Source organism: Microbacterium sp. 4R-513 (assembly GCF_011046485.1).
Classification (GTDB): domain Bacteria; phylum Actinomycetota; class Actinomycetes; order Actinomycetales; family Microbacteriaceae; genus Microbacterium.
Genome location: NZ_CP049256.1, coordinates 3098907 through 3214249, shown reverse-complemented (window position 1 = coordinate 3214249; position 115343 = coordinate 3098907). Strand labels below are relative to the sequence as shown.

The following is a 115343-nucleotide window of genomic DNA, read 5'->3' as shown; positions in this document are numbered from 1 at the left end:
ACCCCGTGGCCGGCGTCTACAAGAAGCTCGTGCTCTCGGACGACGCGAAGACGCTCCTCGGCGGCATCCTCGTGGGCGACGCGTCGGCGTACGGATCCCTGCGGCCGCTCGTCGGCGGCGCGCTGGGGGGCGACCCGGCCGCGTACCTCATGCCCGAGGGCGGCGTCGCTTCGCCGACCGCCGAGCTCCCCGACGAGGCGCTCGTGTGCTCGTGCAACAGCGTGACCGCCGGCACGATCCGCCACTCCGTCCACGAGGAGGGCTGCACGGATGTCGCGGGCATCAAGTCGTGCACGAAGGCCGGAGCGGCGTGCGGGTCGTGCGTCATGATGATCAAGAAGATCGTCGGGACCGAGCTCGCGAAGTCCGGGGCGGCGCCCAGCAACGCGCTGTGCGAGCACTTCGACATGTCGCGGCGGCAGCTCTTCGACGCGGTCCGCGTCTCGGGCCTTCGCACCTTCAGCGCCGTCATCGACCGGTTCGGCGTCGGCCGGGGCTGCGACATCTGCAAGCCCGCGCTCGCGAGCATCCTCGCGACGCTCACCGGCACGCATGTGCTCGACGGCGAGAACGCGGCCCTGCAGGACACCAACGACCATGTCATGGCCAACCTGCAGAAGGACGGCAGCTACTCCGTCGTGCCGCGCATCCCCGGCGGGGAGATCACTCCCGAGGGGCTCCTCGTCATCGGCCAGGTCGCGAAGGACTTCAACCTCTACACGAAGATCACGGGCGGCCAGCGGATCGACCTGTTCGGGGCGCGCCTCGAGCAGCTGCCCGACATCTGGAAGCGCCTCGTCGACGCGGGGTTCGAGTCGGGCCATGCCTATGGCAAGTCGCTCCGGACCGTGAAATCGTGCGTCGGCTCGACGTGGTGCCGCTACGGCGTGCAGGACTCCGTCGGCATGGCCGTCCAGCTCGAACTGCGCTACCGCGGGCTGCGGTCGCCGCACAAGCTCAAGCTCGGCGTCTCGGGCTGCGCGCGCGAGTGCGCCGAGGCGCGCGGCAAGGACGTCGGCGTCATCGCGACCGAGGCCGGGTGGAACATGTACGTCGGCGGCAACGGCGGGTTCACGCCGCGCCATGCCGTGCTGCTCGCCGAAGGGCTGAGCGACGCCGAGCTGCTCACCGCGATCGACCGGTTCCTGATGTACTACATCTTCACGGCCGATCGCCTGCAGCGCACGGCGCCATGGTTCGAAGACCTCGAGGGCGGGATCGAGGGTCTGCGCGCCGTCATCTTCGAGGACAGCCTGGGCCTGTGCGCCGACCTCGATGCGGCGATGGCCTCCCACATCGGCTCGTACGAGGACGAGTGGAAGGCGACGCTCGAAGACCCCGAGAAGCTCCGCCGCTTCGCCTCTTTCGTGAACGCGCCGAAGACCCCCGACCCTTCGCTCGCCTACACGGTCGAGCGCGGCCAGCCTCGACCCGCGACCGCTGAGGAGCGCGAGGACGCGCGCGTGCTCATCGCGGGAACGACGCTGGAGGTCCGGCGATGACCATGGCCGACATCGCCGAGAAGAAGACGGATGCCGCCGCCTGGGTGCGGATCTGCGACCTCGCCGATCTCGAGATCGAGCGCGGTCGCGCCGCTCTCCTCGGTGACACGCAGATCGCGCTGTTCCTCACCCACGGCGGGCGGGTCTTCGCCGTGTCGAACCTCGACCCCTACAGCGGAGCGCACGTCATCTCGCGGGGCATCGTGGGCACGCGACAGGATGCCCCGACCGTCGCGTCGCCCATGTACAAGCAGGTCTTCGACCTCCGGACGGGCGCGTGCCTGGACACCCAGGGCAAGGGTCCTCATGCCCTCGCCGTGTGGCCCGTCGCGGTGCGCGACGGCGCCGTGTTCGTGAAGGAAGGACGCGCATGACGACGATGCTCGGGATCTCGCTCGCCGGCCGCGACGTGCTGATGGTCGGCGGCGGACCGGTCACCGCACGGCGACTCCAGCGCTTCCTGGACGACGGCGCTGCGGTGCGGATCGTCGCACCGGCGCTGTGCGACGAGGTGCGAACGCTCGTCGACGAGCACGGCCTGCTGTGGGCGCCCCGCGCTGCGGAGCCCGAGGACGTCGCGGATGCCTGGCTCGTGCACACCGCCACCGGTGATGCGCAGACGGATGCCGAGATCGCCGCCGTATGCGAGCGTACGCGCACGCTCTGCGTGAACGCATCGGACGGCGCGCACGGCTCCGCCCGGCTCACCGCCGAGACGCGGTCGGGCGATGTGCTGGTCGGCGTGATGTCGGACGCGGGCGTGGACCCTCGCCGAGCCGGACGGCTGCGCGATGCGATCGCCGCGTTGCTGCGCGAGGGCCGCCTGCCGCTGCGTCGCCACCGCGCCACGGCGGCCGGCCGGGTCGACCTCGTCGGAGGCGGACCCGGACCCGTCGACCTCATCACCGTCCGGGGTCGGCGCCTGCTGGCCGAAGCCGATGTCGTCGTGGCCGACCGCCTCGGCCCGACTGATGTGATCGGCGAGCTCGACCCCGCCGTCGAGGTGATCGACGTGGGCAAGCGTCCCGGCCACCACCCCGTGCCGCAGGACGAGATCAACCGTCTGATCGTCGAGCACGCCCGTGCCGGCAAGCGCGTCGTGCGACTCAAGGGCGGCGACCCGTTCGTGTACGGCCGTGGCGGCGAAGAGGTCGCCGCATGCCTCGCGGCCGGGGTGCCGGTCGACGTCGTGCCGGGCCTCACGAGCGTCGTCTCGGTGCCCCAGGCCGCCGGCATCCCGGTCACCCATCGCGGGAGCGCGGCATCCGTCCATGTCGTCAACGGCCAGGCGCCCACGACCCCGGCGACCGTCGCGGCGATCGCAGACCCCGCGGTCACGACCGTCGTGCTGATGGGCGTCGCGGCACTCCCCCGGCTCGTCCAGACGGCGCTCGACGCCGGCGCCCCGGCCGGTCGTCCGGTCGCGATCGTCGAGAACGGTCACACACCCCGGCAGCGGACGACCCGCACGACGCTCGCGGATGCCGTCGCCGACGCCACCGCGGCCGGGGTCTCGACCCCCGCCGTCATCGTCATCGGCGAGGTCACCCGCGCCGACCTGCTCCTGCCCCATCCCGAACTGATCGGCGAAACTGCCCGGTGACCGAAGCTCCACGCCCCACCCTGTCGGCGGCCCTCGTCGGCTGCTCGATCGTCATCGCCGTCGACCGCCGCTCCGGCGAGCTCGCCGCAGCCCTCGAGCGCCACGGCGCGACGGTGCGCCACGCTCCCGCGCTGACGATCGTGCCGCACATCGATGACGAGGCGCTCATCGCCCGCACCCGCGAGCTCATCGCCCATCCCCCCGAGGTCGTGGTCGCGACGACGGGCGTGGGCTTCCGAGGGTGGATGGAAGCGGCCGACGAGGCGGGGCTCCTGGACGACCTCCACGCCGCCTTCGCGGGCGCGCAGATCGTCGCGCGGGGACCCAAGGCCCGGGGAGCCATCCAGCAGGCGGGCCTCACCGCCGACTGGGTCGCAGAGTCCGAGACCTCCGTCGAGCTCGGCGAGTTCCTGCTCGCCGAGGGTGTCGCGGGACGCCGCATCGCGGTGCAGCACCACGGCTCGGGGGCGGACGGCCTCGACGAGCTGTTCGAGGCCGACGGCGCCGACGTCGTCAGCCTCACGGTGTACCGATGGGGTCCTCCGCCCGACCCCGAGGTGGTCCGCAAGTCGGTCGTGGCCACGGGTGCAGGTGAGGTGGATGCCGTGCTCTTCACGTCGGCACCCGGCGCCTTCGAGTGGCTCGAGGCTGCGCGGCGCGAGGGCGTGCTGGACGACATCCGCCGGCTCGCCGAGCGGGACCGAGTTCTGCTGGCCGCGGTGGGCCCGATCACAGCCGGCCCGCTGGAGGACGAGGGACTCCCGCCGCTCATCGCCGACCGTGGACGTCTCGGCTCGCTCGTGCGCGCGGTGGTGACCTACTTCGGCGGCGAGCATGCACCGTCGCGCGAGACGACGGCCGGCCGCCTCGAGCTCCGAAGCAGCGGGGCGGTGCTCGACGGACGGTTCATCCCGCTCTCGCGCACGGGCGTGGATCTGCTCGGCGTGCTCTTCGACGCCGACGGCTCGGTCGTCGCGCGCACGGCCCTGCAGTGCGCGCTCCCCCGCTCCGGCGACAACACGCACGCCGTCGAGATGGCCGTCGCCCGGGTGCGCGAGGCGCTCGGCGTGCCCGACCTCATCAAGACCGTCGTCAAGCGGGGCTACCGCCTCAACGTGCTCGAGCCGGCGGGGACCCTGTGAGCCGCCCGGTCCTCGTCGCCTGCTCGCACGGCACATCGTCCGAGGACGGCCGCCGCGCGATCAGAGCGCTCGTCGAACAGGTGCGCGCGATCCTGCCCGACGTGCGAGTCGAAGAGTCGTTCGTGGACGTGCAGCAGCCGGAGGTGGCAGATGTCGTTGCCGAGGCCGCGGCATCCGTCGCCGTCGTCGTGGTGCCGCTGCTGCTCTCGACCGGGTATCACACGCGCGTCGACATCGCCCGGGCGGTCGAGCCGTTCCCCCACGCCGTCGCAGCTCCCGCGCTCGGGCCGCACGATCTGCTCGCCCTCACGCTCGAGGAGCGCCTCCGCGAGGCTGACGTGCGGCGCGGCGACGCGATCGTGCTCGCCGCGGCGGGCTCGAGTGATCCGGCCGCGGAGGTCGACGTCATCGCGATGGCCGCGCGCCTCGGCGAGCTCCTCGGCCGTCCGGTCTCGGTGGGGTTCGCCGCAGGCGCCGAGCCGCGCATCGGGAAAGCGGTCGAGACGGCTCGAGAGGCCGGCGCCGAGCGCGTCGTCGCCGCGAGCTACGTCCTCGCGCCGGGGTTCTTCGCGGAGGTGATCGCGCGTTCCGGCGCCGATGTCGTCACGTCACCGCTCGCCCCCGACCTCCGCATGGCGGCGCTCATCGCCGAGCGGTACGAGGCCGCCTGCGCAGCTCTCACGTCCCCCGCGCGCTGACGACTGCCGACGTCGAGCGGCGCGGGTCTACGTGCGGCGCACCCGTCGAGCCGCGAGAGCGAGCCCGAGGAGGATGACGGCGAGCGCGCCCAGAGCCACGAGCGGTGAGACGGCGCCGCCCGTGACGGGCAGCGTCCCCTCATGGGCGGTGTTCACGAGGGAGAACACGAGGGTTTTTCCGGCCTCGATGCGCGTCGACACCCAGCCCTCGGCATCCGCCGCGAGAACCGTCCCTCCGACGCTCCAGACAGGCGCGACCCACGTCACCCCGTCGATCGCCGGCGGACCCGTCTCACGGATGCGCAGGGTCGCTCCGCCCGGGACGTCGCCGACCGTGACGGGCTCTCCGGCCGTGAGCGATGCGGTCTGCACGGGGCCGCCGTCGACCGAGTATTCGATCGTGTAGCGCGTGTCGTCCGGCACCGTGCCGGCACCGTCGCCCACGACGGACTTGGCGATGGAGAAGGCTCCGACGGGCGCGAGCGCCGCCGTGTTCGTCACGCCGAACGCCACCGTCGCTCCGGAGGTCATCGCCTCGGACGGCATGACGACGCGCCCGGTGTCGTCCGGGATGAGTGTCTCGTCGTTGCCGGTCCAGCTCACGGGGCCCCATTCGACGCCCGGGATCTCGGGGAAGGGTCCTTCCCGGCCCTCGACGATCGACCCGACGGGGACGTAGTCCGTCTCGCTCACGACGCCCGGCTGCAGGAAGACCCGATCCTGCGGTTCGCCGTTGAGCCACCAGTCGACCGAGAACACCGTGTCGGCCGGAACGCGGTCCGCCGCGTCGCCTGCGAGCTCCTTCACGATGTTGATGTGGGTCAGCTCGACTGCCGAGTTCCTGACTTCGAGTACGGGGGTGACGTCCGCCTGAACGATGAGCGTGTTCGTCGGGCTCCAGGACGAGATGCTCCAGTCGAAGGCCGGTGGGAGGTCGGCCTCGTCCAACGGAGCCTCTTCCAGGGTGACGACGGTCCCGACCGGGAAGGTCGCGGGCTGCCCTTCCGCATCGACCGGTCCGACGGCGGTGCCGTCCGCCGGCACCTCGATCGACCCCGTGAGCACGTCGCCGAACACGGTGCGCGCCGTATAGCCGACGGTGAAGGACTCGACGAGGAGCTCGGAGGGATCGATGCCCGCCAGGACCTTCCGCACGAGGAACGAGCCGTCCGCGAGCTGCGCGGAGTTCGTGACGGTCCCATCCACGACCGACTCGCCGTCGGCACCGATCGTCAGCTCCGCCGGGGTGTAGACCGGGTCATGCCAGTCGACGCCCGGGATGCTGGGCACGCCGGTCTCCTCGTACGTGACGACGGTGCCGTAGGGGAATAGCAGCGGCAGGCCCGCGGCATCCAGCGGCGACACCGGCGTCCCGTCGGAGGGCAGCACGATCGTGCCCTCCGATGTCGCACCGGTGGGGGTCGTGGCCGTCCAAGAGACGGAGAAGTTCAATGGGATCGGCAGCGCGGCGCCGTCCGCGCGGGCGAAGTCCTTGGCGAGCTGGAAGGATCCCTCACGCAGCGCGTTGCCGACGGTGATGACGACCTCGCCCGATGCGGGCAAGGGGATGTCGACGATCGCCGTCTCGAGCGGACCGGCGCCCTCGAAGTTCTGTGGCCGGTACTCCTCGGTGACGCCGTCGATCGTGACGCGAAAGACGGGCAGCTCCCAGTCGGCGACGTCGACCGGCGTGCCGTCGAGCAGCGGCACGAGTTCGGCGAGCGAGAGCGTGTCGGCCCCGCTTTCCAGGTTCTCGAGGGTCACCGGCGTGCCGACGAGGATCTGCTGCGTCGCGCGCTCCCCCGCCGGATCGGTGTTGTAGGTGACCGCGTACTCGTACAGCGGATCGGCCGCGGGGCCGGCCGTCTCTTTGACGACCGACACCGTCCGGGCCGCCCCATCCGGCGCGAGGGTGTTCGTGAGCACGACCTGCGTCGTCGTGTTCGCTCGGTCGATGAGGAACGTGCTCCCCGGGTTCCACCCGGTGCTCACCCAGTGGTAACCCGCCGGAGGGTCGACGGCGTCGAGGTCCTCGCTGAGCTCGATCCGCGTGCCGAGGGGGAAGTTCTGGCCGACCTCGACGACGGTGCCGTCGAGCGGGACGTCGAGGGTGCCGCTCGCGATCGTCTGACCCCCGGCGCGCGCGACCCAGTCGACCGGAACCATCCCGGGCGCCTGCGGGATGGGCGCTTGGTTGGGATCGGTCGGGATCACGCGCTTGCGGACGCTGAAGGTCCCCGCCCGCAGGACGGCGGTGTTCTCGACGACCATCTCGGCGGTGTCGACTCCGATCGTGATGGGATTCGGCGTGATGACGGGATCGGCCCAGGAATACCCCGGGACGCTCGCAGGGTCGATCTCCTCGAACTCGATCGTCGTGCCGATCGGGAACTGCACGCCGGCGGCGACCGTCTCGCCGGACGCGGGAAGCTGGAGCGAGCCGGTGACGACCGTTGTGTCGGGCCGCGTCGCCGTGTAGTTGACGGTGAACGCCGTGCCCGGCGGGAGGTCGCCCGCCTCGATGCCGGAGAGCGCCTTGCGCATCGTGAAGGTGCCGCTGTCGGCCGCGCACCCGATCTGCCCCGCGAACAGGAAGGAGTGCACCTCGCCGCCCTGCAGCACGACGTCGCGTCCGAGCACCTGCCCGTCCAGCGGCGCCGCGTTCACGGTCACCGCGGCATCCGGCGCGTAGATCGACCCGTCGATGCGGCCCTGCGCGGCGTTCACCGTGACGTTCCCGGTGATCTCGGAGAGGTCCCAGAAGATGAAGGGTGAGTAGGCGCCCTGCGGGTCGACGCGCGGCGCCGTCACCGTCGTCGTGCCGGCCGAGACGCGGATGATGAGCGGGTTCGGCACGCCCGGTGTCGGTCCGGGCGAGAACTGGAGAAGGCTCGCGCCGGCGATGTCGGCGTACTGCACCACGTTGGGCTGCTCGCCGCTCATCGGCTCGAGCACGATGCGGTCGTCGGCGTCCTCGGCGATGCCGACGGGATATCCCGCTCCACCGGTCGGGTCGGCGACGCCGTCGAGGCAGTCCTTCGCGAGCTCGTAGGATGCGTCGGCGTTCGTCTCGACGTAGTCGGCGACCGCGGAGGGCCCTGTGTTCGCGGTATAGATGCTGTGGCTGCCGACGGCGGTCGCCGGCGGCGTCGCGTGGGCCGGATAGTCCTGGTGCGTCGCGTCGATGAGCGGCGTCTGGTCCGCGTTCGAGGCATCGAGGTTGAGCCGGAGCCAGTCGGCGCGCCCGAACGCCTGCCAGGGCCCGTCTCGCTGGACCATCTTGAGGTCGCCCTTGAGGGTGGGCTCCGACGTCCCGGCGCTCGTGATCGCGAGGATGCCGCTGCTCGACGGGCTGTAGCTGCCGACCAGCAGCCGCGTGGGGTCGTCGTCGACCGTGGGCAGGGTGTAGTCGGCCGTGCCTGCCGACACGTGGAGGATCGTGTACTGGTCGCTCGGCGACTGCACGGTCTTCGCGACGCCGCCCGCCGCGAGACTGCCTTCGGTCTCGTCGTTCTGCATCGTGAGGTCTTCGCGCGCATAGACGGTGAAGCCGCCGTTCATCGAGAACGGATTGAACGTGTCGGGGTAGGCGGCTTCAGCCGCTTGCGGTGCCTCGGCCACGGCGACACCCGCCGTGGCTGCGAGCGCGGCGACCACGCCTCCCGCCAGGAGACGGATCAGACGGCGGCGGATCGGCACTTCTTCGGGATGGCTGGTCGACCGGTGCATTTGCTCCGACACTATCCGCGGCGCCCCGCGCCAGGGAAGCGGAAGCGGGTTACGGGAGGAGGTCCGGCCGACGCTCCCGTGTGCGCTCGAGGCTCTGCTCGCGCCGCCAGGCGGCGATCGCGCCGTGGTTGCCGCTCAGCAGGATCGGCGGCACCTCGTGGTCGCGCCAGACGGGCGGCTTGGTGTAGCTCGGATATTCGAGCAGACCGTCCTCGTGCGACTCCTCGACAAGGCTCTCCGGATTGCCCACTACCCCCGGCACGAGGCGCGACACGGCCTCGATCATCGCCATCGCGGCCACCTCGCCGCCGTTGAGGACGTAGTCGCCGAGGCTCACGCTGCGCACCCGTCCGCGCTCGGAGTAGTGGTCGATGACGCGCTGGTCGATGCCCTCGTACCGCCCGCACGCGAAGACGAGGTGCTCCTCCTGGGCGAGCTCTCGTGCCAGCTTCTGCGTGAACTGCTCCCCCCGCGGGCGAGGGCACGAGCAGGAGCGCCCCGTCGTCGAGCACAGCATCAAGGGCCTCGCCCCAGGGCTCGGGCTTCATGACCATGCCGGCGCCGCCGCCATAGGGCGTGTCGTCGACGGTGCGGTGCCGATCGTGGGTCCAGTCCCGCAGGTCGTGGACGCGCAGATCCAGGATGCCGCGCCCCCGCGCCTTGCCGATGAGCGAGACGTCCAGCACATCGAAGAACCCCGGGAAGATCGTCACGATGTCGATGCGCACGCAGGAGAGTCTAGGCATCCGTCCATGTTTCCGACGTGTGACGAAGCGCTAACCCACCCCCGCCGCCGCAGGTGACGGACATGTGATGAAGAGGTAACCGCCCGGGCCGACGGGTGGAAACACGCCGTCCGTAGCTTCGCCTCATACCCTTCCCGAGGAGAGTGCGATGACCACGACCGTGACATCCCCCCAGGCCGGCGCAGAGGCCGCCGCCGGCACCACCCCCGTCACCCTCACCCGCCGGCCCGGCCGCTGGATCGACGGGTGGAATCCCGAGAACTTCGCCTTCTGGCAGGTCGAGGGCCGAGCGATCGCCCGCCGGAACCTCGGCTGGTCGATCTTCGCCGAGTTCCTCGGCTTCATCGTGTGGCAGCTGTGGAGCATCGTCGTCGTGATGCTGCCCGCGGCGGGCTTCTCGTTCACGAGCTCCGAGGCGTTCTGGCTGATCTCGCTCCCGAGCCTTGTCGGCGCCACGATGCGCTTCCCCTACACGTTCATGGTGGCGAAGTTCGGCGGCCGCAACTGGACCATCATCTCGGCCGGACTTCTCCTCATCCCTTCGATCCTCCTCGGGGTCGTCGTCGGCAATCCCGACACGCCGTTCGGCGTCATGCTCGTCGTCGCGGCGCTCGCAGGCTTCGGCGGGGGCAACTTCGCGAGCTCGATGGCGAACATCACCTACTTCTTCCCGCAGAAGGAGAAGGGCTGGGCGCTCGGTCTGAACGCCGCCGGCGGCAACATCGGGACGGCGGTCGCACAGTTCGCGGTGCCGATCGTCGTCACGGTCGGCGCCGCCACGACGCTCAACATCTCGCTCGCGGGGTGGATGTGGGTGCCGCTGATCCTCGTCGCGATCTTGGGCGCGTGGCGCTACATGGACAACCTGTCGAACGCGAAGTCGGATGCCGCGGCCTCCGCCGCCGCACTTCGCGAACCGCACCTGTGGCTGCTCGCGCTCCTCTACATCGGCACCTTCGGCTCCTTCATCGGCTTCGCGAGCGTCTTCCCGAAGCTCATCGCCGACCAGTTCCCCGCCTTCTCGACGATCCAGGTCGGCCAGGCCGCCGTCTCCCTCGCCTTCCTCGGAGCACTCGTCGGCTCGCTCGCCCGGCCCTACGGCGGTCGGCTCGCCGACCGCGTGGGCGGCGCGCGGGTCACGGTCGGCGCCTTCACCGTCATGGCACTCGGTGCGCTGGCCCTCATCTGGACGCTGCCCCTGGAGAACTTCTGGGTCTTCCTCGCGTGCTTCCTCGTGCTCTTCGGTGCGACGGGGATCGGCAACGGCTCGACGTACCGGATGATCCCGAACGTCTTCGCGGCGCGCGCCCTGGCGACGGCCTCGGACCGCCTCGATGCGGGCGTCGCGATGCAGCGCAAGGCCGCGGCAGCGCTCGGCCTCATCTCGGCGATCGGCGCGTACGGCGGGTTCGTCATCCCGCAGATGCTGAACCTCTCGCAGACCACGACGGGCGCGTACACGGCGGCGTTCTACGGCTTCGTGATCGCGTACGCGGCGCTCCTCACGCTCACGGTGGCGGTGTACATCGTGCCGCGCCGCTCCCTCGCCGGCCAGCGCATCTGACCTGAGACCTGCGGGCAGGCCGCCGAGCCAACCCATCGGTGCCCGAGACCACACGCTGAGACACCCTCGGCGTGTGGTCTCGGGCACGCGTGGGTGGGTTCGGCAGTCGGATGTCCGAGGAACGCGCAGGCCAGGAACGTCAGTAGACGTCGCGGACGTAGCGCTTCTGGGCGATGAGCTCCTTCTTGAACTCCGCCGCGTCCTCCTCCGACAGTCCGCCGTGCCGGCGGGCGATGGTCGTGAGGGTGTCGTCCACGTCCTTCGCCATGCGGCTCGCATCGCCGCAGACGTAGAGGTGCGCGCCGTCCTGGAGCCAGCGCCACAGTTCGACGCCGTGCTCCAGCATCCGGTCCTGCACATAGATCTTCTGGCGCTGGTCGCGTGAGAAGGCGACATCCAGGCGGGTGAGAAAGCCGTCGTCGCACATCCCCAGCAGCTCCTCGCGGTAGTAGAAGTCGCTCGCTTCGTGCTGTTCGCCGAAGAACAGCCAGTTGCGGCCCGAGTGCCCGTCCGCGCGCCGATCGTGCAGGAATCCGCGGAAGGGCGCGATGCCCGTGCCGGGGCCCACCATGATCATCGGCGCGTCGCCCGCTGTCGGCGGGCGGAAGTGCGAGGACTTCTGCAGGTAGACGGATGCCGCGTCCCGGCCGCCCAGTCCATCGGCGAGGTAGGTCGAGGCCACGCCGCCTCGTGAGCGTCCGGCCTCGGTCTGGAAGCGCACGACCGACACGGTCAGCTGCACTTCGTCGGGGCTCGTCTTGGGGCTGGACGAGATCGAGTACTGACGCGGCTGGAGCCGCTTGAGCACCGTCATCCACTCGTCCGCGGTCGCCTGCACGGGGAACTCGTGCAGCAGGTCGACCGCCTGCATGCTCCACAGGTACTGCTCGAGCCGCGCCTTGTTCTCGCGCCGCAGCAGTGTCGCCAGGGTCGAGTCGTGGGTTCGCTCGGCGACGAATGCGAGCAGGTCGGGGGTGATGCGGGTGATGTCGAGCTGCATCGTGAGCGCCTCGTCGAGGAAGCGCTCGTGGCCGTCGAACTCGACGATCGTCCGCGGCGCCAGGCCCGTGAGGTCGAGCCATTCCGACACGGCGGCGGGCGCGTTCGGGGCGACGACGCCGAGCGAGTCGCCGGCTTCGTACGCCACGCCGGCGGGCGCGAGGTCGAATCCGAGCTGGCGCACCTCCTTCTGCGAGCCCGCGCCGCTGAGCAGCGTGTTCGTGACGAGTGCGGCGCGCACGGGGTTGGCTCGTGTGAACAGCCGCTTCATGGCGGGAGCGGATGCCTCGACCGCGGGGCGCGCGTCGGAAGCCCCTGGCAGGGCCGCGAGCACCTGTTGCAGCCACGCCGCCGCGGGCTCGGCGTAGTCCGGCTCGCAGTCGACGCGCGGCACGATCGCCGTCGCCCCGAGCGCCGCGAGCCGCTCGTCGATGCCGCGGCCGTGACCGCAGAAGTCGTCGTAGCTGGAGTCGCCGATCGCGAAGACGGCGTACGCGACGCCCGTCAGGTCGGGAACGTCGTCGCGGTGCAGCGCGGACCACAGATCCGCGGCGTTGTCGGGCGGGCCCCCGTCGCCGAACGTCGAGGTCACGACGAGCAGGTTCTTCGTCTTGCAGAGCTCCCCGAGCGTCATGTCCAGCATGCTCACGATGCGGGTCGGGATGCCTCGACCCTCGAGCGTCGCGGCGCACGTCGCCGCGACCTCCTCGGCGTTGCCGGTCTGCGAGCCCCACAGCACCGTCACCGCCGGTCCCGAGCCTGCGGAGTCAGGCGCGTCCACAGCGACCCGCGAGTACAGCCCGGCGAGCACCCCCTCGACCCACGCGCGCGCGAGCCCGCCGAGCGGAGCCGATGCCGGGAGCACGGGGGCCGTGCCCGCCTCGAGCGGCATCGCTTCGAGGGCGGACAGGAAGCCCGAGACGTAGGCGCCTTCCCGCTCGTCCAGCGCGGGAGCGGCGAGCGAACGCGCGGCGGCGGGAAGCGGCATCCGGTCCCGGCCGCCGGCCGTCGTGGACGGCGCTGGTCCCACCCGCCGGAGCGAGACCGCGGCGTACTTGAACTCGGGCTGCAGCGACGCGGGGTCGACGGCGTCGCTCGTCACGGCGTTGACGGTGAGGTACTCGCCCTGCTCGTCGTTCCAGTGGAAGGGTGCGAAGCATCCACCCGGCTGCACGCGGTCGGTCACGACGGCCGGCAGCACAACGCGCCCCCGGCGGGATGAGACCTCGATCTGGTCGCCCTCCGAGATCCCGAGCCGCTCGGCATCTGCGGTGTTGATCTCGACGAACGGATCCGGGTTGAGCTTCACGAGCTTGGCGACCTTGCCGGTCTTCGTCATCGTGTGCCACTGGTGCTGGAGGCGGCCGGTATTGAGGATCCACGGGTAGTCCTCGTCGGGCACCTCCTTGGGCCCGAGGTGGGGCCGCGCGAGGAACTGCGCACGACGTGAGGGGGTGGCGAAGGCCAGCCGAGGGGTCGTGCCGTCCTCGGCGACATGCAGCGTCTGGCTCACCCCGTCGTTGAGGTAGCGAGTCGGATGCCGCTCCTCGGCATCCCCGGGAGGAGCCGGCCACTGCACGGGCCCTCCGCGGAGCCGCTCGTGCGTCACGCCGCGCACGTCCCATCCCGTCCGGGGGTTCCAGAAGCGCCGGATCTCGTCGAACACCTCGGCGCTGGACTGGAACGCGAATCCCTCGGCGAAGCCCATCGCCTGGGCGACGCGGCAGATGAGCAGCCAGTCCGGCAGCGCATCGCCGGGGGGCTGCGCGCCCTGCTGGACGAGCGTCATCGTGCGGTCGCTGTTGACCATGACGCCCTCCGCCTCGATCCAGAGGGTCGCGGGCAGAAGCACATCGGCGTACGCGTTGGTGGCGGTGTCGGTGAAGACGTCTTGGGCGATGACGAGCTCGGCGGCTTCGAGACCGGCGATGACGGTCTTCCGGTTGGCGACGGATGCCACGGGGTTCGTGCAGATGATCCACGCGGCCTTGATTTCGCCCTCGGCCATCGAGCGGAACATGTCGATCGTGCCCGTGCCGGCCTCCGCGCGGATCGTGCCCGCCGGAAGACCCCAGACGTCCTCGGCGAAGGCACGGTCGTCGGCGTCGAAGACGGCTCGCTGTCCGGGGAGGCCCGGTCCCATATAGCCCATCTCGCGGCCGCCCATGGCGTTGGGCTGACCCGTCAGCGAGAAGGGCCCGCTGCCGGGACGGCAGATCGCTCCCGTCGCGAGGTGCAGGTTGCAGATGGCGTTCGTGTGCCAGGTGCCCTGCGTCGACTGGTTGAGCCCCATCGTCCACAGCGTCATCCACTCGCCCGCTTCGGCGATCCAGCGCGCGGCGGTGCGGATGTCGTCCTCGCGGAGTCCCGTGATCTCGGCGACCCGCTCCGGTGCGTAGTCCTCGAGGAACGCCGGCATCGCCTCCCATCCGTCGGTGTGCTGCGGGATGAACTCGGAGTCGATCTCACCGGAGGCGACGAGGAGGTGCAGGAGCCCGTTGAGTAACGCGAGGTCGGTGCCCGGCGCGATCGACAGGTAGAGGTCCGCGCGGTCGGCGGTCGCCGTTCGTCGCGGGTCGACCACGATGAGCTTCGCACCCTGCTTCAGCCGGTCCGCCATGCGGAGGAAGAGGATCGGGTGGCAGTCGGCCATGTTCGACCCGATCACGAAGAACAGGTCGGCCCGGTCGAGATCCTCGTACGAGCCGGGCGGGCCGTCGGCACCGAGGGACTGCTTATACCCCGTGCCCGCAGACGCCATGCAGAGTCGCGAGTTCGATTCGATGTGGATGCCTCGGAGGTATCCCTTCACGAGCTTGTTGGAGAGGTACTGCGCCTCGATCGACATCTGGCCCGAGACGTAGACCGCGACGGCGTCCGGTCCGTGCTCGTCGACGATGGCTCGGAGGCGCGTCCCGGCCTCGGCGATCGCGGTGTCGAGTGGAGTCGGCACGGCTGCTTCGCCGCGCTGCGGCCGGATGTACGCCGTCGCCATGCGTCCTGGCGCATGCATGAGATCGAGGTGCGTCGCCCCCTTGGTGCAGAGCCTCCCCGCGTTAGCGGGGTGGTGCTTGTCGCCCACCGTCTTCGAGACGCTCGAGCCATCCGTCGACACCGTGATGCCGCATCCCACACCGCAGTACGAGCAGGCAGCGCGCACCTCGGTCGTCGGTGCCGCTTCAGAGCGCACCGCCGCCGCGTCCACGAGAGGGCTCATAGCCCGATGTTCCCGGACGCATGTTCCACGACGTCGTGCGCCGTGTTACCGCTGGGTCACACCGATCTCACGCCGAAGGCGCGGGGCGTGTGAGGTGGGCTCAGCTCTCGTCGCCGGCGTCAGCCGCCTGGCGCGCGTCGTCGGCTGACGACCCGGCGTCGGCCTCCGGCTCCGCCTCGTCGTCCTGCCCGGGGAGCTCCTCGAACAGACCCGCCGGAGGGGTGACGACGACGCGGCCCGCGGCGATGTCCACCTCGGGCACGATGGCCTTGACGAAGGGCACCAGGACCTCGCTGTCGTCGCTCGCGCGGACGATCAGCAGATCCTGTGCGGGCAGGTGATCGACGCGGATGACGCGGCCGACCACCTCGCCGTCACGGACGACGTCCAGACCGACGAGCTGGTGGTCGTACCACGCGTCGTCTTCGGAGGGCGATGCTGCGGCATCCTCATCGATCCAGAGGATGGCTCGGATGAGCTCTTCGGCGGCGCTGCGGTCGTCGACCCCGTCGAAGAAGGCGACGGGGTGGCTGTTCATCCACTTGAACTCGCGGACGGTCAGCGTCTTGCCGTGCCAGGGCGATGCCTCGGGGACCTGCAGAGTGAAGGTCGCGCCCGGGACGAAGCGCCCGTCGGGATCGTCGGTGTAGAGCTCGAGCTTGATGGCGCCCTTGAGGCCGTGGGCCTTGACGAGTCGACCCACGCGGAGCTGGTTCTTGGCCGATTTCGGCGGCCGGGCAGCGCTCCTGCCCTCTGCCGCGGTCGTCGAATCGGGTTCTTCGGTCGCCGCCATCAGTCGTCCGCGACGTCGACGCGCACGCGTCGGCCGTCCGCGAGCGCAGAGATGAGCGTGCGCAGGGCCTTTGCCGTGCGTCCGCCGCGCCCGATCACGCGACCACGGTCATCGGGGTGCACGTGCACCTCGAGGACGTCACCACGGGGGGACGTCGAAGAGTGGATGCGGACGTCGTCCGGGTGATCGACGATCCCCTTGACGACGTGCTCGAGCGCGGCGGAGAGCACGGATTACTCGGCGTCTTCGGCCGGAGCGGCCTCGTCGGCCGGGGCCTCGGCGGCGGGCTCGTCGGCCTTCTTCTCGGCCTTGGGCTTGATGACCGACTTCTTCGAGGAGTCGACCTCGAACTCGCCCTTGGCCTCGGCGGTGCGGACGGTCGAGACGGCGTTCTTGTCGCCCTTGTACTGACCCCAGTCGCCGGTCAGCTTGAGGATGGCGAGCACCTGCTCGGTCGGCTGGGCGCCGACGCTCAGCCAGTACTGCGCGCGCTCGGAGTCGACCTCGATGAACGAGGGCTCCTCGGTCGGGTGGTACTTGCCGATCTCCTCGATGACACGACCATCGCGCTTGGTGCGCGAGTCGGCGACGACGATGCGGTAGTAGGGCGCACGGATCTTGCCGAGGCGCTTGAGACGGATCTTGACAGCCACGATTCTCCTGAATGTGTGGAAAGTGATTGAACCGATCGCCTGGAGCGTGGGGTGCACACCCGGCGGAAGCTCTGAAGGGAGGACCTGTCGCTGGATAGAGGGTCGAGCGGAGGGTCCGACCCTCTATTCTGCCAGATCGCGGAGTGTGTCGCGAACCACCTCGGTAACGCCGTGTCGCGGCATCCGCATGCAAAACTGTGCCCATGACGGTGCCTTTCGCGACATCCGCCCGGTCCTCGGTGGGACTCGAATGGGAGCTCATGCTCGCGGACGGCGAGTCGGGAGACCTCGTGCCGAGGGCGCCCGAGATCCTGCCGGCGCTCGAGGAGTCGACGGCGCTCGAGCGCTACACCGTGACCGGCGAGCTCCTCACCAACACCGTCGAGGTGACGAGCGGGATCGGGGCGACCGTCGCTGCGGCGGTGGACGACATCGCCGACGCGATCGCCGCGATCCGTGCCGAGACGACTCCTCGTGGGATCGAGCTCCTCTGCGCCGGCAGCCACCCGTTCGCCCAGTGGTACGACCAGGGCATCACCGACAAGACGCGGTACCACAAGCTCATCGAGCGCACCCAGTGGTGGGGACGCAACATGATGATCTGGGGCATTCACGTGCATGTCGGCGTCGAGGACGTGAACAAGGTCTTCCCCCTCATCAACGCCCTGTCGATCTACCTTCCCCACCTGCAGGCGCTCTCCGCCTCCTCGCCCTTCTGGGCCGGCGAACGCACGGGTTACGCGTCGAACCGGGCGCTGGTGTTCCAGCAGCTGCCGACGGCGGGGCTCCCCTGGCCGCTGCAGGACTGGAGCGAATTCGAGTCGTACCTCGACGACATGGTCCGCACCGGTGTGATGGCCGACGCGACCGAGGTGCGGTGGGACATCCGCCCGGCCCCTCGCTGGGGCACGATCGAGGTGCGCGCGTGCGACGGCATGTCGACGCTCCCGGAGCTCGCCGCCGTTGCCGCGCTCGTGCAGGTGCTGGTCGAGCACTTCTCCCGGCAGTACGACGAGGGCCGCGAGCTTCCGTCGATTCCGCCGTGGTTCGTCCGCGAGAACAAGTGGCGCGCGGCCCGCTACGGACTCGACGCCCGGATCATCGTCGACGCCGAGGGCACCCAGGCACCGGTGCGGGAGCATCTGGCCGAGACCATGGATGAGCTCGCCGAGATCGCGGTGGAGCTCAAGTGCGCCCGCGAGTTCGCCGGCCTCGACACGACCCTGTCCCAGGGCGCCTCGTATGCGCGTCAGCTGCTGGTGGCCGACGCCGCCGAGGGCGACCTCCGCGAGGTCGTCCAGCACCTCATCCGCGAGTTCCGCGCCGGCCCCACGCTGCGCGAGCACCTCTCCCAGCTCGCCCACTGACCCTGCACCCCGGGGCGCTTTAGGAGCGTAGGAGATCGACCGAGCGTAGGAATCCGCGGCACAATCGGTCCTACGTCGGCACCCTTTCCTACGCTCGCGAGGCAGCCGCACGGTGGAGGTCCTGTGCGACGGCCGTCAGAACCGTCCGTTCGACCATCGGCCAGTCGAACATCACCTGCTGGTAATCGAAGCGAAGCACCGTGTAGCCGCGGAGCGCGAGCCCCGCGTCCGCCGAGATATCTCGTCGGCGGTCTCGCGCCGAACTGTGGTGCTCGAAGCCGTCGATCTGTGCCACGAGTAAGTCACCGATGAGGAAGTCCACGGGATGATCGTCGATCCACACCTGCTGACGGATGGGAAGGCCGAAAGGCTCCAGTCGGACGCGGAAGATCGTCTCGATGCCCGAGTCACTCAAAACTGAGCACGCGTCTGCAACCGCCCGAGCCTGCGAACTCGCCCAGTGGACACGCCGAAGCACGTCCATGCTGATTGCACCCCTGCGCAGCGCCGACTCCCACACGGTGAGTGCGGCCTCGCGCGGTGCGCACTCCGCGACATGAAGGAGGACGTTCAGGAGCGGGTCGATGACGGCGTAGGCGCTTACGGGTGCTGGGCCGAGCGACCAGTGCGCCACGAAACCCGCCCGGGGAACTCGGGATGCCGTGGGCTTGACGGCGATGTGCAGGTCGTCATGCGGCGGCACCCAGAGCCCATGATGCGCCGCCGCAGTCACACAGCTCACCCGGCCGCCGGCCGAGACCGCGCGAACGACATCCGCGTCGACTCCCGGCACGGTCAGCCAAGAGCGCCGGACGCGCGACACTGCACCACTCCGGACCGCCGAGATCATGCTCTGGGTCGAGAACCCCGCCGCTCTTGCCTCGGCGCTGTGCGCGATGCCACCTCGGAGCGACAGCCAAGAGGAGAATTCCGCGGGTCGAGGCATCCATCCACCATGTCTGACCGCGCCTGCGAGGACGCACTCCGCCCTCGCACCTGTGCACGATGGACCACCGGCCCTACATGTGGAGGTGACGGTGCGGTTCGCGAGCGGAGGACTTCGAGCGACGGTAGGAGTAACGCGTCGCTTTCAGCCCTTACGTACGCTCCACGTCCTACCTTCACGAAGGCGAGACGGATGCCGGCTGCCCCGTCCAACCCGCGCTGCGGGAGAGGCGGGTCAGCCGCGGCCGAGCATCTTCTGCAGCTCGGCCAGGTCGGCCTCGGTCGGGCCGCCCTTCGCGCCGCCGCCGAGACCGAAGCCCGATCCCGTGGGGGCCTCGGCGGCCTGAGCCGCGGTGCCGGCGTTCTCGGCTGCGCGCTTCGCGGGGTTGCCCGACCGGGAGCCCGAGCGGGACTTCTGCTGCTTGCCGCGCTTGGACGAAGCGCCGGGGCGACCGGCGCCCGGCACCGGGCCCATTCCGGGGATGTTCGGCACACCGCCGCGGGCGACGGTCTTCATCATCTTCGCGGCCTGCTCGAACCGCTGCACGAGCTGATTGACGTCGGTCACCGTCATCCCGGAGCCGCGCGCGATGCGCAGGCGACGCGAGCCGTTCAGCACCTTCGGATTGCGGCGCTCCCCCGGCGTCATGGAGCGGATGATGGCCTCGGTCCGGTCGATCTCGCGCTCGTCGAAGTCGTCGAGCTGCTGCTTCATCTGACCCATGCCCGGGAGCATCCCGAGCATCTTCTTCATCGAGCCCATCTTCTTCATCTGCTGGAGCTGCTCGAGGAAGTCCTCGAGCGTGAACTGCTCCTTCGCGAGCTTCTCGGCGACCTTCATCGCCTCTTCCTCGTCGAACGCGGCCTGGGCCTGCTCGATGAGGGTGAGGATGTCGCCGAGGTCGAGGATGCGCGACGCCATGCGGTCGGGGTAGAAGGGCTCGAGGTCGTCGAGGTTCTCGCCGGTCGAGGCGTAGATGATGGGCCGCCCGGTTACGGATGCCACGGACAGCGCCGCACCGCCGCGCGCGTCGCCGTCGAGCTTGGACAGCACGACACCCGTGAAGTCCACGCCCTCCTGGAACGCCTTCGCGGTGTTGACGGCGTCCTGGCCGATCATCGCGTCGATGACGAAGAGCACCTCGTCGGGGTTCGTGGCCCGGCGGATGTCGGACGCCTGCTTCATGAGCTCGGCGTCCACGCCGAGGCGGCCGGCCGTGTCGATGATGACGATGTCGTGCTGCTGACGGCGCGCGATCTCGACGCCGTCGCGGGCGACCTGGACCGGATCTCCGACGCCGTTGCCCGGCTGCGGCGCATACACGGCGGCGCCGGCCTGTCCCGCGACGACCTGGAGCTGGTTGACGGCGTTCGGTCGCTGCAGGTCTGCGGCCACGAGAAGGGGCGTGTGGCCCTCCTTCTCGAGCTGCTTCGCGAGCTTCCCGGCGAAGGTCGTCTTGCCCGAGCCCTGGAGGCCCGCGAGCATGATGACGGTGGGCGGGTTCTTCGCGAACTGCAGGCGGCGCTGCTCGCCACCGAGGATGCCGACGAGCTCCTCGTTGACGATCTGGACGACTTGCTGGGCCGGGTTCAGCGCCTTGCTGACCTCGTCGCTCAGCGCGCGCTCGCGCACCTTCCCGGTGAACTCCTTCACGACGGGAAGCGCGACGTCGGCGTCGAGCAGGGCGCGGCGGATCTCGCGCACCGTGCCGTCGACGTCCGCGGGCGTGAGCTTGCCCTTGGTGCGGAGGTTGCGGAAGGTCTCGGTGAGACGATCGGAGAGCGTGCCGAAAGTAGCCATGATCCCCCGATTCTACGGGCCCGTCGCCGAGCTCAGGATTCGTCGGCGCCGGCCGGCGCTTCGGGGCCGAGCTCCTGGAACAGCGTGATCTGCAGCCCGGCGGGCGCGCGCAGCCGCGAGTTGAGTGAGCGCCAGGGCGTCAGACGAGCGGATGCCTCGAGCTCCGCGCCCGCCGCGACGAGCCGGTCGGTCGCACCGGCGGTGTCGTCCACCTCGAACGCGATGCGGATCGGCTCGCTCGGGGCATCGCCGTCCGTCTCCACGCGGTCGATGAGAGCCACCTGGCCCGCGTTCGACAGCTCGAGGGTCGCCTCTCCGGCGGCGAGGATCGTGACTCGCGCGTCACCCTCCCCCTGATACGACTCGCGCTCGACCAGTCCGAGCTCATCCCGGTAGAACGCCAGCGCGGGCTCGAAGTCCTCGGCGCGCGCGACCACGCGAAGCTGCCGTACGGGCATGGGCAGGGTGCGCGCTGCGGCGGCCAGCCCGCGCGCGAGCGACCCGGCGAGCGGTGCCCGGCCGGCCCCCTCCCGGGCCCAGGCGTCGATCGCCGCGAGAACGGCTCCGCCATGCGCGGCGCCCGCGACGTCGGCGTCGAGCGCGTCGACCCCGGCTCGCCGCAGGCGCGCAGCCACGGCGGCGGCGATCCGCGACCGGCGGACGGATGCCTCGCGCTCGAGCTCCGCCTCGAGCCCCATCGCGCTCGTGTTGACCAGGGCGAGGGCGAGGCTGTCGGGCGTGAAGCCGTTGCCGAGGGCGGTGAGGGCGGCGACGACGGCGGCCGAGGCATCCGTCACCGAATCGGTCGGCCCGTCGACACGCTGCAGAGTCTCTTCGAGCGCCGCGATCCGCTCGTCCAGTCCCGCCCACAGGACGTCGGACTTCGACCCGAAGTAGTTGAAGAAGCTCGACCGGCTGACGCCGGCGCGGGAGGTGATGTCGGCGATCGACGTCTGCTCGAACCCCTGCTCGAGGAAGAGCTCGCACGCGGCCTCGGCGAGCGTCTCACGGGACGAGGCGCGCGGACGTCCGGTTCGGGGCTCGGTGCTCATGAGTCCACGGTATCCGTCGAAGGCGACGACGGCCCGGCCGCCCGAAGGCGTATTGTTGGACGCGATCCAACAACTGGCCGGATCCGACCGAGTCGCCACAAGCGAAGGAGCACCGTGCTCGACATCCTCACTCCCGGGTTCTCCCCCGATTACGTGCCGTACCTCGACGGCTGGGCGCTCCAGCGACGCGTTCACGCAGAGATCGTCGCCGGGGAGCGTGCCGACACGCTCATCCTGCTCGAGCACGAGCCGGTCTACACGGCGGGGGCTCGCACTGCCCGCCACGAGCGCCCCACCGACGGCACTCCGGTCGTCGACGTCGACCGTGGCGGGAAGATCACGTGGCACGGCCCGGGTCAGCTCGTGGGCTATCCGATCGTGCGCCTGCCGGAGCCGGTCGACGTCGTCGCGCATGTGCGGCGGATCGAGGGTCTCCTCATCGACGTGCTCCGCGAGTACGACATCGACGGATACCGCGTCGAGGGCCGCAGCGGAGTATGGGTGCGCCGCCCGCTGGGCGAGGACAAAGTCGCGGCGATCGGCGTCCGCGTGCAGCGCGGCGTCACGATGCACGGCTTCGCGCTCAACTGCGACAACACTCTCGCGGGCTTCCGCGGGATCATCCCGTGCGGAATCACGGATGCCGGGGTCACGACCATGAGCGAGATCGCCGGTGCCGACATCTCCCCCGTCGACGTCGTCGACTCGATCGTCCGCGCGTTCGAGGGCGAGTACGCGGGGGCCGTCGCGTGAGCGCCGCCGTCCCCGAAGGCCGCAAGCTCCTGCGGCTAGAGGTGCGCAACGCGCAGACCCCCATCGAGCGCAAGCCCGAGTGGATCAAGACGAAGGCGAAGATGGGGCCCGAGTATCAGGCGCTCCACTCGCTCGTGAAGACCGAGGAGCTGCACACGGTCTGCCAGGAGGCCGGCTGCCCGAACATCTACGAGTGCTGGGAGGATCGCGAGGCGACCTTCCTCATCGGCGGCTCGCAGTGCACGCGCCGCTGCGACTTCTGCCAGATCGACACGGGCAAGCCCGCGGACTACGACACGGACGAGCCGCGGCGCGTCGCCGAGAGCGTCCAGCGCATGCGGCTGCGGTACTCCACCGTCACCTGCGTAGCCCGTGACGACCTCGCCGACGGCGGGGCGTGGCTCAACGCCGAGACGGTCCGGCAGATCCACGCGCTCAACCCCGGCACCGGGGTCGAGCTGCTCGCGACCGACTTCAACGGCGATCCGTCGCTCCTGGGCCAGGTGTTCGATGCGCGCCCCGAGGTCTTCGCCCACAACGTCGAGACAGTGCCTCGGATCTTCAAGCGCATCCGGCCCGCATTCCGCTACGAGCGGTCCCTCGACGTGCTGACTCAGGCGCGCGACGCGGGCCTCATCACGAAGTCCAACCTCATCCTCGGCATGGGCGAGGAGCCCGAAGAGGTCGTCCAGGCGCTGCAGGATCTGCACGATGCCGGCACGGACATCATCACGATCACGCAGTACCTCCGCCCGACTCCGCGCCACCTGCCCGTGGCGCGCTGGGTCAAGCCCGACGAGTTCGTGGCGTTCAAGGAGGAGGCCGAGCGCATCGGCTTCCTCGGCGTGCTGGCCGGTCCGCTCGTCCGCTCGTCCTATCGCGCGGGCCGGCTCTGGGCTCAGTCGATGATCTCGAAGGGCCGCGACATCCCTCCCCACCTCGCGCACATCGCGCAGGACGTGCACGCAGAGCGAGGCTTCGCTCAGGCGGTGTGAGAAGCCGGCGCGCCGATGACGTCGCGCGGCCCGAACTCAGAAGGCCGGAGCGGGCCAGATGTAAGGAAGGTCGTCCGGAATGCCGCCGAAGAGGGGGCGATAGAACTCCGGGTCCTTTCGGACGAGGTTCGACCGGTGCGAGAGGTGGAACGCCTCGTCGCCGATCCACGCGGGCATGTCGAGCTCGTCCTGAGGGACGCCGTCCACTCCGGGCGCGAACTCGAGGAGCTGCGGGCGCACCGTGTCGGGCCGGCCCTGGGCGGTCCAGGCATCCGTCATCGCCAGACCGTACGCGACCAGCGCGGGAAGGTAGCCACGCCACATCTTGGCGGCCGGGTGGTGCCGCCACCCGTAGTTGGGAACGGTGTTGGCACGCAGCAGCTGCAGCGTCTCGACGCGCTGTTTGCCCAGGCGCGAGCGATCGAGAGCGGCGGCCGACTCGGCGAACGAAGGGTAGGGCAGGAAGGTCTGCACGGGTTCCTGAGTCTGTCGAACGGCTAGTCGGCGCTCGTGACCGAGAGCACGTCCCCGTCGGAGCCGAGATTGACCAGCAGGACGTCGTCGGTCGCATCGGGGTCGAGCGCGTACTCGAGCACCGCGAACGGGTCCGATCCGCCGTGCTCATCGGCCAGGATCGTCATGCTCATGAGCTGCAGCGAGCGGATGACGTCGATGTGCAGGTCGCCCGAGATGTCGACGAGCATGTCTTCGATGTCTTCGCCGAGCGTCTCCTGCTGCTGCAGGATGTACTCCGTCACTTCGCTCGTGCGGTCATCGAGCTCCGAGACCATGGCGTTCCGGGCGCTGCGATCGATCGCTTCGAGCGACGACACGAGTCCCGCGGCGACGTCGAGCGCAGCCTCCGAGACGTCGTCCTGGTCCGGCGCCGTCAGATCGACGGTCACGCTCTGATCGCCGAGTTCGACGTTCTCAGACCAGAAGATCGACCCGTCCGGCCCGGACTCGAGGAGTCCGAAGAAGTCGTGCTCGATCGCCATGAACCCATGAAACCAGCCTCGTGGGTCGGGCGGTAGTGGCGACGCTCCGGATGACGACGAAACGGGTGATCAGTCCACGAGGGATGCCGCGAACACGTGCGGAGTGAAGCCCGTCAGGTCGCCGATCCCCTCGCCCTGACCGAGCAGCTTGACCGGAATGCCGGTGCGCTCCTGCACCGCGAGGACGAATCCGCCCTTGGCCGAGCCGTCGAGCTTCGTGATCACGAGACCGGTGACACCGGCGTGCTCGAGGAACGCCTGCGCCTGCATGACGCCGTTCTGGCCCGTCGTGGCATCGAGCACGAGCAGCACCTCGCTGATCGGCGCCTGCTTCTCGATGACGCGCCGGATCTTCGTCAGCTCGTCCATGAGGCCGCCCTTCGTGTGCAGGCGGCCGGCGGTGTCGACGAGCACGATCTCTGTGCCTGTGCGCTTGGCGTAGTCGATCGTCTGGAAGGCGACGGATGCCGGGTCCTGACCCTGCTGCTGCGGCCGCACGATCGTCGCGCCGCCGCGCTCGGCCCACGTCGCGAGCTGATCCACGGCGGCGGCCCGGAACGTGTCGGCTGCCCCGACGACGACCGATCGCCCGTAGCGCTGCAGGAACTTCGCGAACTTGCCGATCGTCGTCGTCTTGCCGACGCCGTTGACGCCGACGACGAGCACCACCGCCGGGCGCTCCGTGAGCCGGAGAGTCGTGTCGAACTTCGCGAAGTGCTCCTCGAGCGTCTCCTTGAGCATGCGCTGCAGGTCCCGCGGATCGGTCGTGCGGTAGCGCTCGACCTTCTCCCGCAGCTCGTCCACGATCCGCTCCGTGATGTCCGGGCCGAAGTCGGCCGTCAGGAGCGCCGTCTCGAGGTCGTCCCACGTCGTCTCGTCGATCGTCGGCTTCACGAACATGCCGCGCAGCGCGCGACCGAGCGACCAGGAGCTCTCTGCCATGCCTCCAGCCTATGGGCGCGTCGACGCGGCCTGCGCCGCGCTCAGCCCGCGGGCTTCTGCGAGAAGACGAGCTGGAACGCGTTCGGGTCGGAGCTGAGCAGCGACCACATCGCCTGCACATTCGTCGTCGCCGGGCACCGGAGAGTGGCGACGAAGCCTTCGCCGAGCGCCGAGAAGGCGCGGGCGGCAACGAGATACGTCGTCGCGGTCTCTTCGTCGGCTCCCGCGACGGCGCGGGTCTGGACGAGCTCCGACGGCGTGCGGAAGGGCGCCGCATCGTTCTGCACGAAGCCGGCCACCTCGTCCGCGGTCGTGCCGAACTGGGCCGCCAGGAGCTCGTCCGACAGCGCCGAGTCGTCACCCCCGGCCGAGGTGTCGCCGAGCGGTCCGTGCCAGTAGCCGACGATGCAGCCGGTGCGATCGCTCTTGTACGACCACGAGCCGTCGCCCTCGTCCGCCGTGAGCACCGAGTAGCCGTCCGCGCCCGCGAGCGGATCGGCCCACACCGCGGTCTGAGACGGATCGAGCAGATCGCCGTCTTGGAGGGTGATTTCGACGGTCGGCGACGCGGAGCCGGACGCCGTAGGCGTGGCGGACGGGATCGGCGTGGCGGAGGAATCCGGAGGGAGCGCCATCGTGCAGCCCGTCAGCGTGCCGAGCAGTGCGAGCACGACGGCGGCCGTGACGGGAATGCTCCGCACTCGCCGACGGCTCACGACGCGACGCGCTCCCCGACGCGCTGGCCGACGACGGCCGAGACACCGTCCTGACGCATCGAGACGCCGTACAGGGCGTCGGCGATCTCCATCGTGCGTTTCTGATGGGTGATGACGATGAGCTGGCTCGATTCGCGCAGCTGCTCGAAGACACCGAGGAGGCGCCCCAGGTTGGCGTCGTCGAGCGCCGCCTCCACCTCGTCGAGGATGTAGAAGGGGCTGGGGCGCGCCTTGAAGATCGCGGTCAGAAGAGCCACGGCTGCGAGCGACCGCTCACCGCCCGACAGCAGCGAGAGCCGCTCGATCTTCTTGCCCACGGGTCGCACCGCCACCTCGATCCCGGTGGTGAGGGGATTGTCCGGGTCGGTGAGCGAGATGCTTCCCGTCCCTCCGGGGAACAGGATCGGGAACACGTCGCCGAAGGCGGTCCTGGTGTCCTCGAAAGCCGCGAGGAAGATCGTCTGCATCCGCTCGTCGAGCTCTTCGATGATCGTGAGCAGGTCTTTGCGTGTCTGCGTCAGGTCGGCGAGCTGCTCGGTCAGGAACTTGTGGCGCTGCTCGAGGGCCGCGAACTCCTCCAGGGCGAGCGGATTGACACGTCCGAGCTGGGAGAGCTTGCGCTCCGCCTCCTGAAGCCGCCGGCGCTGCCGGCCGCGGTCGAAAGGCTCGGTCGCCTCCTCATCGTTGTCCGATTCGACCGGAATCGGCTGGTCCGGCCCATATTCCGAAACGAGAATGCTCTCATCGAGGCCGAGCTCGGAGCCGACGCGCTCGAGCAGGCTGGTGACGTGCAGGCGCTTCTCGTGGATCTGCAGCTCGAGCCCATGGACGCTCTCGGTGAGGCCGGCCAGTCGTTCACGGGCCCCGGATTCCTGGACCCGCAGTTCGGCCAGTTCCTGAGTGAGCGCGGTGCGAGCGCTCTCGGCGGTTGCGAGGTCTAGGCGGGCCTGGGTGACGGACCGGTCCACCGAGTCGAGGAGCGGTGGCAGTTGGGCGGTGACGTCGGCGGCGATCTCCCGCTGTCGGCGACGGATGACCGCGCGCCGTGCCGCTTCGGCCGCCGCCTCTCGCTCCCGTTCGCGCTGGCGCTCGAGCTGTACGACGCGGGCCTCTCCGGCGCGCACGCGCTCGCGCAGCGTCTCGACGTCGAGCCGTGTGCGCATCTCGCCCTCGCGCGAGGCTTCGAGGGCCGCGAGCAGGCCGTCACGCGCCGAGGCGTCGAGAATGGGCCGAGGCGCCTCGAGTGCGAGCGTGAGCTGCTCCTCGGCGACGCGCGCCGAACCCGCCGCATCCTCGACCGCCGCCTGCGCCTGGGCGAGGCCGGCCGCGAGGCGATCGCATTCGGCGATCGCCGCCTCGTGGCGCACCGTCGCCCGGTTGACCTGCTCGGCGTGTGCGGCGAGAGCCGCATCGTGCGCCCGCAGCGTCTCGAGCGCCGCCTTCGTCCGCTGCCGCGCGCCTTCGAGCTCGCGCACCTGGTCGGCAAGGGCCTCGCGCAGGGAGTCCGCGATCACGGTGATCTCGGTGAGGCGCTGGGTCGCGGCGTCCCGTTCGGCCGCAAGCTCGAGGCGGGAGCGACCCTGACCCGATCCGGCTCGTACGGTGTGCGCCGTGACGACCTCGCCGGCACGGGTCACGACCGTGACGGTTCCTCCGCCCGACGAAGCCGCAGCCTGCTCGGTGATCCGGCGGGCGGCGTCGAGATCGTCGGCGATGAGAGCCTGCGCCAGGATCCCGACGACGCCGTCGGGCGCGGTGATGACGTCCGCGGCAGCGACCGCACCGTGTATCGCCGCAACCGGCGTCGGGGCGCGCGACGCACGCGCGATCGCGATGTCGACGACGCCCAGGTCGCCGTCGCGGGCGATTGCCGCCACCCCGAAGGCGTCGTCGGCCGTCTCGACGAGCACACCCTCCGCGAGGGGGCCGAGCACGGCGGCGATCGCCGCTTCGTAGCCCGCCTTGACCTTGATCGCGTCGCCGATGAGTCCGCGCACGCCCGCTCCGCCGCGCGCGACGATGTCAGCGGCCGCGTTGCGCACATCGAGTGCCCGGCTGAGCGTCTTCGTCTGCGCCGTCAGCGAGTCCAGTTCGCGCTCGGCGGCGTGCAGCCGCTCCCGCAGGGCGCCGACCTCGGTTTCGGCATCCGTCGCCTCGCGTTGCGCGCGCTCGTACGCCGCGGCATGCTCTGCCGACGTCCCCTCGGCGACGAGGTCCGGGTCGATGCCCGCAAGCGTCTCCTCCGCCTCGGCCCTGCGGGCGAGTGCCGCATCGAGCGCCTTCTGCTGGCGCTCGACCGCCGTGCGGACGGCGGCGAGAGCGGATGCCGCGGCCTCCGCGGTTCCGCGGAGCGCGGTGATCCGCATGTCGTGCTCCGATACGAGAGCGCTCTGCGCCGCGATGTCGGCATCGAGGGCGTCGAGCTCGGCGCGCGCACGCATAACCTCGCGTGCCGCCTCAGCCGCAGCATCCTGAGCGTCGCCCAGACCGCCCGCGATGTCGTCGATCTCGGCGCGCGCCTCGTCGATCGTGGCTTGAGACACGGTCGTGTGAGCCCCGGGGTCGTCGCCGTCGCCCTCGCTGAGAAGCGCGAGGCGCTGCCCGGCCAGCGTGTACAGGCCACGGATGCGCTCCTGCACGCGCTCGAGCTCGAACGCCACCTTGCGGGCCCTGTCGACGGCTTCGGACCGCTGGTCGGCCTCGAGCACCTCGATCCGGGCGCGCACGTTGTCGAGCTGATCCTGCAGCACGAGCCGCTCGGCGTGGCGCTCCTGCTCGCTGCGCGTGTGGTCGGCCAGCTCGGTGCGCAATCCGACGAGCTCATCGGCGAACAGGCGCGCCTTCGCGTCGCGCACCACGGCGGCGATCGTCGCGGCCTCACGGGCGATCTCGGCCTGGCGTCCGAGGGGCTTCAGCTGGCGGCGGAGCTCGCCGGCGAGGTCGCTGAGGCGCATCAGGTTCGCCTCCATCGCCTCGAGCTTGCGGATGGTCTTCTCCTTGCGCCGCCGGTGCTTGAGGATGCCGGCGGCTTCCTCGATGAAGCCGCGACGCTCTTCGGGCGACGCCTGCAGAACGCTGTCGAGCCGGCCCTGACCCACGATGACGTGCATCTCACGGCCGAGGCCGGTGTCGCTGAGCAGCTCCTGCACATCGAGGAGGCGGCACGTCTCGCCGTTGATCGCATACTCGCTCGCGCCGTTGCGGAAGAGCGTGCGGCTGATGGTGACTTCGGAGTACTCGATGGGGAGCACCCCGTCGGCGTTGTCGATCGTCAGCTGCACCTCGGCGCGTCCGAGCGGACCGCGGGTGGCCGTTCCGGCGAAGATGACGTCTTCCATCTTCCCGCCGCGGAGGGTCTTCGCGCCCTGCTCGCCCATCACCCACGCGAGGGCGTCGACGACGTTGGACTTGCCCGATCCGTTGGGACCGACGATGCAGGTCACACCCGGTTCGAAGGCGAAGGTCGTGGGCTGCGCGAACGACTTGAACCCTTTGAGCGTCACGCTCTTCAGGTGCATGGACGAGCCTCCGCGACGGCCGATGGATATCCCGACAACCGTACCTGAAGGGTCCTCTCCGACCGTGGAGGCGGGCCGAACGGAAGCATGCCGGAGCTCGATGCGGCCGGCTGGTCCGGGAGGCGCGACACGCCCGGCGACACGCCGTTTCTGAGAATTCGCTTGACGCCCCATCCGAATCTGCGCTAGCGTCGCTGATCGCGTCAGAAGTCGAAAGGAGGTCGCCATGATCATGCACATGACTGCTACCGGCAATGCGCCGGCACCCGCCAACCCGCGCGGTGGAATCTTCTGTGCTTCGGCGACCGGCTCCTTCTACGCCTTCGTCCCCACGGCCGGCTGACCCGCCGCTCTCGGGAGAACTCTGCCCTCGGGCAGGCTGATCCGGCGATCCTGCCTGCGGCGCATCTCTGCGCCCGCTTCGCCCACGCCCCTCTCGAGCGCCATCCGCGCTCCCCCGGCGTTCCGACCCTTCACTCCTTCGAACGAAAGACACCACCATGTCAAAGCTCCTCGTGGATGTCCGCACTCTGGACCTCCATCCGCCCACCAATGTCCCGGCTCTGCCGGCATCCGCTCCCGTCGGCCTCGTCGATCGCACTTCGCTGCGGCTCGGCCTCTGGCTGCTCCTGCGGAGTGCGGACCGCGCGAACCTTCGCGCCGACCGCGCCCTGCGCTCCCGTGTCCTCGAGACCCACCGTGGTCTCGAGGCCCGCGAGCACGCTGCACTGCGGCGGCTGCACCTCGTGCAGCCGCACGCCTGACGGTGTGCGGCCCGCACCGGGCCGCACACCGCCCCACCCGACTTCACCACGACCACTTCTGACGAGGAACCCATCATGAGCACCACCACGATCACCGGCGTCGAGTTCCGGCCGCTGACCATCCCCGATTCCATCGACTCGCCGGACGCGGGCGACTTCATCGAGATGGTGAACGTGCGCAATCGCATCTACACCGAGATCTCCGGTCACGCCGATCACGCCATCGCCGCCGACGAGCTTCTCCCCCACTACCGTCCCGACAAGTACGAGGTGCGGCACATGTGGGTGGTCCTCCGGGACGGGGTCATGATCGGCCGCGTCGGCGCCGACATCCCGCAGCACGAGGGATCGAAGAACCTCTTCTGGCTCATCGAGCTCGTGCGCGAGGCGCAGGGCCAGGGCATCGGATCGGCCGCGTACCAACTCGTCGAGCAGACCGCTCGCGAGAGCGGCCGCACCGTCCTGCAGTCCTGGGCCGAGCACCCCGCCGGACCAGGACCGCGCATCGAGCCGCCGACCGGCTTCGGCTCCATCCCCGAGGACCATGTCGCGCGCTTCTACCTGCACCACGGCTACACGCTCGAGCAGGTGGAGCGGAACAGCGCCCTCGATCTGCGCGGGTCGTTCGGCCAGATCGAGCGGCTCCTCGCCGAGGCGCGCGAGGCGTCGAAGGACTACCGCGTCGTCCAGTGGTCGCCGCCGACTCCTCCCGAGTTCGCGGAGAGCTACGCCTGGATGAAGTCGCGGATGGCGACCGACGCTCCGGCGGCGGGGCTCGAGTTCGACGAGGAGGCGTGGGATGCGGCCCGCATCGCACGCCACGACTCGCTTTACACCGACGCCGGACGGCTGCTTCTCGTCACCGCTGCGCAGCACATCGAGACCGGTGAGTTGTGCGCATTCAACGAGCTCGTCATCGGCAAGGACCGCACCGAGGCATCCCATCAGGAGGACACCCTCGTGCTGAAGGAGCACCGCGGTCACCGGCTGGGGATGCTGGTCAAGTGCGCGGCACTGCTCTCCTGGCGTGAGATCGCGCCGGAATCTCCCCGCATGATCACCTACAACGCAGAAGAGAACCGCCCGATGCTGGACATCAACGAGGCGATCGGCTTCGTCCCGATCGCCTACGAGGGCGCATGGAAGAAGGTGCTCGATGACTGACGTCGCCACATCGCAGCTGACCGTCGGCCGGATCGTCATCCCCGCGACGGTGGATGCCCCGGACGCCGGCCCGTTCCTCGACATGGTCCGGCTCGCCAACGCGGTGTGCCTGCACGACACGGGCCACGACGACCTGCACCAGGAGCCCGACGAGGTGCTCGGGTTCTGGCAAGACCAGGCCGACTGGGCGCAGACCGGATTCTGGGCGGAGCGCGATGGCGAGATCATCGGAGCCGTGACCCTGCGCTACTCGCAGGAGGAGGGCACCAAGACGCTCGACTTCGACCTCATGGTCGACCCGGACCGCTGGGGCGAAGGCGTGGAGGAGGCGCTCCTCGCCGCGGCCGAGGAGGAGGCGCGCACGCTGGGGCGAACCATCATCCAGACCTGGACGCTCCACCGTCCGGGGGGCGAAGGTCCGACCATGCAGCCGTCGACGGGATGGGGTTCCGTGCCCGCCGACGACCGCCAGACCGTCTTCCAGCTGGCGAGCGGGTTCACCCTCGAACAGGTCGAGCGCAACAGCGCGTTCGATCTGCGCGGCCCGTTCGACCTCGTCGAGACGATGCTGGACGAGGCCGTGGCGTTCGCAGGCGACGACTACCGGGTCGTGACGTGGACGGCGCCGCCCACTCCCGATGAATACCAGGACGGCTACGCCTACGCGATCTCCCGGATGTCGACCGACGTGCCCCAGGGCGGGATGGTGATCGAGGAGGAGAAGTGGGATGCCGAGCGCGTCCGCCGCCGCGACGCGCGTCTGGCCGCACAGGGCCTCCTGGTGTCGGTCGCCTGCGTACAGCACGTGCCGACCGGGGTCATCGCGGCGTACAACGAGCTCGTGATCTCAGCGGACGACCATACCGCCGTTACGCACCAGTACGGGACGCTCGTGCTCAAGGAACACCGCGGGCACCGTCTCGGCACGATCGTGAAGTGCGCCAACCTCCTCCGGTGGCGTGAGATCGTGCCGGAGTCGCCCCGCGTCTCGACGTTCAACGCCGAGGAGAACCGGCACATGCTGAACATCAACGAGGCGATCGGCTTCGTGCCCGTCTCGTACGCCGGCGCGTGGAAGAAGGTGCTCGCCTAGCCATCGTGGATGGATGCCGCGCCCCACCCTCGCCGGGGCGCGGCATCCGCCTCCGGCCGGGGCTTACAGCGGACGCGGCATCCGCTGACAATGCGGGCAGTAGTGGCTGGACCGGTTCATGAACGAGACGCGCACGATCGGGCGCCCGCAGCGAGGACACGGCTCACCCGTGCGGCCGTAGGCGTTGAGAGAGTGGGCGAAGTAGCCCGCCTGACCGTTGACGTTCACGTACTGCGCGTCGAAGCTCGTCCCGCCTTCCGCGAGTGCCTTCTCGAGCACGGCGCGGACCTCGAGCAGCAGCCGATTCCCCGCACGTGTGCTGAGCGTGTTCGCCGGCGTCTCCGGGTGGATGCGGGCCGCCCACAGCGCTTCGTCGGCGTAGATGTTGCCCACGCCGCTCACGACGGTCTGGTCGAGGAGCACGCGCTTGATGGCGGAGTTCTTACGCCCGAGCGCCGACCGGAACCCGCGGTCGGAGAAAACGGGATCGAGGGGATCGCGCGCGATGTGCGCCACCTGCGTCGGCACGGCGGCGGCGTGCGTGCCTCGACCGCCGGGTGCGGCATCCGGTGTCGGAATCAGCTCGTCCACGGCCAGCGAGCCGAATGTGCGCTGGTCGGCGAAGACGACGGCGAGCTCGCCGTGAGAGGGGTGCTGGATGTCGAGGCGCACCCGCTCGTGGCGTTCCGCCGGCGCACCGGGCGACCGGAGCAGCAGCTGCCCGCTCATGCCGAGGTGGCCGACGATGGCGTCGACCGGCGTCGCCCCCTCGACCGGCAGCAGCGGGAGCCACAGGAACTTCCCCCTCCGTGCGGCGCCCTCGATGCGACGGCCGGTGAGTGCCGCTTCGAAGTGCGCGCCGCCGCCCGCGTGCCGCGTGAGCGCACGTTCGTCGAGGACCGTGACGCCCGCGATCGACGCTCCCGCCACCGCCGGTTCGAGGCCCGCGCGAACGACCTCGACCTCGGGAAGCTCAGGCACGCCCGCTCAGGATGCGCCACGCGTCGAGCGCCGCGGCCGCCTCGGCGTGCTTCTTGCTCGTGCCCGCACCCTCGGCCGAGACGTCGCCGACGGTCACGGTCGCGGTGAATCGCCGATCGTGGTCGGGCCCGGTCGACACGACGGCGTAGACCGGAGCACCCTGACCGCTGTGAGCCGCGAGCTCCTGAAGGCTGGTCTTGGGATCCATCGCGGCGCCGTAGCGCTCGGGGTCGTCGAGCAGCGGCTCGATGAGTCGCAGGACGAGTGCGGTCGCGGCATCCGGTCCCCTGGACACATACGTCGCGCCGATGATGGCCTCGAGGGTGTCGGCGAGAATCGAGTCCTTGTCACTGCCTCCGGTGAGCTGCTCACCGCGCCCGAGCAGGATGTGCTCTCCGAGGCCGATGCGACGGCCGACGTCGGCGAGGGCGACGGTCGACACGACGGATGCCCGTCGCTTCGCGAGCGATCCCTCGTCGAGGTCGGGATGCTGCGTGAACAGGCGGACCGTGACGGCCTGGCCGAGCACCGAGTCGCCGAGGAACTCGAGGCGCTCGTTGTGCGGGATCTGCCCGTGCTCGTACGCGTAGGAACGATGCGTGAGGGCGAGCGACAGAAGCTCGGCGTCGATGTCGACGCCGAGCTTGTCGGTGAGGACGGCGCGCGGAGCAGTACCCGAGGGGGACTCTCCCGCGCGCCGCGGAGTGACGTCGGTCACGTCGTCGGGACGACGATCAGACGTCGGCGACCTTGCGGCCCTTGTACTCGAGGAACAGCTCGGTGCCCTGCGAGTCGGTGACGACCTTCGCCTGGTGGGGACGGCTGTAGACGACCTTGCCGTTCTCGACCGTCTTGACGAGGGTGGGGGCTTCCGCCTTCCACTGCGCGCGACGCGAGCGGGTGTTGGAACGGGAGACCTTCCGCTTCGGGGGGGTTACCTGCCATGGCTGACTCTTCTCTGTGTTCTCGACGAATCAGCTGCCCGGCACAGGGCGCGGGGCATCGTCGTCGTGGTCTTGGGTGTAGTCCTGGAGCGCTGCCCAGCGTGGATCGATGGGAGCGGCGGGCTCTGATCCGGTGCTTTCGGTGAACCGCTCACCCGTGGCCGGGTCGAGGCCGGGGCAATCCGGCTCACACACCGGCTGAAACGGAAGCGACAGGACAATCGCATCCCTGACCGGAGTTTCAAGATCCACGTGGTCGTCTTGAACCTCGAAGTCAGTTGCTTCCACTCCAGGATACGCGAAAAGCTCCTGAAACTCGACTTTGAGCGGCTCGGCGATGTCGCGAAGGCAGCGCCCGCAGACGCCCGTGTACTCCGTGTCGGCCTCCCCTGTGGCGAGGATGCCCTCGTGAACGGATTCGAGGCGGACGTCGACGAAGATGCGCTCGCCCTCGGCCACCGAGACGAGGCCCTCGCCCCACTTGGCGGGGGCGACGATCTCGAGGGTGGTCTCGCGCATCTCACCCGGGCGGTGGACGATGTCGCGGACGGGGATGTCGAGCGGTCCGTTGTGGCGGTTTCTCACGGTCGTCCATGCTACCGGCGGGCGGCTGGACGGGGCCCGAGTCAGAGGTCGGTCGCCGGAGTTCCCAGGAACCGCGCAACCGCGGGCGGGACGTAAGGAGTCACGTCGCCGCCGAGGGAGGCGACCTGACGCACGAGCGAACTCGACACGAGCGCATGCGCCGGATCGGGTAGGAGGAACACCGTCTCGACGTGGGCGAGGTGCCGGTTGACGATCGCCATCGGGGTCTCGTACGCGACGTCGACCTGCGAGCGGATGCCCTTGACGAGCACCCCGGCGCCGACATCGGTCGCATAGTCGACGAGGAGACCCATGCTCCACGAGGCGACGATCACTTCGCTCTGGATGTCGCTCTCGGCGATCGACTGCTCGAGGAGCGCCTGACGCTGCGCGATCGGCAGCATGGCCTCTTTCCCGGGGTTGTGAACGACGAGCACGTGCAGCTGGTCGTAGAGAGAGGCGGCACGGCGGATCACGTCGAGATGACCGAGGGTCGGCGGATCGAACGAACCAGGGACGACGGCGATCCGGCTGCTCATGGCACCAGCCTATGGGAGTCAGGACTTCGCCAGCGCGGCCCGCTCCTCCATGCCGACGCGTCGCTCGATCGCGGCCGCGAGCCCGAGGTGGCGACTCAGCGTCGGATCCTCGTCGAGGATCTTCTCGGCCGCGATGCGGGCCTCGGCGATGAGATCGGCGTCCTTCACGACACGCAAGAGGCGCAGCGACGACCGCACGCCGGACTGCGCGTCGCCGAGGACGTCGCCCTCGCCGCGGAGCTCGAGGTCGACCTCGGCGAGGGCGAAGCCGTCGAGAGTGGCCGCGACGGCGTCCACGCGGGCGCGCGCCGACGATCCGGCGGGAGCCTCCGTGACGAGAAGACACAGTCCTGGTACGCCGCCACGGCCGACGCGCCCCCGCAGCTGATGCAGCTGGGAGACGCCGAACCGGTCTGCTTCGAGGATGGCCATCGTCGACGCGTTCGGGACGTCGACGCCCACTTCGACGACCGTCGTCGCCACGAGGACGTCGATGTCGCCGCGGGCGAACGCCTGCATGACGGCATCCTTCTCATCCGACGGCATCCGCCCGTGGAGGATCTCGACACGGATGTCGGTGAAGGCCGGATGCCGCGACAGGAGGTCGCCGGCCTGCACGACGCCCCAGCGGGTGCGGGTCGGCTCGGCCTCATCCTCGGCATCGGCCACCGGCTCGTCGGCCGTGTCGTCCTTCGTCGCCGACTCGGCGTCGATCGCCGCGCACACGACGAAAGCCTGTCGTTCTTGCCCCACCTCTTCCGCGATGCGCTCCCATACCCGGGCGAACCAGCCCGGCTTCTCGGCGAGCGGCGCGACGAACGTCTCTATGCCGGCGCGCCCCGCGGGCATGGTGCGGATCGTGGACACGTCGAGATCGCCGAACACCGTCATCGCGACGGTGCGCGGGATCGGGGTCGCCGTGAGCACGAGGGCGTGGGGCGACGCGCCCTTCGCCCGCAGCGATTCGCGCTGCTCGACGCCGAACCGATGCTGCTCGTCGACGACGACGAGGCCCAGGTCTGCGAACGTGGTCGATTCGCTCAGCAGTGCGTGGGTGCCGACGACGATGCGCGCCTGACCCGAAGCGACGCGGAGCGCGGCCTTGCGCCGCTCCGCAGCGGTGAGCTGCCCCGTGAGCAGAGTGGGCATGAGCTCCGGCGCGAGCTGCGGCCCCAGCATCCGGGCGATAGACCGCACGTGCTGCGCCGCGAGCACCTCGGTCGGCGCGATGAGCGCCGACTGCCCGCCGCTCTCGGCGACCTGCAGCATCGCGCGCAGTGCGACGAGGGTCTTGCCCGAGCCGACCTCTCCCTGCACGAGGCGGTTCATCGGCCAGTCGCCTTGGAGATCGTGTTCGATCTGCTCGCCGACCGTGATCTGGTCGGCCGTCCGCGGGAAGAGCAGCGCGGCGTCGAACCGCTCGAGAAGGCTGCCGGCCGGCCGCTTCGTCGCCGCGAGCGCGCGGACGAACTGCCGCTGCTGCAGCAGCGCCGCCTGCAGCACGAACGCCTCGTGCCAGCGCAGCGTCTCCCGGGCCTGCTCGATCTGATCCTCGAAGTCGGGGCGGTGGATGCGCTCGATCGCGGTACGCGCATCGAGCAGGCCGTGCCTCTCGCGCAGCGGCTCGGGCAGTGGATCGGGGACCGGGCCGAGGCCGTCGAGGACGAGATCGACGATCTTCTTGAACTGCCAGCTTGCGATGGACGCGGTGGCGGGATAGATCGGGATCGGCAGGTTGGCGTACGCCTGGGCGTTCAGCCGAGCGGTGTCCTCGTCTTCGAACAGCTCGTAATCGGGGTGCGCGAGCTGCTTCGCGCCCCGATACTCGCCGACCTTGCCGGCGAAGATCCCCCGACGACCCGGGTGCAGGTCTTTGATGCGCCACGACTGATTGAAGAACGTCAGCGACAGGTCGCCGCGCCCGTCGCTGATGACGACTTCGAGGAGGCTCCCCTTGCGGTTCTGCATGCGCCGCTCGCTCGCACGCTTGACCTCGGCCACGATCGTGACGGGCTCGCCGATCGGGAGCGAAGAGATCGGCGTCAGCTCCCCCCGCCGCGCGTAACGTCGCGGATAGTGAGCGACGAGGTCGCCCACGGTCTTCATGCCGAAAGCACGATCGAGGGCCGACGCGGTCTTGCCGCCGACGGCGCCGTCGAGGCGCGACTCGAGGCTGAACGACGGCATGGACCGAGTCTAGATTCTCCGGCCGACGCCGCTGGAGCGGGTGATGGCCGAGGGTGCCAGGACCCCCCTGGCGCGACACCGGCCGACCGGGAGCGGCGCGGGCTGACCGCCCGGATATCGTGGCGGGGTGACCCGCATCATCGCCGGCCGCGCCGGCGGCATCACCCTCGACGTCCCGGACCGGGGGACGCGCCCGACGAGCGACCGCGTGCGCGAGTCGCTTTTCGGGGCCCTGGAGTCGGCCGACGCTCTGGCCGGCGCCCGTGTCGTCGATCTGTACGCCGGGTCGGGCGCCCTCGGACTGGAAGCGGCCAGCCGTGGCGCGGCATCCGTCGACCTCGTCGAGAAGGCGGCGCCCGCCGCCGCCATCGTGCAGCGCAACGTCGCCCGCGTGGCGAAGGCCCTGGCGCGGGAGGCCTCGATCCGCGTGCACCGCGCGTCCGTCACGGCCTATCTCGGCCGAGCCGCCGGGCCGTTCGATCTGGCCTTCCTCGATCCGCCGTACGACCTCGCGGATGCGGATCTCACGGCGGACCTCGCGGCGCTGCGCCCTCTTCTCTCCGATCACGCGGTCGTCGTCGTGGAACGCGGGCGCCGCTCCCCGGCCCCCGAGTGGGCCTCCGCGGGTCTCGAGGCCGTCCGCGACCGTGCCTACGGCGACACGACGATGTGGTGGGGTCAGCCCCGCCCCGAGTCCCAGTCGCTGTAGGGGTCCCACCCGCCGCGCGATGCGGGCGGCGCGCCGTCGACGAGCACGAGCGCGCTCCCCTGCGCCTCGACACGTCCGATGGCACGGAATCCCTCCGGAAGGGCGACGCCTGAGGGGAACGCTGCGAGGAGAGCATGGTCCTCTCCCCCCGCTGAGCGCCGGCTCCGGGCCGACCGCTGCCGCATCGAGGGCGATCGTGACCCGGGATGCCGCGGCCATCCGCGTCGCGTCCAGCACGAGGCCGTCCGAGATGTCCATGAGCGCCGTCGCTCCCCCGTCCGCGGCAACGGATCCGAGGCGGACCGGCGGGGCCGGTCGCAGCTGTGCCGCGAGGTCGGAGATCTCGTCGGGTGAGAGTGCCGAGGTGTCGACGGGCTGCGGGGCGCCCGAGGCATCCGTGAATCGAGCGAAGAGCAGGGCGAGACCCCGCGCCGACCGGCCGAGGTCGCCCGCGACGGCGACGACGTCGCCCATCCGCGCCCCCGAGCGGAGGACAGGAGCGCGGCCGTCGAGCGAGCCGAGCGCCGTTACGGCGATCGTGAGTGTGTCCGAGACGGTCAGGTCGCCGCCCTCGACGGCGCAGCCTGGGGCGAGCTCGTCGCAGGCGGCTCGGAGGCCGTCGGCGAATCCGCGCACGAACGAGACCCGCGTGTCGTCGGGCATCGCGAGGGCGACGAGGAGCGCCGTCGGCCGGGCACCCATCGCGGCGACATCCGCGAGGTTGACCGCGGCGGCCTTCCAGCCGAGGTCGAACGCCGACGACCATGCCAGGCGGAAGTCGGGGCCGTGCACGAGAGTGTCGGTCGTCGCCACGATGCGGCCGTCCGGCGCGGCGAGCACGGCGGCGTCGTCGCCGGGTCCGATGAGAGCGGCGGAAGGGGCGAGGCGGTCGAGGATTCCGCGCAGGATCTCGCCCTCCGAGAGGTCGCCGACGCGAGGATCGTCGGACGGCGCGCTCATCGTCCCAGGTTAGCCTGGAGGGGTGTTCCCGCCCCGCCGTACCCTCGCCGCCGCCCTCGCGCTCGCGGGCGTGATCGGGCTCGCGGGATGCAGCAGCACGGTGTCGATGACACCCGCGCCCGACGCGAACGAGGCGCTCTGTGCCGACGTCACCGTGCGCCTGCCGTCGACGGTCGACGGCCAGGCGCGCCGCTGGACGGATGCACAGGCCACGGGCGCGTGGGGCGATCCCGCGGCCGTCCTCCTGACGTGCGGAGTCGAGCCGCCCGGGCCCTCGACGCTCCGCTGCATCACGGTGGGCGGCGTGGACTGGCTCGTCGACGAGTCCGAGTCGCCGCGGTTCCGGCTCACGACGTACGGACGCACGCCCGCCGTCCAGCTGTACGTCGACAACCGGCTCGTGTCGCCCAACAACGTGCTCGACGACGTCCGCAACGCCGTCTCACAGCTGCCGAAGACCACCGAGTGCACCGCGCCCGAAGCTCCGCTCGACGAGCAGGAGTCGACGAGCGGCTGATCAGGCCGCGCGCTCGAGGGCGGTGTCGACGAGCTCCGAGATGAGCTCGGGGTACGTCATGCCCGAGGCGAGCCAGCACTTCGGGAACATCGAGATCGGCGTGAACCCGGGCATCGTGTTGAGCTCGTTGACGTACAGGCCGTCGGCGGCCAGGAAGAAATCGACCCTTGCGAGCCCGCGTCCGTCGACAGCCTCGAAGGCCTGGATGCCGAGCCGTCGGATCGCGGAGATCTCGTCGTCCGTGAGGTCGGCCGGGCACACCACCTCGGCGCCCTCTCCCCCGAGGTACTTGCCCTCGAAGTCGTAGAACTCCCGCGTCGTCAGGACGATCTCGCCGGGCAGGGACGCCCGCGTCGGACCGCCGCGACGCCCTTCCAACACCGCGACCTCGACCTCGCGGCCGACGATCGCCGACTCGATGAGCACCTTGTCGTCCTCGTCGAACGCGAGTTCGAGAGCGGCGTCGAGCTCGGAGGGCTCGTGGACCTTCGAGACGCCGACGCTCGACCCGGCCCGTGCGGGCTTGACGAAGACGGGCTCGCCGAGGGACGCGGCATCCGTCCGCACTCCTTCGGGATCGGCGGCCCAGCGGGCACGGGTCACAGTGACCCACGGAGACACGCGGACCCCGGATGCCTGGAGGACGATCTTCATGAAGTGCTTGTCCATGCAGAGCGCCGAGTCGAGCACGCCGCCGCCCGCGTAAGGGATGCCGAGCGTGTCGAAGAAGCCCTGGACCGTGCCGTCCTCGCCGTGCAGACCGTGCAGGATCGGGAGCACGACGTCGACGGCACCGAGCTCGTCGACCGTGCCGTCGGCCCGCCGGACCCGCAGGATGCGGTCGCACCCGCCCTCGGGCCACATGATCCGCGTTCCGTTGTCGACGACCGCGGGGGAGATTGGCGCTGTCGAGCGCGAACTTGTCGGGATCGTCGTCCTCGAGCACGAAGACGCCGTCGCGGGTGATGCCGACAGGGATCACCCGATAGCGATCACGGTTGATCGCGCGGAGGACGCCTCCCGCTGTTGCGGAGCTGATCGAGTGTTCGCTGGAGCGACCTCCAAAGAGCACCACCACCGCCGGCTGTTCCATTCTGCGTCCTCTCGCCCTTCGGCTCGTCGTCGTCGGTCGTCAGGTGGGGCGCGATCTCGCGCGGGTTCATCGTGCCGTCGAGCACGCGCTTCACCTGCTCGACGATCGGCATCTCGATGCCGGCCTCTTTCGCCAGCTGCAGCACGGGGGCGACAGAAGCGAGCCCCTCGGCCGTCTGGTTCATCTGCTTCACGACGTCCTGGAAGCTGTAGCCCTGGCCGAGCAGGCGACCGGCCGTGTTGTTGCGGCTCAGCGGCGACTGGCACGTCGCGATGAGGTCGCCGAGGCCCGCAAGGCCCTGAAGCGTCTCGGGGTGCGCGCCCTGCGCCACGGCGAAGTCTGTCATCTCGACGAGACCGCGCGTGATGATCGACGCCTTCGTGTTCTCGCCGTAGCCGACGCCGTCGACGATCCCGATCGCGACGGCGATGAGGTTCTTCAGAACCCCGCCGAATTCGGTGCCGATGACGTCGGTGTTCACGAACGAGCGGAAGTAGCGGTTGCGCGCGCGGCGCGCGACGGCGTCCGCGGTCTCCTGACTCGTCGAGGCGATGACGGCGGCGGTCGGCTGCTCGCGCGCGATCTCGAGCGCCAGGTTGGGACCGGATGCCACGGCGATGCGCGCCGGGTCGCAGTCGAGCTCCTGCTGGATCACCTGGCTCATGCGCAGGCCCGTGCGCCGTTCGACGCCCTTCATGAGCGAGACGATGGGCACGTCGTTCTTCGAGACGAGCGGCCGCACGGCCTTGAGGTTCTCGCGCAGGGTCTGGCTCGGGACCGAGAGGTAGACCTGGTCGGCGTTCTCGAGCGCCTCGGAGAGATGGTGCGTCGCAGACACCTCACGGGGAAGGTTGATCCCGGGGAGGTACTGGCTGTTGCGCTTGGCCTCTTCGATCTCGTGGGCGAGCTCGGCGCGTCGCGCCCACATCGTGACGTGGGCGCCGCCGTCGGCCAGCACCTTGCCGAAGGTCGTCCCCCAGCTGCCCGCGCCGACCACGGCGACCCGCGGGAGCGCCTCCTGCCTACGACTCAAGGCGCCCCGTCTCGTTCTGCCCGTGCTCGGCGGGGTTCCAGCGCTCGGCGGGTGCCGGCTCGTCGCGGATCGTCGCGAGGAGCCGCGCGATGTCGGCCATGACGACGTCCGTGGCGGCCACCAGGGCGGCGGGCTGGCCCTCGGTCGCGCGGAAGGCCGACAGGTCGACCGGCGCACCGATGACGACGCGGACCGGCCGGCGCAGCGGCCAGAGCTTCAGCTTGCCGTAGCGGGGAAGCACAGCCTGGCAGCCCCACTGCGCCATGGGCACGAGCGGGATGTTGCCGGCGAGCGCCAGCCGCACCGCACCGGTCTTGCCCCGCATCGGCCACATGCCCGGGTCGCGGGTGAGGGTGCCCTCCGGGTAGACGATCACGCCGCGGCCGAGCTCGACGAGCGTCTCGGACGTCTCGAGGGTCTGGCGGGCGGAGGCAGCCGACGACGAGCGGGCCACAGGCACCATTCCCGTGCTCCGCAGGACCCATCCGAGCACGGGCACCCGGAAGAGCGACTCCTTGGCCATGAAGCGAGGTGCGCGACCGGCCTTCCACACCGCGAGCGCCACCGCCAGCGGATCGGCCTCGGAATAGTGGTTCGGCGCCAGCACATAGGCGCCTTCGCGCGGGAGATTCTCGGCGCCTTCGATCTCGAGCTTGAACAGCAGGGCGATGAGGGGCGCGGCGACGGCGGCGAGCGGCCAGAAGACGCTGGGACGGGTCTTCTCGGTGGACGCCCGCCGCCGCGGCGAGGTGGCTGCCACGGACTACTCGATGACGTCGAAGTCGGCGCCGAGAGCGTCGAGCTTGGCGAAGAGCTTCTCGTAACCCCGACGGATGATTCCGACGTTGCGCACGGTCGATTCGCCCTCGGCCGCGAGAGCCGCGATGAGATAGCTGTAGCCGCCGCGCAGGTCGGGGACGACGACGTCGGCGCCGTGCAGGGGCGTCGGGCCGTTGATCACGGCGGCCTGCTCGAGCTCGCGCCGGGGAACGCGACGGCCGGGCTGGTCGATGCCGTGCGGGTACACGACGATGTCGGCACCCATCTGCACGAGCGCCTGCGTGAAGCCCAGGCGGTTCTCGTACACCGTCTCGTGGACGACGGATTCGCCCGGCGCCTGAGTCAGCGCGACGATGAGCGGCTGCTGCCAGTCGGTCATGAATCCGGGATGCACGTCGGTCTCGACCATGACCGGCTTGAGCGAGCCGCCGCGGCGGAACTGGATGCCGTCCTCGTGGACCTCGAACCAGCCGCCCGCCTTGCGGAAGACATTGAGGAAGGTCAGCATCTCCTGCTGCTTCGCGCCGCCGACGAAGATGTCGCCGTCCGTTGCGAGGGCAGCGCACGCCCACGACGCGGCCTCGTTGCGGTCGAAGATGCAGCGGTGGTCGTAGCCGCGCAGCGAGTCGACGCCCTCGATGAGGATGACGCGGTTCGGCTCGTAGGAGATGATCGCGCCCATCTTCTGCAGCACCGCGATGAGATCCATGATCTCGGGCTCGATGGCGGCGTTCCGCAGCTCCGTCGTGCCCTTCGCGCGCACGGCGGTGAGCAGCACCTGCTCGGTGGCGCCGACGCTCGGGTAGGGCAGCTCGATGTCGGCGCCGTGGAGCCCGTCCGGGGCCGACAGGCGGATGCCGCTCGGCAGCTTCTCGACGATCGCGCCGAAGCGGCGCAGAGCGTTGAGATGGAAGTCGATCGGACGGTCGCCGATGCGGCATCCGCCGAGGTCGGGGATGAAGGCCTGGCCGAGGAGGTGCAGGAGCGGACCGCAGAACAGGATCGGGATCCGGGATGCCCCGGCATGCGCGTCGATCTCCTCGAAGTGCGCCGACACGGCGCCGCTCGGATCGAGGTGCAGGACACCGTCCTCTTCGCCGTCATCGACCCGCACGCCGTGCACTTCGAGGAGCGATCGCACGACCTTGACGTCACTGATGTCCGGGACATCCCGCAGCGTGCTCGTCGTCTCACCGAGGAGTGCCGCGACCATCGCCTTGGTGGCCAGGTTCTTGGCGCCCTTGACCTCGACGCGACCCGTGAGCGGTCGTCCGCCCCGGATCGTGATCGTGTCGCCGGAAAGTTCCTTGTCTCCCGCCGTGGGGTCGGCCGAGTCGCTGAGGAGTGTCTTCATCCGGTGGGACCTCACTTGGTTCGTGATCGAGCGCGCGGGCCGCCCTGGTGGGGCGCCGACGCTGTTTTCGGGAACGCCTTAGCTTACGGAACGGGGAGCGTGCGAGGGCGCCACGCCTCGCGACGAGCCTCGAAGTGGGCGATCCTGTCTTCGTTCCGCAGAGTGAGTCCGATGTCGTCGAGACCCTCGAGGAGGCGCCACCTAGTGTAATCGTCGATCTCGAATGCCACCTGGAGACCGCCGATGGTCGCCGTCCGCGCCTCGAGGTCGACCGTCATCTCGAGGCCGGGATCCGCCTCGATCGCATTCCAGACGGACTCGAGGTCGTCCTCGGCAATGACGCCAGCGACGAGCCCCTGCTTGCCCGCGTTCCCGCGGAAGATGTCGGCGAAGCGCGGGCTCAGGACGACCTTGAAGCCGTAGTCCCGCAGCGCCCACACCGCGTGCTCGCGGCTGGAGCCCGTTCCGAAGTCGGGGCCGGCCACGAGAATGGATGCCGAGGCGTAGGCGGGCTGATTCAGCACGAAGCCGGGGTCTTGGCGCCAGCTGGCGAACAGCGCGTCGTCGAACCCCGTCTTCGTGACCCGCTTGAGGTACACGGCGGGGATGATCTGGTCGGTGTCGACCGCGGAGCGGCGGAGAGGTGCCGCGATGCCGGTGTGCGTCGTGAACTTCTCCATGTCAGGCCTCCGCTCCGACGAGCGAGGGCAGGTCGCTCGGGCTGGACAGGGTGCCGCGCACGGCGGTGGCCGCGGCGACGAGGGGCGATACGAGGTGCGTGCGCCCGCCCTTGCCCTGGCGTCCCTCGAAGTTGCGGTTGGAGGTCGATGCGCAGCGCTCGCCCGGTGCGAGTTGATCCGGGTTCATCCCGAGGCACATCGAGCAGCCGGCGAAGCGCCATTCGGCGCCGAACTCCTCGAACACCTTGTCGAGACCCTCGGCCTCCGCCTCCAGACGCACGCGCGCGGAGCCCGGCACCACCATGACGCGGACGTTGGGCGCCTTCGTGCGCCCTCGGATGATCGAGGCGAAGGCGCGGAGGTCTTCGATGCGGCTGTTGGTGCACGACCCCATGAAGACGGCGTCGACCGGGATCTGCTTGAGCGGCGTGCCGGCCTCGAGGTCCATGTACTCCAGCGCCCGCTCGGCGGCGGCGCGCTCATTCGGGTCGGCGAACGACTCCGGCGAGGGCACGACGTCGCTCAGCGAGACGCCCTGGCCGGGGTTCGTGCCCCAGGTGACGAAGGGCTCGAGCTCGTTCGCATCGAGGAAGACCTCCGCGTCGTAGACGGCGCCCTCGTCGCTCGGCAGCGTCCGCCAGTACGCGACGGCGTCGTCCCAGTCCTCGCCCTTCGGGGCGTGGGGTCGGCCTTCGAGATAGGCGAAGGTCGTCTCATCGGGCGCGACCATGCCGGCGCGCGCACCCGCCTCGATCGACATGTTGCAGATCGTCATCCGTCCCTCCATCGAGAGAGAGCGGATGGCGGAGCCGCGGTATTCCAGGACATAGCCCTGGCCGCCGTTCGTGCCGATCTTGGCGATGACGGCGAGGATGATGTCCTTCGCCGTGACGCCGGGCTTGAGCTTGCCCTCGACGGTGATCGCCATCGTCTTGAACGGCTTGAGCGGAAGCGTCTGCGTCGCCAGGACGTGCTCGACCTCGCTCGTGCCGATGCCGAATGCCATCGCGCCGAACGCGCCGTGCGTCGACGTGTGGGAGTCGCCGCACACGACAGTGATGCCCGGCATCGTGAGGCCGAGCTGCGGACCGACGACGTGGACGATCCCCTGCTCACGGTCGCCGAGCGAGTGCAGCCGCACGCCGAACTCCTCGGCATTGCGTCGCAGCGTCTCGATCTGGGTGCGGCTCGTCAGGTCGGCGATCGGCTTGTCGATGTCGAGCGTCGGCGTGTTGTGGTCCTCGGTCGCGATCGTCAGATCGAGGCGGCGGACCGGTCGGCCCCTCGGCGCGCAGGCCGTCGAACGCCTGCGGGCTGGTGACCTCGTGAACGAGGTGCAGATCGATGTAGATGAGGTCGGGTTCGCCGTTCTCGCCTTTGACCACGAGGTGGTCGTCCCACACCTTCTCGGCCAGGGTGCGGGGGCGGTCGGGGATGCGGAAGCCATCGGAAACGGGGGTGCTCATTGCTCTGTCGTTCTCCTCGGAAAGGGGATCAAGCCCGCAACGGACTCCGCGACGAGGAGGGGCTCAGAACGAGATCTCGCCGCGGCCGCTAAGGAGAAGGCGAGCGATCCGCACCCGGTCAGACTACCACCGGGTGCGGAGCGCTCGATGCGCTCGCCCGCTCAGCGGTGGTCGTCGCCCGCGGCCGGCTGATCCACCGTCGGCGGGGTGCCCTTCTCGTCCGCCACGGCTGCAGCCGCGGCATCCGCCCCCATCGCCTTCTTCTCGCGACGCGACGAGACGAGGCTGGCGATCGTGGCGACGGCCATGGCGGCGATGATGACGACGAGCGACATCCACGTGCCGATCTCGGGCGCCCAGTCGACCGGCTCGCCGTTGTTGATGAACGGCAGCTCGTTGACGTGCAGCGCGTGGAAGAACAGCTTGAGACCGATGAAGGCCAGGATGAACGCGATGCCGTAGTGCAGGTACTTGAGGCGATCCAGCAGACCGCCGAGCAGGAAGTAGAGCTGGCGCAGGCCCATAAGGGCGAAGAGGTTCGCCGTGAACACGATGAAAGGGCTCTGCGTGATCCCGAAGATCGCCGGGATGGAGTCGATCGCGAAGATGAGGTCGGTGAACCCGATGGCGAGGAACACCAGGATCATCGGCGTGAAGATCTTCTTGCCGTTCACGACCGTGCGGATCTTCGAGCCGTCGTAGCTGTCGCTGACGTCGATGAAACGCCGGGTGAAACGGACGATCCCTGCCTCGGCCTGCGCGTCGTCCTCGTGCTTGCCGGGGAAGGCCTGCCGCCACGCCGTGAAGACGAGGAAGGCGCCGAACAGGTAGAAGATCCAGCTGAAGCTCTCGATGAGCGCCGCCCCGAGCATGATGAAGATCGCCCGCAGGATGAGCGCGATGATGATGCCCACCATCAGCACCTCCTGCTGGTAACGGCGGGGCACCGCGAACTGCGCCATGATCAGGACGAAGACGAAGAGGTTGTCGACCGACAGGCTGTATTCGGTGAGCCAGCCGGCGATGAACTGCCCCATCGCGTCGGTGCTCCCCGTCACCCAGAACAGGACGACCGCGAAGACCAGCGCGAGGCCGACGTAGAAGACGACCCACAGCGTCGCCTCTTTGATCGACGGGATGTGGGGGCGCTTGAAGATGATCAGCAGGTCGGCGATGAGGATCAGCGTCAGCACGATCAGGGCGCCGACTTCGAACCAGACGGGGATCTCGAAGGTCATGCGGGCCTTTCGGGAGGGGGTGGCTAAAGGGCCGAAAGTCTCTCCCCCGCTCAGCGGCGCGCGCCCGGGGCTCCGCAGCGGGAGCCCGTGATGACGGACGCGCGAGGTGGGATACTCCCTCTCGCTCCAACAGGATACAGGCCGGGGGCGACCGGCTCGTTTCGAGGGGGTGACGGATGCCGCGCATCCGCGTGAGACGAAGAGCCTCCCGCCGACACATTCCAGGTGAGAGACAATGAGGCGCTGACCTCACCGGACGGACGGGCATGACCGAGATGGATGGGACGGACGCCGACCTCGCCAGGGCGGCAGCGGACGGCAGTGAGCATGCGTTCCGCTCCCTGTACCGCGCGTATGTGCGGCCCGTCTACTGGATCGCCCACGGGCTCGTTGGGAATGCCGCCGATGCGGAGGACGTGACGCAGGAGACGTTCCTCGCCGCGTGGCGCAAGCTGCGCGGCTTCGAACTCGCCGGGGACTCGCTCCTCCCCTGGCTCGCGACGATCTGCAGGCTGCAGGCGGCCAATCGGATCCGGCGCCAGCGGCGCGACCGCGAGCGGACGGCGGGCGCTGCCGATGAGACGCTGCCGTCGACCGTCGACGTCGAGAAGCAGGTCATCGACGCCGACCTCGCCGACCGCATCCTCCAGGAGGTCGAGGGGCTGAGCCCGCTCGATCAGGCCATCTTCCGGCTCTGCGCCGCCGAGGGGTATGCCTACCAGGCGGCTGCCGATGAGCTCGGCGTCGGGCACGGGGTCGTCCGCAATCGTCTCTCCCGCATCCGCACGCGACTGCGGACCACCGTCGAGGAGAGCTCATGAACACGTCAGGCGACCTGGCATCCGTCCGGGAGGACCCCCTTCCCGAACTGCCCGACGCACGCATCGCCGAGATCGAGGAGGCGCTGTTCGCCGAGATCGGACGGGACCGCGGGGCGCGCCGAGCGCGACGCGGCCGCTGGTGGATCGGCGGCGCGGCCGCCGCCGCTGTCGTGGTCGTGGCGGCCATCGCGGCGCCCATGATCGTGCCGATCGTGTCGCCGTCGGGCGGTTCCTCGGTCTCCGACGAGGCCGGGTCCGCACCCGTCGCACCGGAGGCGGTGCAGGGTGCGGGGTCCGATTCACAGGTAGCCGACGGCACCCGCGACTCGGGCGCGCTCGAGTCCACCTCCCCGCTCGCCGACCCCGCCGCGGGACGCGACATCATCACCACGGCATCGGCCACCGTCGTCGTGGACGACGTGCCGGAGGCGACCGCGAGGATCGGCGCCGCGGCGGAAGCCGCCGGCGGGTACGTCGAATCGATGAGCATCGGCCAGAACGGGCAGGTGACCCCCGTCGACCCTGGCGTGGTCGACGGCACGACGTACCCCTACCCCTATCCGACCACCGACGGCGCGTGGATCACGGTGCGGGTCCCCGCCGATCGCCTCACCGCGACGATGGACGACCTCTCGCAGCTCGGCGAGGTCACGGCATCCTCGATCAACCGGCAGGATGTGACCGAGCAGACCATCGACCTGCAGGCGCGCATCGACGCCACCCAGGCGTCGGTCGACCGCCTCACCGCGCTCATGGCGCAGGCGGGCGACCTCTCCGATCTCATCGCGGCCGAGACGGCGCTCTCGGAACGCCAGGCCACTCTGGAGTCGTACCAGCAGCAGCTGAAGTCCCTCGACGGTCAGGTCGCGATGTCGACGCTCACCGTGACGCTCTCCCCCGTCGCCGAGCCGGTCGAGGCCGATCCGGCAGGCTTCACGGACGGTCTGATCGCGGGCTGGAACGGGCTCGTCGCGACGCTCAACGGCATCGTGATCGCGCTGGGCTTCCTCATCCCGTGGCTCGTCCTCGCGGCGGTCGTCGCTCTTCTCGTGTGGGCGGTCGTCCGGATCGTGCGGCGGCGACGAGCCGACCGGCGCTCTCGAGCCCGCGCAGCGCAGGAGCCCGCTGAGGAGGCTTCGCCCCCGCGCGGCTGAACGGTTCCGCGGGTCACATGCCTTCGAGGCTGGCGCTGCGCCGTTGGATCTCGGCGGATGCCTCGTGCGCACCGGCGAGTCTCTCGATCGGCGAGTCGAGCACCTCTACAGCGGCGATCGCCGCACCTGATCCGAGAGTGAGCCACGAATTCGCTGCGACCCCGTCGACGAGAGCCGGGAAGCGGACGACGTCGGCGCGCCCGTATTGGGCCAGGACCTGGGCGTAATGGAGCACGGCATCGGCCACATCGTCCGTCGTGAGGAATCGGCTCCCGCTGATGAGCAGGTCTTTCATCGCATCACTCGACCTCACACCCCGGGGCGCACGCCGCCCATCATCGAACCCGTTCTCCCATCGTGGTGAGAAGTCGCTGATCGGCCGAGTGGGTTGACCCCGGGGGAAGCGTTTGCTAGCCGGGCGCACCGGCGAGGGAAGAGCCGGCAGTAGCCGGAACGAAGAAAGCCGGTCCAGAAGGACCGGCTTTCTCGGTGTTGGTGACCCCAGCGGGATTCGAACCCGCGTTACCGCCGTGAGAGGGCGGCGTACTAGGCCGCTATACGATGGGGCCGTCAGGCAACCGTTCAAGTATGCCATGGCCCCCAGAGCCCCACCAAATCGAGGCGGGACTGCGCAATCCCCTTGTCGCGGGGTCTCCCGCGCGGGTTGACTCGAGGCATGCGAGTCACCAAGTTCGAGCACGCCGCCCTCACGATCGAGAACGAGGGAAGCAAGCTCATCATCGACCCCGGATCGTTCACCCTCCCCCTCAGCGACCTCAACACCGTCGTGGCCGTCGTGATCACGCACGAGCACCCCGACCACTGGACGGCCGATCACCTCGACCAGATCCTGAAGTACGCACCCGGCATCCCCATCTACGGGCCCGAGGGCGTCGCGAAGGCCGCCGGCGGCTACGACATCACGGTCGTCGCGCCAGGCGACACGGTGACCCTCGATGACTTCACGCTCGAGTTCTTCGGCGGGACTCACGCGGTCATCCACGAGTCGATCCCCGTCATCCAGAATGTGGGGGTCCTCGTCAACGGCGCCTTCTACTACCCGGGCGACTCATACGCCGTGCCGAAGGGCGCCGACGTCAAGCTCCTCGCTGCGCCCATCGGCGCGCCCTGGCTCAAGATCGGCGAGGCGATGGACTTCGTGCTCGCCGTCAAGCCGCGGCAGGCCTTCGGCACGCACGACATGACGCTGTCTGTCATCGGCCGCGACATGGCCCGCGCCCGACTCCAGTGGGCCGTCGAGCAGGACGGCGGCCAGTTCCTGGCGCTCGAGCCGAACGAGTCGGCCGACATCTGACAGGAAAGACGACGGATGCCGCGAGCCTCATCGGCCCGCGGCATCCGTCGTTAGTTGTCTACTCGGCGTCGAGATCGGTCTCGAGCAGCTCGACGAGCTCGTCGAGCGCCTGGTCTGCGCCGTCGCCTTCGGCCTTGAGGGTCACGACCGTGCCCTTCGAGGCGCCGAGGCCCATGAGCGACAGAATGCTGCCCGCGTTGAGGTCGGGGCCGCCCTCGACGGCGATCGTGACGGGGACCGGCTTCTGCTGGACGGCCTGCACGAAGAGCTTGGCGGGGCGGGCGTGAAGGCCCGAGCTGCTCGCGATGGTGGCTTGGCGTTCTGCCATTACTGCTCCTGTTCTCTGTGTCCGGCGAGGTTGGTCAGGCGGGGACGGCCGTCGCCGTCAGGCTGCTCGCTTCGGCCGCCTCGAGCTCCTTCGGTGCGATGAACCTCTTGAACGCGACCACGAGGAACGCTGTCACGACCGTACCGGCGATGATCGACACCGCGAAAGCCCAGAAGGGGTTGATCGCGAAGAAGACGAAGATCCCGCCGTGGGGCGCGAGCGACTGCACGCCGAAGGCCATGCTGAGCCCGCCGGTCACGGCACCGCCGACCATCGAGGCCGGGATGACGCGGAGCGGGTCGGCCGCGGCGAACGGGATCGCACCTTCGCTGATGAAAGATGCCCCGAGGAGCCACGCGGCCACGCCGTTCTCACGCTCGACGGGCGTGAACATGTTGCGTGCGAGCACCGTGGAGGCGAGCGCCATCGCCAGCGGAGGCACCATGCCGGCGGCCATGACCGCGGCCATGATGAGGTACGGCGTGGAGTTCTGCGCCGATGCCTCGGCGAGGCCGGCGACCGCGAAGGCGTAGGCCACCTTGTTGACGGGGCCACCGAGGTCGAAGCACATCATGAGGCCGAGGATCACGCCGACGATGATGATGCCCGACGTGTTGGCGACGTCGGTGAGCCACGTGTTGAGCCACTCCATGAGGGTCGCGATCGGGCGACCGAGGAAGAGGATCAGAAGGCCGGAGGCCACGATCGACGCGATCAGCGGGATGATCACGACCGGCATGAGTCCGCGCAGCCAGCGCGGCGCGTTGAGGCGTCCGATCGCGAGGGCGACGAAGCCCGCCAGCAGACCGCCGACGATGCCGCCGATGAAGCCGGAGCTCATGAGGACTGCGACGGCACCCGCGACGAAGCCGGGCGCGATACCCGGCCGGTCGGCGATCGCGAACGAGATGTAGCCCGCGAGCGCCGAGACGAGGAAGCCCATGGACGTGGCGCCGATGACGAAGGCGACCGACCCGAGGTACTGGCCGAGTCCGCCCGCCGGCAGGTCCCACAGCGCGTTCTGGACCACGACGTCGTAGGCGTCGTCGGTCACCTGGTATCCCCCGAGGAGGAAGCCCAGGGCGATGAGCAGACCGCCGCCCGCGACGAACGGGATCATGTAGCTCACGCCGGTGAGGAGGATCCGCTGGATGCGGGCGCCCCACGAGAGGTTCTCCGTCGCGACGGCCGCCGTGCTCCCCGATCCGCCACCGGCGGCTACCCGCGTGGCGTTGGGGTTCTTCGCCGCGGCCACGGCTTCGGCGATGAGCTCGTTGGGCTGCTCGATGCCGCGCTTCACACCGGAGCGGACGACGGGCTTGCCCGCGAACCGCTGCTGCTCGCGCACGTCGACGTCAGTCGCGAAGATGACCGCGTCGGCGTTGTCGATGACGCCCTGCGGGAGCGCCTGGTAGCCGCTGGAGCCCTGCGGCTCGACGGTGAGGTCGATGCCGTTCTTCTTGCCGGCCGCGGTGAGGGCGTCGGCTGCCATGAAGGTGTGCGCGATGCCCGTCGCGCACGAGGTCACCGCGACGATGCGGGCGGGGCGTCCGTCGACGTCGAGCCCGGGTGCGGTCGACGTCGCGGCAGGGGCGGCCACGGGCGCCGACGAGACGGGAGCGACGGATGCCGCGGCCGCGGTGGGCGCGGCATCCTCTTCTCCGATCGCCTTCCGCACGATCGAGACGACCTCGCCCGACGACCCTGCGGCGCGCAGGCCGCTCGTGAAGTCGTCCTGCATGAGGCTGCGGGCGAGCTTCGAGAGGACGGCGAGGTGCGCCTCGGCGGCGCCCTCGGGTGCGGCGATGAGGAACACGAGGTCGGCGGGGCCGTCGGGGGCGCCGAAGTCGACGCCGGGTGCGAGGCGCGCGAACGCGAGCGACGGCTCGGTGACGGCGGCGCTCTTGGCGTGCGGGATCGCGATGCCGCCCGGGAGGCCGGTCTCGTCCTTCTGCTCGCGAGCCCACGCGTCGTCGAAGAGCGCGTCGGCGTCGGTCGCGCGGCCCTGCGCGACGACCCGGCCGGCGAGAGCCCGGATGACGGCGGCCTTGTCGGCGCCGAGGCCGACGTCGAGACTCACGAGCTCTGGCGTGATGGTGTGTGACACGGTGACCTCCTCAGGTCGGTGATGCAGGTTCAGGTGAGGGCCCGGATCGGCACGTCGCCGGCGGGCAGGTCGGCGGGCGAGGGCGCCTGGGTTCCGGGAAGGGATGCCGCGGCCGCTCCGTAGCGGATGGCCCGGCGGAGCCGCTCTTCGGGGCCGGCCCCGTCGAGATCGGCGAGCAGGTAGCCGGCGAGGGAGCTGTCGCCCGCGCCGACGGTGCTGACGACCTGGATGCGCGGCGGCGCGCCCGCCCAGGCTCCTTCGGCGTCCACGAGGACCGCGCCGTGCGCCCCGAGGGTGACGAGTGCGGCGCCGACCGTCGCCGGCACGAGCCGGCGCGCGACGGGCAGCACCGCGGTGGCGAGGTCGTCTCCCTCCTCGAGGGCGACGCCCGCGAGCTCGGCGAGCTCTTCGTCGTTCGGCTTGATGAGGTCGGGCCGGCCGTCGGCGACGACGGCGGCGAGAGCGGGGCCCGAGGTGTCCACGGCGATGCGCGGCGCGTCATCGCCGAGGCGCGTCCGCACGGCGTCGATCGTCGCGACATAGAAGTCGTCGCCGGCCCCGGGCGGCAGCGAGCCGGCCAGCGCGAGCCAGCGCGAGCCGGCGCACGCGTCCACGACGGCGTCGATGATGGCGGCGACGTCGTCGGGTGCGAAGCGCGCACCGGGCAGGTTCAGTTTGGTCGTGACGCCCGCCGGATCGGTGATCGTGATGTTGGCGCGCACGCGGCCGTGGATCGGGACCCGGCGGGCGGCCACGGTGGATGCCCGCAGCGCCGCATCGAAAGGGTCGTCGGCCGCGAGGGGCAGCACGGCGAGCGAGCGCGCGCCGGCGGCGGCGACGACTCGCGCCACGTTGATGCCCTTTCCGCCCGCGTCTTCGCGAGCAGAGGTCGCCGCCTGCACCTCACCGGCGCGGAGCGCGTCGGCGAGCGTGATCGTCCGGTCTAGCGACGGGTTCGCGGTCAGTGTGACGATCATGCGATCCACACCTCCACATCGGCGGCGGCGAGGGCGGAAGCGAGTGCCTCGTCGGGCGCGGCATCCGTCACCAGGATGTCGATCTCGGCGAGGTCGGCGAAGCGTACGAACGACTCGACGCCGAACTTCGAGCGGTCGGCGACCGCGATCACGCGCTGCGCGGACCGGACGATCGCCGCCTTGACGGCCGCCTCGGCAGGATCGGGGGTGCTGAGCCCGAACCCGGCCGACACCCCGTTCGCGCCGACGAAGGCGAGGTCGGGGCGGAGGGAGCCCAGCGCGGACAGCGTCGAGGGGCCGACGGCGGCGGCCGTGAGTCCGCGCACCTGACCCCCGAGGAGGGTCAGCCCGATGTCGGGGAGCAGCGAGAGCGTGTGGGCGACGGGCACGGCGTGCGTCACGACGTCGAGGCGGGCACCGGTCGCGGCCACGCGGTCGCCCAGCCCCGCCGCCACCGCACCGACCGTCGACCCGGCATCGAAGACGACAGCCCCGCGGTAGCCGTCGGTGATGACCTCGAGCGCACGACGGGCAATGGCGAGCTTCGCATCGGAGTTGACCGTCATGCGCTCGGCGATCGAGGGCTCCGACACGCTGCCCGCGCGCGAGGGAACGGCGCCGCCGTGCACGCGACGCAGCAGACCCTGCTGCTCGAGCGCGTCCAGGTCGCGCCTGATCGTCTCGGTCGTGACGCCCAGGTCGTCGGCGAGTCCGACGACCGAGACACGGCCGCGCTCGGCGAGGTGCCGAGTGATGTGAGCTTGCCGCTCCGTCGCGTACATGTGGTTCCTCATCGTCAAGGGTTCCCTCAAGGTACAACACATCCAAAGTCAAAACAAGCAACTCCCACACAAAAGCAGACTGCGACCAATCCCGACAGCGCGATAGCCTCGCGGAATGCCCGACAAACCCGCCGCGGAAGTGCAGATCACGGCTGATCTCGTGCGACGTCTTGTCGACGCGCAGGCGACCCTGACGATCCAGGATGCCGCGGCCCTCTCCCTCGAGAAGGTCGCAGAGGGGTGGGACAGCGAGCTCTGGAGGCTCGGCGAGTCCCTGGCTGTGCGACTCCCCCGGCGCGCCCTCGCGGCGCCCCTCGTCCTCAACGAGCAGCGGACCCTGGCGCAGATCGGGCCGAGGATCGAGGCGACCGGCGTGCGCGTCCCGACGCCGATCGTCCACGGTGTCGCCGGCGAGGGCTTTCCCTGGGCGTGGTCTGTCGTGCCGTGGTTCGACGGCCACCGGGGACTCGATGTGCCGCGCGCCGAGCGCTCGGGGTGGGCGCCGCGGCTGGCCGCGGCGCTCCTCGCGCTTCACGAGCCCGCCCCGGCCGACCATCCGGTCAACCCTTTCCGCGGCGGACCACTCGCCTCTCGGGCCGCCGCGACGGCGGAGCGGATCGCGCTTCTGCGCGAACGACGCACGACGGCCACCGGGCTCCTCGACGACGCCGAGGAACTCTGGCACCGGGGCCTCTCCGCCGCCCCGTGGCAGGAGCCGCCCGTGTGGATCCACGGCGACCTGCACCCGGGCAACCTCGTCGCGCGGGGGGCCGCGTTGGCGGCCATCATCGATTTCGGCGACGTCACCGCCGGCGATCCGGCCTACGACCTGGCGATCGTCTGGCTCGCTTTCGATGCCGACGGCCGCCAGCGCTTCCGCGAGGCCACGGGGGACCGGTACAGCGCGGCGACCTGGCAGCGCGCCCGCGCGTGGGCGGCCGCCGTCACCGTGATGCTACTCGCGCACAGCGATGACAATCCCGACTACGAGCACCTGGGGCGGGAGGCCCTCGCCGAGCTCGCGACGTGATGACCGGGGAGGATGCCGGCTGGAACGCGGCATCCTCCCCTCTTCCCCCAGCCCCCCAGCTGGTCAGCCGCCGAGCTCGAAGACCGGCGCGGACTGCACGGAGCCGAAGATGTCGAACAGCGTCGAGATCTGCGTCCAGGCGATGCCGAACCACACGTCGTCGGTGCCCGACCAGCGGCGGATGCGGATGTCGTACGTCTCGCCGGCCTTGGCGTCGAACTCCGCGATCTCGTAACTGTTGTCCCACGACGCACTCGATGCCACCAGAGCCCCGGTCGAGTCGCGCACCTCGAGGTCGAGGTCGACCGTGAGGGTGTCCTGGTAGATCGACAGGAACAGGATGTCGGTGCGCGTGGCCTTCGAGTCCCAGGCGAGGGCGACCTTCACGTGCGAGCCGAAGAACAGCGGCGACCGAGGCGTCGTGATCCGGTACCGGAACGATGTGCGGCCGGATCCGTCGAGATCCGATGAGCGCAGCGTGCCGACGTCGAAGCCGCGAAGAGCGCCGGCGTTGTCGCGGCCCTGACGAGACCGCGCGATGGACGTGGAACGGTCGGCGTCCGCTGTGCCGCTGCCATCGCGGCCGTCGACGCCGGCGATGAGGTCCGCACGCCAGCGGCCCCCGCTCGGGTTGCGCCAGGCGCCGGCCATCAGCACGGCGCGGGTGCCCTCGGGCCACGATTGCAGCACTGGGGCCGCCTGCTGCACGCAGGCCGCGATGCCGGCGACGGCAGGAGCGGCGAAGCTCGTGCCGCTGTCGGTGAGGCCCACGACGGTGACGCCCACGCCGTTGCCCGCGATCTCGGGCAGCTCCCGGTCGCCGTGGGCGGAGGCGGGGTTGCGGAATACAGAGTCGGACGCCATCGCATTCGCGTTGTCGTTGTGGCTGCCCACCGTGAGGCGGTTGTAGCCCTTGTGGTTCACGAACTCGCTCGACGTGCCGTTGCCGGCGGCCTCCACGATCGTCGGGAACGGCCAGTGCAGCGCCAGCCAGTCCTTGTAGTTGTCGTCGTGCGAGAGCGAGCTGTTCGTCTGCTCGGCGTCGCGGTGGAAGCTCTGGCTGATCACCGTGCAGCCCGCGTCCTGCGCGGCCCACCGGATCGCGTCGAGGTCGTAGCTGTTCGCTGAGAAGAGATTGGCGTCGGGCGCGTGCCCATGCGGCCGGTTGCGCTCCTTGTTGCGGATGATCCCGTGCGTCATGCGCGCGTGGCTGCTCGTCGAGCCGGAGGTCTGGTACCGGCCCGAGATCGTGAGGTTCGTCGTGACGTCGGGCCCGGGCTCGTACACGGCGACGTTGACGCCGGCGCCCGTGAACCCTGCCGCATGGGCATCGTCGCTGTTGTGGATCGCGATCGAGTCGCCGAGGTCGAGTAAGCCTTCGCGGTCATGACGGAACACGCCTGCGACGAGCTCGTGCTCGGCGAGCTTGCGCACCGCGTCAGCGGGCATCCGCCCGTAGACGACCGGCGCCGCCTCGTCGATGCGCTCCACCTCGAGGCCGAAATCGCGGGAGACCTCGGCGAGCTTCTCCCCGAGCGCCCTCCACTCGCGCTGCCGGCCGGTGTCGGCACGACTGGGCTTGCGGGCCGGCCGCTTCTCCGACTTCTCAGGGAGCTCCCTGTCGATGTCACGCGTGGACGCCCAGACGGCGACCTCGACATCCCCGCCCTGCTCGAGCTGCGCGAAGAGTGCCGGCTCGATCCGGCCGAAGCGGTCCTGCCGCCGCTTCGCGAGCGCCGCCAGCTCTTCGTCGACGTCGACGCGCTCGCCGACCTCGTCGAACGCGAGCGTCAGAGCCTCGTCGCCGTCCCGGCTCACGGCCTTGAAGACATCCCGGAACGGCCCCTCGACGCCGGCACCCATCGGGAGCGGCTCGATGTCGAGCTCGCCGATGCGCATCCGCGACGCGTGGATGACGGCGAGCCTCTCCTCGAGCTTCGCCGGGGTGTCCACGACGACGATGTCGAACGCGGCATCCTGTCGCCCCTCGTCCTTCCGTGTGGCCGGGATGCCATCGATCACGATCGTGTGGCCGCCGACCGACAACGGGGAGGTGTCGACGACGAGGGCGTCGCCCTCGAACGTCACATCGGCGTGTCCGCCGCCCGTCACGACGACGGCGTGCGCGTCGCGCTCGCCGAACCCACCCGTGATACGGATGCGGCGACCGCGGGTGACGATCTCGCCCGGCGCGACGTCCGACACCGGGACGGCGCCCTTGTTGCGGATACTGCGAGCCATCTCGAACTCCTCACTCCCGGCGCGACCGAGGTGTCGTGCGCCACACAGGGAGGAGCAGCCGGGCGCCGCCGTGATACATGCGCGGCGGATCCTTCTGGGTATCGGCGGGCGGAGACATGTATCAGCGGGGCACTATCGCTCTCTTCCCAGCGTGGACACAATGGGCGCTATGACGCACGGGGGCGCCGAGGCATCCGTCGACTCCGTCGAGCCCGCTCGATGGGAGCGGGCGGGCGCGCTCTTCCTCCGGTGGCGCGAGGGCGACAGCCGGGCGATGGACGAGCTCGTGCGCCTCATGACTCCCCCGCTCTGGCACATCGTGCGCTCCTACGGCCTGGAGTCCGCCCTCGCCCAGGACGTGGTCCAGACGACGTGGCTCACGCTCGTGCGCCGGCACGCTTCGATCACCGACCCGCAGGCGGTGTCGGGGTGGCTCACGATGTGCGCCCGCCGCGAGGCCTGGCGCGTGGGCAGGCAGCACCGCCGCACGACTCCGACCGATGCCGAGACGCTCGAGCCCCAGCTGCCTGTCAGCGAATCCGCCGAGCAGACCGCGACCGATGACGATGAGAGACGCCGTCTGTGGAGTGCCGTGGGACGGCTCGACGACCGCTGCCGCCACCTTCTGCGCATCGTCGCCTTCGACGAGCGGCCCGACTACGCACGCATCGCCGAGGATCTCGCGATGCCCGTCGGGTCGATCGGCCCGACGCGCCAGCGGTGCCTGGCGAAACTCCGCGCCGAACTCGAGGGCGCCGGATGGGGGAATCATGGACACTGACGACTTCAGCGCCGATGAGGCGCTCTTCTCGCGCCTTCGAGCGATGTGGCAGGAGGCGGATCCGGTACCCGATGGCCTTGCCGACCGCATGGTCGCCGCCGTCGCCGTCGAAGACCTCTCCCGCGAGTATGCCCTCCTGACGCTCGTCGAGGGCTCGACCCACGCGGCCGTCCGCGGCGAGGCCGACACCGCGACACTGCAGTTCAGCGACGGGCAGACGAACGTACTGCTGCACGTGAGCGTCGCCGAGGAGGGGCTCCGCCGCGTCGACGGATGGGTGGATGCCGCGGCACTCGCCGTCCGCCTCGTCCAGGGCGACCGCGACTGGTCGGGACGCGCCGATGAGCACGGACGGTTCGCGTTCGAATCGGTGCCGCCGGGCGTCTCGCTGCTTCACGTCGTCGTGCGCGGCGCCGACGGCGATCTGCACGACTTCCGGACGCCGCGATTCGAGGTCTGAAGAAGAAGGCCGATCCGGCCGCACGAGCACGATCCCGTCGACGCCACGGCTCGGCGGAGACAAGGAGACGGCGATATGGCCCAGGAACCCACGTGGCGCGAACGGGAGGCGGCCGCACAGCCCCGAGGAGTCATCCTCGACCCCCGCGCTGACGCCGTCGCCGGCATCCGCGCCTTTCCCACCGTGTACATGCCGGGATACCTGCTCATCGCAGGCGATCCGGCTGACGCGCTCAAGCGGCTCGAGGAAGCGGCAGCGGCGTTCGGGTGGACGGTCGTGGCCGTGACGATCCGAGCGAACCGCTATGCGGACCGCCGGGCGACCCGAAGCACCGAGCTCACTCGCGCGGAGATCGTCCAGGACCCGACGACCGCACCCGACGTGCCGATCGACGCGTGGCGGCTCCTCCAGCAGGCTCGGCGGGAGTCGCGGCGCCAGAAACCCGACGGGGAGGCCGTGCGGGCCGTCGAGCCGCCCGACGAGCGCGAACGCGGCCACGGCAGGCGGCTCGCGCTGCGAGCGGCGGCGCGCGTGGCCGCCGACGATCCCCTCCGCGCCGTCGGGCTCGATCACGTGCTGTCGGTCGATGCGATCGGAGTCAACCCGTTCGCCCGGACCAACCCGTTCGCCCGCACGAATCCCTTCGCGCGGACCAATCCCGCAGCCGACCTGGAGAGCTACGCCTCCGCGGGGAGCGGCGGGCTCGAAGTCGTCACGTATGTCGGTACCGCACCCGCGCCGCAGCACACGCCGGACGAGAAGGGCAGGCGCCCCGTCGTCGTGGTGGTCGACACGGGATGCGGCGACCACCCTTGGCTGCTCCCCGACGACGACTCCGGGCGTCCGTGGGTCACCGCGCGCCTCCCCTCCCCCACACCTCCCCAGGTGATCGGCGTGGATGAGGAGGACACCGACCCGGAGATCCACCCCGATCAGACAGGTCCGCGCGACGGGCGCCTCGACTCGTCGTCGGGTCACGGCACGTTCGTCTGCGGCGTCGTGCGGCAGACCGCCCCCGATGCGAACATCATCGCCGCGCGGGTCGCCGACAGCGACGGCACCGTGCTCGAGAGCGAGCTCATGGCCGCGCTCGACGAGTTCCTGGAGCTCATGGACGACAAAGAGCACCCGCTCGAGGTCGACGTCGTGAATCTGTCACTCGGCTACTATCACGAGACGCCGGAGGACGGCCGCTTCTCGACCGGGCTCTACGACATCCTCGTCGACCTCCGAACCCGCGGAGTGGTCGTCGTGTGCTCCGCCGGCAACGATGCGACCGATCGGCCGGCGTTCCCCGCCGCACTCTGGGAGGGGTCCGACCCTGCGCTCGGGCTCGGTCCGGAGCCCGCGGGACTCGCACCGCACCTGTCGGTGGGAGCGCTGAACCCCAACAGGCGATCTGTCGCGCTCTTCAGCAACATCGGCTCGTGGGTGCGGCTCTACGCTCCGGGCACGTCGGTGCTGAGCACGATTCCCGCGTCGTTCGAGGGCGGCCTCGCACCGGCCGCCCGGGACGATCTTCTGGGCCTTCCCCGCATGATGGTCGATGCGGACGACTTCTGGGGCGGCTTCGCGATCTGGAGCGGGACATCGTTCTCCGCTCCGTACGTCGCGGGGCATCTCGCACAGGGGTTGGCCGGTCAGCTGGCGTCAGGGGGCGGACGAGCCGCCCTCACCGTCGACGACGCGCTGTCGAGCCTTGCCGCACCCGAGTTGTCGGTCTGGGACGCGTCGCGCCCGCCCGTCGGCTGATCCTCGAGAACAGGAGCCGCGAGACAGGCAATGGACCTCAGCACCGCCGAGAACGACGTCGGACGCCGACGACGTCCTCCGGATGCCGTCACGCTCTACCGCCGAGGCGTGGATGCGGTGAACGAGGGTCGCTATGTCGATGCCCGCCGTTCGCTGGCAAGGGCGGCCGACGCCGCCGAGGCGGACGGCGACGTGGATCTCGGTGCCCGCATCGCGGGAACCACGGGCTACCTTCTCGCGATCTCGAGCGACGCCGACGAGGGCGAGCGACTCTGCCGAGCGGCGCTCGCGCGACCCGGCATCGCGCCCGAGACGGTTGCGATCCTGCAGGGACAGCTCGGTTCGATCGAGATGTCCCGCGGTCGCCTCGAGAGCGCCGCGGAATGGCTGAGCCGCAGCATCCGCGGACTCTCGCACGATCCCGTGCGAGCAGCGAACATGCGCATGAACCGGGCGCTCGTCGACATGGACCGCGGGGAGTTCGCGTCGGCGCGAGCCGACCTCGAATGGGCCGAACAGGCGTACCTCGACGCCGGCGACGTGCTCGTGGCCGCGCAGGCGGTGCACAACCGCGGGTACGTGTCGATGCTGGAGGGCGACCTCGTCGTCGCACTGCAGACGATGGAGCGCGTCCGAGCACCGCTGGACGCCGAGTCCGAACTGTGGGCGGCGACGAACGAGTCGGACCGGGCACAGGCCCTCCGCGACGCGGGTCTCATCACGGAGGCTGAGGCCAGCCTCGCGAGCGTCGCACGCGTGTTCGGCAAGCTGCGGGCCATCAGAGAGCAGGCGGATGCCGAGTACGAACTCGCCCGGTCGCTCCTGCGTCACGACCCCCCGCGTGCCGCGAGCGTGGCTGCCGCCGCCGCGCGGCGCTTCCGGCGTATGGGCAGTGATGCTCGAGCACTCCGGGCCGACGCGGTGCGGCTGCGTGCCCGGCTGCTCGTGGGATCAGCGGAGCACAGCGGCGACGAGGTCGAGACGCGACGGCTCCCCGGCCCCGATGAGGTCGCCGCGACGGCGGCGTCGCTGGACGCGCACGGGCTGAGGGGGGATGCCGAGGCCCTGCGACTCGCGGAGCGTCTCGCGCGGCTGCGGCGAACGGGCCGCAACCCCGATGGGCCGGAGGTCCGTACGGCCAGAAAGGTCCCGCTCGAGGTGAGGCTCATGGCGCACGAGCTCCGAGCACGTCGCGCGCACCAGGCCGGTCGCGACGCCGAGGCACGGCGGCAGGCGGCCCGCGGGGTCGAGCTGCTCGAGAGGTCGCAGCAGACGATGGGGAGCCTCGAGCTGCAAGGAGCCGCGCCGATGCTCGGACGCGGCCTCCTCACGGCTGGGCTCACCTCGGCCCTCCGCTCGGGGCGTCCCGACGTCATCTTCGAATGGTCTGAGCGTGCGCGGCACCTCAGCATGCAGGTCGTGCCGCTGCGCCCGCCGCCGGACCCGGAGCTCGCGGCGGATCTCGCCGAGCTCCGGATGGTTCGAGCGGCGGACCCGGGCGGCGACTGGCTCGCCGATCCTCGCGCGGCCGCCCTGCGTGACCGGGCCCGCGAGCGGCAGTGGTCCCGCACCGGCACCGCCGCGATTCAGGAGCGCGTCGGGCTGGACGCGGCGCGATCGGCGCTGCACCCCGACGAGGCGATCGTCTCCTTCGTCTACGACGGCGCGTCGCTCGCCGCGGTCGTCGCCACGCCGGCGGGGGCTGAGACCGTGCCCCTGGACGGGCCGCAGGTGCGGTCCCTGCTGACGGGTCTTCGAGCAGACCTCGACATGTCGGCGACGGTGCGCTCGGGTCCCCTCGCTGCCGTCGTGCGCGCGGCGCTGGAGGACCGGCTCGCTGATCTCTCACGACTCCTCCTCACTCCCGCTGCCGCCACGATCGGGAGTGCACAGCGGATAGCCGTCACGGTGCCGGGAGTCCTCTCGGGGGTGCCGTGGACCATGCTCCCGGCACTTCGAGGCCGCGCCGTCACGATCACGCCCTCGATCTCGCGCTGGGTGCGCCAGCGCGAGGCCGGAGCGTGGCGCACGGGCGCCGTGGGCTTCGCCGCCGGACCCCATGTGGCTCGCGGAGACGAGGAGATCGCCGGGGCGGCGCGTGTCTGGGTGTCGCCCACTCGGCTGCGCGGTGCAGATGCGACGGTGGATGCCGTGACCTCGCTCGCGTCCGAGGTCGACCTCCTCCACATCGCCGCCCACGGGCGCCACTCGGTCGACAACCCGCAGTTCTCCGGCCTCGAGCTCGCCGACGGCGCCCTCTTCGGCTACGACATCGACCGGATGCCGCGCGTGCCGCAGACCGTCGTGCTGTCCGCGTGCGAGCTCGGCCGCTCATCGGTGCGCTGGGGAGAAGAGGCGATCGGCATGACCCGCACGTGGCTGCACGCCGGCGCACGCTGTGTCGTGGCATCCCCGGTCGTCGTCGGCGACGATGTCGCGTGCGATCTGCTGGGTGTCATGCATGAGCGTCTCGTCGCCGGAGAGCCGCCGGCCGCCGCCCTCGCGCAGGCCGCCGCGCAGACCGGGATCGCAGCGCCCTTCCAGGCGCACGGCTCCGGCTTCTGAACCCGATTCACCGCCCGCCGGGCGTGACCGAGAGGGCGAGCCATTCGCGGAGGGCGGCGGACTGCTCGGCGTCGTCGTCCCAGTCGGGTTCGGTGAGCGCCCAACGGTGCATCAGCCGCGCCGCCGTGCCGGTGTGGTGTCCCGCATCGAGCACTTCGGCCAGCGCCTCGGCCTCGGCGAAGCGCAGACTGCAGAGGAACTCCGGTGCCCCCATGAGGTGGTCGACGATGTCGGCCAGGTGGTCGACCGTCTCCTCGAGGTGGTCCCAGCCGACCGTCGCTCCGGCGACGGCCGGGCGCCCCATCGTGATCGTGTGCATGGCAGTTCTCCCGGTTCGGAGAGCGGTAGTTCCGCTCATCAGGAAGAGCCGCGAAGGGGCCATCTGATACGCCGCGCGTCGAGGCATCCATTCGCAGACCGACGTATCACGCGGGCGGGCCGGCGCTCCTCTCTCATGACTCCGCTGCGCGGAGTCGCCGTGGCCCGACTCGGGCCTGAGAAGCCCGCTGCGGCGGGCGGAAGGAGGGAGCCGCCATGGCACCCAAGAAGACACTGCGCGACACGGCGCTGTGGGCGATCCTCGCCGAGCGCCATCCGAGCCTCTGGGAGGAGATCATCGGGCCGAGCGGCCCGCTGGGTCGCGTCGCGCTCAACCCGCAGCCGCTGCCGCCGAAGGCGATGCAGACGCGGTTGCTCGCCATGAGGGCGGGCGACTTCGATCCGCAGCCGGAACCGCCCGGCGATGCGGCGATCGGCGTGCGCTACGGGCTGAAGACGGCGTTCGCCGTCGTCCGGGCCGCCGGGCTGGCGCGACTGTTCGGGGTGGCGTTCGACGACATCCCCGACATCTGCCCGCCCGAGCCCGACCCGTTCCCGCCGCTTCCCGACCCGCCCGACCCGATCCCGTGGAGGACGGCGCTCAAGGTCGTGCCCGACTTCTACGCCGACTACGCCCTCGGACTCGCCATCGGCCTCGAGGCGACCGCCGGCGATTGGCAGGACCTGCCCGGCGCTGACGCGCTCGAGAAGCTGCACGCTCGGGCGATCGGGATCGCACCCGTGCGCGGCTGATCAAGCAGACGACGGATGCCTCGGCCCCGCGCGGTCGAGGCATCCGTCCCCGAATCACGAGACCGGATGACGCACCACGCGGCTGTTTCCCGGCTGCCGTCATCCCACATCTGCCAGCCGGGGCTGACAGAATCTGAGGCATGCCGACCTGGCTCCTCTTCGCGCTGGTAGCGCTTGCCTTCGCGGCCGTCGCGACGTGGGTGTCGCGTCGCCTGCTGGACACGCAGGTCGGGTGGCTGCGGTCGGTGGTCATCTCGCTGATCGTGTTCCTGCTGAGCGCTCCGCTCGTGCTCTGGATGCTCGAGCAGTCGCACGTCTACGCGGACGGCAAGTTCCTGGTCGGCTGGCCCGTCGTCCTCACGTTCTTCGCACTCATCCTCGGCTGGGTGTTCGCCGTGGTGGTCGTCGTCATCGTGATCAGCGAGTTCCTGGTTCCGACGCGGCCGCTGCGCAATCCGATCGTCGTCATCCGCCAGGCGATCAGGCGCCGGGATCGCGCGAGGCGCTACGCGCAGATCGTCGTGATCGCCTCCCGGCACGGGCTCGGCCTCTATCAGAACCGCGCGCGCGGTTACGGCGAGGAGATCCCGGAAGCCCTCGTGCGTGCCCTGAACGAGGCCGGAGTGACGTTCGTCAAACTCGGTCAGGTGCTCTCGTCACGTGAGGACGTGCTGCCGCGGGAGTTCATCAAGGCGCTCTCCACCCTGCAGATGGACTCCACTCCGATCCCCTGGTCAGAGGCTGCGGCTGCGATCCGCGAGGAGCTGAAGCGGCCCCTCGACGAGGTGTTCCTGGAGGTCGACGAGGTGCCCCGGGCCGCGGCATCCGTCGCACAGGTGCACGCCGCGACGCTGCTCGACGGAACCCGCGTGGTCATCAAGATCCAGCGGCCGCGGGCGCGTGCGCAGGTGACGACCGACCTCGACATCCTCGAACGGCTCGCCGCCGACGCCGAGCGGCGCACCGAGTGGGCGCGGGACTACGGCGCGCGCGCTCTCGCGGCCGAATTCGCCCGCGCGCTCCGCGAGGAGCTGGACTACCGCGTGGAGGCGACGAACACCGAGATGCTCCGTTCGGCCATCGCCAAGTCCCGGTCGGCGCGACTCAACATCCCCAAGGTCTACAGCGACCTCTCCACCGCGCGGATGCTGGTGCTCGAGCGGGCGGAAGGCACCGCGTTCAACCGGCTCACTCCCAGTGCGCTCGAGCCGGAGCGGGCCATCGCGGTCGCGGATTCCGTCGTGGACTCGGTGTTCGAGCAGATCGCCGTGCGGGGCGTCTTCCACGCCGACCTGCACGCGGGCAACGTGCTCCTCGCGCCGGACGAGTCGGTCACCTTGATCGACTTCGGTGCGGTCGGCGTGCTCGAGCGGAGCGTTCGACGGCTCCTCGCGCCGCTGCTGGTGGCCATCGCCAACGAGGACGACGTGTCTGCGACCGACCTCGTGCTGCTGCTGTGCGCGCCGATGTCGGGCGGCAGTGTGGAACAGAGATCGTTGCAGCACGATGTGGGCGCCGTCCTCACCCGCGTCGCGAACGCGCACGCCGACGAGAACGTCTTCAGCGCTCTGATCGAGGTGCTCCGCAGGCACCGACTCGCCATGCCGCCCTCGCTGCTTCTCGTCTTCCGCACGCTGACGTCGCTCGAGGGAACTCTGCGAAGGCTCGTGCCCGGCTACGACATGGTCGGACGAGGACTGTCTCGGGCGCCGCACATCGCGCTGCAGCTCTCGACGCCGCGGAGCATCGCCCTGGATCTGCAGGCTCAGTCGTCTGTCGCGGCGGAGCAGCTGCGCCGACTCCCCCGCCGCATCGAGGCGATCACGCAGTCCCTCCAGGACGGCACCTTCTCGCTCCGGATACGAGCGCTCGAGAGCGTCGAGGATCGGCGGTGGGTGGACTCCATCGTCGGCGAGATCACCGCCACCATCGTCGGCGTGGCGCTCGTGGCGACCGGATTCTTCCTCGCCGTGTCGGATGTCGGGCCGCAGCTGACCGAGGACGTGCGGGCGTTCTCCTTCCTCGGAAGCGTGCTCGGCCTCGGCGGCATGCTGCTGCTGCTGCGCAGCCTCAGCGGAGCTTTCCGGCGGCGCTCGACCGATCGGTGACTTCTCGGCCGTGCCTGCGCGCCGCCGGATCCCCTGGTGCCGGGCCGGAGTGCGCTGGACAATGAGGCATGGTCGTCTCGCCCCCTGACGAGCCGGTCGCCGCCGACGCCGACCCGTCGGCGTCGGCCCCGCCGGCATCCGATCCTGTGCTCGCCAGGCGCGCCCAGATCCTCGCCACCGAGCACTGGGGCCTCCTCGCGGCTCGGGGCACGGCCCAGTCCGAGGTGCTGACCCGCATCACGATCTACCTCACCCTCGTGTCGGCCGGCCTCCTGACGATCGGACTCCTGGCGCAGGCGACGGATTTCCGCGACTGGTTCGCCGGCGCATTCCTCGCGATCGTCGGGTTCCTCACTCTCATCGGGCTGATGACCCAGACGCGCGTCTTCAATGTGGCGGAGGAAGACATGATGTACGTCGTCGCCATGAACCGCCTCCGCGGGGCTTATGTCGATCTCGACCCGGCCGTGGAGCAGTACTTCCTGGCCGCGATCGCCGACGACGAGGCCGGCATGCAGCTCACCTACTCCTTCCTGCGCCGGAGAAGCTTCAGCCACCTCTTCGGAAGTTCGGCAGTCTTCATCGGAGTCGTCAACAGCTGCGTGATCGGACTTCTTCTGGGTGGATGCCTCACCCTTCTGGGAGTCGGGATCGCACCCGCCGTCGTGGTGGGCGTGGTCGGCGGTCTTCTCTTCCTCGCCGCGGCACTCGCGTACGGCGGGTGGACCTACCGGACGTCCCTGCGCAACCACCGGCCGCTTCGCCGGTCCCCTGGGCTGCCGGGAACGGGCACTCCGTCGGATGCGGCCGCGGAACCGGTGGTCGGGCTTCCGGAGGGCCGGCGGGCGCGACGGAGGGCGGGCGCCGCCGAGTCGTGACGGAGGTCGCCGCGCGGTGTGCGAGGCGGTCTGGCTGCGCCGGATCAAGCGAGGATGCGCTCGACGATTCCTTCTGGAGTCTCGTCGGCGGTTATCCGCTCCTCATCGACAGCACTCAGCGGTTGCCAGCCGTGATACCAGCCACGCATGTCGTCGGCAGTGAAGCCGCAGGTCTCCGCACGCGCAGCGTGCCGGCGCAGCGTCTCTTCGAAGGTGAGGTCGAACGAGAAGAATCGGGCATCGTCCGATGAAGCAGCAATGCGCATCAGCGTCACCTCGCAGCGCGTTGCGTCGAAGATGCCGTCCAGGACGACGTGATGATCCCGTCTGAGGCAGAACACCGCCGCCGTCTCGAGCAGTTCGGCATGTGCCATGCTCACCTGCTCCTTCTCGTTGAAGATCACGCGACGGAAGTGATCCTGCTGGAGGAGCGCCGTGTTCCCGAGTCGCGCCTGCAACATCCGGGCGACCGTGCTCTTGCCCGACCCCGAATTCCCACGCAGCACGATCAGCACCCGGCCACCTTACGGCGCCATCAAGACGGCGCGACCTCGGCGCACGGATGCCGGGCGCTTCGGGATCGGCCGATGAGAATGCGGTGGACCCGCCGCATTGACCAGCCCGGCTAGTATCCGCGGCGGGCTGATCCCTTCGGGCGGCACCACGTCAAACGAAGCTGGCGAACCACCAGTACATGACCACAGCCGCCGAGAAGATGGCGATAACGATCCCCGCCAGCGGCGGGGCAATCCGCCACCAACCCTTCGAGGCCATGACAGCCGTCAATCCCCACGAGATGAGGAACAGCAAGATATCGAAGACCAAGAACGCCGAGACCGCAAAGCCGGCGCCGGTTACATAGCACGCGATCAGGTAGCAGGGCAGGACCTGGCGGACGGTGGAGACAGCGACGCAAGCCAGGGCTGTAGCGACGACGAAGTGGAGGCCGACCGCGACGAGCGCGACGAGCCTTACGACTTCATCAGTCTTCGATCGGCGAACGAGCCAAGGCGCGGTCACCGCGCGTCACTCGTCCACGGCTCCCCCGCGCGATTGCGCCGGGTGCCTGTCTGCGTCGTGAGGGGCGATGCCTGCTCGTGTTCGTGCACCAGACAATCATGAGCGTTGCGGCAGCGTCCTTCGAGCCGTTCTCCACAGGTGCCCAATGCGAGCACCGGGCGACTACTCGATCACCTGCCTTGACACCCGGCGACTCATTCTTCGAGGCCGAGATCGACCGGTTGCATGCCGATTGGATGTCGACTGGTCGCCGGCACAAGAGTCATGGGTGCACGTGGCATGAGTGTGATGTGATCGTCAGATGCGTCAGCCCGCCCCGAATCGACGTGAGCGTCTCGTACTCGCCGCCCTCGCCGCCCTGCTGGCCTCGCTCCCTCTCGCGGCGTGTTCTGGTGGGCTGGTGTCCCCGGCGGACGCAGAGGCACACGCGAGGGCTCGCGCGGCGGTGGCCGACGTCTCCCGTGGTCTGTACCGCGGCCCTACGGACACCATCGAGGACTACGCCCGCTGGGCCGACACCGATACGGAGTCGTCCAACGTCGTGGAACTCATTGGGTTCGAGCCGTATCCCGGTGCTGTTCATGGGGAGCCGTTCGGCGCCTTGCAGTTCCGTGCGACGGTACCCGTGAGGTCCCTCGGCGACGCATACGTCGCGTGTTTCGAGTCGCGGTTCGATTACTGGGGCGTTGCAACCGAGAGATTCGGCGACTGGGACAACGATGCGGCGGTGGCGCATCACATCCAGTGCCCACCCGACGCGGCGCGCATCCCACCCCCGGTCGACACCCGCTCGGTCTTGGTCGTGCCCGAGGGTGCCGAGGCCCTCGTGGTCGAGGTCCTCACGAACGCGCCTTCCACGGCATCCGCTGACGAGGTCGTCGCGGAGGTGGTGGCACGGATGCCGCAGCCGACGGGTGAGCGCGAGGTGGCATTCGAGCCCCACGCCGTCGTGGCAGGCGGCGACATCGGTTTCGCGATGGGTGACGCTGACGACTGCCTGCTCGTCAGGCGTGGCGTCGACGGCGTGCAGGTGTTGTCCGTCCCGCGGGTCCTGCTCCAGCCCGGGGAGCTCGGTTGCTCACCCGACACCGCACTGCGGCCGCTCGAGCAACTGCAGTCGCCCCATTGATCACATGGCGATCGGTAGCCACGCGATCGGATCCGCGGTCAAGGGTACGAACGAGCCGCCGCCTCCATCTCCTGGAGGCCTGCGGCCCTGACCACCGCCACATCTGCGTCTCCTGCTCGTCCCCTTGTCCTGCTCCGCAACAGGCCGAGCTGCTCGCGGTAGTGCCGCCACGCAAGCTCCACCCGCTCGACCGCAACCTCGTGCCCGCCAGCCACCCAGTCCAGAGCGGCGATCCCGTTCGCCAGCAAGTCCATCTCGAAGTCGTCCGGATCTTGCTCGAGGAACCGCGGCAAGTTGCTGAGGCTGCTGGCATCAGGCATCACCACAAGCTACTTCAACCGAGAGGTCGTCTGCGCCGTCGAGCGACCGGCATGCGAGCGCAGACGAGCCCATGGTGGAGCCGCGTCACCGGCACCGCCCCGCCCGGCGACGGGTACGCGGTCGCCGACGCAAGGTCCGAAGCGGAGCGTCAGCCGGCCAGGGCCCGATGCACCGAAGCCACGGCGCTCGAGCCCTCTCCCACAGCGGCGGCGACCCGCTTCATCGACCCGCGGCGCACGTCGCCCGCCGCGAAGACGCGCGGGATCGAGGTCTCGAACGGGAGCGGCTCACGGCCGAGCAGCTGCCAGTGGTCGAGGGTCTGCGTCGTCACGTCGGTGCCGGTGCGGATGAACCCCGTTCCGTCGCGATCGATGCCCGGCAACCAGGCCGCTGCGGGGTCGGCGCCGATGAAGCAGAAGAGGCCCTTTGCGTCGACGTCGCCGGCAGTGTCGATGCGGACGGACTGCAGCGTTCCGTTGCCGTCGAGGCGCACCACGTTGGACCCGGTGTGCAGGCTGATTCGCGGGTCATCGGTGATGCGGTCGACGAGGTAGCTCGACATCCGTGTCCCGAGGTCGCCCCCACGCACGACCAGGTGGACGGGGCATCCGTTCGATGACAGGTAGAGCGCCGCCTGCCCAGCGGAATTCGCCCCGCCGACCACGACGACCGGGGATCCCGCGACCTGCTTGAGCTCGAGCGGTGTCGCCGCGTAGAAGATGCCGGAGCGCTCGAAGTCCTCCCATCGGTCGAGATGCAGGGTGCGGTAGGCAGCACCTGAGGTCACGATGGCTGTGCGGGAGCGGATGATGCGTCCGTCGGACAGTGTCACGTCGATAGCGTCGTCCACCGGCCGCAGATCGACTGCCTCGCACGGCGCGCACACTCGCACGCCGAATTTGATCGCCTGCAGCGTCGCCTGGCCGATGAGTCGTCCGCCGCTCACGCCGAACGGGAATCCGAGGAAGTTCTCGATACGGGAGGTGGATGCCGCCTGCCCACCGGGCGCGACGGCTTCGAGCAGCACGGTGCTGAGCCCTTCGGATGCCGCGTAGATCGCCGCGGCGAGCCCAGCGGGGCCGCCCCCGATCACGACGAGGTCGACCACCGATTCGTCTCCCGGCTCGTAGCTCAGGCCGAGCTGTTCGGCGACAAGACCCGGAGTCGCGCGCGGGAACGCCTCGCCCTGGACGAACGCGATGGGCAGGTCCGCCTCGTCGTAGCTGTGGCCGGAATGCGATTCGATCTGGTCTACGGCAACCGCCGTGTGGACGAGGTCGAAGCGCTCTGCGAAGCGGCGCAGCGCCAGGAACTCGCGCGACCTGCCGTGGCCCACGAACTTCAGCGTGAGAGCGGCGGGACCGCTGCGCAGCGACTCGCGACGGGCCCACAAGGCGTGAAGGATGAGATCGCCGAGCTCGTCCTCCTCGGCGATGATCCGGCGCAGGTTCGCCCGCGAGAGGGCGCGCACGCGCGCCGGCCCCTTCGCGCGTGCGGACAGGAAGGCGCGTTGCCCGTTGAGCAGTCCCAGCTCGCCGACGAGCGAGCGCCGGCCCATGAGCGCGACGACCTCCTCGCCGATCCACCACAGCGCATCGCGCACGACCTCGATCTCGCCGGCGTCGACGAGGATCATGGGGTAATCGGCATCCCCGGTGCGGAAGACGTGCTCGCCATCTGCGACGTCGCGCGCCTCAGCCCGCGCGCAGAGCTTCTCCCACTGCTCGTCCGTGAGTTTCGGAGCGATGGTCTCGTCGGTCACATAGCCGCCCATGGGGGCAAGGTTAGCCCGGCCCGGTGTGCCGCGAACGGGCCGGCCGGCACGGAAGTGCCTATAGTGCGAAGACGACTGATTTCTCGGGGGGCCACCTTGACCGATCCGCAGATCGACCCGCGCGTTCCACCGACCGGCACCGGCTGCGTGGAGTGTGACGACGTGGGCGGATGGTGGGTGCACCTTCGCCGTTGCGCGGCGTGCGGCCACATCGGATGCTGCGACACCTCGCCTGCGAAGCACGCCACCGCGCACTTCCGCGAGACCGGGCACCGCTACATCCGGAGCTTCGAGCCCGGCGAGAGCTGGTACTGGGACTACGTCGCTGAGGAGACAGTCGAGGGTCCACCGCTCGCTCCGCCTGAATGCAGGCCGGAGGACCAGCCCTCCCCCGGGCCGGCTGACCGGGTCCCCGCTGACTGGCGCTCTCAGCTCGCGCGCATCAACGCGGCCTGATCGGCGCTTTCACCGACCTCACGCCAGCGCGGATGGGTGGATGAGCATCCCGTCCTGCCGTTCAAGACGGGACCGCGGGCGTGCCCCGATTCCCGAGTGTCCGGGGGTCTCGTTACGGTCGCCTTCGTGGCAGTAGGCGAAGCGCTCGCCGGACTCGATCCGGCGCAACTGGAGGCGGTCGAGCACGGCGATGCGCCGCTCGTGGTCGCGGCGGGGGCCGGCACAGGGAAGACGCGGGTGCTCACCGCACGGGTTGCGCGGCTGCTGGAGGCGGGAGTCGTACCCGAGCGGATCCTGCTTCTGACGTTCACCCGGCGCGCGGCATCCGCGATGCTCTCCCGGGCTGCGGCCATGTGCGGCGACGCGCAGGCCGCGCAGCGCATAGCCGGCGGGACGTTCCATGCCGTCGCGCACCGGATCGTCGCCGAGCACGCACAGCATCTCGGTCTGGCGGACGTGACGGTCATCGACCCCGATGACGTGATCGACCTGCTCGACCTGCTTCGCGCGGAGCACGGATTGGACGGAACAGATGCGCGGCTGCCGACGACACGCACGATCGCCGACATCGGCTCCCGCGCGATCAACACGGCGACCCGGGTGCGCTCCGTGATCGAGGAGCAGTTTCCTTGGGCGCTCGAGCACGCCGACGCGGTAGCCGCTCTGTTGCGGCACTACCGCGACCGCAAGCGCGACCGCGGCCTGCTGGACCTCGATGACCTCCTCATCGCCTGGCGGGCGCTGGTCGCTGACCCCGACGTCGGAGCTCGGCTGCGGGCGCGCTGGGACTGGGTGCTGGTCGACGAGTACCAGGACGTCAACCAGCTTCAGGTCGACATCGTGCGCGGGCTGCGTCCGGATGGCCGCGGGCTTACGGTCGTCGGCGACGACGCCCAGGCGATCTACGCATTCCGCGGAGCGAGCGCCGGACACCTTCTCGAGCTCGTCGAGGCCTTCGCTGACGCCACACTGGTCCGCCTCGAACGCAACTTCCGTTCCACGCAGCCGATCCTCGACCTCGCGAACCAGATCCGTCCGGGCGAACTGAGGTTACGGCTGGTGGCCGATCGGCCGCAGCCAGGCGCGCGGCCGACGCTGGTCACGTGCCGGAATGCGGACGACGAGGCCCGAACCGTCGCCGACCGCATCCTCACTGCGCACGTCGATGGGACGCCATTGCGCTCCCAGGCCGTGCTGATGCGCACCGGCTCCCACAGCGCGCAGCTGGAGGTGGAACTGAAAGTGCGCGGTATCCCGTTCCACAAGTTCGGCGGTATCGGCTACCTGGAGACGGCGCATGTGCGGGATCTGCTGGCGAGCTTCCGCGTGGTGCTCAATCCAGCGGACGAGGTGTCGTGGTACCGGCTCCTCACCCGCCACCGTGCGATCGGCAAGACGAGTGCGCGAGAGCTCGCACGGATCCTCGCCGACGGGGGGCGCTGATCGCACGGCGGAGGCGGTCGCGGCGGCGCCCGCAAAGGCGCGAACCGGGCTCACCTCGACACTGTCCCGGCTCGACACCGTCGACTCGACGACCGCCGTGCCCGAGCTGGTCGAGGCGTGCCGAGGAGCGGTGGACCCGTTGCTGCGGGCGCACTACCCGGATTGGCACCGTCGGGTGACCGAGGTCGACGGCATCGCTCAGGCCGCCGCTCAACAGAGCGACCTCCGCGCCTTCGTGAGTGAGCAGGCGATCGACCCGGTGAGCGTCGCTGGGGACTGGGCCAAGCAGCCGCATCTCGACGAGGACTGGCTGACTTTGTCCACGATTCACTCCGCGAAGGGTCTGGAGTGGGACGTGGTCCACCTGCTACGCGCGAACGACGGCGCGATGCCCTCCGACATGGCTCTCACCTCACCTGCGGGGCTCGCCGAGGAGGAGCGGCTCTTCTATGTCGCGCTCACCCGCGCGCGTGACACTCTGGACGTGTACGTGCCCTCACAGCTCCCCACGCATCCGACCGCGTTCCTGGCCAAGCACGTCGCCGCCAAACCCAGCAGATTCCTGGCCGAGGCCGCACGGGGTCTCATGGAAGCGGTCAGCACCGCGACCGTCATTCCGGTATCCGCGGGCACCGCGCCCGTCGCCGGTCCGCGCGTGCGCATGGACGCGTTCGACGAACTTTTCGCCTGACCTCGCCGCGAGCGTGCGGACCAGCTCATTCCCGGAGCAGCGGGGAGATCGCGGCGTCATGGACTCGCGCGCAACGAGGCGCGCTCGTCGAGGAACGCGGTGACTCGTACTTCGCCTCGCGCAACGGCATCCTCACTCCGCCGACGACGGTCACCCTCCCCGCATCCCACCGCGGGACGCGCACGCGCCGGACGGAGCACCGGTCTGACGGCCGCGCCGATGTGACGCTTGTGACGGTCATGGGGGCGGCCACACCGTCCCGGCAGCGAAAGCCGCTCCCGTGGTCCTTGGAGCAACCGGCCGAGACTTCACAATCGATCAGATCGTCGGCGAGATGCTCGACACGCTTGCGGTATCCACGCCGACGCGGTGAAGGGCCGCCTCGGCGGGTGGAAGCATCCGTCGCCCAACATGGCTCGCCTGAAACGGCTCCAGCAGTGCCACGATGAATCGAGCGCGCACCGCCCGAGGAGCCTTCATGATCACAGCTGCTGAGCTGAGCGGCATCCCCTTGTTCACCGACCTGAATGAGGAGCAGCTCGCGTTCGTCGCGCGCTCAGTCGAGGACATCCGCCTCGTCCCCGGCGAGAACCTGGCGCGGGAGGGCGACGAGCGGGCCCTGTTCGTGGTCGTCGAGGGTGTGATCGAGCTCACGAAGGACATCAACGGGGTCGAGCGCCGAGTCGGCAAACGGCGGCCGGGCGAGCTCTACGGCGAGGTGCCGGTGATGCTCAGCACCAATCTGCCGGCGAGCTGCGCCGCGATGGACTCGGCGCGCGTGCTGAAGATGGACTTTGCATCGTTCTTCACGCTCGCGGCCATGGCTCCGCAGGTTGCCACGGCCGTCGGAGCCTCGGCGCAGCGCCGTATCGAGAGCTTGAAGGAGCTCGCGGCCGAGACGGCCAAGCCCGACCTCACTGTGATCGGTCGGTCCGGCGATGCGACCGTGCACGAGATCACGACGTTCCTGAACCGCAATCGGCTCACCTACCGGGTTGTGGACCCGACCGACGCCGCCGCCCCCGCGGACCCGCGGGATCTCCCGGCCGTCGTGCTCACCGACGGAACCCGACTGAACCGGCCCACGATGCGCGAGATCGCCGTGGCGGCGCACCTCCCGGTGCAAGCAGCCGGCAGTGATTACGACGTGGTCATCATCGGCGGGGGCCCGACCGGTCTCACGGCAGCCGTCAACGGTGCCGCGGAGGGCTTGCGGACGCTCGTCGTGGAGCGGTTCGCGCCCGGTGGCCAGGCCGGCACATCGACCCGCATCGAGAACTACACCGGCTTCCCGTTCGGTGTCTCCGGTGACGAGCTGGCCGCCAAGGCGATGCAGCAGGCGCGACGTCTGGGCGCGGAGATCATCGTGACGCGCGCGATCGAGTCCCTCGATCCCGAGGCACACACCGTGACGCTCGATGGTGGAGACGTGCTCAGCACGAAGGTTCTGCTCCTGACCTCGGGGGTCGAGTGGCGACACGTCGACATCCCCCAGATCGACCGGTTCCTCGGCAACGGGGTGTATTACGGTGCTGCCCGCAGCGATTCAGGCCTCGCGCAAGGAAGAGACGTGTACATCATCGGCGCAGGCAACTCCGCAGGCCAAGCAGCGGTGTTCTTCTCCCGGCGTTCTCGGTCTGTCACGCTCCTCGCGCGAGGCGAGTCGCTCGCCGCCAGCATGTCGCGCTACCTGATCGACCAACTCGAGGCCAACCCGAACGTCTCTGTGCAGACGCGCTCCGAGGTCGTCGGACTCTCGGGAACAGATGGCCTCGAAGCGATCGACATCGCCGACCGGCGTACCGGAACCACGTCGACACACGCGGCAGGCGTGCTGTTCGTGATGATCGGGGCGGATGCCGAGACCGAATGGCTTCCCGACCAGGTGGCGCGCGATGTGAACGGGTTCGTCCTGACCGGACCGCACGCCCGCTCGAGCGGCGCGTGGCCGCTCGAACGCGAACCGTTCGCGCTCGAGACGACAGCGCCCGGCGTCTTCGCCGCGGGCGACGTGCGCTCGGGCTCGGTCAAGCGCGTCGCGGCGGGCGTGGGCGAAGGCGGGATGGCGATCGCGTTCGTGCACCAGTATCTCGCCCTGACACCGCAGCCCTGAACTTCCGCAGCGGAGTGAAGCAGCGACGGAATGCTCCGCGTTTCCGCCGGGAGTCGAGAACATCAGGCGAAGCTTGCCGAGGACGACGGTCTCGTCTGCCATGACCGCACCCTACGCCGACGTCCGGGCAGGCACGAGTGTCGGCCACGGCTTCTCGTTTCGATCCTCAGACGGCGTGCTCATGCGGCGGAGGAAGTGCCCGTCCACAACCCGATGGAGACGCCGGAGGGCTCACCGAACGTCGCAAACCACCGGTCGTCGCCGCCGAGCTCCGTCCGGTGTTGCGGTCGTGTGGAGATGAGCGGTCAACCTGATCGGGGCGGGACGGCGGCCTATAGGCTCCGCACATGTTCACCGAGCAGCGCCTCAGGGAGATGGCCGAAGAACTCTGCGGCGTGCGGGGCGTCCGGGCGGTAGCTCTCGGGGGCAGTCGCGCACGCGGCACTGATCGGCCCGATTCCGACTTCGATCTCGGGGTGTACTACGACGGCGGGGTCGACCTGTCCGCTCTCGAGAAGATCGCCGCGCGATGGTCGGGATCACCGGTCTCTGTGGCGGCGCCCGGCCAGTGGGGGGATTGGGTGGACGGCGGCGCATGGCTCGTCGTCGACGGCGTGGCCGTCGACTGGATCCTGCGAGACGTGGGCCGGGTGGCCGAGCAGTGTGAGCGAGCCGTCGCGGGGCGATTCGCCTTCCACACGCAGGCGGGGCATCCGCTGGGATTCCTGGATGTGTCGTACGCCGGCGAAGTCGCGCTCTGTGTGCCGCTGTGCGACGAGGAGGGACTGCTGAAGGACCTGGCAGATCGAGTGACACCGTATCCCGCGCCATTGCGCGAGGCGCTTCTGCAGAATCTCTGGCAGGTCGATTTCCTCCTCGACAATGCCGAGAAGGGCGCCCGCTCGACGGATGTTGCTTACGTCGCGCTCTGCCTGACCACGACCGCGATGCGGATCGCCCACGCGTGGCATGCTGTCGCCGGGCAGTGGGTCGTCAACGAAAAGGGGCTGGTGCCGAATGTCGCCCGGCTCAACATCGACACGGGCGACTTCTGTGAGACGGCCTGCGCCGTCCTCGGGGCGCCGGGTGCGACCCCGGAAGCCTTGCAGGCATCCATCACCGCCTTGCGGAATGCAGCACGTCCCTGAAACTCGCGCCGTCGAAACGGGTCGCACCGCCCGAGACGTGTCAGGGCGAAGTCACCGCTGCTCACTCGATGCTTTCCCGCTGCTGTCCTCGAAAAGGGGCGTGGTTTCGTCGGGTGCGAAATCCGCGTGGCGGTGAATGATCTTCCACACGCCGTCTTCTCGCCGGTAGAGATGAGTGACCCGAAGTCGGTACTTGCGTCGCACGCCATCGGTGATGGCTTCGCTGTTCTCGTAGGCGACGGTATAGGCGAGGTCACCGCTGGCTTGCGCGTGGAGCACTTCGAAGTCCCACGAGATCGAGCCGCCGAACCAGGAGGCAACCTCGTGGAAGGCACGCTCGACATCAGACCATCCAGACACGGTTAGATTGGCGCCGAACAATGAGACGGGGTCGTGATGGCTCCACAACGCGATCCGCGGCAGGGGGTCGCCGTTGTGGATCTCGGCATCCGCCGCGCTCTGAGCCGGGACCATCTGGGCGAGAAACGCCTCGGTTTCTGTAGTCATGATCTGCTCCGTTCTGGTCAGCGGTGGCTCCACGGCGCGCCGTTCAGTAAACTGTGACTGTTTTCATTACAGACAGGATGTACCGACTAGTGGACACGGTCAAGAGGGCTTACAACTCGACCTCTCGGGCGCGCCAGGCGCAGGAGAACCGCGACCGGATCAGCCGCGCCGCGCACGATCTCTTCGTCGAGCGCGGCTATGGCAACACGACGGTCATCGACGTGGCGAAGGCGGCTGATGTCTCCCCTGAGACGATCTACAAGTCGTTCGGCAGCAAAGCCGAACTGCTTCGCAGCGCGTGGTTCGTGATGTTCCGCGGTGACGGGCAGGACGAAACCCTGTACGACCGTCCGGAGACCCAGGCCGTCCTGCAGCTCCCAGACCTGGCCTCGCGGATCGAAGGATTCGCGCGCCTCACCGCCGCACGCAGCCGCCGCAGCGCTCCCCTTCTGCGGGCGATCGAAGGAGCGGCCGCGAGCGAGGCCGGCGCCCGAGACATGCTCACGACTTGGCACGCGCGACTCATCGACGTGGCCGCACGCTTCGCGCGCAGTGCCGCCGAGACCGGACAGCTCGCGATCCCCGAAGACGAGTGCCGCGACATCATGTTCGCCATGCTCGACGGCCACCTCTGGCAACGCCTCGTCGTCGAACGGGGCTGGACCGACGAGCGCTACGCCGACTGGCTCGCCGCGCAATGGCAGCACCAGTTTATTGCCGCGTCGGAGCGCGTCCCCGGATCCTGAGGCACTCTCTCAGCCGACGAGGCCGGCCAGGATCGGGACAGCCTCAGCAGGCGGCGGCAGCGCTTCCATGGCTGCCGCGACGCGACGGGCCGACTCGGCGTACGTCGGGTCCGACAGGAGCCGAGGCACTTCTGCGGCAGCGAGCTCGATTGACGAAGTCCCCGGCTCCACTGTGATGCCGGCGCCCGCGGCTACCACGTGATCCCCGTTGACCACCTGATCGAACGTGAAGAGCGGCACGACCACCTGCGGCACTCCGGCGGCCAGAGCGCCCATCGTCGTCCCGAATCCGCCGTGCCCCAGCATCGCCGCCGCCTGCTCGAGCACTGCGTCTTGGGGTAACCACTGCTCGACGTGAGCGTTGAAGGGCAGAGGTCCGATACCGGCGGGGTCGACCTTGCGCCCGACGGTCAGCAGGACACGCGCCTCGACATCGGCCAAGGCATCCAGTGCCCGTCGGAAGACACCGGCGAACGGCCCCAGCGAGCCGGTGACCGAGCCGAACGTCACGTAGACCAACGGCCACTCCGCATCGCCCCAGGCGGGAAGTCGTTGATCGACGGAAGCCGGCCGCGGCTCGTGGAACCGCAGGAAGTCATCGCCCTCCGTCGTCATCCCCGTTGCATTGTCGAGGACCTCGGGCACCAGGCTGAGGACGGTCTCGGAGACCCGCGCGGACGTCATCCGACCCTCGTCCAGACCGGCGAGCCGACCCAGTTCCTCCAGCGGATCGGCGATGGCCTCTGCGAACCTAGGTGGGACCTCGTGCATTCCGATGCATACGTGGACGTGCGGCACCCCGGCGCCCTCGGCCGCGGCGAGTGAAGCGAGCTCGGCGGTCTCGCGGAGAATCAGGTCGGGACGCCAACGGCCGATCGTGCGCTCGAGCGAGGGCAGCGCGGCCTGTGCATCGATTCGGCCGAAGACCTCAGTGATGACGAGACTGTCGGCCTCCTTGAACGGCAGGGTGGGCAACCTCGCCATGACGGGACGTATGAGCTCTCGCGGCGCATCGGCGAACGGCTCATGCGTGAAGCCTGCCTTCGTCACCGCCGGTGCGTAGGATGCCGGGGCCGCCACCCGCACCTCGTGTCCGGCGCGCGCCAGAGCGCGGGCGAACGGCAAGATGGGCCCGAAGTGGCCGTCGTTGCCCGTTGTCGCACACAGCACGCGCACACGCACAGGCTCCCACCGACGATCCGTCTCGGCAACGCCGGCCCTCCCCTTGGCAGGCGGAGACGGAGGCGGCGGCACGGGCGGCCTCACTCGGTTCCGCGGCATCCCGGGAACACGTCCTTCCGATCCCGGGCGCCTAGCCTGGGCGAATGCTCGCAGTGACGTATTCAGAAGTCGGCGCCACCGCTGGAGAGCTGCCTGGCGGATACCACCATCTCCGGAGGGAGCGCGTCGTCGGGCACGGTTCGGAGGAGTTCGCGCGCGCCGCAGACGATCTGCTGACTGGAGCCGTGCAACGTCGGGCCGGGGCCACCGTTTGGCTGTCGGAGGTGCCTTTACGCGAGGGCACCCACGTGCGGATGCGATTGCGCGTGGGTCCGCTGCTGTTCAACATTCCCTGCGTCGTGGTCTGGACCGAGAGGACTGCCACCTCTTGCGGCTTCGCCTACGGCACTCTGCCGGGCCACCCGGAGCGCGGCGAAGAGCGCTTCGAGGTTCAGCTCACGCCAGCCGGCGACGTGATCTTCCGGATCGTCGCATTCTCCGCCCCCGGCCGTTGGTTCACCCGGCTCGGTGGCCCGGTGGCTCGGCTGGTGCAGAGAACGACGACCGACCGCTACCTCCGGGCACTCGACCAGGCCACCGCCGGCTGAACATCGCTGTCCACCTGAGCTCCGTCATCATCGACGACCGAACTGCGCATGCCGGATGCCGCGTACGCAACAGCGCAGTCGCGGAGCCGCCCGGACAAAGAAGAAGCCCCGACTGTTACCACACAGCCGGGGCGAGACGAATGAGAAGTTCGCCTATCAGTGCGAGCATAACGCTCGCACCTGTGAGGACGCCCTTCGCCCTCGATACTCGCCTCCCCTGCCGAAGGCGGGGAGCAATCCGCGCTGGTCGTCAGTGGCGGGGCTTGCGCGGAGGGCGATCGTCGTCCCGACGCGTCTGCCGCCGGGGACCTCCCGTGTCGAGCCGCAGTTCGATGAGGCGTCCGGAGATGCGGGTGCCCGAGAGCCGATCGAGCGTCGCGCGTGGAAGGTCGGCGGGGAGCTCGACGAGGGAGAAGTCCGGCCGGATCTGGATCGCCCCGAAGTCGTCGCGCTTGAGGCCGCCCTCGTTCGCGAGCGCCCCCACGATCTGGCGGGGCTCGACGCGATGGCGCTTGCCGACCGCGATCCGATAGGTGGCCATGCCGTCGCGTCGCGCACGAGGCTGTCGCTCGCCGCCATCCCGATCGCGGTCGAAGCGCCCCGACCGCTCGCCGCGGTCGCGGTCGCCCCGCTCACGGTGCGAAGGCTCGGGGTCCGGCTCGAGCAGGAGCGGCGACTCGCCCTGGGCGACCACGGCAAGGGCGGCCGCGACATCCACTTCCGGAACGTCGTTGTGCCGCACGTAGTGGGCGACGATGTCGCGGAAACGGTCGATTCGCTCGGTCTCACCCAGGGCCGCCGTGATGCGATCGTCGAAGCGCGCAAGGCGTGTGACGTTCACCTCGTCGACGCTCGGGAGCGGAATCTCGGTGAGCTCCTGACGGGTGGCGCGCTCGATCGCGCGCACGAGCCCGCGCTCGCGCGGTGTCACGAAGCTGATCGCGTCACCAGACCGTCCCGCGCGACCGGTGCGGCCGATGCGATGCACATACGACTCGGTGTCGGTGGGGATGTCGAAGTTCACGACGTGCGAGATGCGCTCGACATCCAGGCCGCGCGCGGCGACATCGGTGGCGACGAGGATGTCGAGCTTGCCGGACTTCAGCTGGTTGATCGTCTTCTCGCGTACGGGCTGCGCGACGTCGCCGTTGATCGCAGCGGCCGAGTATCCTCGCGCGCGCAGCTTCTCCGCGATTTCCTCCGTCACGCTCTTCGTGCGACCGAAGACGATCATGCCGTCGAAGTTCTCGGTCTCGAGGATGCGGGTGAGGGCGTCCATCTTCTGCTGGAACGACACGATGAGGTACCGCTGCGTGATCGTCGACGACGTCGTCGTCTTCGTCTTGACGGTGATCTCTTCGGGATCGTGGAGATACTGCTGGGAAATGCGCCGGATGGCTGCGGGCATCGTCGCCGAGAAGAGCGCGACCTGCTTCGAGTCGGGGGTGTCCGCGAGGATCGTCTCGACGTCCTCGGCGAAACCCATCTTGAGCATCTCGTCGGCCTCGTCGAGCACCAGGTACTTCAGCTCGGTGAGGTCGAGCGTTCTCTTGTCGAGGTGGTCCATGATGCGCCCCGGCGTGCCGACGATGATGTGCACACCCCGGCGGAGGGCTGACAGCTGCACCCCGTAGCCCTGGCCGCCGTACACAGGGAGGACGTGCACGCCACGTAGGTGCGACGCGTACTTCTCGAACGCCTCGCACACCTGCAGCGCAAGCTCGCGCGTCGGCGCGAGCACGAGCGCCTGCGGCGTCTTCTGCGACAGGTCGAGTCTGTCGAGGATCGGCAGGGCGAACGCCGCGGTCTTCCCCGTGCCGGTCTGTGCGAGACCCACGACGTCACGGCCCGCCAGAAGGGTCGGGATCGTCGCGGCCTGGATCGCCGACGGCGTCTCGTACCCGACGTCGCGGAGCGCGGCGAGCACCGGACCGCCCAACCCGAGGTCGGCAAAAGTCATCGCGGCGGGCTCTTGCGGAGCCGCTTCCTCGACCGGGGCATCGGAGGTGGTCACGCTTAAGGGTAGTGCGCACTCGATGCCGGTGCCCAGCCGCGATGAGCCTTCGGACCGCTTCCCCGCCATACCCGTCGCGCGAGTTCACGATCTCCGACCCGGATGGAAACTACTGGACCTTCGCCACCTTCGCCGGATGACGCCCGCCGCGGAGTCTCGGCTCGCGAACTCTGGCTGACCCGCTGCGCGGGCTGCGAGCGATCCTCCAGCGTCTTCAGGTCGAGCACCGGACGCAGTTTCCCACGGACTGATTCAGTGGGTACTTCTCGGCTACGGGCCCGTGAGGCGCAGTCGCCCCTGTTCAGAGCGGCCCGAAGACGGTGGACGGGTCGGCGTCGAGTTCGAGCTCGTCCAGGAGCGGCTCGAGCTCGCGCTCTTCGAACCGGAAATGCGACTCCATGATCGCGGCGAGGCCCTCGAGGTGTCGAGCGAGGACCGCGGGTGATGCGTTCGCCTGCGCCGCGGCATCCAACTGGGAAAGCAGCGTTGAGATCATGGCGTGATCCTGTCTGAGCAGACCGACCACGCGAGTGGCTTCCGGGTACTGAGAAGCGAGCGCGGGGAACAGCGAGGCATCCTCCCCCCGATGGTGGCCCTCGAGCGACACACAGAAGCCATGGCAGAAGAGCAGCAGGTCCCGCGACACGTCCGGCAGTGCGGTCTCGTGCCGCACCGCATCCTGCGCCATCTGCAACGCCAGCCGGAGACGTCGGTGCGCCTCGCGGAGCTCCCATCGCCATGCGACGAGCCTTGGAATATCGCTCACGCGAGGATGTCGGCACAAGCCTTCATGAATGACCGCCCAGTTCGAGCGCCGAGGGACCATGGGATGCCGCGGCGCATCGCCAGCCTACCGAATCGCTCCGGGACCTCAGCGCATTCGCGACGCACCGGCGATGACGCGCTCATGGAACCCTCAGCCTCGCCGGGCAAGACGACAGGAGGAAGCGCGGGCGGTCAGGCCGACTTGTCGTTCGCCTCTTCTTCCGCCGTCGTGAGCTCGAGGATCCGCGCCTCGAGCGCGCGCAGGAGTGGTTCTCGCCGGGCCGTCTTCAGCACTTCGTTGATGTACGACTGCGCGAGCCCCGTGGCGACGAGGCCGGCGTAGCCGCTGTCTTCGATCTCGACGACGAGGTGACTGACGGCGTCGACGTCGTCGGCCACCATTGCGCGGAGAAGTCGCGCCGCGAGAACATCTGGTCCATCCATGTCGGATCACTCCCTTCGGTGCGGGATTCTAGGAATCCGCCGGGGATTGCTCAAGGGCGCGAGCCGCGACGGGGCCCTTCCATAGGTGGCACCAGGTCGGTAGCGTGCTCACCGATCGGGATCGCGGACCGCGGGAGTGAGCATGGCAGATCTGATGATCGACTACATCTCCTCGTTGGACGGGTACGGCTCCGCCGAGGGATGGCCGGGGCTCTGGGGGCTTGGCGGTCCCGAGTACTTCGCATTCCTGGCCGAGGAGGCGCGACAGCCCTACACCTTGCTGATGGGCTCGCACACCTATCGACTCTTCTCGGAGTTCGCCCGAACGGGCGAAGAGGAGATGGCGGAACTGACTGCCCGCGACAAGATCGTGTTCTCGCGCACCCTCCGCGAACCGCTGGAATGGGCGAACACCAGTCTCCACACAGGCGACGCTGTCGAGGCGGTACGCGAGCTCAAACGAGGCGACACTCGGCTCCGGACGGTCGGCAGCCCAAGCCTGTGCCGCTCGCTGCTGCACGCGGGGCTGGTGGATCGGTACCGAGTCGTCATCTTCCCGGTGGTCAACGGCAGAACCGGCGCTGATCGCATCTACGACGACTGGCCGGACGTGCTCATGGAGTCGGTGGCGCTGCGAACCTTCGACGGCAGGCTCCAGCTGTTCGAGGGGGCGCCGACCCTCGTCGAGGATCCCCCGCCGTCGGGAAGAGATTAGGGGCGGGCGCGTTCATGCTCGAGCCCTGGGTCGATCATCGCGAGGCTGGCGGTTCGTCATCGTCGCCACATCGCTGTTCCCGCACATTCAGCGGTCGACGAACCCCATGTGGAGTTCGTTGTAGCGGTTTCCGTGGACGCCGATGCTTCGGGCGAGGGCGTCGAGATCGGCGACCTCGTCCGCGGACAGTGCGACCGCCGTCGCGGCGGCGTTCTCACGCAGGCGCGAGGTGCGACGCGTGCCGGGGATCGGCACGATCCAGGGCTGCTGGGCGAGAAGCCACGCCAATGCGACTTGGCCGGACGTGGCATCCTTCGACGCCGCAAGAGTCGCAACGTGGTCGACGAGTGCCTGGTTCGCGGCGCGGTTCTCGTCGCTGAATCGCGGGATCGTGCTGCGGATGTCACCCTCGGAGAAGGTGGTCGACCGGTCGACGCTTCCCGTGAGGAAGCCTTTACCGAGCGGGCTGAACGGGACGAACCCGATCCCCAGTTCGGTGAGGGTCGGCAGGACCGCCTCTTCGGGGTCGCGCGTCCACAGCGAATACTCGCTCTGCAGGGCCGTGACCGGGAACACGGCGTGCGCACGACGCACCGTCTCGGCAGAGGCTTCGGAGAGCCCGAAATGGCGGACCTTCCCCGCCGCGACGAGATCGCCCACGGTTCCGGCGACGTCTTCGATCGGCACGTCGGGATCGACTCGGTGCTGGTAGAACAGATCGATCACGTCGGTCCGGAGGCGGCGCAGGGACGCGTCCGCGACAGCGCGAATCTGTTCCGGTCTGCTGTTCAGGCCGACGCTCTTGCCGTCCCGGATGTCCCAGCCGAACTTCGTCGCGAGCACGACCTGATCGCGCACCGGCTCGAGGGCTTCGCCGACGAGCTCCTCGTTGACGTACGGCCCGTACACTTCGGCGGTGTCGAAGAAGGTGACTCCCGCGTCCGACGCCGAGCGCAGCACCTGGATCATCTCGTCCCGGCTGCCGGGGTTCGGTCCGTAGCTCTGCGACATCCCCATGCAGCCGAGGCCGATCGCAGAGACTTCCAGCCCTTGTCCGAGTGTGCGGGTGTGCATGTCAGTCCTCCTTCACGGCGGTGGCAGGGCCGTCTTGGTCCCTATGGACCGACGGTACGCGGGCCGCTCGCAGGGAGGAATGCCCTGCCGGTACACCTCTCGCCACGCACCTCCGCGATACCGGAGTGAGACGAAGAAACGTGAGATCAGACACAAAAAACCCCTGGTTCCGAAGAACTCAGGGGTTTGTCGCTGGGGTACCTGGACTCGAACCAAGAACAACTGAACCAGAATCAGCCGTGTTGCCAATTACACCATACCCCAGGGGGCTGAGCCGAAGCCGTGCCGAAGATCAAGTCTAGACGACGCCGACGGCTCGACCAAACCGAGCCGTCAGGCGCGATCGACGAAGGCAGCGAGGCGGCGGAGCGACTTCTGCTTGCCGAGCAGCTCGATCGACTCGAAGAGCGGCGGTGAGACGCGGCGACCGCTGAGGGCCACGCGCAGCGGTCCGTAGGCGACCCGCGGCTTGAGGCCGAGGCCCTCGATGAGCGCGCCGGCGAGAGCCTCCTGGATCGCGGCGGCGGTGAACTCCGACTCGGGAATCAGCTCGAGCGCCGAGACCGACGCGACGACGACCTCGTTCGCATTGGCAGGAAGCGAGGCGAGTGCGTCGGCGTCATACGAGACCTCGTTAGTGAAGAGGAATCCCAGCAGCCCGGGCACGTCGCCGAGGAGCTGCACGCGCTCCTGCACAAGGGGCGCCGAGGCCGCTATGAGCGCCGACTGCTCGGGGGTCGGCGGGTCGGCGACCACGCCCCGAGACGCGAGGTAGGGCACGATGCGCGCGGCGAAGTCGTCGGCCGACAGCATCCGGATGTGGTCGCCGTTGATCGACTCGGCCTTCTTCTGATCGAAGCGCGCCGGATTCGGATTCACGTTCACGATGTCGAAGGCGGCGGTGAACTCGTCGAGCGAGAACACGTCGCGGTCCGGGCCGATCGACCAGCCGAGGAGCGCGAGATAGTTCAGCAGGCCCTCGTGGATGAAGCCCTTCTCGCGCTGCAGGAAGAGGTCCGCCTTCGGGTCACGCTTGGAGAGCTTCTTGTTGCCCTCCTCCCCCAGGACGAGAGGCATGTGGCCGAAGCGCGGCACGAAGGTCGTGATGCCCGCATCGATGAGCGCCCCGTACAGCGCGAGCTGGCGCGCCGTCGACGGCATGAGGTCTTCGCCGCGGATGACGTGCGTGATTCCCATCAGAGCGTCGTCGACCGGATTGGTGAACGTGTAGAGCGGCTGACCGCCGGCGCGCACGACGACGAAATCGGGGAACGACCCCGCCGGGAACGTCACCTCGCCGCGGATGAGGTCGACGTACGTCAGATCCTCGTCGGGCACACGCAGGCGCCACGCCGGCTCACGGCCTTCCGCGCGGAACGCGGCCCGCTGCTCGTCGGTCAGGTCACGGTCGAAGTTGTCGTAACCGAGCTGCTTCGCGCGCCCGTTCGCCTCGTTGCGGGCATCGATCTCGTCGGCGGTCGAGTAGCTCTCGTAGACGGCACCCGACGCGATGAGCTTCTGCAGCACCTCGGCGTAGATGTCGAAGCGCTCCGACTGCCGATACGGCGCGTGCGGGCCGCCCTTCTCGACGCCTTCGTCCCAGTCGATCTCGAGCCACGTGAGCGCGTCGACGAGCTGCAGATAGCTCTCTTCGCTGTCGCGGGCGGCGTCCGTGTCTTCGACGCGGAAGATGAGCTTGCCGCCTGTGTGCCGCGCGTACGCCCAGTTGTAGAGGGCCGTGCGGATCATTCCGACGTGCGGGAGACCCGTCGGCGAGGGGCAGAAGCGGACGCGCACATCGGTGCCCGTCGCGGTCGTGGTGCGGGGATCGGGTGCAGAAGACATCCGCCCCAGTCTAGTTCCGGGATGCCGCGGCCCCCGGCGTCCCGACGACCTGCGCAAGTGCAGCCAGCGTCGTGCGGACCGCGGGCACGCGGTCGGCGCCGTGGGCCGTCACGACGTGCAGCGTCCGACGCTCCCCCGGCGGAAGCGGGATCGTCACGACCCCGGGAAGCTGTGGGAACGACTCCACGGCGAGCCGCGGCAGCGTCGCGACACCGATGCCCTGCGCGACGAGGCCCTCGACCGCGACGAAGTTGTCCGTCTCGAACGCGATGCGCGGCTCGAACCCGGCGCGCCCGCAGAGTTCGAGCAGGTGGCCCCGGCACCGCGGGCATCCGGCGATCCAGTCCTCGTCTGCCAAGGCGGCGATGTCGACGCCGGACGCACCGGCGATCGGGTGACCCGCGGGAACGACGGCGAGCAGGTCGTCGCTGCCGATCGTCCGCACGGACAAGCCGCTCGCGCTCGATCGATGCGGGTCTTCGCGATCGCCCGGGTAGCTGAAGGTCAGAGCGATGTCGGCCCGATCCTCGCGCACAGCCTCGACCGCCTCGGGCGGCTCCGCCTCGAGGTAGGTGACCGACACTCCTGGGTGCAGCTCAGCGAGCAGTGCGAGCAGTCGCGGCACGATCGTGGGCGAGGCGGACGGGAAGCCCGCGAGCCTGACGCGGCCCGCGCGAAGGCCTCGAAGCTCGGCCAGTTCACCGGCCGCAGCATCCAGCGCCGTCGTGACAGCGGGAGCGTGACGCGCAAGGACGCGACCCGCCTCCGTCAGCCGGACCGACCGTCCGGCGCGCTCGACGAGTGCGACCCCGAGGCGCCCCTCGAGGCGCTTGAGCTGCTGGCTCACCGCGGGCTGGCTGTAGCCGAGCGCCGCCGCCGCCGCGGTGATCGAGCCCTCGTCGCCGATCGCTTTGACGATGCGGAGAGACTGCACGTCGAGGTCGGTGTCGTCGCTCAGCCAGTCGCTCATTCCAGAAGCATAAGCAGGCGGCATGGATCATATGCAACACCTGCGCTGGACGAATGCTTCTTGCCGCGGCACGCTCGAAGCATGCCTCCGGTCCTCGCCCCCACCCCGAATCTCGCCGATGTGCGCCGGCAATTCTCCGGCGGTCGCGGCTACCTCGCCGCGTGCACGGTGGGACTGCCGTCCAACGCGACGCGGGATGCTGTGATCGCCGACGCGAACGCGTCTGCCGCCGGCCGGCCCGACCCCGCGTCGTACACGGCAGCGGCCGAGCGGTCCCGCGGACACTTCGCCCGCCTTGTCGGTGTGGAGCCCGCCCGAGTTGCGATCGGCTCGCAGGTGTCCGTCCTCGCCGCGCTCGTCGCCGCGTCACTCCCCCACGGCTCTGAGGTGCTCGTCCCAGAGGGTGACTTCTCCTCCATGCTCCTGCCGTTCGCGCACGCCGGCCGCGACCTCCGACTGCGCGCGGTCGAGCTGGGCAACCTGGCCGCGGAGGTACGACCCGAAACCGCGCTCGTCGCGTTCTCCCTCGTGCAGTCGGCGACGGGCGAGGTGGCGGATGCCGCGGCGATCGTGTCCGCCGCTGGGCGCAACGGGGCTCGGACGTTCTGCGACGCGACGCAGGCGGTCGGGTGGCTGCCCGTCGAGGCATCCGCGTTCGACGCTCTCGTCTGCCACTCTTACAAGTGGCTGTGCGCGCCCCGCGGCGCCGCGTTTCTCACCGTCTCCGAGGCGTTCGCCCGCGACATCCCGCCGCTCTTCGCGGGCTGGTACGCCGGAGCCGACCCCTGGACCTCTTGCTACGGCACCCGGATCGCGCTGGCCGAGGACGCGAGCCGCTTCGACGTCTCGCCGGCCTGGCAGGCGTTCGTGGGGGCGGAACCCGCTCTCGAACTCTTCGCATCGGTCGACCCCTTCGAGGTCTACACCCACGTGACGAACCTGGCCGCCCGGTTCCGGGAGTCGCTCGGACTCCCAGCGCCCGAACGACCGAGCGCGATCGTGACGTGGGCGGATCCGGATGGATGCGACCTCGCTCGCCTCACCGCGGCCGGCATCACGGCATCCGGTCGCGCCGGACGCGCGCGCGTCGCCTTCCACGTCTTCAACGAGGAGGACGACGTCGAGCTGGCTCTCTCGGCACTGAAGCGCTGATTCGCAGGCGCGCAGGCGCTCAGGCGCTCAGGCGCTCAGGCTCAACCGCGCAGCGGTACGGCCCGAGCCCCGCGGGCCAACGGAGACAGCGCGACCACGGCGATGACCGCGACACCGACGACCAGCGCCAGGCCGCCGTATCCGATCCACCCGAGCACGAATCCGGCGATGATCGCGCCTCCCGCTCCCACGATGCTCATGACGAAGTCGCTGAAGCCCTGTCGGCGGGTTCTCATCGCTTCCGACGACGCCTCGGTGAGAAGCGCCGAGCCGGCGACGGTCGAGGCGCTCCACCCGAGCCCGAGGAGCATGAGTGCGATCGTCACGGCGGTCGTCGACTCCTGACCGAAGGAGGCGGTGAGGAGTGCCGCGACGAGGAACGCCTGACCGACGAGGATCGTCTGCACCCGTCCGACACGGTCGGAGAGGATGCCGAAGACCGGCGACAGCGCGTACATGCCGAGGATGTGCAGGCTCAGCGTGAAGCCGATGATCGTGAGATCGGCGCCGTGGTGCAGCAGGTGCACGGGGGTCATCGCCATGACGGACACCATGACGCCGTGCGCCGCCGCGACCGCGAAGATCGCGTAGCGGGCGAGGGCGGGCCGGTCGACTTTGGCGATCGCTTCGGCCGCCCGCTCGGCGCCTCGCGCGGCGACGACCCGCTGTGCGGTGAGCAGCGGGTCGGGCCGCAGAGCGATGAGATAGAGCAGGATGCCGAGGGTCTGGCCGACGATCGTGAAGACGTACGGCCCCGTGAGGGGCGGCATCCCTATCGCCTCTCCGAGCGCCTCCCCCGGCCCTGTCAGATTGGGACCGAGCACCGCGCCGATCGTCGTGGCCCACACGACGATCGAGAGATCGCGTCCGCGGGAGGCGTCGGTCGCGAGGTCGACCGCGGCGAAGCGGGACTGCAGGTTCGCCGCCTGCCCGCCGCCCACGAGGAGGAAGGCGACCAGCAGCAGCGGGAAGAGATCGAGGCCGACGGCCGTGACGACGAGGACGACGCCGACGAGGGCGATGGCCATGCCGAGCGCGAGCGAGAACCGGCGTCCGAAGCGCCGGGCGAACGCCGCAAGGGGCACCGCCAGGACGGCGGTGCCGAGCGTCACGGCGGCCGCCGCCAGGCCGGAGAAGGAGTCGTCGCCCGAGACCTCGGCGGCGAGGACCGCGCCGAGTGAGAGTGTCGCCCCGAACGCGATGCCGCCGAGCACCTGCCCCGCGGACAGCACCCAGACCGTGCGGCGCTGCACGCCCGCGACGTCGGGTGCCGAGGCATCCGTCGCCTGCGCGGGGCGAGCTCCGGGCTGCGACATGGCCGTCAGGCCGCGCGAGCGGTGTTGCGGAGTGTGCCGAGGCCGGTGATCTCGACCTCGACCGTGTCGCCTGCGACGATCTGCCCGACGCCGGCCGGGGTGCCGGTCAGGATCACATCACCGGGAAGCAGCGTGAAGGCAGCCGACGCGTACTCGATGATCTCGGCGAGCGAGAAGATCATGTCGCTGATCGGCCCCTGCTGCCGGACTTCGCCGTTGAGGCGCGTCGTGATGACGGCGTCGCCCTCGACATCGAACTCGGTCTCGATCGCCGGACCGAGCGGGCACGAGGTGTCGAACCCCTTCGCGCGAGCCCACTGGCCATCGGACTTCTGCCAGTCGCGGGCGGTCAGGTCGTTCCCGATCGTGTAGCCGAAGACGTAGTCGAGGGCGTCGGCGGCCGACACGTTCTTCGCGATGCGGCCGATCACGGCGGCGAGCTCGCCCTCGAAGCTGATGAAGTCCGAGTGGCCGGGGAGGGTTACGGCATCACCCGGTCCGACGACGGCGGTGTTGGGCTTGAAGAAGAGCATCGGCGCGGTCGGAACGTCGTTGCCCATCTCGGCCGCGTGATCGCGGTAGTTGCGGCCGACGCACACCACCTTGGAACGCGGGATCACCGGCGCGAGCAGGGCGACATCGCGCAACGGGACGCGCTCCCCCGTCGTGTCGAAGCCCGCGAACATGGGGTCTCCCGAAAGGACGACGAGCTCGCCCTCGTCGACGATTCCGTACCTGATGGCGTCCTGGTGGCTGAAGCGGGCGATTCTCACGCCCTCGAGCCTACTCAGCGCCCGGGACGTTTCGTCTCGCTCCGCCCGCTCAACGACCGGGGGCGGCCGGAGACGAGGAGGGACGGATGCCGCGGCATCCGTCCCTCCCGAGCCGATGTCAGGCGTCGAGGCGCAGCAGCCAGCCGTGCTTGTCTTCGCGGCGACCGTACTGGATGTCGGTGAGCTCCTCGCGAAGCGACAGGGCGAGCGTGCCCGAGGGCTGCTCGTCGAGGAAGTCCTTGCCCTTGAGGAGACCGATCGGGGTGACGACGGCGGCCGTGCCGCACGCGAACACCTCGACGATGTCGCCCGAGGCGACCCCCTGCCGCCACTCGTCGAACGAGACGGCGCGGCCTTCCACCTTGTGTCCGCGGTCGATCGCCAGCTGGAGGATCGAGTCGCGGGTGATGCCCTCGAGGATCGAGTCGGACTGCGGCGTGACGATCGTGCCGTCCTTGTAGACGAAGACGATGTTCATGCCGCCCAGCTCTTCGACGTTGCGGTCCTGGTCGAGGAACACGACCTGGTCGCACTCGTTCTCGTAGGCCTCGGACTGCGGCAGCAGGCTGGCGGCGTAGTTGCCGCCCGTCTTCGCCGCTCCGGTGCCGCCCTTGCCGGCCCGCGCGTAGTCCTCGCTGAGCCAGATCGAGACCGGCTTCGCGCCGCCCTTGAAGTAGGCTCCCGCCGGCGATGCGATGAGGTAATAGGCGACCTTGTGCGCGGGACGCACACCGAGGAACGCCTCTTTGGCGAACATGAACGGCCGCAGGTACAGGCTCTGGTCCTCGCCCGACGGCACCCACGCTCCGTCGACCGCGATCAGCTCTCGGAGCGACTGGATGAAGTACGGGGCGGGCAGTTCGGGCAGTGCGAGCCGTCGCGCCGAACGCTGGAGGCGACGGGCGTTCTGGTCCGGGCGGAAGGTGTGGATCGAGCCGTCGGCGTGCCGATAGGCCTTGATGCCCTCGAAGATCTCCTGCCCGTAGTGCAGCACCGCCGCAGCCGGGTCGAGCGTGATCGGGCCGTAGGGCGAGACGCGCGGACGGTGCCAGCCGCCGTTCACCGACCAGCAGATGTCGACCATGTGGTCGGTGAAGCTCGTGCCGAAGCCGGGGTTCTCGAGGATCCGGTCGCGCTCGGCGGTCGTCCTGGCAGCGAGGTTCTTCGTGACGGCGAACTCGAGGGGGGCGAGTCCGGTGTCGGGATCTGAATCGATGAGGGTCATGTCGTGTCCTGGCTCTGAGTCTGGTGCGGCGACGTCGGCGCGGCTTCCAGGTTACGCCTGGAGCCGCGCGGCGATGGCGTCGCCGATCTGCGCGGTGGTGCGGGCCGCAGCGCCGCGGGAGGCGATGTCGTCCTCGACCGCGCGGGTCACGCGGTCGGCTTCGTCCCGCAGCCCGAGATGGTCGAGCAGGAGGGCGATGGACAGGATCGCGGCCGTGGGATCGGCCTTCTGCTGTCCTGCGATGTCGGGCGCCGATCCGTGCACGGGCTCGAACATCGAGGGGAAAGCGCCGTCGGGGTTGATGTTGCCCGAAGCGGCGAGGCCGATGCCACCGGTGACGGCGCCGGCCAGGTCAGTCAGGATGTCGCCGAAGAGGTTGTCGGTGACGATCACGTCGAATCGACCGGGGTTCGTGACCAGGTAGATCGTGGCCGCATCGACGTGGATGTAGTCTACGGCGACTTCGGGATGCTCCTTCGCCACCTCGTCGACGACGCGCTTCCAGATGCCGCCCGCGTGCACGAGGACGTTCGTCTTGTGCACGAGAGTCAGCTTCTTGCGACGTCGCTCGGCGAGCTCGAAGGCGTACCGCACGACGCGCTCGACGCCGAAGGCGGTGTTGACGGACGTCTCGTTCGCCACCTCGTGCGGTGTGCCGCGCCGGATCGAACCGCCGTTGCCGACGTACGGCCCTTCCGTTCCCTCGCGGACGACGACGAAGTCGATGTCGCCGGGCTCGGCGAGCGGACCGGGTGCACCGGGGTACAGCTTCGATGGCCGCAGGTTGACGTAGTGGTCGAGCTCGAACCGCAGCTTTAGCAGCAGTCCGCGTTCGATGTTCGCGTCCTTCAGTCGCGGGTCGCCGGGCACTCCCCCGACGGCGCCGAGCAGGATCGCATCGTGACCCTTGATGGAGTCGAGGTCGGCATCCGTCAGCGTGTCGCCCGTGTCGAGGAAGCGTGCGGCCCCCAGCGCGAAGCGGGTCTTGTCGAACTGGATGCCGCTGCCCGCAGTGGCGGCGTCCAGCACCTTCTCCGCCTCGGCGATGACCTCGGGACCGATGCCGTCACCCGGGATGACGGCGAGCTTCACGACACGCGACATTGCTCTCCTTGCGTGGGGATGCGCCGCGGACTCCTGCGGATCAGTGCTCCGGTGGCGCGGTGCGGGACCTCTCCAGAGTAGTGGCCGCGACGATCGCGGCCACGGCCACGAGCGCGGCCCCGATCAGCGCCGTCACGGTGACGCCCGCATCGAACGCGTGGGACGCGGCATCCCGAACCGCCTGACCGACGGAGCCGCCCAGTGTGTCCGCCGTGTGCATGGCCCCGGCGAGGGTCTCGCGCGCGGCGTCGGCGGCATCGGCACTGAGCTCCGGCGGAAGGACGAGTCCCGTCCGGTACAGGGCGGTGAGCAGGCCGCCGAGTACGGCGGTGCCGAGGACGGCGCCGAGTTCGTACGCCGTCTCGGACACCGCACTGGCGGCACCGGCCTTCTCGGGCGGCGCGCTCGAGAGGATGAGCTCGTTCGAGACGGTCTCGGCCATGCCAATGCCGATGCCGAGCGCGACGAAGGCCGCGACGATGGCGACCAGGGAGTCGCTGCCTGCGACGAGGGCGATCGTCACGTATCCGCCGATCGACAGCAAGAGGGCGCCGGGCACCACCACGCGGGGCGAGAAGCGCTTCGAGATCGGCACCACGACGAGTCCCGCGACGATCATGGCGGCGAGCCCCGGCACGAGGGCGAAGCCCGCCTCCATCGGCGACAGGCCGACGATGAGCTGCAGATGCTGCGCGACGAAGAACAGGAAGCCGACGAGCGCGACCACGCTGAGGAGGTTGACGAGCAGCGCTCCCGTGAAGGTCGCACGGCGGAAGAGCCGCATGTCGAGCATCGGCGTCTCGGCCCGCAGCTGTCGACGGACGAACAGGATGCCGAAGCCGACGCCGACGAGGAAGAGCACGACGACCGTCGGGCTGATCCCGTGGACGGCGACCTCCTTGATGCCGTAGACGATGGGCACCATGGTGCCCAGCGACAGCGCGATGCTCACCGGATCGATGCGTCCGGGCCTGGGGTCGCGGCTCTCGGGAACGAGGATCGGCGCGAGGACGAGAAGCGGCACGAGGACGGGCACGGCCATCAGGAAGACCGAGCCCCACGCGAAGTGAGCGAGAAGGAACCCGCCGACGATCGGCCCGAGGGCGGAGCCCGCAGAGAACATCGACGCCCAGATGGCGATCGCCAGGCGGCGCTGATCGCGGTCCGTGAAGATGCTGCGCAGCAGTGACAGCGTCGAGGGCATGAGCATCGCGCCGAAGACGCCCATCGCGGCGCGCGCGGCGATGAGCCACGCGGCGGTCGGGGCGAAGGCGGCGAGTCCCGAGACCAGGGCGAAGCCGGTCGCGCCGATGAGCAGCATTCGTCGACGTCCGAAGCGGTCGCCGAGCGTGCCCATCGTGACGAGCAGGCTCGCGAGCACGAGCGGGTACGCGTCGATGATCCACAGCTGCTCCGTGCCGGACGGTTCCAGGTCGAGCGCGATCTGCGGGAGTGCGAAGCTCAGCACCGTGTTGTCGACCGAGACCAGCAGCACGGGCAGCATGAGAACGACGAGCGCCGCCCAGCCGCGCCAGCCGACGCCCTCGGCTCGCTCGTCGGCGATGCGGAGTTCCTGCGTGAGAGTCATCATTTGTATACCGTCCAGCCGGTATAGTATCAGGCGTCAGGCGGCGGTGTCGATACGATCGAGCCCATGAGTCGCCCTCCCCTGGCCCGCGAGAAGGTGCTCGATGCCTTCGAGCGGATCCTCGTCGAAGAGGGTGAGCGCGCGGCCACGATGGATGCCACCGCCAAGGCCGCCGGGGTTTCCAAGGGCGGCCTGCTGTACCACTTCGGCACCAAGGAGGCTCTCGAGGAGGCCGTGGTCGCACGGCTTCACGAGCTGGTCGACGCGGATGTCGCGGCGATGGCCGCTGCGCCAGAGGGGCCGATCGCCTACTTCCTGCGGTCGTCGGCGATGGAGAACGACCCGCTGGATCGCGCGGTGCTCGCCGTTTCACGTCTCGCCCAGGGCGGCAGCCCCGCCGCAGCCGAGGCGCTCCGTGGCATCCGCGACCTCTGGGCCGACGCGCTGCGCGACGAGGACGAAGGACGAGACCGCCCTGGATCTCGTGATGCTCGTGAGCGACGGGCTCTACTTCAACAACGCCCTGTCGGGCGGCGCGATCCCCGGGCCGGTCCCCCGCGGCAGCGCGATGGACGCGCTCGTCGACCTCGTCGAGCGCGCCGCGCGCGGCTGAGACACGGCGTGGGTGAGCTGCAGGACGGTGACCGGTTGGATGCCTCGGCCGAGGCATCCAACCGTCCGACGCGTCAGACCTCGGCGATCTCGATCTGCCGGAAGAGGTCGGCGCCCGTCGCCTTGCGCATCTCGTCGAGGATCTCGTCGGGCACCGGCGAGTCGACCGTCAGCACCGAGAGGGCCCGGCCGCTCGAGTCTGGGTGCGCGACCTGCAGACCGGCGATGTTGATGTCGGCGTCGCCGAGCTCCTTGCCGTAGATCGCGACGATGCCGGGGCGGTCGGCGTACCGCATGACGATGTGGTGGCGCTCGAACGGCACCTCGATCTCGTAGCCGTTGATGCCGACGACCTTCGGCACCATGCGGGTGCCGGCGAGCGTGCCCTCGACCTCGAGGGTCGAGCCGTCGGCGAGCGTCCCGCGGAGGATCGTGATGTTGCGGTAGAGCGGGCTCTCGGCCTCGACGATGAGTCGCGTCTCGATGCCGCGCTGCTCGGCGAACAGAGGTGCGTTCACGTACGAGACGTTCTCGCTCACGATGTTCGTGAAGATGCCCTTGAGCGCCGCGAGCCGGTAGACGCTGACGTCGTAGGCCGCGAGCTCGCCGCGCACCTCGATGTCGAGGCTCGTGAGCGCCGAATGCGCCAACCCGGTGAAGAACTGGCCGAGCATCTCGACGAGCGCGATGCCGGGACGAACGAACGGGTCGATGACACCGCCCGCCACGTTGACGGCGTCGGGCACGAGGTCGCCCTCGAGCGCGAGCTTGACCGACCGTGCGACCGAGACGCCCGCCTTCTCCTGCGCCTCGTCGGTGCTGGCCCCGAGGTGCGGCGTGACGACGACGTTGGGAAGGCCCGCGAGCCGCGCGGCGGCGGTGTCGGGCTTCGGCGGCTCACTGGTGAAGACGTCGAGGCCCGCACCGGCGATCTCGCCGGTCGTGAGGGCCGAGAAGAGCGCCTCCTCGTCGATGAGCCCGCCGCGGGCGACGTTCACGACGTAGGCGGTCGGCTTCATCAGCTTGAGCTGCGCCTCGCCGATCATGCCGGTCGTCTCGGGGGTCTTCGGCATGTGCACGGTGACGAAGTCGCTCTGCGCGAGCACGTCGTCGAAAGACAGGAGCTCGATGCCGAGCTGCTGCGCGCGCGTCGGGGTGACGTAGGGGTCGTAGCCGACGACACGCACGCCGAAGGCCTTGAGACGCTCGGCGACGAGAGCGCCGATGCGGCCGAGGCCGAAGATTCCGACGGTCTTCTCGAAGAGCTCTGTGCCGGTGAACGAGCTGCGCTTCCACTGGCCGGCCGCGAGCGAGGCGTGAGCGGCGGGGATGTGTCGCGCGAGGCTCAGGATGTGGCCGACCGTGAGCTCCGCGGCCGAGATGATGTTCGACGTCGGGGCGTTCACGACCATGACGCCCGCCGACGTGGCCGACTTGATGTCGACGTTGTCGAGGCCGACTCCGGCGCGAGCGACGACCTTCAGCGCCGGAGCGGCCGCGATGGCCTCGGCGTCGATCTTCGTCGCCGAGCGGATGAGCACGGCGTGCGCGTCCGCGAGAGCGGCGAGCAGGGCGGGACGATCGGTTCCGTCGACGTTGCGCACGTCGAAGTCGGGGCCGAGGGCGTCGATCGTGGCGGGTGAGAGTTCTTCGGCGATCAGGACGACGGGCTTGGACACAGCGGAAGACCTTCGGAGCGGGTGCACGACGGCAGAGGCGGTGGGGATGCCGCGCCGCACGTCGTCGGGGCCGGCTGTGTCAGCCTACCGTGACCGCACGAGAGCCACCGACCGTGTGACGTCGGCCGCCTCAGCCGCCGTAGAGCGCGGTGGAAGCCGCGGCGTAGGCGAAGATGTTGAGCCAGAAGGCGGCGACCAGGCCGAGGCCCGTGAGCAGGACCAGCGCGAACTGGCCGGCATTGCGTCGCCATCCGATCGCGAAAGCCGCCGCGAACACGACGAGCGGGAAGACGATCGGAAGCAGCAGCACGAACCAGCCGTAGCCGCTCAGACCCTCGACGCCGCTCGCCTGCTGGACGAGGAACGCCACCGCCGACCAGACGACATAGGCGTAGAGCAGGAGGAAGACCCCGGCGATCGTCGCGATGAGCCAGACCGGAAGGATCGGTCGGCGCGTGGACTCCACAGTGCTCACAGGAACGCTCCCGCCAGGACGAAGGGCCACGGAATGAGGAGGACCGCGCCGGCCGCGAGGAGGGTGAACCGCAGCCAGGCGCGGCCGCCCCTCGTCAGCCAGAACACCGTCGCAAACCACAGGGGTAGCGCGAGGACAGCGAGCCACAGCGTGATCTGGAAGGCGATCGGCTCGAGGAACAGCTGCGCGACGAGCTGCAGTCGGGCGGCGCCGAGGAGCCAGCCGAGCGTGAGCAGCAGATAGACGCCGGCGAAGATCCCGATGCCGATGAGCGCCGCATTGCCCATCGCGCGGGGCTCGGCATCCATGTCATCGCTGGTTATGACGCTCGTCGCCTCGTCGCGCTCCCCCGCCGCAGGTGCCAGGCTCTCGCTCCCCTTCCCCACCGCGCGGTACCCGGCGGGCAGAGAGGTTCCGGTCACCGGCAATGAGGACGCGGCATCCGTCTCGATCTCGTCGTCCCGCGTGGCCCCGACGTCGAGCGTGGGGTCGTCGTCACCGTCCCACGTGAGGGCGTCGTCGTCGCGTCCGGCAGTCACGCGATCCAGCGTAGCCGCGGCGCGTCGCCCCGCCGTCCGGCCGCACCGCTACCCTCGGCACCAGAGGCGCCGACGCCGGCGCCGGCAGGGGGTGTCGTATGTGTCGTTGGCTGGCGTACGCGGGTGAGGCCATCCAGCCGTCGAAGCTGATCCTCGAGACCCGACATTCGCTCGTCGCCCAGGCCCTCGATTCGCCGCTCGGGTTCGAGACCGTGAACGGCGACGGCTTCGGATTCGGGTGGTACCCGAAGGATGCTGCGCCCGACGCGCCGCCCGCGACCTTCCACAGCATCGAGCCGGCGTGGCACGACGAGAACCTGCGCGAGATCGCGGGGGCCGTCGAGAGCCCGCTCTTCTTCGCCCATGTCCGCGCGGCGGCCGGGCCGCCGATCCAGCAGACGAACTGCCACCCCTTCCGCCACGGACGCTGGCTCTTCATGCACAACGGCGGGCTCGCGCACTTCGCCCGCATGCGGCGCGACCTCATGCTGGAGATCGACCCCGAGCTCTTCCCGCTGGTCCGCGGCACGACCGACTCGGAGGTCCTCTTCCATCTCGCGATCACGCACGGCCTCGAGCAGGATCCCGTGAGGGGCCTCGGCCGGGCGGTACGACGGGTCGAAGAGGTCGGTGCGGAGCTCGGCATCCCGGATCCCGTGCAGGGCACGTTCGCCGTCAGCGACGGCCGGACGCTCTGGGCGTTCCGGTACTCGACCGCCCACCGCTCGCGCACCCTCTTCCATTCGGTCGACGTGGCGACTCTGCGCGAGATGTACCCCGACCTCGAGAGGCTCAATCGCCTCGGGGCGAAGGGCCGCGTCGTCGTGTCGGAGCCGCTGAGCGACCTCCCCGGAGCCTTCATCGAGGTGCCGGAGTCGACCGTCACGATCCTCGACGGCGATGACTTCCGGATGGAGCCCTTCCTCGCCGGCTGAGCGATCCCCGGCGTCATGCGGCGCTGCGCTCCTCCGCCAGGCGGTCGCGCTCCTTCGCGATGTCTTCCTGGATGGTTTGGGTGGCCGACGACGGCCGGAGGCGCTCCCGTTCGGTCGCGATGTCGTCGAGGATGACCTGCGTCGCCGACACGCGGTGGGTCGACGTGCGAGCGAGCCGGATCTGCTCCTCGATCTGGAGGTAAGCGGCCAGTTCGCCCGCGCCGTGCGCGACGGGGTTGACGGTCTCGGTGCGCTCGGCCGTGTTGCAGGCGGCGAGCGAGCCGACGAGGGCGACCAGAAGGGTCGCCGCGAGAACCTTGCGGTTGTTGCGTGTGCTGTTCATGGCTCGAGGTTCCCGCGGCGGGGTACTGCCCTCGTCCGGCGGCGGTACTGTGCCGGTACTGTCGCGGGCGGCGCGCATTGACGCCGCGCGGCGCCGGGATCACACTGCCTTCATGGCCGTCGATGTGCTCGGCCCGCTCGAAGTCGACGCCGGTCCACTCCCGCGGCGGGAACGCGCGATTCTCGCCTCCCTGGTCGTGCGCCGGGGCCTCCCCGTCGAGCCCGACGAGCTCGCCGACGCCGCGTGGGGCGAGCGCCCTCCCGCGACATGGCGGCAGCAGATCAAGACCTCGATCGCCGAGATCCGCGCGAAGCTCGGCCGCGAGGCGATACAGACCGTCGTCGGCGGGTACGTCTTCGCCGGCGAGCCGTCGTCGATCGACGCCGTCCGCTTCGAGGCGCTCGTCGCCGAGGCCCGCGAGCACTCCGTTCGCGGGGAGCCGGATCAGGCGGTGGACGCGTACCGTCATGCCCTGGCACTGTGGCGCGGCCGCGCGTTCGCCGATGTGGCGCAATGGCCGCCCGGCATGGCCGCGGGCGCGCGTCTCGAGCAGATCCGCATCAGCGTCGAGGAGGAGCTGCTCGAGATGCGCCTCGCGGCGGGTGACGCTCGCGCGGTCGTGCAGGATGCCGAGCGGTTGGCGACAGCGGAGCCGCTCCGCGAGGACCGCTGGGCGATCCTCGCGACGGCGCTCTATCAGAGCAACCGCCAGGCCGATGCGCTGACCGCAATTCGCCGGGCGCGCCAGGAGCTGGATGCCGAGCTCGGCATCGACCCCGGCGCACGGCTGCAGGCGCTCGAGACGGCGATCCTCCGCCAGGATCCGAGCCTCGCGGCGCCGAATCGCGGCGACGCCACCGACGCGCCGTGCCCGTATGTCGGGCTTCGCGCGTTCGACGCCGGGGATGCCGAGAACTTCTTCGGAAGGTCGGCCGAGGTCGCGACGATCCTCGAGCGCGTCCGTCCCGGCGCAGTGGCGACGATCACGGGTCCGTCGGGCTCCGGCAAGTCTTCGGTGCTGCGCGCCGGGGTCGTCGCAGGTCTTGCCCGCCGCGGCACGTCGACGCGCGTGATCCACCCCGACGAGGCGGGACTCGCAACCCTCCGCGCGGCCGTCTTCGGCGGGGCACCGGTCGACGTCGTCGCGATCGATCAGTTCGAGGAGGCCGTTCACCTGCCCGGCGACGGCATGGGCGGCTTCGAGACGTCCCTCGGTGACTACCTCGAATCCGGAGGCGCGGTCGTGCTCACGATCCGGTCCGACAGCCTGGATGCCGCGAGCACCCTGCCGCGCATCGGCGCTGCCATCGGACGCGACGTCCTCGTGATGGGGGCTCTGTCGACCGAGGCTCTGCGCGAGGCCATCGAGGAGCCCGCGCGCCGTGCGGGGCTCCGGCTGGAGACGGGGCTCGTGGAGGTGCTGCTCCGCGACGCCGGAGATCGTGCCGCGGTCCTCCCCCACCTGTCGCACGCCCTCGTGGAGACGTGGGCCCGTCGTGTCGGCGCGACGCTCACCGTCGACGGCTACGAGGCGTCCGGCGGCATCACGGGGTCCATCGCGCAGGCCGCCGAGGAGTGCTTCCAGGCCCTGTCGCCACCTGATCAGACGGTATGCCGTGCGGTGCTCTTGCGCCTGGTGGACCGCAGTCCGGACGGCACGACGAGCCGTCGGCGCGTCCCTACGAAGGCTCTGCTCGAGGATGCCGCGCGCACGCGGGTCGTCGAGCAGCTCATCGGGACGCGGCTTCTCGCGATCGACGACGTCAGCATCATGATCGCCCACGAGGCCGTCGCCTCCGCCTGGCCCCGGCTCGACCGCTGGCTGGACGACGATGCGGAAGGGGTGCGACTGCTTCGCCGGCTGGAGGCCGATGCCCTCGCGTGGGACGCGGCGGGGCGGCCCGACGACGAGCTCCTGCACGGCGCACGCCTGCAGGCGACCCTCGATTGGCGCAGCACCTCGAAACCCGACCTCACGCTCGTGGAACGGGCCTACCTCGACGACTCCGCCGCCCAGGCGGACGGCGAGAGGCGGGCGCTGGAGCAGCGCGCCGCCGCCGACCGGCTGCAGAACCGGCGACTGCGATTCGCACTCGGCGGCGCGGCCGGGCTCCTCTGCATCGCGCTCGTCTCCGGCGGGATCGCCATCGTGCGTGGAAACGACGCCCGCGCGGCGGAGGACGATGCGCGCATCGAGGCCGTGGCCGCGAGCGCGGCCGCCCTGGTCTCCTCCGACCGCGACCTCGCGGCGCTGCTGGCCGCCGAGCTCCATGAGCGGTTCCCCGACGATCCGCGCGCTCGCGCCGCACTGTTCACGGTCCTCTCGGCGCCCGACAGCCCGACGACGAAGATCGCCTTCGCCGCGGACGACCGGATCGCGGCCGCCGTCATCCCGGGCACGTCGCAGTCTCTGGCCGTGATCGACGACCCCGGGGACGGGCCGGCCCGGGCGGAGGTATGGGATCTGCAGACCGGGAAGCTGGTGCGGTCGCTGCCGGCGGAGCTGCCCGACAACCCGACGCCGCGGTCGGGCACCGTCCACATCGACCGCTCCGGGCGCAGCGCCGTCGTCCTCACCCCCCACCTGGATCTCCGGCATGCAGGGGTCCTGCTGTGCGACGGCCGTGTCCGTCGTCGACCTGCGATCGGGCGAGCTCAGAGGTCCGCCCCAGGAGATCCGCTGGGTGCCGGCATCGGAGGCGGCGTTCGGTGAGGACGGGATGACGGTGGCTCTCGGCAACGTGCGGGCGCGGCATCCGATCTGGCTCGACCTCGAGACTCTCGACGTGACGTCGGAGTCGCCGGTGTCACCGCAACGCCCGCCCGACGAAGACCGCCTCGGCGCCGTGGAGGCGCTCTCCGACGGCACCATCGCCGCGGCGCGTCAGCGGGGCGTGGACATTTACGACGCCGGTACGCAGGAGGTGGTGCGGACCTTCGAAGTGCCGGGGGAAGTGTTCCAGTGGAGCTTCGCGCGCGACGACGCGGGAATGCTGCTGACCTCCGGCATCGGAGGGATCGCGCGGCTGGATCCCGCTGATGGGTCCGCGCTCTGGGTTCGTGAAGACGCCGACGGCTGCGAGTCGATCGTGCCGGTTCCGGAGGGCGACACGTTCATCTGCCTGGCCGTGCAGCCGTGGGAGGGCCGGCTCGCGGACGGTCTCCCGACGGGGCGCCGGTTCGACGCCTACGGTGCATCGCTGCAGACGGCGGAGGTCGCCGACGACGGAGCGCTCGTTCTCGTAAGCGACCGTCCGGGGCCGTTCGTGCAGCGATTCCCTCTGGACGGGACAGGTCCGATCACGAGCCGCATCGCCGACGGGAAGGTGGCGATCGGAGGGTTCGCGGATGAGGACACGATCGTCACAGCAGTCCCATATGAGCCAGGTCAGGTCAGGGAGCAGATTGAGACCCTCTGGGACGTCGAATCGGACAGGAGCGTGGGGCCGAGCGCGCTCGCCGTCGACGTCGTGGCGCGTGACGTCGTCGCACGCTGGGGCACCGGCGCCGTCACACCGTTTCTCTCGGACATCCCGGCATCCCGGACGTGGGAGATCGAGGGAGAGCCGATCACGACGGTCGATCTCACGTTCCCCGTGTCGGGCGGGCCGGGGCCGCTCTCCTTCGTCATCTACGATGACTGGATCGCACCCTTCGACCCCGTGTCGGGGCGCTCCTCCGGAGTCCTCCTGGACTTCGCCGAGAAGGACCTCGTGAGCGCCTTCAACGCGCTCTCCATCAACGAGATCCCTGGGCAGAACCGTGCCCTCGTCACGTGGCGCGACAAGCACGAGTCGCAGACCATCACCGGCGTCTACGACCTGACGACCGGCGAGGAGATCGTCCGGGGTCTGCAGGGGGACACGGCATCCATCCCCCTCAACAACGGACAGATCGTCAGCACGAGCGCGAACGGCCTGCGGCTCAGCTCGCCACTACTGGAACCGCTCAGGACGGCCCCCAAGCCGATCGCCGCGGGGGCGGAGTTCGAGCTGAGCGACGACGGGAAGACCCTGCTGCTGACCGGGAGCGGCGGCGTCGCGCTCTACGACGCCGAGACGCTCACCAGCCTGGGAAGCACCGTCGCGGTCGAGCCGTATTACGGCCCCGGTGCGTATCTCAGTCCGAGCGGCGAGCGGATGGTGACCGATCTGGCCGACGGCATCCTGCTGTGGGACCTCGACCCCGATCGCATGGTGGATGCCGTGTGCCGCATGGTCGGCCGTGACTTCACGGCCACCGAGTGGCGCACGTACTTCGGCGAGACCGAGCAGACACCCGTGTGCCCCTCGCCGCGCCGCTGACGTCCATCGATCCGCGGCGAGAGCGCACGGGTGCGGATGCCTCGACCGCGCCCTCAGACCGGCCGCGACCGCACCGCTGCGTGGTGGAAGAGCCTCGTCCACACGGTGACGGCGGCACGCGTGCCGGGTACTGACGGGTCGGCCGCGCTCGACCGCTCGGCCATCCGCCGACGGGTCTCGAGCTCGCGGGCGAGGTCGCGGGCGGCATGCTCCTGCAGCCGATACATCGTGAGCGTGTACTGGTCCACTTCTTCGTCTCCTCGTTCGGATGAGCATTCCGGGGCACCGAGGGGTGCCGACTGATCCGACGTTCGCACCGGCCGGTACTCGTGCGGGGGTCGCCCGGTATCCATCCGGTATCCATGGCCCTCGACATCCATTGACGTGCCCACCGGCCGGTCCCACACTTCATGCATGGCCGTCAAGGTGCTCGGCCCACTCGACACCGGAACGCCGCCCCTGAGCCCGCGGGAGCGCGCGATCCTCAGTGCCCTCGTCGTCCGGCACGGCGAGTCGATGGGACCGTCGGAACTCGCAAGCGCGTATTGGGGCGACGAGCCCCCGCAGACGTGGGCTCAGCAGGTCAAGACAGCGGTGGGGCGCATCCGCTCGCGGCTCGGGCGGGAGTCCGTGCTCACGAAGGGGTCGGAGTACGCGCTCGGGCTCGATCCGGAGTCCATCGATGCCGGGCGCTTCGAACGACTCGTCTCCAGCGCCCGGGGCCACGCGCTGCACGGGGAGCCCGACCGGGCGATCGACAACTACGCCCGAGCGCTCGCGCTGTGGCGGGGTGCCGCCTACCCCGACCTCTCGGACTGGCAGCCCGGGGTCCTCGAGGCGATGCGCCTTGCCGACATCCGCGCCGCGGTCGAGGTGGAACTGCTCGAGCAGCGACTGAAGATCGGCGAGGCGCGTCAGGTGCTTCCTCTCGCCGAGCGGCTGCTTCGCGAGGAGCCCCTCCGCGAGGAGCGCTGGGCTCTGGTGGCGCTCGCGAACTATCAGCTCGATCGTCAGGCCGAGGCCCTTGCGACTCTTCGCGCCGCGCGAGCTCGTCTCCTCGACGAGCTGGGCGTGGAACCCGGTCCGCGCCTTCGCGAGCTCGAACAGCGGATGCTTCGCCGCGACCCGCAACTGGATCCCGTGCTCGACGAACGATCGAGCGCAGCCTGCCCGTATCCGGGGCTCCGCCCGTTCGGCCCGGAGGACGCTGAGGAGTTCTTCGGCCGCGACGACGATGCCGAAGCGATCTTCGACCGGCTCGGACGCAAAGCCGTCGTCACGATCGCCGGCCCTTCGGGCTCGGGCAAGTCGTCGCTTCTCCGCGCGGCGGTGCTGCCTCTGCTCGCCCGCAGGGGCGGCCGCAGCGCTCTCCTCCCGACCGGCGCGACGCCGTCCCTCCTCGCCGAGACGCTCTCGGACCCGTCCGTCGACGTCGTGGCGATCGACCAGGCCGAGGAGTTCATGCGGGGCGACGGCGATTCGCTGACGTGGATGTGCGAGACGCTCGCCGACTGGGTCGCGAACGGTGGATGCCTCGTCCTCACCATCCGCTCGGACTTCCTCGACCGCGCCGCCGCGCTCCCCGCGATCGGCGTCGAGATCGGGAGGGGCGCCTATGTGCTCGGCCCGCTCTCGGAAGCCGCTCTCCGCGACGCCGTCGAGAAGCCCGCGGCACGGGCGGGGCTGCGCGTCGAGCCCGGCCTCGTGGAGCTGATCGTCCGCGACGCCGGCGACCGCAGCTCGACGCTTCCCCACCTCTCGCACGCGCTCTTCGAGACGTGGGCGCGGAGGGAGGGGCGGACGCTCACCGTGGCGGGCTACACGAGCGCGGGCGGTATCGCCGGCGCCATCGCGATGTCGGCGGAGCGCGTGTACCAATCCCTCGAGCCCTCGGAGCGGGACGTCTGCCGCAACCTCATGCTCCGCCTGGTCGCCCGCGAGCCGCACGGGGCCGCCGTTCGTCGGCGGCCGGCGGCTGCGCCCCTCCTGATGGACGTCCGGCGCCGGGACGTCATTGAGCGTCTCGTCGCGACGCGGCTCGTGAGCGCCGACGAAGACTCGGTCGTGATCGCGCACGAAGCGCTCGCCACCGCGTGGCCGCGGCTCGACCGGTGGCTCGACGAGGAGGGCCAGAGTGCGCGGATCCGAGGGATCGTCGTCACGGCGGCCGAGACCTGGGAGGCGAGTGCGCGCTCGAACGACGATCTGCTGCGGGGTGCGCGCCTGCAGGCCGCCCTCGAATGGCGCGAGGAGGAGGACCACGACCTCACCGAGACCGAGAACGCCTTCCTCGACGAGTCGCGCGCACGGGCCGAGACCGAACTTCAGGAGATCACCGAGCGCGCGCGTCGTGACCGCGTTCAGAACCGCCGGCTGCGGTGGGCCCTCGGCGGCTCAGCGGCACTCCTCGTCGCAGCCCTCGCCGCGGGCGGGATCGCCGTCGGCCGCGGTGACGCCGCGGTCAAGGCCGAGGAGGACGCACGCATAGAGGCGATCGCCGGGACGGCAGCCTCCCTGAGGGCGTCGGATCGGGATGCCGCGGCCCTCGTGGCCGCCTCCCTCGCTCAGAAGTACCCCGAGGACGTGCGCGCGAGGTCCGCTCTGCTGAGCACGCTGACCGCGTCCGGCGCCCCCACGACGAAGATCGTCTTCCCGGACGAGGAGTACATCTCGACGGCGCACATCCCGGGCACCGACGAGGTGCTCGTCATCCGCGACCCCGCCGGCGCCGAGTCCGCGCAGCCGCTCGTGGAGGTGTGGAACGCCGTGACCGGAGAGCACGTGGGTGACCTCGATGCGGGACGGCTGCCGAGCGCCCAGACGTCGAATCCCCGGATCATCTTCTTCGACGGGAACAGCGGCACAGCGATCATCGGAACGCCCGCGTGGGTCGAGGGCGACCCGGGCCGATGCTGCCGCACCTTCCTCACGCGGGTGGACATCGGCTCTGACGACCCGGTCGGCGAGACGATCGAACTCGCACTCCCCGTGGGATCGCACGGGGCCTTCTCCCCCGATGGGAAGATGCTCGTGCTCCGGAACGTCATCTCGGACGCGCCGGTGTGGGTCGACATCCCGTCCATGACGTTCGCCACCACCGACCTCCGGGCCGGTGATCTCACTCGGTATGCCGGCGTCATGCGTCAGAGTGCAGCCATGCTCCCCGATGGTCTGGTGGCCCTCGGAACCGGCCGCGGCATCGATCTGTACGATCCCACGACGCGGACGCGAGTGAACCGGATCGCGACCGAGGGCGACGTCTCGACGATCGACCTGCAGGTCGACGCGACCGGCGGGCTGCTCGGTCTCGGACGCGACGGGATAGCCCGCTTCGGCGTCGAGGATCGTCGTCTGGAGTGGCAGCGCCCCTCGACCGACATCCCGGGATGCGGCATCCTGGTCCCGGATCCCACCGACGGGGGGTTCGTGTGCGCCGGCCTCAACGCGGTCGAATACTCCGCCGACGGGGCGCCCACCGGACGACAGTTCTCGGCGCAGTCGTACTGGGTCTGGACCGCGGAGTTCCTGGCCGACGGCTCGCTCATCCTCGGCAACCAGCGGACCACGCCCTTCATCGTGCGGTTCCCCACCGATGGGAGCGGACCGCTCTCGACCCTGGTCGCGCGCGGGCGCGCCGCGGTCGGCGCGTACGCCGACGACACCCTCGTCATCACGATGGACAGTGCCGCGCTGGCGGCCGATACCGCCGGCCAGCAGGTCTGGGACATCGAGCGTGACGTGGCGGTGGGCGAGCCGTCTCCGATCATGTCCGTGGTCGACCGGGGGGTGATCGCACGCTGGGGCGACGGCGAGTTCGAGCTCGCCTCTGCCGACGGGAGAAGCACGTGGCCGCTGGGTGCGACGATCCCCAAGAACGGCATCTACTTCGACGGCGGACCCGGACCGCTCGCCTTCTACGTCGCGGCGGACTCGATCCTGACCTTCGATCCGGAGAGCGGTGAGCAGGTCGGTGCCGAGCTGGATTTCTACGACAAGGACCTCGGCACCTACGCGGTCCAGGTTCACGAGATGCCCGGAATGCGCGCGCTCGTGACGTGGTGGGACAAGGACGAGTACCGCATGATCAGCGCCGTGTTCGATCTGAAGACAGGCGAAGAGCTGCAGCGAGGGCTCTACGGAGCGGAAGGGTCGATCGCGCTCGCCGACGGAGACGTCATCAGCACGACCTCCTCGACGATGCACCGGAGTTCATCGACGCTCGATCCGAAAGCGGTGCTTCCCAAGCCGATCGCGGGCGCGACCGTGTTCGAGTCCAGTGCGGACGGTGACACCATCCTCCTGACCGGCGACGAGGGGCCTGTCGCCCTCTACGACGTCGCGTCGGGGACTCGGCTCGGCGATCCCATCGAGGCGTACTCCACCCGCGCTCTGAGCGCGCAGCTGGCCCCGGACGGCGAGCACATGGTGACCAACGCGCGCGCGGGCGTTCTCGCGTGGGACTTCTCCATCTCCTCGATGATCGAGGCCGCCTGCCGAATGGCCGGCCGGAGCCTCACCGAGACGGAGCAGATGACGTACTTCGGGTCGCTCGAGCTTCCCGAGCCGTGCGCCGCGCGCGAAGACCGATGACCCGTCAGTCGAAGATCCGCAGGGTCAGCGACTGCCAAGTGATGGGCCCGACGATGCCGTCGGACGGGGGCGCGAACATCTGCTGATATTCGCGGACCGCGGCATCCGTCACCGGCCCGAAGTCGCCGTCGACCGTCAGCTCACCCGGGAGGAGTGTCTGCAGCGCCTTGACGACCTCGCCCTCGTCGCCCTGCCGGATCTCGACGATGATCGCCGGCCAGTCGAGCTGACCCAGGGTCGTCGAGATCTCGGTCGCCCGGAGCGTCTGCTGATACGCCGTGACCGCCGCCCCGCTCGCGGGGCCGAAGACGCCGTCGGCGACGATGGTCGCGCCGTGAGCGCGCAGAAGATGCTGCGCCGCGAGCACGCGCCAGTTCGTGGCCTGCGATGAGCCCTGCTTCACCAGCGGCCACGGCCGGGGACCCGGCACGGACGTGCTGAGGAAGGACCACGTCTCGCGCCCCGCGATGCCGTCGAGGGTCAGCCCCCACGACTCCTGGAAGAACTCGACGTGCTCCTTCGTGATCGGTCCGTACTCGCCGTCGACGACGAGAGCCGTGTCACCCGGCGACCGCAGCAGCCCGAACTGCTGCACGGCGCGGACGGCGTCGCCGGAGGCGCCCGGCCCGGTCTGCATCACGAGCTTCGGCCAGGTGACCGGCCCGACGATCCCGTCCGCGGGAAGCCCGTCCGTCGTCTGGAGGTCGATGACCTTCGCCTTGGTCTGAGGCCCGAAGACTCCGTCTGCGGTGACCGTGAACCCACGCGCCCGCAGGAGGTACTGGATGCCGGTGACCACCGGCCCCTCGTCGCCCTGTCCGATCGTGGTCCATGGCTCGACGTTCATGAATGCTCCTTTGCCCGTCTCCCCCGGATCGGAGCGATCCCCCTCGCGAGCATAGGGGGCGAGCGGCGGGTGCCGTCAAGAAGAACCGGCCGCCGCCCTCCCGGATGGGGAGGACGACGGCCGGAAAGAGCCGTGCGGGTGTGCCCGGCTGGTCAGACGGGGGCTGTCAGCGCGCGGCCGAGCCCTCGATGTAGTCGGAGTCCTGCTGCTTCCACGCGAAGAGACCGCGCAGCTCCTTGCCGACCGCCTCGATCGGGTGCTGCGCCTCCTTCTCGCGAAGCTCCTTGAACTCCACCGCGCCGTTGTCCTGGTCGGCGATGAAGCGCTGCGCGAACGCGCCCGACTGGATGTCGGCGAGCACGCCCTGCATGTTCTCCTTGACGCGCGGGTCGATGACACGGGGGCCCGAGACGTAGTCGCCGTACTCGGCCGTGTCGGAGATCGACCAGCGCTGCTTGGCGATTCCGCCCTCCCACATGAGATCGACGATGAGCTTCAGCTCGTGGAGAACCTCGAAGTAGGCGATCTCGGGCTGGTATCCGGCCTCGGTGAGGGTCTCGAAGCCGTACTGAACGAGGTGCGACATACCGCCGCAGAGCACGGCCTGCTCGCCGAAGAGGTCGGTCTCGGTCTCTTCGGTGAAGGTCGTCTTGATGACGCCGGCGCGGGTGCCGCCGATGGCCTTGGCGTACGACTTCGCGACGTCCCACGCCTGGCCCGAGGCATCCTGCTCCACCGCGATGATGTCCGGGATGCCGCGACCCGCGACGTACTCGCGGCGGACCGTGTGACCGGGCGCCTTCGGTGCCACGAGGATGACGTCGACGCCCTCGGGAGCCTGGATGTAGCCGAAGCGGATGTTGAAGCCGTGGGCGAAGGCGAGCGTCTTGCCCGCGGTCAGCTTGTCCTTGATGGAGTCGTTGTAGATGCCGCGCTGGTGCTGGTCGGGGGCGAGGATCATGATGAGGTCCGCCCACTCGGTCGCGTCGGCGACGGACTTGACCTCGAAGCCCTCGTCCTGCGCCTTCTCGGTCGACTTCGAGCCCTCCTTCAGCGCGATGACGACCTCGACACCCGAGTCGCGCAGGTTCTGCGCGTGGGCGTGGCCCTGCGAGCCGTAGCCGACGATGGCCACCTTCTTGCCCTGGATGAGCGAGAGGTCGGCGTCGGCGTCGTAGAAGATTTCAGCCATCTTCGTGTTTCTCCTTACTGCGGTCCCCGAGCATGTCGAGGGGTCGTGGTTCGGCCCTTCGACGAGTTCAGGAGCCGGGGGTGGTCGGGGGTGTGGGGACTGTCGAGCCGCTACCCGCGCAGGACGCGCTCTGTGATGCTCTTGCCGCCGCGGCCGATCGCGAGCAGCCCGGACTGGGCGAGCTCCTTGATGCCGAACGGCTCGAGCGCGCGCAGGAAGGCCTCGACCTTGCCCTTGTCGCCCGTGATCTCGAGGACGAGCGCATCCGGTGCGTAATCGACGACCTGCGCGCGGAAGAGGTTGACGACCTCCAGCACGTTGGAGCGGCTCGCGTTGTCGGCCCGCACCTTCACGAGCATGTGCTCGCGCTGGACGGATGCCACGGGCTCGAGCTCCACGATCTTGATGACGTTGATGAGCTTGTTGAGCTGCTTCGTGACCTGCTCGAGCGGCAGCTCCTCCACGTCGACGACCACGGTGATGCGGGAGAGCCCGGGGACCTCGGTGACGCCCACCGCGAGCGACTCGATGTTGAAGCCGCGGCGGGCGAAGAGCCCCGCGACGCGGGTCAGCAGACCGGGCTTGTCCTCCACGAGAAGGCTCAGCACGTGACTCGGCATGCCTCAGTCCTCCTGCTCGAACGCCGGCGCGTGGTCGCGCGCGTACTGGACGTAGCTGTTGCTCACGCCCTGCGGAACCATGGGCCACACCATCGCGTCGGCGCTCACGACGAAGTCGATGACGACGGGGCGGTCGTTCGTCTCGAGGGCGGTCTGGATCGCGGCATCCACGTCCTCCTGCTTCTCGACGCGGATCGCGAGGCATCCGTATGCCTCGGCGAGCTTCACGAAGTCCGGGATGCGGACGGTTCCGTGACCCGTGTTGAGGTTCGTGTGCGAGTAGCGGCCGTCATAGAAGAGCGTCTGCCACTGGCGCACCATGCCGAGCGAGGAGTTGTTGATGATCGCGACCTTGATCGGGATGTTGTTGATCGCACAGGTGGCGAGTTCCTGATTGGTCATCTGGAAGCATCCGTCGCCGTCGATCGCCCAGACGTGGCGGTCGGGCTGGGCGACCTTGGCTCCCATCGCGGCCGGGACCGCGTAGCCCATCGTGCCGGCGCCGCCCGAGTTGAGCCACGAGTTGGGGCGCTCGTACTTGATGAACTGCGCGGACCACATCTGGTGCTGGCCGACGCCGGCGGCATAGACGCCCTCGGGACCGGTGAGCTCGCCGATGCGCGAGATGACGTACTGCGGCGACATCAGACCGTCGGACGGCTGCGTGTAGCCCAGCGGGAACTCGGAGCGCAGACCGTCGAGGAACGACCACCACTCCTCGGTGTCGGCTTTGGGGCCGGCGACGCCGCGGAACGCGCCCTCGAGGTCGACGAGGACCTCTTTGAGGTCTCCCACGATCGGCACGTCGGCGGTGCGGATCTTCGAGATCTCGGCGGGGTCGATGTCGACGTGCACGACCTGGGCGTGCGGCGCGAACAACGCCGCCTTGCCGGTCACGCGGTCGTCGAAGCGTGCGCCGAGCGCGACGAGGAGGTCCGCCTCCTGGAGCGCGAGCACCGCCGGGACGGTCCCGTGCATGCCCGGCATGCCGAGGTGCTGCGGGTGCGAGTCGGGGAAGGCGCCGCGGGCCATCAGAGTCGTGACGACCGGCGCGTTCGTCGTCTCGGCGAGCGTGAGCAGCTCGGCCGATGCGTGGGCGCGGATGACGCCGCCGCCGACGTAGAGCACGGGCTTCTTGGCGGAGGCGAGCAGCTGCGCCGCGGCCTGGATCTGCTTGCCGTGCGCCTTCGTGACGGGACGGTAGCCGGGCAGGTCGATCTTGGGGGGCCAGATGAACGGCGCCTCGGCCTGCTGCGCGTCCTTCGTGATGTCGACGAGGACGGGGCCCGGGCGGCCCGTGCTGGCGATCTCGTACGCCGCCGCGATCGCGGCGGGGATCTCGGCCGGGTCCTTCACGAGGAACGAGTGCTTGGTGATCGGCATCGTGATGCCGACGATGTCGGCCTCCTGGAAGGCGTCCGTCCCCATGAGGTTCGAGAACACCTGACCGGTGATGCAGACGATCGGCACCGAGTCCATGTAGGCGTCGGCGATCGCGGTCACGAGGTTGGTCGCGCCGGGACCCGAGGTTGCGATCGCGACGCCTGTGCGACCGGATGCCGCGGCATAGCCCTCGGCCGCGTGGCCGGCGCCCTGCTCGTGCCGCACCAGGATGTGGCGGATCTCGGACGTGTCCATGAGCGGGTCGTAGACGGGGAGGATCGCACCGCCGGGGAGCCCGAAGACGTCGGTGACGCCGAGGAGCTCGAGGGACTTGACGACGGCTTCCGCGCCCGTGAGCACGGGCGAGGGAGCGGACGCGGTGCGGGCTGGCGGCCGGGGCACGGCCGTTACGGAATCGGCGGTCATGATGGGACCTTCGTATCGACGGCGGAAAGGATGTCGGAAGCCGAGTCAGCCCGTGGTGGCGCCCTCGGAAGCGGAGCGCACGAGACGGGAGTACTTGGCAAGGACGCCACGGGTATAGCGCGGAGGAAGGGGCTCCCAGCCCTCACGGCGGGAGCTCAGCTCTGCCTCGTCGACGAGTAGGTCGAGAGTGCGAGCCGCGATATCGACCCGTATCAGATCACCATCGCGCACGAAGGCGATCGGACCTGCGTCCACCGCTTCGGGTGCTATGTGGCCGATGCACAGGCCGGTTGTGCCGCCTGAGAATCGTCCGTCCGTCAAGAGTAGTACATCTTTTCCGAGGCCTGCGCCCTTGATGGCGGCGGTGATCGCAAGCATCTCGCGCATGCCGGGACCGCCCTTGGGGCCCTCGTAGCGAATGACGACGACGTCGCCGGCAGCGATCTCGCCCGCCTCCAGAGCGTCCATCGCAGCGCGCTCGCGTTCGAACACACGCGCGGGGCCCTCGAAGACGTCGCTGTCGAAGCCGGCGGACTTCACGACCGCCCCCTCGGGCGCGATCGTGCCATGCAGGATCGTGATGCCGCCCTTCTCGTGGATCGGCTCGTCGAAGCGGTGGATGACGATGCCGTCGACCGGGTCGGGGTCGAGGGCGCGGAGGTTCTCGGCCATCGTCTTGCCCGTGACGGTGAGCGCGTCGCCGTGGATGAGACCCTCGTCGAGCATCGCCTTGAGGATGACGGGGATGCCGCCGTGGCGGTCGACGTCGTTCATGACGTACTTGCCGAACGGCTTCATGTCGGCGACGTGGGGTACCCGGTCGCCGATGCGGTTGAAGTCGTGGAGCGAGAGCTCGACGTCGGCCTCGCGCGCGATCGCAAGGAGGTGGAGGACGACGTTCGTGGAGCCGCCGAGCGCCATCGCGAGGGCGATCGCGTTCTCGAACGACTCCTTCGTGAGGATGTCGCGGGTCGTGATGCCGAGCTTCAGGAGGTTCACGACCGCCTCACCCGAGCGGTGCGCGAAGTAGTCGCGGCGGCGGTCGG

The 115343-nt window shown here is 69.8% G+C and carries 97 protein-coding genes, 2 tRNA genes and 6 pseudogenes (2 of these 105 cut by a window edge); 41 read left to right on the top strand and 64 right to left on the bottom strand.

What is annotated here, in order from left to right; all coding sequences use genetic code 11:
- The 5 genes in view from nirB to G5T42_RS14135 are tightly spaced (each overlapping or abutting the next) and all read left to right on the top strand, a layout consistent with a single transcriptional unit that may run on beyond the window.
- On the top strand, window positions 1–1502 hold the 3' portion of the coding sequence (gene nirB, locus G5T42_RS14155) for a nitrite reductase large subunit NirB (protein WP_165129444.1). It extends 1078 nt beyond the left edge of the window; the window shows 1502 of its 2580 coding nt (coding positions 1079–2580); its start codon lies beyond the left edge, outside the window; its stop codon occupies window positions 1500–1502.
- A complete protein-coding gene (gene nirD, locus G5T42_RS14150; RefSeq protein WP_165129443.1) occupies window positions 1499–1876 on the top strand; it encodes a nitrite reductase small subunit NirD in 378 nt (125 codons plus the stop codon). The genes nirB and nirD overlap by 4 nt, the downstream gene beginning before the upstream one ends.
- A complete protein-coding gene (gene cobA / locus G5T42_RS14145; protein ID WP_165129442.1) occupies window positions 1873–3105 on the top strand; it encodes a uroporphyrinogen-III C-methyltransferase in 1233 nt (410 codons plus the stop codon). The genes nirD and cobA overlap by 4 nt, the downstream gene beginning before the upstream one ends.
- Window positions 3102–4247, top strand: coding sequence for a uroporphyrinogen-III synthase (locus tag G5T42_RS14140; RefSeq protein ID WP_165129441.1), 1146 nt, complete (start codon window positions 3102–3104; stop codon window positions 4245–4247). The genes cobA and G5T42_RS14140 overlap by 4 nt, the downstream gene beginning before the upstream one ends.
- Window positions 4244–4945, top strand: a complete 702-nt coding sequence (locus tag G5T42_RS14135) for a CbiX/SirB N-terminal domain-containing protein (RefSeq protein WP_165129440.1) — start codon at window positions 4244–4246, stop codon at window positions 4943–4945. Before G5T42_RS14140 ends, G5T42_RS14135 begins: the two co-directional genes overlap by 4 nt.
- Window positions 4946–4972: 27 nt before the next feature.
- On the opposite strand, the gene G5T42_RS14130 is transcribed toward G5T42_RS14135, so the two are convergent.
- Window positions 4973–8674 (bottom strand): DUF5979 domain-containing protein, encoded by a 3702-nt coding sequence (locus tag G5T42_RS14130; protein WP_165129439.1) that lies wholly within the window; start codon window positions 8672–8674, stop codon window positions 4973–4975.
- A gap of 49 nt (window positions 8675–8723) precedes the next feature.
- Window positions 8724–9402 (bottom strand): annotated as a pseudogene (gene trmD, locus G5T42_RS14125) (tRNA (guanosine(37)-N1)-methyltransferase TrmD).
- A gap of 166 nt (window positions 9403–9568) precedes the next feature.
- Between trmD and G5T42_RS14120 the strand changes: the two are divergent.
- Window positions 9569–10984 (top strand): MFS transporter, encoded by a 1416-nt coding sequence (locus G5T42_RS14120; RefSeq protein WP_165129438.1) that lies wholly within the window; start codon window positions 9569–9571, stop codon window positions 10982–10984.
- Window positions 10985–11123: 139 nt separating this feature from the next.
- Here G5T42_RS14120 and G5T42_RS14115 read toward each other — a convergent pair whose 3' ends face one another.
- The 4 genes from G5T42_RS14115 to rpsP form a co-directional block, all read right to left on the bottom strand.
- Window positions 11124–15200, bottom strand: a complete 4077-nt coding sequence (locus tag G5T42_RS14115) for a bifunctional nitrate reductase/sulfite reductase flavoprotein subunit alpha (protein WP_165129437.1) — start codon at window positions 15198–15200, stop codon at window positions 11124–11126.
- A 100-nt stretch (window positions 15201–15300) separates the two neighbouring features.
- Window positions 15301–15993 (bottom strand): ribosome maturation factor RimM, encoded by a 693-nt coding sequence (rimM, locus tag G5T42_RS14110; RefSeq protein ID WP_165129436.1) that lies wholly within the window; start codon window positions 15991–15993, stop codon window positions 15301–15303.
- A complete protein-coding gene (locus tag G5T42_RS14105; RefSeq protein WP_141883250.1) occupies window positions 15993–16223 on the bottom strand; it encodes an RNA-binding protein in 231 nt (76 codons plus the stop codon). The genes rimM and G5T42_RS14105 overlap by 1 nt, the downstream gene beginning before the upstream one ends.
- Window positions 16224–16226: 3 nt before the next feature.
- Window positions 16227–16646 (bottom strand): 30S ribosomal protein S16, encoded by a 420-nt coding sequence (rpsP, locus tag G5T42_RS14100; protein WP_165129435.1) that lies wholly within the window; start codon window positions 16644–16646, stop codon window positions 16227–16229.
- A gap of 203 nt (window positions 16647–16849) precedes the next feature.
- Between rpsP and G5T42_RS14095 the strand changes: the two genes are divergently transcribed.
- Window positions 16850–18013: a glutamate--cysteine ligase gene (locus G5T42_RS14095; protein WP_165129434.1), complete on the top strand. Its 1164-nt coding sequence runs from the start codon at window positions 16850–16852 to the stop codon at window positions 18011–18013.
- An 88-nt stretch (window positions 18014–18101) separates the two neighbouring features.
- Here G5T42_RS14095 and G5T42_RS14090 read toward each other — a convergent pair whose 3' ends face one another.
- The 3 genes from G5T42_RS14090 to G5T42_RS14080 all read right to left on the bottom strand — a co-directional run bounded on the left by G5T42_RS14090 (window position 18102) and on the right by G5T42_RS14080 (window position 21811).
- Window positions 18102–18716 carry a DUF559 domain-containing protein gene (locus G5T42_RS14090; protein ID WP_241245838.1) on the bottom strand — a complete coding sequence of 205 codons (615 nt, stop codon included), beginning with the start codon at window positions 18714–18716 and terminating at the stop codon, window positions 18102–18104.
- 477 nt (window positions 18717–19193) lie between these two features.
- Window positions 19194–20759: a signal recognition particle protein gene (gene ffh, locus G5T42_RS14085; RefSeq protein ID WP_165129432.1), complete on the bottom strand. Its 1566-nt coding sequence runs from the start codon at window positions 20757–20759 to the stop codon at window positions 19194–19196.
- 32 nt (window positions 20760–20791) lie between these two features.
- Entirely contained in the window at window positions 20792–21811 is a 1020-nt protein-coding gene (locus G5T42_RS14080) for a TetR family transcriptional regulator (protein ID WP_165129431.1), read from the bottom strand.
- Between the two features lie 114 nt (window positions 21812–21925).
- Here G5T42_RS14080 and lipB point away from each other — a divergent pair, with 114 nt between their 5' ends.
- Both lipB and lipA read left to right on the top strand, forming a co-directional pair.
- A complete protein-coding gene (gene lipB / locus G5T42_RS14075; protein WP_165129430.1) occupies window positions 21926–22564 on the top strand; it encodes a lipoyl(octanoyl) transferase LipB in 639 nt (212 codons plus the stop codon).
- Complete coding sequence (lipA, locus tag G5T42_RS14070) at window positions 22561–23559, top strand: lipoyl synthase (protein ID WP_165129429.1); 999 nt, start codon at window positions 22561–22563, stop codon at window positions 23557–23559. The genes lipB and lipA overlap by 4 nt, the downstream gene beginning before the upstream one ends.
- Before the next feature lie 36 nt (window positions 23560–23595).
- On the opposite strand, the gene G5T42_RS14065 is transcribed toward lipA, so the two are convergent.
- The 5 genes from G5T42_RS14065 to smc form a co-directional block, all read right to left on the bottom strand.
- On the bottom strand, window positions 23596–24033 hold the full coding sequence (locus G5T42_RS14065) for an MSMEG_6728 family protein (RefSeq protein WP_165129428.1): 438 nt from the start codon (window positions 24031–24033) through the stop codon (window positions 23596–23598).
- 23 nt (window positions 24034–24056) lie between these two features.
- Window positions 24057–24557: a DUF2004 domain-containing protein gene (locus G5T42_RS14060; RefSeq protein ID WP_165129427.1), complete on the bottom strand. Its 501-nt coding sequence runs from the start codon at window positions 24555–24557 to the stop codon at window positions 24057–24059.
- A gap of 69 nt (window positions 24558–24626) precedes the next feature.
- A complete protein-coding gene (gene ftsY / locus G5T42_RS14055) occupies window positions 24627–25499 on the bottom strand; it encodes a signal recognition particle-docking protein FtsY (RefSeq protein WP_165129426.1) in 873 nt (290 codons plus the stop codon).
- Between the two features lie 41 nt (window positions 25500–25540).
- Complete coding sequence (locus G5T42_RS14050; protein ID WP_165129425.1) at window positions 25541–26215, bottom strand: hypothetical protein; 675 nt, start codon at window positions 26213–26215, stop codon at window positions 25541–25543.
- On the bottom strand, window positions 26212–29733 hold the full coding sequence (gene smc / locus G5T42_RS14045; RefSeq protein WP_165129424.1) for a chromosome segregation protein SMC: 3522 nt from the start codon (window positions 29731–29733) through the stop codon (window positions 26212–26214). The genes G5T42_RS14050 and smc overlap by 4 nt, the downstream gene beginning before the upstream one ends.
- A 500-nt stretch (window positions 29734–30233) precedes the next feature.
- On the opposite strand from smc, the gene G5T42_RS14040 reads away from it, so the two are divergent.
- The 3 genes from G5T42_RS14040 (at window position 30234) to G5T42_RS14030 (ending at window position 32754) form a co-directional block, all read left to right on the top strand.
- On the top strand, window positions 30234–30497 hold the full coding sequence (locus G5T42_RS14040; protein ID WP_165129423.1) for a hypothetical protein: 264 nt from the start codon (window positions 30234–30236) through the stop codon (window positions 30495–30497).
- A 75-nt stretch (window positions 30498–30572) separates the two neighbouring features.
- Window positions 30573–31661 (top strand): GNAT family N-acetyltransferase, encoded by a 1089-nt coding sequence (locus tag G5T42_RS14035; RefSeq protein WP_165129422.1) that lies wholly within the window; start codon window positions 30573–30575, stop codon window positions 31659–31661.
- Window positions 31654–32754: a GNAT family N-acetyltransferase gene (locus tag G5T42_RS14030; protein ID WP_165129421.1), complete on the top strand. Its 1101-nt coding sequence runs from the start codon at window positions 31654–31656 to the stop codon at window positions 32752–32754. The genes G5T42_RS14035 and G5T42_RS14030 overlap by 8 nt, the downstream gene beginning before the upstream one ends.
- Window positions 32755–32817: 63 nt before the next feature.
- On the opposite strand, the gene mutM is transcribed toward G5T42_RS14030, so the two are convergent.
- The 6 genes and pseudogenes from mutM to G5T42_RS14000 form a co-directional block, all read right to left on the bottom strand.
- A complete protein-coding gene (gene mutM, locus G5T42_RS14025) occupies window positions 32818–33735 on the bottom strand; it encodes a bifunctional DNA-formamidopyrimidine glycosylase/DNA-(apurinic or apyrimidinic site) lyase (RefSeq protein ID WP_165129420.1) in 918 nt (305 codons plus the stop codon).
- Window positions 33728–34366 carry a ribonuclease III gene (rnc, locus tag G5T42_RS14020; protein ID WP_241246078.1) on the bottom strand — a complete coding sequence of 213 codons (639 nt, stop codon included), beginning with the start codon at window positions 34364–34366 and terminating at the stop codon, window positions 33728–33730. Before rnc ends, mutM begins: the two co-directional genes overlap by 8 nt.
- A 103-nt stretch (window positions 34367–34469) precedes the next feature.
- A pseudogene (gene rpmF / locus G5T42_RS14015) lies at window positions 34470–34673 on the bottom strand (50S ribosomal protein L32); the annotation flags it as partial.
- 36 nt (window positions 34674–34709) lie between these two features.
- On the bottom strand, window positions 34710–35198 hold the full coding sequence (locus G5T42_RS14010; protein WP_165129417.1) for a YceD family protein: 489 nt from the start codon (window positions 35196–35198) through the stop codon (window positions 34710–34712).
- 107 nt (window positions 35199–35305) lie between these two features.
- Window positions 35306–35803, bottom strand: a complete 498-nt coding sequence (gene coaD / locus G5T42_RS14005) for a pantetheine-phosphate adenylyltransferase (RefSeq protein ID WP_165129415.1) — start codon at window positions 35801–35803, stop codon at window positions 35306–35308.
- 18 nt (window positions 35804–35821) lie between these two features.
- On the bottom strand, window positions 35822–37990 hold the full coding sequence (locus G5T42_RS14000; RefSeq protein ID WP_165129413.1) for an ATP-dependent DNA helicase RecG: 2169 nt from the start codon (window positions 37988–37990) through the stop codon (window positions 35822–35824).
- A 127-nt stretch (window positions 37991–38117) separates the two neighbouring features.
- On the opposite strand from G5T42_RS14000, the gene rsmD reads away from it, so the two are divergent.
- Window positions 38118–38699 carry a 16S rRNA (guanine(966)-N(2))-methyltransferase RsmD gene (gene rsmD, locus G5T42_RS13995; RefSeq protein ID WP_165129411.1) on the top strand — a complete coding sequence of 194 codons (582 nt, stop codon included), beginning with the start codon at window positions 38118–38120 and terminating at the stop codon, window positions 38697–38699.
- On the opposite strand, the pseudogene thiL reads toward rsmD, so the two are convergent.
- Window positions 38669–39659 (bottom strand): annotated as a pseudogene (gene thiL, locus G5T42_RS13990) (thiamine-phosphate kinase). The gene rsmD and the pseudogene thiL overlap by 31 nt on opposite strands.
- Window positions 39660–39681: 22 nt before the next feature.
- On the opposite strand from thiL, the gene G5T42_RS13985 reads away from it, so the two are divergent.
- Window positions 39682–40176 (top strand): DUF3515 family protein, encoded by a 495-nt coding sequence (locus tag G5T42_RS13985; RefSeq protein WP_241245837.1) that lies wholly within the window; start codon window positions 39682–39684, stop codon window positions 40174–40176.
- Here the strand turns inward: G5T42_RS13985 and G5T42_RS13980 are convergent.
- The 7 genes and pseudogenes from G5T42_RS13980 to G5T42_RS13950 all read right to left on the bottom strand — a co-directional run bounded on the left by G5T42_RS13980 (window position 40177) and on the right by G5T42_RS13950 (window position 47820).
- Window positions 40177–41269, bottom strand: a pseudogene (locus G5T42_RS13980) (D-alanine--D-alanine ligase family protein). It lies immediately after the preceding gene.
- On the bottom strand, window positions 41169–42302 hold the full coding sequence (locus G5T42_RS13975) for an NAD(P)H-dependent glycerol-3-phosphate dehydrogenase (RefSeq protein ID WP_165129409.1): 1134 nt from the start codon (window positions 42300–42302) through the stop codon (window positions 41169–41171). Before G5T42_RS13975 ends, G5T42_RS13980 begins: the two are co-directional and overlap by 101 nt.
- Window positions 42292–43062 carry a lysophospholipid acyltransferase family protein gene (locus G5T42_RS13970; protein WP_165129408.1) on the bottom strand — a complete coding sequence of 257 codons (771 nt, stop codon included), beginning with the start codon at window positions 43060–43062 and terminating at the stop codon, window positions 42292–42294. Before G5T42_RS13970 ends, G5T42_RS13975 begins: the two co-directional genes overlap by 11 nt.
- Before the next feature lie 3 nt (window positions 43063–43065).
- A complete protein-coding gene (gene murA, locus G5T42_RS13965) occupies window positions 43066–44436 on the bottom strand; it encodes a UDP-N-acetylglucosamine 1-carboxyvinyltransferase (protein WP_165129407.1) in 1371 nt (456 codons plus the stop codon).
- Window positions 44437–44519: 83 nt separating this feature from the next.
- The gene (leuD, locus tag G5T42_RS13960) at window positions 44520–45116 is read right to left on the bottom strand and encodes a 3-isopropylmalate dehydratase small subunit (protein WP_165129406.1); all 597 of its coding nucleotides are present in this window, start codon (window positions 45114–45116) and stop codon (window positions 44520–44522) included.
- 1 nt (window position 45117) lies between these two features.
- Window positions 45118–46582, bottom strand: a pseudogene (gene leuC, locus G5T42_RS13955) (3-isopropylmalate dehydratase large subunit).
- 161 nt (window positions 46583–46743) lie between these two features.
- Window positions 46744–47820 (bottom strand): TerC/Alx family metal homeostasis membrane protein, encoded by a 1077-nt coding sequence (locus tag G5T42_RS13950; RefSeq protein ID WP_165129405.1) that lies wholly within the window; start codon window positions 47818–47820, stop codon window positions 46744–46746.
- 266 nt (window positions 47821–48086) lie between these two features.
- Between G5T42_RS13950 and G5T42_RS13945 the strand changes: the two genes are divergently transcribed.
- Complete coding sequence (locus tag G5T42_RS13945) at window positions 48087–48641, top strand: sigma-70 family RNA polymerase sigma factor (RefSeq protein ID WP_165129404.1); 555 nt, start codon at window positions 48087–48089, stop codon at window positions 48639–48641.
- Window positions 48638–49795, top strand: a complete 1158-nt coding sequence (locus tag G5T42_RS13940; protein ID WP_165129403.1) for a DUF4349 domain-containing protein — start codon at window positions 48638–48640, stop codon at window positions 49793–49795. Before G5T42_RS13945 ends, G5T42_RS13940 begins: the two co-directional genes overlap by 4 nt.
- Before the next feature lie 13 nt (window positions 49796–49808).
- Here the strand turns inward: G5T42_RS13940 and G5T42_RS13935 are convergent, their stop codons facing one another.
- Together G5T42_RS13935 and G5T42_RS13930 are read right to left on the bottom strand one after the other, a co-directional pair.
- A complete protein-coding gene (locus G5T42_RS13935; protein ID WP_165129402.1) occupies window positions 49809–50090 on the bottom strand; it encodes a hypothetical protein in 282 nt (93 codons plus the stop codon).
- Window positions 50091–50288: 198 nt separating this feature from the next.
- A tRNA-Glu gene (locus G5T42_RS13930) sits at window positions 50289–50364 on the bottom strand.
- 107 nt (window positions 50365–50471) lie between these two features.
- On the opposite strand from G5T42_RS13930, the gene G5T42_RS13925 reads away from it, so the two are divergent.
- Window positions 50472–51110: an MBL fold metallo-hydrolase gene (locus tag G5T42_RS13925; RefSeq protein ID WP_165129401.1), complete on the top strand. Its 639-nt coding sequence runs from the start codon at window positions 50472–50474 to the stop codon at window positions 51108–51110.
- Between the two features lie 58 nt (window positions 51111–51168).
- Here the strand turns inward: G5T42_RS13925 and G5T42_RS13920 are convergent, their stop codons facing one another.
- Genes G5T42_RS13920 through G5T42_RS13905 form a run of 4 tightly spaced genes read right to left on the bottom strand, consistent with a single transcriptional unit; the run spans window position 51169 to window position 55304 of the window.
- Window positions 51169–51438, bottom strand: a complete 270-nt coding sequence (locus tag G5T42_RS13920; protein ID WP_165129399.1) for an HPr family phosphocarrier protein — start codon at window positions 51436–51438, stop codon at window positions 51169–51171.
- 34 nt (window positions 51439–51472) lie between these two features.
- Window positions 51473–53545, bottom strand: coding sequence for a fructose-specific PTS transporter subunit EIIC (locus tag G5T42_RS13915; RefSeq protein ID WP_165129397.1), 2073 nt, complete (start codon window positions 53543–53545; stop codon window positions 51473–51475).
- Window positions 53546–53574: 29 nt separating this feature from the next.
- Window positions 53575–54522 (bottom strand): 1-phosphofructokinase, encoded by a 948-nt coding sequence (gene pfkB / locus G5T42_RS13910; protein WP_165129395.1) that lies wholly within the window; start codon window positions 54520–54522, stop codon window positions 53575–53577.
- Window positions 54519–55304: a DeoR/GlpR family DNA-binding transcription regulator gene (locus G5T42_RS13905; protein ID WP_165129394.1), complete on the bottom strand. Its 786-nt coding sequence runs from the start codon at window positions 55302–55304 to the stop codon at window positions 54519–54521. Before G5T42_RS13905 ends, pfkB begins: the two co-directional genes overlap by 4 nt.
- A 115-nt stretch (window positions 55305–55419) precedes the next feature.
- Between G5T42_RS13905 and G5T42_RS13900 the strand changes: the two genes are divergently transcribed.
- The gene (locus tag G5T42_RS13900; protein ID WP_165129393.1) at window positions 55420–56334 is read left to right on the top strand and encodes a phosphotransferase; all 915 of its coding nucleotides are present in this window, start codon (window positions 55420–55422) and stop codon (window positions 56332–56334) included.
- 63 nt (window positions 56335–56397) lie between these two features.
- Here the strand turns inward: G5T42_RS13900 and G5T42_RS13895 are convergent, their stop codons facing one another.
- The gene (locus tag G5T42_RS13895; RefSeq protein WP_165129392.1) at window positions 56398–58575 is read right to left on the bottom strand and encodes a S8 family serine peptidase; all 2178 of its coding nucleotides are present in this window, start codon (window positions 58573–58575) and stop codon (window positions 56398–56400) included.
- Between the two features lie 169 nt (window positions 58576–58744).
- Between G5T42_RS13895 and G5T42_RS13890 the strand changes: the two genes are divergently transcribed.
- The 4 genes from G5T42_RS13890 (at window position 58745) to G5T42_RS13875 (ending at window position 64133) form a co-directional block, all read left to right on the top strand.
- Window positions 58745–59356, top strand: a complete 612-nt coding sequence (locus G5T42_RS13890; protein WP_206535648.1) for a sigma-70 family RNA polymerase sigma factor — start codon at window positions 58745–58747, stop codon at window positions 59354–59356.
- Complete coding sequence (locus G5T42_RS13885) at window positions 59346–59816, top strand: hypothetical protein (RefSeq protein WP_165129390.1); 471 nt, start codon at window positions 59346–59348, stop codon at window positions 59814–59816. The genes G5T42_RS13890 and G5T42_RS13885 overlap by 11 nt, the downstream gene beginning before the upstream one ends.
- A gap of 75 nt (window positions 59817–59891) precedes the next feature.
- Window positions 59892–61568 carry a S8/S53 family peptidase gene (locus G5T42_RS13880; protein ID WP_165129389.1) on the top strand — a complete coding sequence of 559 codons (1677 nt, stop codon included), beginning with the start codon at window positions 59892–59894 and terminating at the stop codon, window positions 61566–61568.
- 30 nt (window positions 61569–61598) lie between these two features.
- Window positions 61599–64133 carry a CHAT domain-containing protein gene (locus G5T42_RS13875; RefSeq protein ID WP_241245836.1) on the top strand — a complete coding sequence of 845 codons (2535 nt, stop codon included), beginning with the start codon at window positions 61599–61601 and terminating at the stop codon, window positions 64131–64133.
- 7 nt (window positions 64134–64140) lie between these two features.
- On the opposite strand, the gene G5T42_RS13870 is transcribed toward G5T42_RS13875, so the two are convergent.
- Window positions 64141–64452, bottom strand: a complete 312-nt coding sequence (locus tag G5T42_RS13870) for a hypothetical protein (RefSeq protein ID WP_165129388.1) — start codon at window positions 64450–64452, stop codon at window positions 64141–64143.
- Window positions 64453–64667: 215 nt separating this feature from the next.
- On the opposite strand from G5T42_RS13870, the gene G5T42_RS13865 reads away from it, so the two are divergent.
- The 3 genes from G5T42_RS13865 to G5T42_RS13855 all read left to right on the top strand — a co-directional run bounded on the left by G5T42_RS13865 (window position 64668) and on the right by G5T42_RS13855 (window position 68190).
- Complete coding sequence (locus G5T42_RS13865; protein ID WP_165129386.1) at window positions 64668–65204, top strand: hypothetical protein; 537 nt, start codon at window positions 64668–64670, stop codon at window positions 65202–65204.
- A gap of 140 nt (window positions 65205–65344) precedes the next feature.
- On the top strand, window positions 65345–67312 hold the full coding sequence (locus G5T42_RS13860; RefSeq protein WP_165129384.1) for an AarF/UbiB family protein: 1968 nt from the start codon (window positions 65345–65347) through the stop codon (window positions 67310–67312).
- A gap of 68 nt (window positions 67313–67380) precedes the next feature.
- The gene (locus tag G5T42_RS13855) at window positions 67381–68190 is read left to right on the top strand and encodes a hypothetical protein (protein ID WP_206535647.1); all 810 of its coding nucleotides are present in this window, start codon (window positions 67381–67383) and stop codon (window positions 68188–68190) included.
- Window positions 68191–68234: 44 nt separating this feature from the next.
- On the opposite strand, the gene G5T42_RS13850 is transcribed toward G5T42_RS13855, so the two are convergent.
- Window positions 68235–68705, bottom strand: coding sequence for an AAA family ATPase (locus G5T42_RS13850; protein WP_165129382.1), 471 nt, complete (start codon window positions 68703–68705; stop codon window positions 68235–68237).
- 151 nt (window positions 68706–68856) lie between these two features.
- Window positions 68857–69210: a hypothetical protein gene (locus G5T42_RS13845; protein ID WP_165129380.1), complete on the bottom strand. Its 354-nt coding sequence runs from the start codon at window positions 69208–69210 to the stop codon at window positions 68857–68859.
- Window positions 69211–69655: 445 nt separating this feature from the next.
- Between G5T42_RS13845 and G5T42_RS13840 the strand changes: the two genes are divergently transcribed.
- On the top strand, window positions 69656–70339 hold the full coding sequence (locus G5T42_RS13840) for a hypothetical protein (RefSeq protein WP_165129378.1): 684 nt from the start codon (window positions 69656–69658) through the stop codon (window positions 70337–70339).
- 38 nt (window positions 70340–70377) lie between these two features.
- On the opposite strand, the gene G5T42_RS13835 is transcribed toward G5T42_RS13840, so the two are convergent.
- Both G5T42_RS13835 and G5T42_RS13830 read right to left on the bottom strand, forming a co-directional pair.
- Entirely contained in the window at window positions 70378–70659 is a 282-nt protein-coding gene (locus G5T42_RS13835) for a hypothetical protein (RefSeq protein ID WP_165129376.1), read from the bottom strand.
- A 149-nt stretch (window positions 70660–70808) separates the two neighbouring features.
- Window positions 70809–72644 (bottom strand): cyclic nucleotide-binding domain-containing thioredoxin-disulfide reductase, encoded by a 1836-nt coding sequence (locus G5T42_RS13830; protein WP_241245835.1) that lies wholly within the window; start codon window positions 72642–72644, stop codon window positions 70809–70811.
- Between G5T42_RS13830 and G5T42_RS13825 the strand changes: the two genes are divergently transcribed.
- From G5T42_RS13825 to G5T42_RS13805, 5 genes are all read left to right on the top strand, one after another.
- Window positions 72531–72890 carry a UBP-type zinc finger domain-containing protein gene (locus G5T42_RS13825; RefSeq protein ID WP_165129372.1) on the top strand — a complete coding sequence of 120 codons (360 nt, stop codon included), beginning with the start codon at window positions 72531–72533 and terminating at the stop codon, window positions 72888–72890. The two genes, G5T42_RS13830 and G5T42_RS13825, sit on opposite strands and share 114 nt — an antisense overlap.
- A gap of 36 nt (window positions 72891–72926) precedes the next feature.
- Window positions 72927–74333, top strand: coding sequence for an ATP-dependent helicase (locus G5T42_RS13820; RefSeq protein WP_347103905.1), 1407 nt, complete (start codon window positions 72927–72929; stop codon window positions 74331–74333).
- Between the two features lie 97 nt (window positions 74334–74430).
- Window positions 74431–75024 (top strand): 3'-5' exonuclease, encoded by a 594-nt coding sequence (locus G5T42_RS13815; protein WP_206535646.1) that lies wholly within the window; start codon window positions 74431–74433, stop codon window positions 75022–75024.
- Window positions 75025–75502: 478 nt separating this feature from the next.
- Window positions 75503–77137 (top strand): FAD-dependent oxidoreductase, encoded by a 1635-nt coding sequence (locus G5T42_RS13810; RefSeq protein WP_165129366.1) that lies wholly within the window; start codon window positions 75503–75505, stop codon window positions 77135–77137.
- A gap of 347 nt (window positions 77138–77484) precedes the next feature.
- The gene (locus G5T42_RS13805; RefSeq protein ID WP_165129364.1) at window positions 77485–78285 is read left to right on the top strand and encodes a nucleotidyltransferase domain-containing protein; all 801 of its coding nucleotides are present in this window, start codon (window positions 77485–77487) and stop codon (window positions 78283–78285) included.
- A 51-nt stretch (window positions 78286–78336) separates the two neighbouring features.
- On the opposite strand, the gene G5T42_RS13800 is transcribed toward G5T42_RS13805, so the two are convergent.
- The gene (locus G5T42_RS13800) at window positions 78337–78792 is read right to left on the bottom strand and encodes a nuclear transport factor 2 family protein (RefSeq protein ID WP_165129362.1); all 456 of its coding nucleotides are present in this window, start codon (window positions 78790–78792) and stop codon (window positions 78337–78339) included.
- An 89-nt stretch (window positions 78793–78881) separates the two neighbouring features.
- Here G5T42_RS13800 and G5T42_RS13795 point away from each other — a divergent pair, with 89 nt between their 5' ends.
- Complete coding sequence (locus G5T42_RS13795) at window positions 78882–79538, top strand: TetR/AcrR family transcriptional regulator (RefSeq protein WP_241245834.1); 657 nt, start codon at window positions 78882–78884, stop codon at window positions 79536–79538.
- A gap of 9 nt (window positions 79539–79547) precedes the next feature.
- Here the strand turns inward: G5T42_RS13795 and G5T42_RS13790 are convergent, their stop codons facing one another.
- Window positions 79548–80819, bottom strand: coding sequence for a glycosyltransferase (locus tag G5T42_RS13790; protein WP_347103904.1), 1272 nt, complete (start codon window positions 80817–80819; stop codon window positions 79548–79550).
- A 44-nt stretch (window positions 80820–80863) separates the two neighbouring features.
- Here G5T42_RS13790 and G5T42_RS13785 point away from each other — a divergent pair, with 44 nt between their 5' ends.
- Complete coding sequence (locus G5T42_RS13785) at window positions 80864–81367, top strand: DUF1990 domain-containing protein (protein WP_165129356.1); 504 nt, start codon at window positions 80864–80866, stop codon at window positions 81365–81367.
- 250 nt (window positions 81368–81617) lie between these two features.
- On the opposite strand, the gene G5T42_RS13780 is transcribed toward G5T42_RS13785, so the two are convergent.
- The 3 genes from G5T42_RS13780 to G5T42_RS13770 all read right to left on the bottom strand — a co-directional run bounded on the left by G5T42_RS13780 (window position 81618) and on the right by G5T42_RS13770 (window position 84590).
- The gene (locus G5T42_RS13780; protein ID WP_165130258.1) at window positions 81618–83327 is read right to left on the bottom strand and encodes a DEAD/DEAH box helicase; all 1710 of its coding nucleotides are present in this window, start codon (window positions 83325–83327) and stop codon (window positions 81618–81620) included.
- 355 nt (window positions 83328–83682) lie between these two features.
- Window positions 83683–84147 carry a hemerythrin domain-containing protein gene (locus G5T42_RS13775; protein WP_241245833.1) on the bottom strand — a complete coding sequence of 155 codons (465 nt, stop codon included), beginning with the start codon at window positions 84145–84147 and terminating at the stop codon, window positions 83683–83685.
- A 191-nt stretch (window positions 84148–84338) separates the two neighbouring features.
- Window positions 84339–84590, bottom strand: a complete 252-nt coding sequence (locus tag G5T42_RS13770) for a hypothetical protein (protein WP_165129352.1) — start codon at window positions 84588–84590, stop codon at window positions 84339–84341.
- Between the two features lie 142 nt (window positions 84591–84732).
- On the opposite strand from G5T42_RS13770, the gene G5T42_RS13765 reads away from it, so the two are divergent.
- Window positions 84733–85305: a dihydrofolate reductase family protein gene (locus tag G5T42_RS13765; protein WP_165129350.1), complete on the top strand. Its 573-nt coding sequence runs from the start codon at window positions 84733–84735 to the stop codon at window positions 85303–85305.
- Window positions 85306–85392: 87 nt separating this feature from the next.
- On the opposite strand, the gene G5T42_RS13760 is transcribed toward G5T42_RS13765, so the two are convergent.
- The 4 genes from G5T42_RS13760 to G5T42_RS13745 all read right to left on the bottom strand — a co-directional run bounded on the left by G5T42_RS13760 (window position 85393) and on the right by G5T42_RS13745 (window position 89194).
- On the bottom strand, window positions 85393–86379 hold the full coding sequence (locus tag G5T42_RS13760; RefSeq protein ID WP_165129348.1) for an aldo/keto reductase: 987 nt from the start codon (window positions 86377–86379) through the stop codon (window positions 85393–85395).
- A 192-nt stretch (window positions 86380–86571) separates the two neighbouring features.
- Window positions 86572–86643 (bottom strand) — tRNA-Gln (locus G5T42_RS13755).
- A gap of 69 nt (window positions 86644–86712) precedes the next feature.
- Complete coding sequence (gene gltX, locus G5T42_RS13750; RefSeq protein WP_165129346.1) at window positions 86713–88224, bottom strand: glutamate--tRNA ligase; 1512 nt, start codon at window positions 88222–88224, stop codon at window positions 86713–86715.
- Between the two features lie 10 nt (window positions 88225–88234).
- Window positions 88235–89194, bottom strand: coding sequence for a LysR family transcriptional regulator (locus G5T42_RS13745; RefSeq protein ID WP_165129344.1), 960 nt, complete (start codon window positions 89192–89194; stop codon window positions 88235–88237).
- A gap of 81 nt (window positions 89195–89275) precedes the next feature.
- Between G5T42_RS13745 and G5T42_RS13740 the strand changes: the two genes are divergently transcribed.
- Window positions 89276–90346 carry an aminotransferase class V-fold PLP-dependent enzyme gene (locus tag G5T42_RS13740; RefSeq protein WP_165129342.1) on the top strand — a complete coding sequence of 357 codons (1071 nt, stop codon included), beginning with the start codon at window positions 89276–89278 and terminating at the stop codon, window positions 90344–90346.
- A gap of 41 nt (window positions 90347–90387) precedes the next feature.
- On the opposite strand, the gene G5T42_RS13735 is transcribed toward G5T42_RS13740, so the two are convergent.
- From G5T42_RS13735 to G5T42_RS13715, 5 genes are all read right to left on the bottom strand, one after another.
- Window positions 90388–91662, bottom strand: a complete 1275-nt coding sequence (locus G5T42_RS13735; protein ID WP_165129340.1) for an MFS transporter — start codon at window positions 91660–91662, stop codon at window positions 90388–90390.
- A 5-nt stretch (window positions 91663–91667) separates the two neighbouring features.
- On the bottom strand, window positions 91668–92435 hold the full coding sequence (locus tag G5T42_RS13730; RefSeq protein WP_165129338.1) for a fumarylacetoacetate hydrolase family protein: 768 nt from the start codon (window positions 92433–92435) through the stop codon (window positions 91668–91670).
- Window positions 92436–92553: 118 nt separating this feature from the next.
- The gene (locus tag G5T42_RS13725) at window positions 92554–93660 is read right to left on the bottom strand and encodes a branched-chain amino acid aminotransferase (protein WP_165129336.1); all 1107 of its coding nucleotides are present in this window, start codon (window positions 93658–93660) and stop codon (window positions 92554–92556) included.
- Window positions 93661–93711: 51 nt separating this feature from the next.
- Window positions 93712–94764 carry a 3-isopropylmalate dehydrogenase gene (locus G5T42_RS13720; RefSeq protein ID WP_165129334.1) on the bottom strand — a complete coding sequence of 351 codons (1053 nt, stop codon included), beginning with the start codon at window positions 94762–94764 and terminating at the stop codon, window positions 93712–93714.
- Window positions 94765–94804: 40 nt separating this feature from the next.
- A complete protein-coding gene (locus G5T42_RS13715) occupies window positions 94805–96355 on the bottom strand; it encodes an MFS transporter (protein WP_206535644.1) in 1551 nt (516 codons plus the stop codon).
- Window positions 96356–96418: 63 nt separating this feature from the next.
- Here G5T42_RS13715 and G5T42_RS18025 point away from each other — a divergent pair.
- Window positions 96419–96529: pseudogene (locus G5T42_RS18025) on the top strand (TetR/AcrR family transcriptional regulator); the annotation flags it as partial.
- 238 nt (window positions 96530–96767) lie between these two features.
- Window positions 96768–96965 carry a hypothetical protein gene (locus G5T42_RS17780; RefSeq protein WP_241246094.1) on the top strand — a complete coding sequence of 66 codons (198 nt, stop codon included), beginning with the start codon at window positions 96768–96770 and terminating at the stop codon, window positions 96963–96965.
- Between the two features lie 73 nt (window positions 96966–97038).
- Here the strand turns inward: G5T42_RS17780 and serA are convergent, their stop codons facing one another.
- The 3 genes from serA to G5T42_RS13695 form a co-directional block, all read right to left on the bottom strand.
- Window positions 97039–98643, bottom strand: a complete 1605-nt coding sequence (serA, locus tag G5T42_RS13705; RefSeq protein WP_165129332.1) for a phosphoglycerate dehydrogenase — start codon at window positions 98641–98643, stop codon at window positions 97039–97041.
- A 130-nt stretch (window positions 98644–98773) separates the two neighbouring features.
- Complete coding sequence (locus G5T42_RS13700) at window positions 98774–99118, bottom strand: bacitracin resistance protein (protein WP_241245832.1); 345 nt, start codon at window positions 99116–99118, stop codon at window positions 98774–98776.
- The gene (locus G5T42_RS13695) at window positions 99115–99657 is read right to left on the bottom strand and encodes a DNA polymerase III subunit gamma/tau (protein ID WP_165129330.1); all 543 of its coding nucleotides are present in this window, start codon (window positions 99655–99657) and stop codon (window positions 99115–99117) included. Before G5T42_RS13695 ends, G5T42_RS13700 begins: the two co-directional genes overlap by 4 nt.
- Before the next feature lie 98 nt (window positions 99658–99755).
- Here G5T42_RS13695 and G5T42_RS13690 point away from each other — a divergent pair, with 98 nt between their 5' ends.
- Window positions 99756–100592, top strand: a complete 837-nt coding sequence (locus G5T42_RS13690; RefSeq protein ID WP_165129328.1) for a class II glutamine amidotransferase — start codon at window positions 99756–99758, stop codon at window positions 100590–100592.
- Between the two features lie 13 nt (window positions 100593–100605).
- On the opposite strand, the gene G5T42_RS13685 is transcribed toward G5T42_RS13690, so the two are convergent.
- The gene (locus G5T42_RS13685; protein ID WP_165129326.1) at window positions 100606–100935 is read right to left on the bottom strand and encodes a hypothetical protein; all 330 of its coding nucleotides are present in this window, start codon (window positions 100933–100935) and stop codon (window positions 100606–100608) included.
- A 112-nt stretch (window positions 100936–101047) separates the two neighbouring features.
- Between G5T42_RS13685 and G5T42_RS13680 the strand changes: the two genes are divergently transcribed.
- Window positions 101048–103648: a BTAD domain-containing putative transcriptional regulator gene (locus tag G5T42_RS13680; protein WP_165129324.1), complete on the top strand. Its 2601-nt coding sequence runs from the start codon at window positions 101048–101050 to the stop codon at window positions 103646–103648.
- Window positions 103560–105239, top strand: coding sequence for a hypothetical protein (locus G5T42_RS13675; protein WP_165129322.1), 1680 nt, complete (start codon window positions 103560–103562; stop codon window positions 105237–105239). The genes G5T42_RS13680 and G5T42_RS13675 overlap by 89 nt, the downstream gene beginning before the upstream one ends.
- A gap of 53 nt (window positions 105240–105292) precedes the next feature.
- On the opposite strand, the gene G5T42_RS13670 is transcribed toward G5T42_RS13675, so the two are convergent.
- The gene (locus tag G5T42_RS13670; protein ID WP_165129320.1) at window positions 105293–105487 is read right to left on the bottom strand and encodes a hypothetical protein; all 195 of its coding nucleotides are present in this window, start codon (window positions 105485–105487) and stop codon (window positions 105293–105295) included.
- Between the two features lie 166 nt (window positions 105488–105653).
- On the opposite strand from G5T42_RS13670, the gene G5T42_RS13665 reads away from it, so the two are divergent.
- Complete coding sequence (locus tag G5T42_RS13665) at window positions 105654–109829, top strand: BTAD domain-containing putative transcriptional regulator (protein ID WP_165129318.1); 4176 nt, start codon at window positions 105654–105656, stop codon at window positions 109827–109829.
- Between the two features lie 4 nt (window positions 109830–109833).
- Here G5T42_RS13665 and G5T42_RS13660 read toward each other — a convergent pair whose 3' ends face one another.
- The 5 genes from G5T42_RS13660 to ilvD all read right to left on the bottom strand — a co-directional run.
- On the bottom strand, window positions 109834–110676 hold the full coding sequence (locus tag G5T42_RS13660) for a peptidoglycan-binding protein (protein WP_165129316.1): 843 nt from the start codon (window positions 110674–110676) through the stop codon (window positions 109834–109836).
- Between the two features lie 166 nt (window positions 110677–110842).
- The gene (gene ilvC, locus G5T42_RS13655) at window positions 110843–111868 is read right to left on the bottom strand and encodes a ketol-acid reductoisomerase (protein ID WP_165129314.1); all 1026 of its coding nucleotides are present in this window, start codon (window positions 111866–111868) and stop codon (window positions 110843–110845) included.
- A gap of 110 nt (window positions 111869–111978) precedes the next feature.
- Window positions 111979–112488, bottom strand: a complete 510-nt coding sequence (gene ilvN, locus G5T42_RS13650; RefSeq protein ID WP_165129312.1) for an acetolactate synthase small subunit — start codon at window positions 112486–112488, stop codon at window positions 111979–111981.
- A 3-nt stretch (window positions 112489–112491) separates the two neighbouring features.
- A complete protein-coding gene (locus G5T42_RS13645) occupies window positions 112492–114297 on the bottom strand; it encodes an acetolactate synthase large subunit (RefSeq protein ID WP_165129310.1) in 1806 nt (601 codons plus the stop codon).
- Between the two features lie 45 nt (window positions 114298–114342).
- On the bottom strand, window positions 114343–115343 hold the 3' portion of the coding sequence (gene ilvD / locus G5T42_RS13640) for a dihydroxy-acid dehydratase (protein WP_165129308.1). Its footprint extends 718 nt past the window's final position; the window shows 1001 of its 1719 coding nt (coding positions 719–1719); its start codon lies beyond the right edge, outside the window; the stop codon is at window positions 114343–114345.

Coding starts and splice junctions, on each gene's coding strand:
- nirD (WP_165129443.1), top strand. CDS start 1,499: ATGACCATGGCCGACATCGCCGAGAAGAAGACGGATGCCGCCGCCTGG.
- cobA (WP_165129442.1), top strand. CDS start 1,873: ATGACGACGATGCTCGGGATCTCGCTCGCCGGCCGCGACGTGCTGATG.
- G5T42_RS14130 (WP_165129439.1), bottom strand. CDS start 8,674: ATGCACCGGTCGACCAGCCATCCCGAAGAAGTGCCGATCCGCCGCCGT.
- G5T42_RS14120 (WP_165129438.1), top strand. CDS start 9,569: ATGACCACGACCGTGACATCCCCCCAGGCCGGCGCAGAGGCCGCCGCC.
- G5T42_RS14115 (WP_165129437.1), bottom strand. CDS start 15,200: ATGAGCCCTCTCGTGGACGCGGCGGCGGTGCGCTCTGAAGCGGCACCG.
- rimM (WP_165129436.1), bottom strand. CDS start 15,993: ATGGCGGCGACCGAAGAACCCGATTCGACGACCGCGGCAGAGGGCAGG.
- G5T42_RS14095 (WP_165129434.1), top strand. CDS start 16,850: ATGACGGTGCCTTTCGCGACATCCGCCCGGTCCTCGGTGGGACTCGAA.
- ffh (WP_165129432.1), bottom strand. CDS start 20,759: ATGGCTACTTTCGGCACGCTCTCCGATCGTCTCACCGAGACCTTCCGC.
- G5T42_RS14080 (WP_165129431.1), bottom strand. CDS start 21,811: ATGAGCACCGAGCCCCGAACCGGACGTCCGCGCGCCTCGTCCCGTGAG.
- G5T42_RS14060 (WP_165129427.1), bottom strand. CDS start 24,557: ATGGCGATCGAGCACGACTTCTTCGGACTCCTCGAGTCCGGGCCGGAC.
- ftsY (WP_165129426.1), bottom strand. CDS start 25,499: ATGGCAGAGAGCTCCTGGTCGCTCGGTCGCGCGCTGCGCGGCATGTTC.
- smc (WP_165129424.1), bottom strand. CDS start 29,733: ATGCACCTGAAGAGCGTGACGCTCAAAGGGTTCAAGTCGTTCGCGCAG.
- G5T42_RS14040 (WP_165129423.1), top strand. CDS start 30,234: ATGTCAAAGCTCCTCGTGGATGTCCGCACTCTGGACCTCCATCCGCCC.
- G5T42_RS14035 (WP_165129422.1), top strand. CDS start 30,573: ATGAGCACCACCACGATCACCGGCGTCGAGTTCCGGCCGCTGACCATC.
- G5T42_RS14030 (WP_165129421.1), top strand. CDS start 31,654: ATGACTGACGTCGCCACATCGCAGCTGACCGTCGGCCGGATCGTCATC.
- G5T42_RS14010 (WP_165129417.1), bottom strand. CDS start 35,198: ATGCGCGAGACCACCCTCGAGATCGTCGCCCCCGCCAAGTGGGGCGAG.
- coaD (WP_165129415.1), bottom strand. CDS start 35,803: ATGAGCAGCCGGATCGCCGTCGTCCCTGGTTCGTTCGATCCGCCGACC.
- G5T42_RS14000 (WP_165129413.1), bottom strand. CDS start 37,990: ATGCCGTCGTTCAGCCTCGAGTCGCGCCTCGACGGCGCCGTCGGCGGC.
- murA (WP_165129407.1), bottom strand. CDS start 44,436: ATGAAGACACTCCTCAGCGACTCGGCCGACCCCACGGCGGGAGACAAG.
- leuD (WP_165129406.1), bottom strand. CDS start 45,116: ATGGAGAAGTTCACGACGCACACCGGCATCGCGGCACCTCTCCGCCGC.
- G5T42_RS13950 (WP_165129405.1), bottom strand. CDS start 47,820: ATGACCTTCGAGATCCCCGTCTGGTTCGAAGTCGGCGCCCTGATCGTG.
- G5T42_RS13945 (WP_165129404.1), top strand. CDS start 48,087: ATGACCGAGATGGATGGGACGGACGCCGACCTCGCCAGGGCGGCAGCG.
- G5T42_RS13940 (WP_165129403.1), top strand. CDS start 48,638: ATGAACACGTCAGGCGACCTGGCATCCGTCCGGGAGGACCCCCTTCCC.
- G5T42_RS13935 (WP_165129402.1), bottom strand. CDS start 50,090: ATGAAAGACCTGCTCATCAGCGGGAGCCGATTCCTCACGACGGACGAT.
- G5T42_RS13925 (WP_165129401.1), top strand. CDS start 50,472: ATGCGAGTCACCAAGTTCGAGCACGCCGCCCTCACGATCGAGAACGAG.
- G5T42_RS13920 (WP_165129399.1), bottom strand. CDS start 51,438: ATGGCAGAACGCCAAGCCACCATCGCGAGCAGCTCGGGCCTTCACGCC.
- pfkB (WP_165129395.1), bottom strand. CDS start 54,522: ATGATCGTCACACTGACCGCGAACCCGTCGCTAGACCGGACGATCACG.
- G5T42_RS13905 (WP_165129394.1), bottom strand. CDS start 55,304: ATGTACGCGACGGAGCGGCAAGCTCACATCACTCGGCACCTCGCCGAG.
- G5T42_RS13900 (WP_165129393.1), top strand. CDS start 55,420: ATGCCCGACAAACCCGCCGCGGAAGTGCAGATCACGGCTGATCTCGTG.
- G5T42_RS13895 (WP_165129392.1), bottom strand. CDS start 58,575: ATGGCTCGCAGTATCCGCAACAAGGGCGCCGTCCCGGTGTCGGACGTC.
- G5T42_RS13890 (WP_206535648.1), top strand. CDS start 58,745: ATGACGCACGGGGGCGCCGAGGCATCCGTCGACTCCGTCGAGCCCGCT.
- G5T42_RS13885 (WP_165129390.1), top strand. CDS start 59,346: ATGGACACTGACGACTTCAGCGCCGATGAGGCGCTCTTCTCGCGCCTT.
- G5T42_RS13880 (WP_165129389.1), top strand. CDS start 59,892: ATGGCCCAGGAACCCACGTGGCGCGAACGGGAGGCGGCCGCACAGCCC.
- G5T42_RS13875 (WP_241245836.1), top strand. CDS start 61,599: ATGGACCTCAGCACCGCCGAGAACGACGTCGGACGCCGACGACGTCCT.
- G5T42_RS13870 (WP_165129388.1), bottom strand. CDS start 64,452: ATGCACACGATCACGATGGGGCGCCCGGCCGTCGCCGGAGCGACGGTC.
- G5T42_RS13865 (WP_165129386.1), top strand. CDS start 64,668: ATGGCACCCAAGAAGACACTGCGCGACACGGCGCTGTGGGCGATCCTC.
- G5T42_RS13860 (WP_165129384.1), top strand. CDS start 65,345: ATGCCGACCTGGCTCCTCTTCGCGCTGGTAGCGCTTGCCTTCGCGGCC.
- G5T42_RS13855 (WP_206535647.1), top strand. CDS start 67,381: ATGGTCGTCTCGCCCCCTGACGAGCCGGTCGCCGCCGACGCCGACCCG.
- G5T42_RS13835 (WP_165129376.1), bottom strand. CDS start 70,659: ATGCCTGATGCCAGCAGCCTCAGCAACTTGCCGCGGTTCCTCGAGCAA.
- G5T42_RS13810 (WP_165129366.1), top strand. CDS start 75,503: ATGATCACAGCTGCTGAGCTGAGCGGCATCCCCTTGTTCACCGACCTG.
- G5T42_RS13805 (WP_165129364.1), top strand. CDS start 77,485: ATGTTCACCGAGCAGCGCCTCAGGGAGATGGCCGAAGAACTCTGCGGC.
- G5T42_RS13800 (WP_165129362.1), bottom strand. CDS start 78,792: ATGACTACAGAAACCGAGGCGTTTCTCGCCCAGATGGTCCCGGCTCAG.
- G5T42_RS13790 (WP_347103904.1), bottom strand. CDS start 80,819: ATGCCGCGGAACCGAGTGAGGCCGCCCGTGCCGCCGCCTCCGTCTCCG.
- G5T42_RS13785 (WP_165129356.1), top strand. CDS start 80,864: ATGCTCGCAGTGACGTATTCAGAAGTCGGCGCCACCGCTGGAGAGCTG.
- G5T42_RS13780 (WP_165130258.1), bottom strand. CDS start 83,327: ATGACTTTTGCCGACCTCGGGTTGGGCGGTCCGGTGCTCGCCGCGCTC.
- G5T42_RS13770 (WP_165129352.1), bottom strand. CDS start 84,590: ATGGATGGACCAGATGTTCTCGCGGCGCGACTTCTCCGCGCAATGGTG.
- G5T42_RS13765 (WP_165129350.1), top strand. CDS start 84,733: ATGGCAGATCTGATGATCGACTACATCTCCTCGTTGGACGGGTACGGC.
- G5T42_RS13760 (WP_165129348.1), bottom strand. CDS start 86,379: ATGCACACCCGCACACTCGGACAAGGGCTGGAAGTCTCTGCGATCGGC.
- gltX (WP_165129346.1), bottom strand. CDS start 88,224: ATGTCTTCTGCACCCGATCCCCGCACCACGACCGCGACGGGCACCGAT.
- G5T42_RS13745 (WP_165129344.1), bottom strand. CDS start 89,194: ATGAGCGACTGGCTGAGCGACGACACCGACCTCGACGTGCAGTCTCTC.
- G5T42_RS13740 (WP_165129342.1), top strand. CDS start 89,276: ATGCCTCCGGTCCTCGCCCCCACCCCGAATCTCGCCGATGTGCGCCGG.
- G5T42_RS13735 (WP_165129340.1), bottom strand. CDS start 91,662: ATGTCGCAGCCCGGAGCTCGCCCCGCGCAGGCGACGGATGCCTCGGCA.
- G5T42_RS13725 (WP_165129336.1), bottom strand. CDS start 93,660: ATGACCCTCATCGATTCAGATCCCGACACCGGACTCGCCCCCCTCGAG.
- G5T42_RS13720 (WP_165129334.1), bottom strand. CDS start 94,764: ATGTCGCGTGTCGTGAAGCTCGCCGTCATCCCGGGTGACGGCATCGGT.
- G5T42_RS13715 (WP_206535644.1), bottom strand. CDS start 96,355: ATGATGACTCTCACGCAGGAACTCCGCATCGCCGACGAGCGAGCCGAG.
- G5T42_RS13690 (WP_165129328.1), top strand. CDS start 99,756: ATGTGTCGTTGGCTGGCGTACGCGGGTGAGGCCATCCAGCCGTCGAAG.
- G5T42_RS13685 (WP_165129326.1), bottom strand. CDS start 100,935: ATGAACAGCACACGCAACAACCGCAAGGTTCTCGCGGCGACCCTTCTG.
- G5T42_RS13680 (WP_165129324.1), top strand. CDS start 101,048: ATGGCCGTCGATGTGCTCGGCCCGCTCGAAGTCGACGCCGGTCCACTC.
- G5T42_RS13665 (WP_165129318.1), top strand. CDS start 105,654: ATGGCCGTCAAGGTGCTCGGCCCACTCGACACCGGAACGCCGCCCCTG.
- G5T42_RS13660 (WP_165129316.1), bottom strand. CDS start 110,676: ATGAACGTCGAGCCATGGACCACGATCGGACAGGGCGACGAGGGGCCG.
- ilvC (WP_165129314.1), bottom strand. CDS start 111,868: ATGGCTGAAATCTTCTACGACGCCGACGCCGACCTCTCGCTCATCCAG.
- ilvN (WP_165129312.1), bottom strand. CDS start 112,488: ATGCCGAGTCACGTGCTGAGCCTTCTCGTGGAGGACAAGCCCGGTCTG.
- G5T42_RS13645 (WP_165129310.1), bottom strand. CDS start 114,297: ATGACCGCCGATTCCGTAACGGCCGTGCCCCGGCCGCCAGCCCGCACC.